At 66.9% G+C, this 115343-nt stretch carries 99 protein-coding genes and 7 pseudogenes (2 of these 106 only partly in view); 47 read left to right on the top strand and 59 right to left on the bottom strand.

What is annotated here, in order from left to right:
- The 3 genes and pseudogenes from pilO to M9902_RS06340 form a co-directional block, all read right to left on the bottom strand.
- Window positions 1–683 carry the 5' portion of a type 4a pilus biogenesis protein PilO gene (gene pilO, locus M9902_RS06350; protein WP_297221602.1) on the bottom strand. Its footprint begins 10 nt before the window's first position, so only the first 683 of its 693 coding nucleotides appear in the window; it begins with the start codon at window positions 681–683; its stop codon lies beyond the left edge, outside the window.
- Between the two features lie 23 nt (window positions 684–706).
- Window positions 707–1318, bottom strand: a pseudogene (locus M9902_RS06345) (PilN domain-containing protein); the annotation flags it as partial.
- Window positions 1318–2376: a pilus assembly protein PilM gene (locus tag M9902_RS06340; RefSeq protein WP_297221601.1), complete on the bottom strand. Its 1059-nt coding sequence runs from the start codon at window positions 2374–2376 to the stop codon at window positions 1318–1320. The pseudogene M9902_RS06345 and the gene M9902_RS06340, both read right to left, overlap by 1 nt.
- Before the next feature lie 240 nt (window positions 2377–2616).
- On the opposite strand from M9902_RS06340, the gene M9902_RS06335 reads away from it, so the two are divergent.
- Together M9902_RS06335 and M9902_RS06330 are read left to right on the top strand one after the other, a co-directional pair.
- Window positions 2617–5148, top strand: a complete 2532-nt coding sequence (locus M9902_RS06335) for a PBP1A family penicillin-binding protein (RefSeq protein ID WP_297221600.1) — start codon at window positions 2617–2619, stop codon at window positions 5146–5148.
- A 92-nt stretch (window positions 5149–5240) separates the two neighbouring features.
- On the top strand, window positions 5241–5903 hold the full coding sequence (locus M9902_RS06330) for a hypothetical protein (RefSeq protein ID WP_297221599.1): 663 nt from the start codon (window positions 5241–5243) through the stop codon (window positions 5901–5903).
- A 305-nt stretch (window positions 5904–6208) separates the two neighbouring features.
- On the opposite strand, the gene M9902_RS06325 is transcribed toward M9902_RS06330, so the two are convergent.
- The 9 genes from M9902_RS06325 to M9902_RS06285 form a co-directional block, all read right to left on the bottom strand.
- Window positions 6209–7498 carry a citrate synthase gene (locus M9902_RS06325; protein ID WP_297175635.1) on the bottom strand — a complete coding sequence of 430 codons (1290 nt, stop codon included), beginning with the start codon at window positions 7496–7498 and terminating at the stop codon, window positions 6209–6211.
- Between the two features lie 232 nt (window positions 7499–7730).
- Window positions 7731–7973 carry a type B 50S ribosomal protein L31 gene (locus M9902_RS06320; RefSeq protein WP_297175637.1) on the bottom strand — a complete coding sequence of 81 codons (243 nt, stop codon included), beginning with the start codon at window positions 7971–7973 and terminating at the stop codon, window positions 7731–7733.
- 96 nt (window positions 7974–8069) lie between these two features.
- Window positions 8070–9203: an FAD-dependent oxidoreductase gene (locus tag M9902_RS06315; RefSeq protein WP_297175639.1), complete on the bottom strand. Its 1134-nt coding sequence runs from the start codon at window positions 9201–9203 to the stop codon at window positions 8070–8072.
- An 11-nt stretch (window positions 9204–9214) separates the two neighbouring features.
- Window positions 9215–9739 carry a sulfur transferase domain-containing protein gene (locus M9902_RS06310; RefSeq protein ID WP_297175641.1) on the bottom strand — a complete coding sequence of 175 codons (525 nt, stop codon included), beginning with the start codon at window positions 9737–9739 and terminating at the stop codon, window positions 9215–9217.
- 40 nt (window positions 9740–9779) lie between these two features.
- Entirely contained in the window at window positions 9780–10247 is a 468-nt protein-coding gene (locus tag M9902_RS06305; protein WP_297221598.1) for an OsmC family protein, read from the bottom strand.
- The gene (locus M9902_RS06300) at window positions 10244–13591 is read right to left on the bottom strand and encodes an efflux RND transporter permease subunit (RefSeq protein WP_297221597.1); all 3348 of its coding nucleotides are present in this window, start codon (window positions 13589–13591) and stop codon (window positions 10244–10246) included. Before M9902_RS06300 ends, M9902_RS06305 begins: the two co-directional genes overlap by 4 nt.
- Window positions 13584–14675 carry an efflux RND transporter periplasmic adaptor subunit gene (locus tag M9902_RS06295; RefSeq protein WP_297221596.1) on the bottom strand — a complete coding sequence of 364 codons (1092 nt, stop codon included), beginning with the start codon at window positions 14673–14675 and terminating at the stop codon, window positions 13584–13586. The genes M9902_RS06300 and M9902_RS06295 overlap by 8 nt, the downstream gene beginning before the upstream one ends.
- A 7-nt stretch (window positions 14676–14682) precedes the next feature.
- Window positions 14683–14898 carry a DUF2892 domain-containing protein gene (locus M9902_RS06290; protein WP_297221595.1) on the bottom strand — a complete coding sequence of 72 codons (216 nt, stop codon included), beginning with the start codon at window positions 14896–14898 and terminating at the stop codon, window positions 14683–14685.
- A gap of 27 nt (window positions 14899–14925) precedes the next feature.
- Entirely contained in the window at window positions 14926–16215 is a 1290-nt protein-coding gene (locus M9902_RS06285; RefSeq protein WP_297221594.1) for an FAD/NAD(P)-binding oxidoreductase, read from the bottom strand.
- Window positions 16216–16382: 167 nt separating this feature from the next.
- Between M9902_RS06285 and M9902_RS06280 the strand changes: the two genes are divergently transcribed.
- Window positions 16383–16697 (top strand): metalloregulator ArsR/SmtB family transcription factor, encoded by a 315-nt coding sequence (locus M9902_RS06280; protein ID WP_297170577.1) that lies wholly within the window; start codon window positions 16383–16385, stop codon window positions 16695–16697.
- Between the two features lie 200 nt (window positions 16698–16897).
- Here M9902_RS06280 and recG read toward each other — a convergent pair whose 3' ends face one another.
- From recG to M9902_RS06255, 5 genes and pseudogenes are all read right to left on the bottom strand, one after another.
- Window positions 16898–18991 (bottom strand): ATP-dependent DNA helicase RecG, encoded by a 2094-nt coding sequence (gene recG / locus M9902_RS06275; protein ID WP_297221593.1) that lies wholly within the window; start codon window positions 18989–18991, stop codon window positions 16898–16900.
- A gap of 37 nt (window positions 18992–19028) precedes the next feature.
- A complete protein-coding gene (locus M9902_RS06270; protein WP_297221592.1) occupies window positions 19029–19415 on the bottom strand; it encodes a RidA family protein in 387 nt (128 codons plus the stop codon).
- Between the two features lie 95 nt (window positions 19416–19510).
- Window positions 19511–21697 carry a bifunctional (p)ppGpp synthetase/guanosine-3',5'-bis(diphosphate) 3'-pyrophosphohydrolase gene (locus M9902_RS06265; protein ID WP_297221591.1) on the bottom strand — a complete coding sequence of 729 codons (2187 nt, stop codon included), beginning with the start codon at window positions 21695–21697 and terminating at the stop codon, window positions 19511–19513.
- Between the two features lie 90 nt (window positions 21698–21787).
- Window positions 21788–22087 (bottom strand): DNA-directed RNA polymerase subunit omega, encoded by a 300-nt coding sequence (gene rpoZ, locus M9902_RS06260; protein ID WP_297170566.1) that lies wholly within the window; start codon window positions 22085–22087, stop codon window positions 21788–21790.
- 102 nt (window positions 22088–22189) lie between these two features.
- Window positions 22190–22734, bottom strand: a pseudogene (locus tag M9902_RS06255) (gamma carbonic anhydrase family protein).
- Between the two features lie 36 nt (window positions 22735–22770).
- Here M9902_RS06255 and M9902_RS06250 point away from each other — a divergent pair.
- The 3 genes and pseudogenes from M9902_RS06250 to xth all read left to right on the top strand — a co-directional run bounded on the left by M9902_RS06250 (window position 22771) and on the right by xth (window position 26138).
- Window positions 22771–24181 (top strand): annotated as a pseudogene (locus M9902_RS06250) (coniferyl aldehyde dehydrogenase).
- Window positions 24182–24363: 182 nt separating this feature from the next.
- On the top strand, window positions 24364–25335 hold the full coding sequence (queG, locus tag M9902_RS06245; protein ID WP_343231874.1) for a tRNA epoxyqueuosine(34) reductase QueG: 972 nt from the start codon (window positions 24364–24366) through the stop codon (window positions 25333–25335).
- Window positions 25332–26138, top strand: coding sequence for an exodeoxyribonuclease III (xth, locus tag M9902_RS06240; protein WP_297171560.1), 807 nt, complete (start codon window positions 25332–25334; stop codon window positions 26136–26138). The genes queG and xth overlap by 4 nt, the downstream gene beginning before the upstream one ends.
- Here the strand turns inward: xth and M9902_RS06235 are convergent.
- The 4 genes and pseudogenes from M9902_RS06235 to M9902_RS06220 all read right to left on the bottom strand — a co-directional run bounded on the left by M9902_RS06235 (window position 26120) and on the right by M9902_RS06220 (window position 32292).
- Window positions 26120–26923 (bottom strand): NrdJb, encoded by an 804-nt coding sequence (locus M9902_RS06235; RefSeq protein WP_297171558.1) that lies wholly within the window; start codon window positions 26921–26923, stop codon window positions 26120–26122. The genes xth and M9902_RS06235 overlap by 19 nt on opposite strands.
- Before the next feature lie 92 nt (window positions 26924–27015).
- Window positions 27016–27255: pseudogene (locus M9902_RS06230) on the bottom strand (hypothetical protein); the annotation flags it as partial.
- 294 nt (window positions 27256–27549) lie between these two features.
- On the bottom strand, window positions 27550–29700 hold the full coding sequence (locus M9902_RS06225) for an adenosylcobalamin-dependent ribonucleoside-diphosphate reductase (protein ID WP_297221590.1): 2151 nt from the start codon (window positions 29698–29700) through the stop codon (window positions 27550–27552).
- Window positions 29701–30201: 501 nt separating this feature from the next.
- Window positions 30202–32292 (bottom strand): winged helix-turn-helix domain-containing protein, encoded by a 2091-nt coding sequence (locus M9902_RS06220; protein ID WP_297170186.1) that lies wholly within the window; start codon window positions 32290–32292, stop codon window positions 30202–30204.
- Between the two features lie 120 nt (window positions 32293–32412).
- Here M9902_RS06220 and M9902_RS06215 point away from each other — a divergent pair, with 120 nt between their 5' ends.
- The 9 genes from M9902_RS06215 to M9902_RS06175 all read left to right on the top strand — a co-directional run bounded on the left by M9902_RS06215 (window position 32413) and on the right by M9902_RS06175 (window position 40353).
- Window positions 32413–32946 carry a hypothetical protein gene (locus tag M9902_RS06215; protein WP_297221589.1) on the top strand — a complete coding sequence of 178 codons (534 nt, stop codon included), beginning with the start codon at window positions 32413–32415 and terminating at the stop codon, window positions 32944–32946.
- 98 nt (window positions 32947–33044) lie between these two features.
- Window positions 33045–34604, top strand: coding sequence for a hypothetical protein (locus M9902_RS06210; protein WP_297170181.1), 1560 nt, complete (start codon window positions 33045–33047; stop codon window positions 34602–34604).
- A gap of 52 nt (window positions 34605–34656) precedes the next feature.
- Window positions 34657–35649 carry a hypothetical protein gene (locus M9902_RS06205; protein ID WP_297170179.1) on the top strand — a complete coding sequence of 331 codons (993 nt, stop codon included), beginning with the start codon at window positions 34657–34659 and terminating at the stop codon, window positions 35647–35649.
- Window positions 35650–35813: 164 nt separating this feature from the next.
- On the top strand, window positions 35814–36638 hold the full coding sequence (locus M9902_RS06200) for a hypothetical protein (RefSeq protein ID WP_297170177.1): 825 nt from the start codon (window positions 35814–35816) through the stop codon (window positions 36636–36638).
- A 206-nt stretch (window positions 36639–36844) separates the two neighbouring features.
- Window positions 36845–38308: a trypsin-like peptidase domain-containing protein gene (locus tag M9902_RS06195; protein WP_297170175.1), complete on the top strand. Its 1464-nt coding sequence runs from the start codon at window positions 36845–36847 to the stop codon at window positions 38306–38308.
- 97 nt (window positions 38309–38405) lie between these two features.
- Window positions 38406–38762: a hypothetical protein gene (locus M9902_RS06190; protein WP_297170173.1), complete on the top strand. Its 357-nt coding sequence runs from the start codon at window positions 38406–38408 to the stop codon at window positions 38760–38762.
- Between the two features lie 8 nt (window positions 38763–38770).
- Window positions 38771–39247 (top strand): phage holin family protein, encoded by a 477-nt coding sequence (locus M9902_RS06185; RefSeq protein WP_297221588.1) that lies wholly within the window; start codon window positions 38771–38773, stop codon window positions 39245–39247.
- Window positions 39244–39621 carry a hypothetical protein gene (locus M9902_RS06180; RefSeq protein ID WP_297221587.1) on the top strand — a complete coding sequence of 126 codons (378 nt, stop codon included), beginning with the start codon at window positions 39244–39246 and terminating at the stop codon, window positions 39619–39621. The genes M9902_RS06185 and M9902_RS06180 overlap by 4 nt, the downstream gene beginning before the upstream one ends.
- Window positions 39622–39639: 18 nt before the next feature.
- The gene (locus M9902_RS06175; RefSeq protein ID WP_297221586.1) at window positions 39640–40353 is read left to right on the top strand and encodes an HAD-IA family hydrolase; all 714 of its coding nucleotides are present in this window, start codon (window positions 39640–39642) and stop codon (window positions 40351–40353) included.
- A 21-nt stretch (window positions 40354–40374) separates the two neighbouring features.
- Here M9902_RS06175 and M9902_RS06170 read toward each other — a convergent pair whose 3' ends face one another.
- A complete protein-coding gene (locus M9902_RS06170) occupies window positions 40375–40977 on the bottom strand; it encodes a response regulator transcription factor (RefSeq protein WP_297221585.1) in 603 nt (200 codons plus the stop codon).
- On the bottom strand, window positions 40974–42191 hold the full coding sequence (locus M9902_RS06165) for a sensor histidine kinase (RefSeq protein ID WP_297221584.1): 1218 nt from the start codon (window positions 42189–42191) through the stop codon (window positions 40974–40976). Before M9902_RS06165 ends, M9902_RS06170 begins: the two co-directional genes overlap by 4 nt.
- 30 nt (window positions 42192–42221) lie before the next feature.
- Between M9902_RS06165 and M9902_RS06160 the strand changes: the two genes are divergently transcribed.
- The 5 genes from M9902_RS06160 (at window position 42222) to M9902_RS06140 (ending at window position 47324) form a co-directional block, all read left to right on the top strand.
- The gene (locus tag M9902_RS06160; RefSeq protein WP_297221583.1) at window positions 42222–42566 is read left to right on the top strand and encodes a hypothetical protein; all 345 of its coding nucleotides are present in this window, start codon (window positions 42222–42224) and stop codon (window positions 42564–42566) included.
- 47 nt (window positions 42567–42613) lie between these two features.
- Window positions 42614–43879: an efflux RND transporter periplasmic adaptor subunit gene (locus M9902_RS06155; protein ID WP_297221582.1), complete on the top strand. Its 1266-nt coding sequence runs from the start codon at window positions 42614–42616 to the stop codon at window positions 43877–43879.
- Window positions 43880–43931: 52 nt separating this feature from the next.
- Window positions 43932–44624 carry an ABC transporter ATP-binding protein gene (locus M9902_RS06150; protein WP_297221581.1) on the top strand — a complete coding sequence of 231 codons (693 nt, stop codon included), beginning with the start codon at window positions 43932–43934 and terminating at the stop codon, window positions 44622–44624.
- Window positions 44625–44722: 98 nt separating this feature from the next.
- A complete protein-coding gene (locus tag M9902_RS06145) occupies window positions 44723–45880 on the top strand; it encodes an ABC transporter permease (RefSeq protein ID WP_297173376.1) in 1158 nt (385 codons plus the stop codon).
- 136 nt (window positions 45881–46016) lie between these two features.
- Window positions 46017–47324 carry an ABC transporter permease gene (locus M9902_RS06140; protein WP_297173378.1) on the top strand — a complete coding sequence of 436 codons (1308 nt, stop codon included), beginning with the start codon at window positions 46017–46019 and terminating at the stop codon, window positions 47322–47324.
- A 10-nt stretch (window positions 47325–47334) separates the two neighbouring features.
- On the opposite strand, the gene rarD is transcribed toward M9902_RS06140, so the two are convergent.
- From rarD to hppD, 17 genes and pseudogenes are all read right to left on the bottom strand, one after another.
- Entirely contained in the window at window positions 47335–48261 is a 927-nt protein-coding gene (rarD, locus tag M9902_RS06135) for an EamA family transporter RarD (protein ID WP_297221580.1), read from the bottom strand.
- Complete coding sequence (yedA, locus tag M9902_RS06130) at window positions 48258–49187, bottom strand: drug/metabolite exporter YedA (RefSeq protein ID WP_297221579.1); 930 nt, start codon at window positions 49185–49187, stop codon at window positions 48258–48260. Before yedA ends, rarD begins: the two co-directional genes overlap by 4 nt.
- Window positions 49188–49264: 77 nt before the next feature.
- The gene (locus M9902_RS06125) at window positions 49265–51466 is read right to left on the bottom strand and encodes a carboxy terminal-processing peptidase (protein ID WP_297173388.1); all 2202 of its coding nucleotides are present in this window, start codon (window positions 51464–51466) and stop codon (window positions 49265–49267) included.
- 216 nt (window positions 51467–51682) lie between these two features.
- Window positions 51683–52402 (bottom strand): lipoyl(octanoyl) transferase LipB, encoded by a 720-nt coding sequence (lipB, locus tag M9902_RS06120; RefSeq protein WP_297221739.1) that lies wholly within the window; start codon window positions 52400–52402, stop codon window positions 51683–51685.
- A gap of 23 nt (window positions 52403–52425) precedes the next feature.
- Entirely contained in the window at window positions 52426–52707 is a 282-nt protein-coding gene (locus M9902_RS06115) for a DUF493 family protein (protein ID WP_297221578.1), read from the bottom strand.
- A 52-nt stretch (window positions 52708–52759) separates the two neighbouring features.
- Window positions 52760–53989 (bottom strand): D-alanyl-D-alanine carboxypeptidase family protein, encoded by a 1230-nt coding sequence (locus M9902_RS06110; protein ID WP_297221577.1) that lies wholly within the window; start codon window positions 53987–53989, stop codon window positions 52760–52762.
- Window positions 53990–54125: 136 nt separating this feature from the next.
- The gene (locus M9902_RS06105; protein WP_297221576.1) at window positions 54126–55541 is read right to left on the bottom strand and encodes a septal ring lytic transglycosylase RlpA family protein; all 1416 of its coding nucleotides are present in this window, start codon (window positions 55539–55541) and stop codon (window positions 54126–54128) included.
- Window positions 55538–56668 carry a lytic murein transglycosylase B gene (gene mltB, locus M9902_RS06100; RefSeq protein ID WP_297221575.1) on the bottom strand — a complete coding sequence of 377 codons (1131 nt, stop codon included), beginning with the start codon at window positions 56666–56668 and terminating at the stop codon, window positions 55538–55540. Before mltB ends, M9902_RS06105 begins: the two co-directional genes overlap by 4 nt.
- 86 nt (window positions 56669–56754) lie before the next feature.
- Window positions 56755–58032, bottom strand: a complete 1278-nt coding sequence (locus M9902_RS06095; RefSeq protein WP_297221574.1) for a GGDEF domain-containing protein — start codon at window positions 58030–58032, stop codon at window positions 56755–56757.
- Between the two features lie 107 nt (window positions 58033–58139).
- Entirely contained in the window at window positions 58140–59270 is a 1131-nt protein-coding gene (gene rodA / locus M9902_RS06090) for a rod shape-determining protein RodA (RefSeq protein ID WP_297221573.1), read from the bottom strand.
- Window positions 59271–59389: 119 nt separating this feature from the next.
- Window positions 59390–61228: pseudogene (mrdA, locus tag M9902_RS06085) on the bottom strand (penicillin-binding protein 2); the annotation flags it as partial.
- Between the two features lie 3 nt (window positions 61229–61231).
- The gene (gene mreD, locus M9902_RS06080; RefSeq protein ID WP_297175545.1) at window positions 61232–61711 is read right to left on the bottom strand and encodes a rod shape-determining protein MreD; all 480 of its coding nucleotides are present in this window, start codon (window positions 61709–61711) and stop codon (window positions 61232–61234) included.
- A 62-nt stretch (window positions 61712–61773) separates the two neighbouring features.
- A pseudogene (mreC, locus tag M9902_RS06075) lies at window positions 61774–62613 on the bottom strand (rod shape-determining protein MreC); the annotation flags it as partial.
- Between the two features lie 176 nt (window positions 62614–62789).
- Window positions 62790–63833: a rod shape-determining protein gene (locus tag M9902_RS06070; RefSeq protein WP_297175543.1), complete on the bottom strand. Its 1044-nt coding sequence runs from the start codon at window positions 63831–63833 to the stop codon at window positions 62790–62792.
- A 172-nt stretch (window positions 63834–64005) separates the two neighbouring features.
- A complete protein-coding gene (nhaA, locus tag M9902_RS06065; protein WP_297221572.1) occupies window positions 64006–65238 on the bottom strand; it encodes a Na+/H+ antiporter NhaA in 1233 nt (410 codons plus the stop codon).
- An 87-nt stretch (window positions 65239–65325) separates the two neighbouring features.
- The gene (gene hmgA / locus M9902_RS06060; RefSeq protein WP_297221571.1) at window positions 65326–66624 is read right to left on the bottom strand and encodes a homogentisate 1,2-dioxygenase; all 1299 of its coding nucleotides are present in this window, start codon (window positions 66622–66624) and stop codon (window positions 65326–65328) included.
- A gap of 65 nt (window positions 66625–66689) precedes the next feature.
- On the bottom strand, window positions 66690–67790 hold the full coding sequence (hppD, locus tag M9902_RS06055; protein WP_297221570.1) for a 4-hydroxyphenylpyruvate dioxygenase: 1101 nt from the start codon (window positions 67788–67790) through the stop codon (window positions 66690–66692).
- Between the two features lie 77 nt (window positions 67791–67867).
- Between hppD and M9902_RS06050 the strand changes: the two genes are divergently transcribed.
- Window positions 67868–68377 carry a MarR family winged helix-turn-helix transcriptional regulator gene (locus tag M9902_RS06050; protein WP_297175534.1) on the top strand — a complete coding sequence of 170 codons (510 nt, stop codon included), beginning with the start codon at window positions 67868–67870 and terminating at the stop codon, window positions 68375–68377.
- A gap of 18 nt (window positions 68378–68395) precedes the next feature.
- Here the strand turns inward: M9902_RS06050 and M9902_RS06045 are convergent.
- A pseudogene (locus M9902_RS06045) lies at window positions 68396–69759 on the bottom strand (Gfo/Idh/MocA family oxidoreductase).
- Window positions 69760–69871: 112 nt separating this feature from the next.
- Complete coding sequence (locus M9902_RS06035) at window positions 69872–71374, bottom strand: oligopeptide:H+ symporter (protein ID WP_297175530.1); 1503 nt, start codon at window positions 71372–71374, stop codon at window positions 69872–69874.
- A gap of 284 nt (window positions 71375–71658) precedes the next feature.
- Between M9902_RS06035 and pdhA the strand changes: the two genes are divergently transcribed.
- From pdhA to M9902_RS06020, 3 genes are all read left to right on the top strand, one after another.
- Window positions 71659–72732: a pyruvate dehydrogenase (acetyl-transferring) E1 component subunit alpha gene (gene pdhA / locus M9902_RS06030; protein ID WP_297175529.1), complete on the top strand. Its 1074-nt coding sequence runs from the start codon at window positions 71659–71661 to the stop codon at window positions 72730–72732.
- Window positions 72729–73715, top strand: a complete 987-nt coding sequence (locus M9902_RS06025; protein WP_297175527.1) for an alpha-ketoacid dehydrogenase subunit beta — start codon at window positions 72729–72731, stop codon at window positions 73713–73715. Before pdhA ends, M9902_RS06025 begins: the two co-directional genes overlap by 4 nt.
- 117 nt (window positions 73716–73832) lie before the next feature.
- Window positions 73833–75197 (top strand): dihydrolipoamide acetyltransferase family protein, encoded by a 1365-nt coding sequence (locus tag M9902_RS06020; protein ID WP_297221568.1) that lies wholly within the window; start codon window positions 73833–73835, stop codon window positions 75195–75197.
- A gap of 367 nt (window positions 75198–75564) precedes the next feature.
- Here the strand turns inward: M9902_RS06020 and M9902_RS06015 are convergent, their stop codons facing one another.
- Both M9902_RS06015 and M9902_RS06010 read right to left on the bottom strand, forming a co-directional pair.
- Window positions 75565–77172: an NAD(P)/FAD-dependent oxidoreductase gene (locus M9902_RS06015; protein WP_297221737.1), complete on the bottom strand. Its 1608-nt coding sequence runs from the start codon at window positions 77170–77172 to the stop codon at window positions 75565–75567.
- Between the two features lie 2 nt (window positions 77173–77174).
- A complete protein-coding gene (locus tag M9902_RS06010; protein ID WP_297221567.1) occupies window positions 77175–79004 on the bottom strand; it encodes a tetratricopeptide repeat protein in 1830 nt (609 codons plus the stop codon).
- Between the two features lie 131 nt (window positions 79005–79135).
- Between M9902_RS06010 and M9902_RS06005 the strand changes: the two genes are divergently transcribed.
- A complete protein-coding gene (locus M9902_RS06005) occupies window positions 79136–79606 on the top strand; it encodes a carboxymuconolactone decarboxylase family protein (protein WP_297221566.1) in 471 nt (156 codons plus the stop codon).
- On the opposite strand, the gene M9902_RS06000 is transcribed toward M9902_RS06005, so the two are convergent.
- From M9902_RS06000 to groES, 6 genes are all read right to left on the bottom strand, one after another.
- Window positions 79603–80349: a type 1 glutamine amidotransferase domain-containing protein gene (locus M9902_RS06000; protein WP_297221565.1), complete on the bottom strand. Its 747-nt coding sequence runs from the start codon at window positions 80347–80349 to the stop codon at window positions 79603–79605. The genes M9902_RS06005 and M9902_RS06000 overlap by 4 nt on opposite strands.
- A gap of 87 nt (window positions 80350–80436) precedes the next feature.
- On the bottom strand, window positions 80437–82269 hold the full coding sequence (locus M9902_RS05995; protein ID WP_297221564.1) for a tetratricopeptide repeat protein: 1833 nt from the start codon (window positions 82267–82269) through the stop codon (window positions 80437–80439).
- Between the two features lie 219 nt (window positions 82270–82488).
- Window positions 82489–83022: an SH3 domain-containing protein gene (locus tag M9902_RS05990; protein ID WP_297171643.1), complete on the bottom strand. Its 534-nt coding sequence runs from the start codon at window positions 83020–83022 to the stop codon at window positions 82489–82491.
- A gap of 212 nt (window positions 83023–83234) precedes the next feature.
- Window positions 83235–83513: a hypothetical protein gene (locus tag M9902_RS05985; RefSeq protein WP_297171640.1), complete on the bottom strand. Its 279-nt coding sequence runs from the start codon at window positions 83511–83513 to the stop codon at window positions 83235–83237.
- A gap of 213 nt (window positions 83514–83726) precedes the next feature.
- On the bottom strand, window positions 83727–85367 hold the full coding sequence (gene groL, locus M9902_RS05980; protein ID WP_297171638.1) for a chaperonin GroEL: 1641 nt from the start codon (window positions 85365–85367) through the stop codon (window positions 83727–83729).
- Between the two features lie 145 nt (window positions 85368–85512).
- On the bottom strand, window positions 85513–85803 hold the full coding sequence (gene groES / locus M9902_RS05975) for a co-chaperone GroES (RefSeq protein ID WP_297171636.1): 291 nt from the start codon (window positions 85801–85803) through the stop codon (window positions 85513–85515).
- On the opposite strand from groES, the gene M9902_RS05970 reads away from it, so the two are divergent.
- The 11 genes from M9902_RS05970 (at window position 85802) to M9902_RS05920 (ending at window position 95321) form a co-directional block, all read left to right on the top strand.
- Window positions 85802–86029 carry a hypothetical protein gene (locus tag M9902_RS05970; protein WP_297221563.1) on the top strand — a complete coding sequence of 76 codons (228 nt, stop codon included), beginning with the start codon at window positions 85802–85804 and terminating at the stop codon, window positions 86027–86029. The genes groES and M9902_RS05970 overlap by 2 nt on opposite strands.
- A complete protein-coding gene (gene cutA / locus M9902_RS05965) occupies window positions 86026–86343 on the top strand; it encodes a divalent-cation tolerance protein CutA (RefSeq protein ID WP_297221562.1) in 318 nt (105 codons plus the stop codon). Before M9902_RS05970 ends, cutA begins: the two co-directional genes overlap by 4 nt.
- A gap of 9 nt (window positions 86344–86352) precedes the next feature.
- Window positions 86353–88722, top strand: a complete 2370-nt coding sequence (locus M9902_RS05960) for a protein-disulfide reductase DsbD (protein WP_297221561.1) — start codon at window positions 86353–86355, stop codon at window positions 88720–88722.
- The gene (locus M9902_RS05955) at window positions 88722–89333 is read left to right on the top strand and encodes a TlpA disulfide reductase family protein (protein WP_297221560.1); all 612 of its coding nucleotides are present in this window, start codon (window positions 88722–88724) and stop codon (window positions 89331–89333) included. The genes M9902_RS05960 and M9902_RS05955 overlap by 1 nt, the downstream gene beginning before the upstream one ends.
- 418 nt (window positions 89334–89751) lie before the next feature.
- Window positions 89752–90189, top strand: a complete 438-nt coding sequence (gene aroQ / locus M9902_RS05950; protein ID WP_297171798.1) for a type II 3-dehydroquinate dehydratase — start codon at window positions 89752–89754, stop codon at window positions 90187–90189.
- A 187-nt stretch (window positions 90190–90376) separates the two neighbouring features.
- Window positions 90377–90865 carry an acetyl-CoA carboxylase biotin carboxyl carrier protein gene (gene accB / locus M9902_RS05945; protein ID WP_297171800.1) on the top strand — a complete coding sequence of 163 codons (489 nt, stop codon included), beginning with the start codon at window positions 90377–90379 and terminating at the stop codon, window positions 90863–90865.
- Window positions 90866–90885: 20 nt separating this feature from the next.
- Complete coding sequence (locus tag M9902_RS05940; RefSeq protein ID WP_297171802.1) at window positions 90886–91335, top strand: four helix bundle protein; 450 nt, start codon at window positions 90886–90888, stop codon at window positions 91333–91335.
- Window positions 91328–92695 carry an acetyl-CoA carboxylase biotin carboxylase subunit gene (gene accC / locus M9902_RS05935; RefSeq protein ID WP_297221559.1) on the top strand — a complete coding sequence of 456 codons (1368 nt, stop codon included), beginning with the start codon at window positions 91328–91330 and terminating at the stop codon, window positions 92693–92695. The genes M9902_RS05940 and accC overlap by 8 nt, the downstream gene beginning before the upstream one ends.
- A gap of 149 nt (window positions 92696–92844) precedes the next feature.
- Window positions 92845–93534, top strand: a complete 690-nt coding sequence (gene ftsE / locus M9902_RS05930; RefSeq protein WP_297221558.1) for a cell division ATP-binding protein FtsE — start codon at window positions 92845–92847, stop codon at window positions 93532–93534.
- Complete coding sequence (ftsX, locus tag M9902_RS05925; RefSeq protein ID WP_297221557.1) at window positions 93527–94489, top strand: permease-like cell division protein FtsX; 963 nt, start codon at window positions 93527–93529, stop codon at window positions 94487–94489. Before ftsE ends, ftsX begins: the two co-directional genes overlap by 8 nt.
- Before the next feature lie 52 nt (window positions 94490–94541).
- Window positions 94542–95321 (top strand): response regulator, encoded by a 780-nt coding sequence (locus M9902_RS05920; protein WP_297172542.1) that lies wholly within the window; start codon window positions 94542–94544, stop codon window positions 95319–95321.
- A 99-nt stretch (window positions 95322–95420) separates the two neighbouring features.
- Here the strand turns inward: M9902_RS05920 and M9902_RS05915 are convergent, their stop codons facing one another.
- Window positions 95421–97652 carry a DUF5916 domain-containing protein gene (locus M9902_RS05915; protein WP_297221556.1) on the bottom strand — a complete coding sequence of 744 codons (2232 nt, stop codon included), beginning with the start codon at window positions 97650–97652 and terminating at the stop codon, window positions 95421–95423.
- Window positions 97653–97936: 284 nt separating this feature from the next.
- On the opposite strand from M9902_RS05915, the gene M9902_RS05910 reads away from it, so the two are divergent.
- The 4 genes from M9902_RS05910 to M9902_RS05895 all read left to right on the top strand — a co-directional run bounded on the left by M9902_RS05910 (window position 97937) and on the right by M9902_RS05895 (window position 102155).
- Entirely contained in the window at window positions 97937–99952 is a 2016-nt protein-coding gene (locus M9902_RS05910) for a M1 family metallopeptidase (RefSeq protein WP_297221555.1), read from the top strand.
- A gap of 15 nt (window positions 99953–99967) precedes the next feature.
- Entirely contained in the window at window positions 99968–100927 is a 960-nt protein-coding gene (locus M9902_RS05905) for an alpha/beta hydrolase (protein WP_297221554.1), read from the top strand.
- Window positions 100928–100959: 32 nt separating this feature from the next.
- The gene (locus M9902_RS05900; RefSeq protein ID WP_297221553.1) at window positions 100960–101679 is read left to right on the top strand and encodes a hypothetical protein; all 720 of its coding nucleotides are present in this window, start codon (window positions 100960–100962) and stop codon (window positions 101677–101679) included.
- Window positions 101680–101786: 107 nt separating this feature from the next.
- Window positions 101787–102155: a DUF5329 domain-containing protein gene (locus tag M9902_RS05895; RefSeq protein WP_297221552.1), complete on the top strand. Its 369-nt coding sequence runs from the start codon at window positions 101787–101789 to the stop codon at window positions 102153–102155.
- Window positions 102156–102236: 81 nt separating this feature from the next.
- Here M9902_RS05895 and M9902_RS05890 read toward each other — a convergent pair whose 3' ends face one another.
- From M9902_RS05890 to M9902_RS05875, 4 genes are all read right to left on the bottom strand, one after another.
- Window positions 102237–103199 (bottom strand): hypothetical protein, encoded by a 963-nt coding sequence (locus tag M9902_RS05890; RefSeq protein ID WP_297221551.1) that lies wholly within the window; start codon window positions 103197–103199, stop codon window positions 102237–102239.
- Window positions 103171–104274 carry a hypothetical protein gene (locus M9902_RS05885; protein ID WP_297221550.1) on the bottom strand — a complete coding sequence of 368 codons (1104 nt, stop codon included), beginning with the start codon at window positions 104272–104274 and terminating at the stop codon, window positions 103171–103173. Before M9902_RS05885 ends, M9902_RS05890 begins: the two co-directional genes overlap by 29 nt.
- A gap of 4 nt (window positions 104275–104278) precedes the next feature.
- Window positions 104279–105214: a carbohydrate kinase family protein gene (locus tag M9902_RS05880; RefSeq protein WP_297221549.1), complete on the bottom strand. Its 936-nt coding sequence runs from the start codon at window positions 105212–105214 to the stop codon at window positions 104279–104281.
- A gap of 100 nt (window positions 105215–105314) precedes the next feature.
- Complete coding sequence (locus M9902_RS05875) at window positions 105315–106211, bottom strand: phosphoribosylaminoimidazolesuccinocarboxamide synthase (protein ID WP_297221548.1); 897 nt, start codon at window positions 106209–106211, stop codon at window positions 105315–105317.
- A 233-nt stretch (window positions 106212–106444) separates the two neighbouring features.
- Between M9902_RS05875 and rpe the strand changes: the two genes are divergently transcribed.
- Genes rpe through M9902_RS05845 form a run of 6 tightly spaced genes read left to right on the top strand, consistent with a single transcriptional unit; the run spans window position 106445 to window position 112143 of the window.
- Window positions 106445–107116, top strand: coding sequence for a ribulose-phosphate 3-epimerase (rpe, locus tag M9902_RS05870; RefSeq protein ID WP_297172496.1), 672 nt, complete (start codon window positions 106445–106447; stop codon window positions 107114–107116).
- A gap of 60 nt (window positions 107117–107176) precedes the next feature.
- A complete protein-coding gene (locus M9902_RS05865) occupies window positions 107177–107458 on the top strand; it encodes a type II toxin-antitoxin system RelE/ParE family toxin (RefSeq protein WP_297221547.1) in 282 nt (93 codons plus the stop codon).
- 11 nt (window positions 107459–107469) lie between these two features.
- Window positions 107470–107766 carry a HigA family addiction module antitoxin gene (locus tag M9902_RS05860; protein ID WP_297172490.1) on the top strand — a complete coding sequence of 99 codons (297 nt, stop codon included), beginning with the start codon at window positions 107470–107472 and terminating at the stop codon, window positions 107764–107766.
- Window positions 107767–107780: 14 nt separating this feature from the next.
- Complete coding sequence (locus tag M9902_RS05855) at window positions 107781–108674, top strand: type IIL restriction-modification enzyme MmeI (protein WP_297221546.1); 894 nt, start codon at window positions 107781–107783, stop codon at window positions 108672–108674.
- The gene (locus tag M9902_RS05850) at window positions 108590–111268 is read left to right on the top strand and encodes a DNA methyltransferase (RefSeq protein ID WP_297221545.1); all 2679 of its coding nucleotides are present in this window, start codon (window positions 108590–108592) and stop codon (window positions 111266–111268) included. The genes M9902_RS05855 and M9902_RS05850 overlap by 85 nt, the downstream gene beginning before the upstream one ends.
- Complete coding sequence (locus M9902_RS05845) at window positions 111268–112143, top strand: nuclease-related domain-containing protein (RefSeq protein WP_297221544.1); 876 nt, start codon at window positions 111268–111270, stop codon at window positions 112141–112143. Before M9902_RS05850 ends, M9902_RS05845 begins: the two co-directional genes overlap by 1 nt.
- 167 nt (window positions 112144–112310) lie before the next feature.
- Here the strand turns inward: M9902_RS05845 and M9902_RS05840 are convergent, their stop codons facing one another.
- The 4 genes from M9902_RS05840 to M9902_RS05825 all read right to left on the bottom strand — a co-directional run bounded on the left by M9902_RS05840 (window position 112311) and on the right by M9902_RS05825 (window position 113866).
- Complete coding sequence (locus tag M9902_RS05840) at window positions 112311–112517, bottom strand: hypothetical protein (protein WP_297221543.1); 207 nt, start codon at window positions 112515–112517, stop codon at window positions 112311–112313.
- Window positions 112514–113023, bottom strand: a complete 510-nt coding sequence (locus M9902_RS05835; RefSeq protein ID WP_297221542.1) for a hypothetical protein — start codon at window positions 113021–113023, stop codon at window positions 112514–112516. Before M9902_RS05835 ends, M9902_RS05840 begins: the two co-directional genes overlap by 4 nt.
- A 211-nt stretch (window positions 113024–113234) precedes the next feature.
- Window positions 113235–113525 carry a helix-turn-helix transcriptional regulator gene (locus tag M9902_RS05830; RefSeq protein ID WP_297172480.1) on the bottom strand — a complete coding sequence of 97 codons (291 nt, stop codon included), beginning with the start codon at window positions 113523–113525 and terminating at the stop codon, window positions 113235–113237.
- Window positions 113522–113866, bottom strand: coding sequence for a type II toxin-antitoxin system RelE/ParE family toxin (locus tag M9902_RS05825; RefSeq protein WP_297221541.1), 345 nt, complete (start codon window positions 113864–113866; stop codon window positions 113522–113524). The genes M9902_RS05830 and M9902_RS05825 overlap by 4 nt, the downstream gene beginning before the upstream one ends.
- A gap of 296 nt (window positions 113867–114162) precedes the next feature.
- Between M9902_RS05825 and M9902_RS05820 the strand changes: the two genes are divergently transcribed.
- Window positions 114163–115343, top strand: partial view of an HIRAN domain-containing protein gene (locus M9902_RS05820; RefSeq protein ID WP_297221540.1) — the 5' portion only. It continues 823 nt past the right edge of the window; only the first 1181 of its 2004 coding nucleotides appear in the window; it begins with the start codon at window positions 114163–114165; its stop codon lies off the right edge, out of view.

The raw sequence follows: 115343 nt of genomic DNA, 5'->3' as shown, positions 1-115343 counted from the left end.
CCCTGAGCCGGTGCCGCAGCCGCGGCCGGAGCCGCACCCTCGGCGGGCGTCTGTGCAGCCGCCGCCTCTTCTTCATCCAGATAGCGGTAGGTCTTCACCGTACCGGACAGTTCCAGCGGGGTGTTGCCGCCAATCCGGCCACCCGGTGGCGCGTTCTTCGGTTTCAGCGAGATATCGTGCATGGTCATGATCACCACGCGCGGCAGCGAGGCCACGCCGCTGACGAAGGCGCCGAACTGGTGGTAGGTCCCGACCATCCGCAGGGTAATGGGCTTTTCGGCGTAGAACTCCTGCTTGGTCTCCGGGCCCGGCTGGAACAGGTCGGTCTGGATGCCGGTCGCCAGCGCGGTCTGCGAGATGTCGACGATCAGGTCGGGCATTTCGGTCTTGCTGGGCAACTGCCGCAGCATCTGCTGCAACTGTTGTTCCATCTGCACCAGTTGCTGCTTGAGCGGCTCGAGGTTGGCCGCGCGACCCTGCTTGTTCTCGAACTCGGTTTTCAGGTCGGCTTCCTTCGCCTGCAGCTGGCCCAGCTCATCCTGCTGGCCGCGCACCATCACCCACCAGCCCAGCGCCACGATCACCACCACGACGATCGCGCAGAACCCCAGCTGCGCCTTGCGCGGCCAGCTGCCGATGTTGTTGATGTCCAGTTCGCGGAGATTGATCTTCTTGTCGTTCACGATGCGGTCCCTCCTGCAGCCGGGGCAGGCGCGGCAGCCGGAGCGGCGGCAGGCGCCGCAGCCCCGTCGTCACTGTCCTCATCCTTGGGCGCATTGGGGTCGACAAGCGTCACCTTGAGGGTGAACTCGTAAGGCAGGCCCGGGTTGCCGTCCTTGGCCTCGATCACGTCGAGATCCGGATGGGTCATCCAGCCCGAACCCTCCAGGCTGCGCATGTAGGTCGACACCCGCGCATTGGACTGCGAGCGCCCGGTCAGGGTCAGGATGTTGCCCTCCTGCTTGATCGCCGACAGCGCCACCCCGTCCGGGATGGTGCGCACCAGCGAATCGAACAGGTGCACCATCTGCGAGCGGTTGGACTGCAGCTGCTCGATCACCTGCTTGCGCTGCAGCAGGTTGGCCTTCTTGGCGTCGAGCTGCTTGATCTCGGCGATCTTGGCGTCAACCTGGGTGATCTGGTCTTGCAGATAGGCGTTGCGGCTGTTCTGGTTGGCGATTCGGCCGCTGTACAGCGTATAGATCAGGCCGGTGACGAGAATGCCGGCCAGCACCGACAGCACCAACATGCCGACGAATTCTTTCTGGCGCGCCTTGCGACGTTCCTCGCGCCAGGGGAGGAGATTGATCCTTGCCATCAGTCAAAGCTCCTCAGTGCGAGCCCGCAGGCGATCATGAGGGCGGGCGCGTCCTGCGCCAGCGCATGCGCCTGCACGCGCGGTCCCAGCGTCATCTGCGCCAGCGGGTTGGCCACCACGCTCGGGATGCCCAGTTGCTCTTCGACCATCGCGGCAATGCCGGGGATCGAAGCGCAGCCGCCGGCCAGCACGATCTGGTCGACGCGGTTGAACTCGCTGCCGGCGTAGAAGAACTGCAGCAGGCGGCTGACCTGCTGGACCATCGCTTCCTTGAACGGGTCCAGCACTTCGACTTCGTAGCTTTCGGGCAGCCCGCCCTGGCGCTTGGCCAGGCCGGCTTCTTCGTAGCTCAGGCTGTACCGCCGCATCACCTCGTCGGTGAGCTGCTTGCCGCCGAACACGTTTTCGCGGGTGTACAGGCTGCGGCCGCCGCGCAACACGTTCAGCGTGGTCATGGTGGCGCCGACGTCCACCAGCGCCACCAGGCCGTCACGCGGCACGTTCAGGCTGCCGGCCATCAGCGCGAAGGCGTTTTCGATCGCGAAGGCCTCGACGTCGATGACCTTGGCGGTCAGCCCGCCCAGCTCCAGCGCGGAGGCGCGCATCTCGACGTTCTCCGAGCGCGACGCCGCCAGCAGCACCTGCACCATCTCGGCGTTGCCGGGTACCTGCCCCAGCACCTCGAAGTCGATGTTCACTTCCTCGACCGGATACGGGATGTAATTCACCGCTTCCAGTTCGATCTGCGATTCCATCTCGTCTTCGTTGAGCGAGCCGGGCATCGTGATCAGCTTGGTGATCACCGACGAGCCGGACACCGCTGCGGCCGCCAGCTTGAGGCGGGTGCCGGAGCGAGCGACTGCGCGGCGGATGGCTTCGCCCACGGCCTCGACCTGGACCAGATTTTTCTCGACCACCGCGTTCGGCGGCAACGGCTCGACCGCGTAATGCTCCACGCGGTAGCGGTCACCGGTCCGCGCAAGCTGCAGCAGCTTGATTGCGGTCGAACTGATGTCGACGCCGATCAACGGCGATTGCGTCTTTGTCCCCAGACCCACGGTATCTCCCCTTCCCACGGGTGCTTGCGTGCACCATGCGCTGTATTACATGAATAACGGACTTTTCACGTATTGGCAACCCATGCGGCCAAAATTTCTTTCTCCCGGGTCCGAAACGCGCCCCTTCGCGTCCCGTCCCCGCCCCCTGGAGCGGTGCCACCGGCCCTATCCTAACCTACAGTCGGCTCCGCGCCTACTCTATACTCCGCAGCTTCGCTCGCTGCAATCCACCCCGTCCCGATGGCCCGTTTTTTCCGCCTGTTGCGCAGGTTCCTGCTGATTGTCTTCGTGCTGGGCCTGCTGGGTCTGGCCGCCGGGGCTGCGCTGGTCTACACGGTCAATGCCCGGCTTCCCGACGTGCAGGTGCTGCGCCACGTCGAGCTGCAAGAGCCGATGTACGTGTATGCGCGCGACGGCCGCCTGATCGGCATGTTCGGCGAAAAACGCCGCTATCCGGTGGAAATGTCGCAGGTGCCACAGCGGGTCAGGCAGGCCTTCCTGGCCGCCGAAGACGCGCATTTCTACCAGCACCACGGGATCGACGTGAAGGGCATCACCCGCGCGATCTGGCTGCTGATCCAGACCGGCGGGCAGGAGCGCGTGGCCGGCGGCTCCACCATCACCCAGCAGGTCGCCAAGCAGTTCTTCCTCAGCTCCGAATACAGCTTCAAGCGCAAATTCGAGGAAATGCTGCTGGCGATGAAGATGGAGCGCGAGCTCAGCAAGGACGAGATTTTCGCGCTCTACCTGAACAAGAGCTTCTTCGGCAACCGCGCCTACGGCATCGGCGCGGCCGCCGAGTACTACTACGGAAAACCGCTCGACCAGCTCAGCATCGACGAGGCCGCGACCCTGGCCGGCATCCCCAAGTTTCCGACCAGCGGCAACCCGATCACCAATACCGAACGCGCCCGCCAGCGCCGCGACAACTACATCCTGCCGCGCATGTTCGAGCTGGGCTACATCACCCGCGCCGAGCTCGATACCGCCCGCGCCGCGCCGATGCACGCCGCGCCGCACGAGCGCCCGATCGAGGTGTACGCGCCCTACGTCGCCGAAATGGTGCGCAAGGAGATGATCGAACGCTACGGCGAGGATGTCCTGAACCAGGGCTACCACGTGACGACGACGATCGATCCGGCCCTGCAGGCGGACGCCCAGGCAGCGGTGGTGGCCGGACTGCGTGAATACGACCATCGCCACGGCTGGCGCACGCCGACCGAGACCGTGACAATCCCGGCGGGTGCCGACAACGCGGCCATTGGCCGTCTGCTGCACGCCACCCCGGTGCAGGGCGGGCTGCTGCCGGCGGTGGTGACCGGCAGCGCCGGCGGTGCGCTGGCGGTCGTGCTGGCCGACGGCAGCGCGCTGGCACTGTCCGGCAAGGCGATTGCGTGGACCCACAAGCCCGCCTCCGCGCTGGCCAAGCCCGGCGACGTGGTGCGCGTGCGCCGGTTGCCGGCCGCCACGCCGGAAGCCGCGCCGGCCTGGGAGCTTGACCAGCTTCCAACCGCCCAATCCGCGCTGGTATCGCTGGACGCCAATACCGGCGCCCTGCGCGCCCTGATCGGCGGTTTCAGCTTCGCCGGCAACAAGTTCAACCGCGCCACCCAGGCCAAGCGCCAGCCGGGCTCCAGCTTCAAGCCGTTCCTGTACGCGGTGGCGTTCGAACGCGGGTTCAACCCGGCCTCGATCGTGCTGGACGCCCCGGTGGTGTTCCGCGAGCGCGGCGGCCGGGTGTGGCGGCCACAGAATGACGGCGGCTCGTTCTCGGGGCCGATGCGCCTGCGCGAGGCGCTGGTGCGCTCGAAGAACCTGGTGTCGGTGCGCTTGCTGGATGCGATCGGGGTGGACTACGCGCGCAAGGCGATCGCCCATTTCGGCTTCGACGAAGCCAGCCTGCCGCCGAACCTGTCGATGTCGCTGGGCACCGCGTCATTGACGCCGCTGTCGGTGGCGCGCGGCTACACCGCCTTCGCCAACGGCGGTTTCCTGACCACGCCCTGGTTCATCGAAAGCGTGCGCGATCGCGACGGCAAGGAGGTCTTCAAGGCCCAGCCGCCGACCGCCTGCCCGGGCTGCACCGGCATCGGTTTCAGTGCGGCTGGCACCGGTGGCACGCCGACCGCCGCCGCGCCCACCCAGGTCGACGGCTTCGACCTCAGCCCGGCCACCGCCGGCGCCCCCGCCGCCAAGCCGACCGGCCGCGCCGGTGCCGCCAAGCCGGCCAAGACCAGCCCCGAGGCTGCGCCCAGCGCGCCGCCGACGGGCTTGGTCGTGGCACCGCTGGCGATCGACCCGCGGGTGGCCTTCCAGGTCCGTTCGATGATGCATGACGTGATCCAGCGCGGCACCGCCACCGCGGCGCGCGTGCTGAACCGCGACGACATTGGCGGCAAGACCGGTTCGACCAACAACTACCGCGACGCCTGGTTCTCCGGCTACGGCGGCCCCTACGTGACGACCGTCTGGGTGGGCCGCGACGATTTCAAAACCCTGGGCCGCGGCGAATACGGCGGCCGCGCCGCGCTGCCGATCTGGATCAATTACATGCGCGCGGCCTTGAAGAACCAGCCGCAGCGCGTGGTCGAACCGCCGGCCGGCATGGTCCAGGTCAGCGTCAGCGCCGGCGGGCGCCTGATCCCGGGCGCTGGCGGGATCACCGAGTGGGTGAAGGTCGAGGACCTGCAGCAGATGGAAAACGAAGCCGCCGCGGGTTATGACAGCGACGATTCCGCCACGCCGAGCGAGGAATCGTTCGACATCTTCTGATCCGGGCCATGCGCGCCGCATCGCACCAGGTGCAGCCGCGGGCCGGCTCGGGTACAGTCCCCCACTGTGTGTGGCCGCAGCAGGGGAGCACGATGCCGGGAGCCCGCCCGTTCGTCCACGCGCAGGTGCATGCGCAAACCCGCACCCGCGAGCGCCGCCAGCGCCTCGCCCACGAGGCCGCGCGGCTGATGGCGGAGGACGGCATCCGCGACTTCCACCAGGCCAAGCTCAAGGCCGCGCGCCGGCTGGGGATCGCCGAGGACGCCGCACTGCCGCGCAACCGCGAGATCGAGGACGCGCTGCGCCAGTATCAGCGCCTGTTCCACGCCGATGACCAACCTGCGGAAGTGCACCGTCGCCGTGAAGCTGCGCTGCACGCGCTGGAATTCTTTGCCCCGTTCATCCCGCGCCTGGTCGGCCCGGTGCTGGAAGGTACAGCCGATACGCATGCGCCGGTGGCCCTGCACCTGCACAGTGATGATCCGGACGCCGTCGCACGCTGGCTCGTCGAACACGATATTCCGGCCGAAGCGCGCAGCCGCCGGCTGCGGCTGGACCGTCAACGCGACCTGGACGCGCCGGTCTGGCTGTTTGCGGCCGAGGGCCTGAGCTTCGACCTCACCGTGTTGCCGCTGGACTGCGTGCGCCAGGCCCCGCTGTCGGGCATCGACGAGCGCCCGCAGCGGCGTGCTTCCGAAGCACAACTGCGGGCGCTGATGGCGGAAATGGAAATCGCCGGCTACGTCCAAGGCTGAGCCGCGCAACGGGATTGCCGGATCGGCGACAGCAGGAGCGAGCCGGGTGCCGCGGCCGGTGGCGCAAAATCGAGGCGGAGATGCCGGCCAAGGCCGGCATCGGGGGACATGAGCGACAGCGGCCGCGGCAACCCGGCCTGCCCATGGGCCTGGCGCGCGCCGCCCTCATCCGGCGCTGCGTGCCACCTCGCGTCGCGCCCCGGCCCTGCGCAGGACGCAGGGCGTTCGGGCGTGCATGCGCCAATGGCGCAGGCACAGCGCGCCCTCACCCCGGAGGGAGAAGGGAGAACGCTGCCCTCAACGCCTCAGCGAGCGTCCATCCCGACGTAATCGCGCTTGACCGCGCCGGTGTAGATCTGGCGCGGACGTCCGATCCGGGCCTCGGGGTCGTTCTGCTGCTCCAGCCAGTGGCTGACCCAGCCGGCGGTGCGGGCGATGGCGAACATCACGGTGAACATGTCGACCGGGATGCCGAGCGCCTTGTAGATGATGCCGCTGTAGAAATCCACGTTCGGATACAGCTTGCGCTCGATGAAGTATTCGTCCTTGAGCGCCACCTCTTCCAGCCGCAGCGCCACGTCCAGCAGCGGGTCGTTCACGTGCAGCGCGCCCAGCACCTCATGGGTCATCTTGCGCACCAGCGCGGCGCGCGGGTCGTAGTTCTTGTAGACGCGATGGCCAAAGCCCATCAACCGGAACCCGGATTCCTTGTCCTTGGCGCGATCGACCGCCGACTGGACGTTGTCCGGCCGCCCGATCTCGGCCAGCATCTTCAACACCGCCTCGTTGGCGCCGCCGTGCGCGGGGCCCCACAGTGCGGCCACGCCGGCGGCGACGCTGACGTACGGGTTGGCCCCGGTCGATCCGACCAGCCGCACGGTCGAGGTGGAGGCGTTCTGCTCGTGGTCGGCGTGCAGGATGAACAGCAGGTCCAGCGCCTTGGCCACGATCGGATTGAGGTTCAGCGGCTCGCTCGGCACTTCCCACATCATGTGCACGAAGCGGTCGGTGAACGACAGATTGTTGCGCGGGTAGCGCAACGGCCATCCGATCGAATAACGGTAGCAGCCGGCCGCGATCGTCGGGATCTTGGCGATCAGGCGGATCGCGGCCAGACGGCGCTGCTCCGGGTCTTCCAGATCCAGATCGTTGTGGTAGAAGCTGGCCAGCGAACCGAGCATGCCGGTGAGCATCGCCATCGGATGGGCGTCGTGGCGGAAGCCGTACAGGAAGGCGCGGAACGCCTCGTGCATCATCGTGTGGTGGGTGATCTCGCCTTCGAATTCGGCCAGCTGCGGCGCGTCGGGCAGCTCGCCGTGCATCAGCAGGTAGGCCACTTCGGTGAAGCTCGAATGCTCCGCCAGCTGCTCGATCGGATAGCCGCGGTAGAGCAGCACGCCGGCATTGCCGTCGATGTAGGTGATCGACGATTTGCAGCTGGCGGTGGCCCCGAATCCCGGATCGTAGGTGAAGCAGCCGGTGGCCTTCGGCAGCTTCGCGATATCGACGCAGGGCTGGCCCAGGGTGGGGTGCAGCACCGGCAAGACCACCGCCTTGTCGCCGGCACTCAGGTTCATCTGATCGAATTCGGACACGTTGCAACTCCTGTGGGGGGCACCGGGCGGACTGCGATCCATGCGCCGGCGCATGTTGAACGCCGATTATCGCATAGCCCCCGTCATCGCCATGCCCGACCAAGGTCCGATGCGCAGGCCGCTGGCGCCGGAAAACGCAGCGGCCACCCCAAGGGGCGGCCGCAGGCTTTGGCACTCCGGGCATGTCGCGGCGCCGGCAACCCGAGGGGCCGGCGCGGCCGCAGCCGCAGGATTATTTCTGGTAGCGCTTGCGGAACCTGTCCACCCGACCGGTGGTGTCCACGATCTTGTGCTGACCGGTGTAGAACGGGTGGGTCGAAGACGACACTTCCACCTTGATCAGCGGGTATTCGTTGCCGTCTTCCCACTTGATCGTGTCCTTGCTGGACATGGTCGAACGGGTCAGGATCTTGAAGTCCGAGGTGACATCCTGGAAAACGACGTCGCGGTACTCGGGATGGATGCCGGCTTTCATGGGGCGGACCTGGAAAATCTGGTGTGAGCCGCGCATTGTACTTCGAATCCGGCGCGACCCGCAAGGCTCAGCGTCGGAACCGCCCCGACCGCCCCTTCAGCGGTAGCGGCGCAGGTAGCGCCGCTCGAACGCGGCCTTGGCCCAGTGCGCGAGGACATTCGGGCGCAGGGCCCGCGTCTTGCCCTCCTTGCGTGAGACCAGCAGGCCGCGATCGAGCGAATCGATGATGCAGATCAGCTCGGAGGCGAAGGTTTCCTCCACCGCCGCCCCAGCCAGCGCCCGCAGCAGGTTGCGGGCGGCGACCTCGGCCTGCAGGTCGGCCTGGTGGGCCTGCTTGGGCATCCAGTCGGGGCCGGGAAAACTGCCACCGTCGCCGACCACGTAGGTGCAGGAGAACCCCGGCACCCGGCACTGGGCATCGCCCTGCACCAGCCCGCCGGGCGAGCGCGGCAAGGGGGTGGCATCCAGCCAAGCCGGGCCGGTGAGCCCCGGCATGAACAGGGTCAGGTTGCTCTCGATCCGGGTGCGCTCCAATACCACCGCATCCGGCTCGATCCGCCGCGGTTTTTCGCCCAACACGGTTTCGATCCGGCGACGGCGCATTTCTTCGAGGATCATCTCGACCGCGCGCTCGCCCAGCCGTTGCCCCGGCGTCTGCGAGCGGCTGAAAAACACCAGCCGGAATTTGTCACGGCGGCGTTGGCGACGCAGCAGGGTGTCAATCCCGAACACGTACTCGAACACCGGTCCGCCGCGCATGGCGATCGGCTCGTCGGGGTTGGTACCGAAGCCAAACGCAATCGTGCCGCCTGCGAGCGCCGCCAGCCGATCGCGGATCGCCTCGCCCGCAGCAATCCCATCGCAGGGAATGATGGCGTGTTCGATGCCGGGCAGCTTGCGCAGGAAGCGCGATCCACTGGCGACGATCAGGCCATCGTTTTCCACCGCACCGGCGTCGGTCTGCAAGACCCTGCCGTCTCCCGACAGCCCGGTGGCGTGCGCCCGATGGAAGTGAATGCCGTTGCGCCGCAGGAAGTTGTCAAGCGGCACCACCAGATCCTGCGATCGGCGCTTGCCCGAAGGGATCCAGATCGTGCCCGGCAGGTAGTGCAGCTCCGCCTTCGGCGCGACCAGGGTCAGCTCGACCTCGCGCGACTGCTTGCGCAGGGTGCGCAGCGCGGTGAGCCCGGCAAATCCGGCGCCCACCACGGTGATGCGGTCGGCTCCCATCCTGCACCTCCTCAGGGCGCAAGGCCCAAGGCATGTTTGAGCACCGGCTCCAGCTTGGTGACGCCGGCCCGGCGCCCCAGCTCCAGCGCTGCCTGCGGCGCCAGCCCGTCGAAATCCGCCTGTTCCAGCGCCAGCAGCGAGCCGGCGCGGTTGCCGCTGGCGCAATGCACCAGCACGCCGCCGCCGTGGCTGGGCGCAAGCGCCGCGTGCAGCAGGCGCGCGTTGTCGGCATTGATGCCATCGGCATGGCCCACCGGGATGTCGAGATAGCGCATTCCAGCGGCACGAACTTCCGCCCCTTCGTCGCGGCCCGGCGTTTCCTCCGGTCCGCGCAGGTTGATGACAGTGGTGATACCGCGGGCGCGAATCGCCGCCCAATCGGTCGCAGCCGGTTGCGCAGCGGTGTAAAGGCCGGGCAAGGGCTGCATCAGCTTGACCTCGGGCGCGGCGACCGCCGCCGTTGGTGCCGGCACATGCGCGCAGCCGCCGGCCAGCAGGGCCGACAGCAGAGCCACCGTGATCATGGGCTTGTTCATGGCAATTGCTCCAATGGGAGACCCCGGTTGCGGAGTACGATCACTGGTCGACTCCGGTGCGATGCGCCACGCCATCCCCGTCGATGACCTCCACCTCGACCTCGATCCCATCGCGCACGCTCTGGGTGACGGTGCAGAACTGCTCGAACTGCGCCAGCGCGCGATCAAAGCGCTCCAGACTCGCAGCCGGTTCGGCCAGCCGAATCGTCACCTTCGCGCGCGGAATGCGCAGCCGCCCTTGTGCGTTGCGTTCGGTGGCCGCGCTGATCTCGGCCCGGATCGGTCCCGGCGCGTTCTTGAACTTGCGCAGCGCGAACAGCAGGCTGGCCGACAGGCAATTGGCGATGCTGGCCAGCAGCAGTTCACTCGGGTTGGGCCCTTCGCCCGAGCCCAGCGGCGCCGGCTCGTCGCTGCGCAGCGATGCGAATGCGGCGCCCTCGAAGTCGATGCGGAAGGAATACGGGCCCTGTTGCTCCAGGACCACCCGCATCGGATGTTCACCACTCATGCTTCACCCTCCTCATCGTTGTGCCGGCGCGACAGCAGCGTGACATACAGCAATGGAATCACGACCAGTGTGAGCGCGGTGCTCACCAGGATGCCGAAGATCAGCGAAATCGCCAGCCCATTGAAGATCGGATCATCGAGGATGAACAGCGCGCCGAGCATCGCTGCCACCCCGGTGAGCACGATGGGCTTGGCGCGCACCGCGCAGGCGTCGATCACCGCGTCCGTCAGCGGCACCCCGCGCGCGGTTTCCTGCTGGATGAAATCGACCAGCAGGATGGAATTGCGCACGATGATGCCGGCCAGCGCGATCATCCCGATCATGCTGGTGGCGGTGAACTGCTTGTCCAGCAGGGCGTGGCCGGGCATGACGCCAATGACGGTCAGCGGGATCGGCGCCATGATCACCAGCGGCACCAGATAGCTGCGGAAATGCGCCACCACCAGCAGGTAGATCAGCACCATCCCGACGGCGTAGGCCAGGCCCATGTCGCGGAAGGTCTCGTAGGTGATCTGCCATTCGCCATCCCATTTCACCGCATAGCCGCTCGTATCGGCGGGCTGTCGGATGAAGCTCTGGGCAAGCCGGTGCCCGCCCACCGGCCCCGCGTCCAGCTGCCCCACCAGATCGAACATGCCGTACAGCGGGCTGTCGAATTCGCCGGCTTCGTCGGCGGTGACGTAGACCACCGGCAGGCCGTCCTTGTGGTGGATGGCGCCGTCCCAGCGCGCCTGCTGCACATGCACCAGCTCCGACAGCGCCACCAGCGCGCCCGACGCGCTGCGCACCTGCAGCGCCAGCAGCGCCGGCAACGCGGCCTGGTCCTGCGCCGGCAGCCGCAGCCGCAGCGGACGCGGATATTTCGAGGCGCCATCGTGGACAAAGGTGGCGTCGAAGCCGGCCACGCCCATGGCGATGGCGTCGGCAATGGCCGCCTGCGACACACCCAGCCGCGCGGCGCGCTCGCGGTCGACCACGATCTGCTCGCGCGGCGCGTTCGCCTCCACGCTGGTGTCCCGATCGACGATGCCCGCGGTGGCGGCGAAGCGCTCGCTGGCCAGCGCCAACGCCAGCGCTTGCTGGCCGGCGTAATCGGGGCCGTAGACTTCGGCCACGATCGGCGCCAGCACCGGCGGCCCCGGCGGCACTTCAACCACCTTCACCGACGCGCCGTAGCGCGCGCCGACCTCGGCCAGCACCGGCCGGATCGCCCGCGCGATGGCGTGGCTCTGGCGGCTGCGCTGGTGCTTGTCGACCAGATTGACCTGCAGGTCGCCGACATTGCTGCCGCTGCGCAGGAAATACTGCCGCACCAGGCCGTTGAAATTGATCGGCGCGGCGGTGCCGGCGTAGCCCTGATAATCGAGAACCTCGGGCACCGTGTCGAGCTTGGCCGCAAGCTCCGTCAGCAGCGCATTGGTGCGCTCCAGCGTGCTGCCTTCGGGCAAGTCCACCACCACCTGGATTTCCGATTTGTTGTCCAGCGGCAGCATCTTCAGTACCACCAGCTTGAACACCGCAAGCGACGCCGCCAGCAGCACCAGCACGGCCATCGCCGCGAACAGCAGCCCGCGCTTCCTGCCCGCGCCGGCGCCGACGAGGAAGGGCGTCATCAGGCGTTCGAACAGGCGGTGCAGTCTGTTTGAGCCCCCCTCCTCGCGAAAGAGGGGTTGGGGTGAGGGTTGGGGTTGCGAATCAGCACCATCGGCCGACCGGCCCTCACCCCCGGCCCCTCTCCCGGAGGGAGAGGGGGAAAGGGGATCAAGCTCGTTGTCGGAGACAGAGGGGGGGGCAGCGTGCCGCGCCAGCAGCTTCAGCGCCAGCCACGGGGTCACCGTGAGTGCGATCGCCAGCGACAGCAGCATGCCGACCGAAGCGTTGATCGGGATCGGCCGCATGTACGGCCCCATCAGGCCGGAGACGAAGGCCATCGGCATCAGCGCGGCGATCACGGTGAAGGTGGCCAGGATGGTCGGCCCGCCCACTTCCTCCACCGCCGGCGGGATCGCCTCGCGCAGCGACCGGCCATCCTGCGCCATATGCCGATGAATGTTTTCGACCACCACGATGGCGTCGTCGACCAGAATGCCGATCGAGAAGATCAGCGCGAACAGCGACACCCGGTTGAGGGTGAAACCCAGCATTTCCGACGCGAACAGGGTGACGGCCAAGGTCAGGATCACCGCGCTGCCGATCACGATTGCCTCGCGCCAGCCCAGTGCGAACAGCACCAACAAGACCACGCTGAAGGTGGCGAACACCAGCTTCTGGATGAGCTTTTGCGCCTTGTCGGAGGCGGTGGCGCCGTAGTCACGGGTGACGCTGACGTGCACGCCTTGCGGGATCAGTTCACCGCGCAGCTGGGCAATACGCTGGCCGATTGCGGCGGTGATGTCGGACGCATTGCTGCCCGGCTTCTTGGCAATCGCCAGAGTGATCGCCGGCGCGGTGCCGGTACGGGGGCCGGCGCGTCCGGGCGGCGCGCCGTACCAGACGTAGCGGCTGGCCAGATCGCCGCGCGGTGCGACCGTCGCCACGTCCGTCAGCAGCAGCGGCTTGCCGTCGCGGCTGCCGATCACGAGATTGGCAACGTCCTCGGCGCTGGCCAGATAGCTGCCCGCCGTCACCGGGATCGCGCGACCGCCGGCATCCACCCGTTCGCCGGGCTGGCGCACCACGTTGGCGGCCGCAAGCGCCTGCGCCAGTTCGTCCACGCCCATGCCGTAGGCAGCCAATTTCGCCGCGTCCAGCGTCACCAGCACGGCGCGGTCGGGCGCGCCGATGGTGTAGATGTCGCGGGTGCCGGGAATGCGCTTGAGTTCGGCTTCCAGCGTATGCGCCACTTCGGCCAGCGCGGAGGCATCGGTCTGCGGATCGTCGCTCCACAGGGTCAGTGCCATCACCGGCACGTCATCAATCCCTTTCGGCTTGACGATCGGCTGGCCCACCCCGGCCTGCGACGGCAGGAAATCGGCATTCGAGAACACCTGGTTGTAGAGCCGCACCAGCGCCGGCTGGCGCGCCACGCCGACCTCGAATTCCACCGTCAGCACCGCCATGCCGGGGCGGCTGATCGAATAGACGTGCTTGACGCCTTCGATCTCGGAGAGCTTCTGTTCCAGCGGCACAGCCACCCACTGCTCGACGTCGCGGCTGCTGGCGCCGTCGAATGGCACCATCACGTTGGCCATCGTCACGTCGATCTGCGGCTCTTCCTCGCGCGGAGTGATGGCCACCGCCAGCAGCCCCAGCAGCAGGCCGACGATGGCCAGAATCGGCGTCAGCGGGTTGTTCTGGAATGCCGCCGCCAAGCGTCCGGAAATGCCGAGGCGAGGCTCAGTCACGGTCGTTCTCCGCCGCCTTGCGCTGTTCGGCAATCACCTGCAGCGCCTTGGCCGGATCGCGAGCCACCACTTCACCCGGTTTCAGGCCAGCAATGACCTCCACCTCTTCGCCCACGCGCGCGCCCAGCCGCAGCTGGCGCAGCAGCAAACGGCCGTCTTGCACGACATAGACGCCGGACAGTTCACCGCGCTGGGCAACGCTGGCGGCGGGAATGCGCAGCGCGGCGCTCGCACCGGAGTCGCCGGCGTCGGCGGCGAACACCACCTTGGCGGTGGTGCCCGGCGCCGGCGCCGGTGTGACCGCCGGCAGCAGCACCCGCACGTTGACGCTGTGGCTGCGCGGATCGGCGGCCGGGAACACGGTCACGGCGGCGGGCGTGAGCACGCGGCCATCGCCCAACGTCACATGCGCCGCAGTCTGGCGGCGGATCGCTTCGGCGCGGGTCTGCGGCAGCGCCACTTCGATCCGCAGCGCATCCGGCGCGTACACGCTCAGCAGCGGCATCCCCGGCGCCACGGTTTCGCCCGGCTCGACGTCGCGCCGCGCCACCACCCCGTCGAACGGCGCGCGCACCACGGTGTAGGCGCTTTGCTGGTTCGCCTGCGCCAGCTGCGCCGCGGCGGCGTTGCGCGCCGCGGTGGCGGCATCGCGCGCGGCGCGGGCCTGATCGACCTGCGCCCTGGAAACGTACTGGCCGCCGGCCAGGGCAGCGTAGCGACGGTAGTTCTGTTCGGCTTCGGTCGCCGCCGCCTGCGCCGCCGCCAGCTGCGCGCGCGCGGCGTTGGCGCCGGCGTCCTGCTCCACCGCGGTGATCCGCAGCAGCACATCGCCGGCCCGGACGTGGTCGTTCACATCGACCGCCACCGCGCTGACCCGGCCCGCCGTCTGCGCGGCCAGATCAGCACGGCGCACCGCTTCCACCACTCCGTCCCATCCGCGTCCGGGCAGGGCACTCCGGTCCGACACCGTGACCGTGGCCAGATCCTTCGGCAGCGCCGGCAGCGCGTCCGGTTGATTGCCACCGCAGGCGGCCAGCGCCAGCAGCGCAGGCAGGAGGAGGGGTTGCAGGGATCGGCGCATCATCATGTGCTCAGCAGCGACTGCACGACGCGCCGTCACCGCGCCCGATGCCCAGCTTCTTCATCACCATCGCCGCCGGACAGATCCCGGTGAACGAGGACTGGATCAGGTTGAAGCCGATGAACACGGTCAGCCAGACGAAATACGGATGCACGAAGTAGGTCAGCGCCACGCTGATCAGGACCATCGTGCCGGCAAAGGCGCGCACCGCGTTGTCGAGGGTCATGGGAATCTCCTTGGGTTGTGGTTGATATCAGGAAGAACGCTTCACGTCCTTGAGCCGCTCGATGCCGAGCAGGCCGAGGATGTGTTTTTCGTAGATCGGCTCGCTGGTGCCGTGGCGCATCTTGTAGAGGAAATACTTCTCGAAGCCGATCTTGGCCAGATGCACCCACTTGCCGATCTTCGTCCATGTCACATTGCGCGGCGGGATCTGCGGCAGCGCCACGAAGGCCGCGCCGGTGTCGCCCATGTCGGCCAGGCAGACCGCGTTCCAGGTGCCTTGGTAATCCGGCGTCTCGCCCTGCAACTCGGCCCGGATGTTGCGCACGATGGTCGTCACCATCGACTCGATCATGAAGCCGGTCTTGGGCGCGCCGGTCGGCACCGGCGTTGCCTCCACCGGCGGAATCGCCACGCACACGCCGGCCGAGAAGATCTTCGGGTACTTCGGGCTGCGCTGGTGCTTGTCTACGATCACGAAGCCGCGCGGATTGCACAGCCCCTCGACTGCCGCCACCGCGTCCACGCCCTTGAAGGCGGGCAGCAGCATGGCGAACTTGAACGGCAGCGCATGCGCCTCGCCGGGCTGGCCCTTGCCGTCGTGCTCGACCACGGTCATCTCGCCGTCGCGCACTTCCGTGACCTTGCTGTTGACGATCCACTTGATGTGGCGCTGGCGCAGCTCGGCTTCCATCAGGCCCCTGGAGTCGCCGACGCCGCCGAGGCCCATGTGGCCCACATAGGGCTCGCTGGAGACGAAGGTCATCGGCACCCGGTCGCGCAGCTTGCGCTTGCGAAGGTCGGCATCGACGATCATCGCGAATTCATACGCCGGCCCGAAGCAGCTGGCCCCGGCCGCCGCGCCGACCACCACCGGGCCGGGTTCTTCCAGGAACGCCTGATACGCCTGCCATGCCTGCGCCGCGTGCGGTGTGGTACAGACCGATTGGGTGAAGCCGCCGTCCGGGCCGGAGCCGGGCACTTCCTCGAAGGCCAGCTTGGGGCCGGTGCAGATCAACAGATAGTCGTAGTCGAAGCGCTCGCCCTTGCCGGTGACGATGGCACTGGCTTCGGCATCGATCCGCTCCACCCCGCTGCCGTCGTAGCGGATGCCCCGCTTGCCGACGTGCCTGGCGATCTCGACGCTGATGTCGTCCTGCTTGCGCCAGCCCACCGCCAGCCACGGATTCGAGGGCGTGAAGCCGAAGCTTTCACCCTGGCCCACCAGCACGACCTCGTGCGCCTTGCCCAGCGTTTCGCGCAGCTCGTAGGCCGCGCTCATCCCGCCCAGCCCTGCTCCCATCACCACGATCCTGGCCATTTGCCTGCTCCCCGCTCCGGAATTGCCCGGGCGCAGTTCTACATTAGCATTTGCTTATATTCATGTCAACTAATATAATTCCGCCCATGGACACGACCGCCCGCACCCGCGCCGCCGCAGCGCACAGGCCCGCACGCACGCGCAACTCCGGCCCACCGGCCCCGGCCATGGACCCGGAAGCGATGCGTGCGCACGCCGGCGAGGCGGCGCGCCTGCTGCGCGCGCTGGCCAACGACAAGCGGCTGATGCTGCTGTGCCTGCTGGTGGATGGCGAGCATTCGGTGGGCGAGCTCAATGCCAAGGTTGAACTGAGCCAATCGGCGCTGTCCCAGCACCTGGCGGTGCTGCGCGAAGACGGCCTGGTGACCACGCGCCGCGAAGCGCAGACGATCTACTACGCGCTGGCCTCGGGCCCTGCGCAGCGGATCATCGAAACCCTGCACGGGATTTATTGCGGGCAGGTGCCGGTCTGCGGGCGCTGATCCGCTTCCCGTTCATGGTTCGACAGGCTCACCACGAACGGGAAAACGAACAGCCACGAACGGAGTAATGCATGACCTGCCCACGCGAAAATGCATGACCCGCCAACGGGAGAATGCATGGCCCATCAACGGGAAATCGAACGATCCACGAACGGGAGTTCAATGGGCCACGCGCGGCGCGACGCGAAGGAACTTCTGGATCACGCCGCCGCATAACGGGCTGCGCCGCCGATCCAGCGGTCGACGATGCGGTCGGCCAGCTCGGGTGCATCGCGCAGCAGGGTGTCGGCCAGCGCGTGCACCTGCGGCAGCAGGTCGGCATCACGCACCAGATCGGCGATGCGAAACCCTGCGAGTCCAGTCTGGCGGGTGCCCAGCAGTTCGCCGGGGCCGCGCAGTTGCAGGTCTTTTTCGGCGATGGCGAAGCCGTCGTTGGTCTGGCGCAGGGTGTCCAGGCGCTGCCGTGCGATTTGCCCCAGCGGCGACTGGTAGAGCAGCACGCAGCTCGATGCCGCGCGTCCGCGGCCGACCCGCCCGCGCAATTGGTGCAGCTGCGCCAACCCGAGGCGCTCGGCGTTCTCGATCACCATCAGCGAGGCGTTGGGCACGTCCACGCCGACTTCGATCACGGTGGTGGCCACCAGCAAGTCGAGTTCGCCGCCCTTGAAGGCAAGCATCGTGGCCTGCTTTTCGGTGGCTTTCTGGCGACCATGCACCAGCCCGATGCGCAGCGCTGGCAATGCGTCCTGCAATGCCTCGAAGGTGGTTTGCGCGGCCTGCGCCTGGATCTCGTCGGAATCATCGATCAGGGTGCACACCCAGTACGCCTGCCGGCCTTCGGCACAGGCGATGCGGATGCGTTCGATCAACTCGGCGCGGCGCTGGTCGGACAGCGCCACCGTGGTGACAGGCGTGCGGCCCGGCGGCAGTTCGTCGATGGCCGACACGTCGAGATCGGCATACGCACTCATCGCCAGCGTGCGCGGGATCGGGGTGGCGGTCATCACCAGCTGGTGCGGCACGCCGCCACGGCCCTTGTCGCGCAAGGCCAGGCGCTGGTGGACGCCGAAGCGGTGCTGTTCGTCGACGATGGCGAGCGCGAGATCATGGAATTCCACGCCTTCCTGCATCAGCGCGTGGGTGCCGATGACCAGCTGCGCCGCGCCCGAGGCGACCTCGGCCAGCGCCTGCTTGCGCGCCTTGCCGGTCACCTTGCCGGCCAGCCAGCAGACCCGGATACCCAGCGGCTCCAGCCAAGCGCGCAGATTGTTGCAATGCTGCTCGGCCAGCAGTTCGGTGGGCGCCATCAGCGCGGCTTGGCGGCCATCGGCCAGCGCCAGCAGCGCCGCCATCGCGGCGACCACGGTCTTGCCGCTGCCGACATCGCCCTGCACCAAGCGCAGCATCGGCCGTGGCTGCCGCAGGTCATCGCGCACCTGCGCATAGACCCGTCGCTGCGCGCCGGTGAGCTGGAAGGGAAGCTGTGCCAGCAGGGTTTCGACCAGACGTTCATCGCCACGCAGGGCGCGCGCGCCCTCGGCCTGCAAGGCCAGCCGCTGGCGACGCAGCCCAAGCTGGTGCGCCAGCAGTTCCTCCAGCGCCAGTCGCCGCTGCGCCGGATGCAGGCCATTTTGCAGCGCCGCCACGTCGGCATCGGGCGGCGGCGCGTGCAGCAGCAGGATGGCCGCGCGCAGAGAAGGCAAGTCCTGTTGGCGCAGCCACGCCTGTGGCAGCAGTTCCAGCGTGGTTTCGTCAGGCAGGCGCTGCAATGCCTGCCCGATGAGCTTGCGCAGGCTGGCCGGGCCCACGCCTTCGATGGCCGGATAGACCGGATCCAGTGCCTCGCCCAGCGGGTGTTCGCCGGCGGCGAGGATGCGATAGCTGGGATGCACGATTTCCAGGCCCTGCTGGCCCGGTCTCGGCGTGCCGAATACGCGCACCCGCGCACCCACCGCGAACTGCGCCACCTGCTGGGCGCGGAAGTGGAAGAAGCGCAGCACCAGGGTGGCGCGCGAGGCGTCGGAGATGGCCACGCGCAGCAGCGGGCGATAGCGGAACCCGCGCTCCACCGCCTCCACCTGGCCTTCGACCTGCGCCGGCTCGCCCGGGCGCAGATCGCGGATCGCGGTCAGCGTGGTCCGGTCTTCATAGCTGCGCGGCAGATGCAGCCACAGGTCCTGCAGGGTGGCCAGGCCGCGCGCCGCCAGTTTTTCGCGCAGCGCGGGGCCGACGCCGGAGAGCGTGGCCAGCGACGCTTCGGCATTCAGGTCACCAATGAAGCGCGCAGCCGGCATGGGTCAAGGATGCCGGCAATCGTGGCGACCGCCAAGGTCAGGCCAGCGCCAGGATCGCATCCACTTCGAACGCGACGCCCTTGGGCAGGGCGGAGACCTCGATCGTGGAGCGCGCCGGGTAAGGCTGCGCGAAGTATTCGCCCATCACCGCATTGACCGCCGCGAACTGCGACAGGTCGGTCAGGTACAGACCCACCCGCACCACGTCGGCCAGCCCGCCGCCGGCGGCCTCGCAGACCGCTTTCAGGTTGTCGAAGGCGCGCCGCGCCTGGGCTTCGATATCACCCTCACCCACCACGGTGCCAGTGGCCGGATCCAGCGGAATCTGCCCACTCAGGAACACCAGGTTGCCGGCGCGGGTAGCCTGCGAATACGGGCCGATGGCGGCCGGGGCATGGTCGGTGTGGATGGCGGTGCGGGGCATGGTCGTTCCGGCGTGCGATGGGATCCGCCGCAATTCTACCCGCGTCGCCGGGTGCCGATCAGGCCGCGGGCAAACAGGCCGCCGGCCAGCGGCGCTCAGGCGCGCTGCACCTGCTGCACCACGTGCAATTTGCGCACGCCGCGAATGACCTCGTCGAGGTGGCGGCCATCGGTCACCTCGATGGCAAAGCGCAGCACCGCGATATTGCTGTCGCGTTCGAGGTATTCCACCCGCTCGATGTTGGAACCGGCGCCGGCAATCGCCGCCGCCACCTGCGCCAGCACGCCGGGGTGGTTGTCGACTTCGATCCGGATCGCCACGTTGAAATCACCCGACACCTGCCGGTCCCAGGCCACCGGGACCCAGCGATCCGGGGACTTGCGGTAATCGGCCACGTTCGGACAGTCCATGCGGTGCACCACCACGCCCCGGCCGGCGCTGTGGTAGCCCATGATCTCGTCGCGCGGAATCGGCATGCAGCACTGGGCAAAACTGATGATGCCGCGCTCCGATCCGGAGATCAGGATCGGCTCTCGCGCGACGCTGGCCGGGGGGGCCTTGCGCGACTTCTTGCCCTTGGGTCCCGCGCCGGCTTCCTGCGCCAGTTCCTCGGCCACCTGCTGCGGCATCCGGTTGCCGAGCGCGATATCCGCAAGCAGGGCTTCCAGCCGCGGGTAGCGATTGTCGGCGAGAAAGGCGTCGATCCGCGCCATCGGCACGCGGTCGAACGACGTCCCCATCCCGACCAGCGCGCGGTCCAGCATGTAGTGGCCAAGCTGGACCGCATCCTCGTGCTGGAGCTGCTTGAGCGCTTGCCGGATCGCGGTGCGCGCCTTGCTGGTGGCCACGAATTCCAGCCATTGGGTGCTCGGCGCGGCGGCATTGGCGGTGATGATTTCCACCGTTTGCCCGCTGACCAGCTTGGCCCGCAGCGGGGCCAGCCGCCGGTCGACGCGGGCGGCCACCGCGTGGTTGCCGACGTCGGTGTGCACCGCGTAGGCAAAATCCAGAACGGTGGAATTGCGCGGCAGCGAGAGGATGTCGCCCTTGGGGCTGAACAGGTAGACCTCGTCCGGGAACAGGTCGACCTTGACGTTTTCGAGGAACTCCAGCGAGGAACCGGTGCCGCGCTGGCTTTCGACCAGGTTGGCGATCCAGGTCGCGGCGCGCGCCTGGGCGCTGTTGCCGGTTTCTGTACCGAGCTTGTAGGCCCAGTGCGCGGCCACCCCGCGTTCGGCGATCAGGTGCATCTCGCGGGTGCGGATCTGGACCTCGATCGGCGAGCCATACGGCCCGAACAGGACCGTGTGCAGCGACTGGTAGCCGTTGGCCTTGGGGATGGCGATGAAATCCCGGAAGCGGCCGTCCAGCGGCTTGTACACCGAATGCACCACGCCCAGCGCGTGGTAGCAGTCGGCCACGGTGTTGACCACCACCCGGAAGCCGAACACGTCCATGACCTGCATGAAGCTGCGCCGCTGGGCCAGCATCTTGCTGTAGACGCTCCACGGCGCCTTGATCCGGCTGACCAGCTCGTGGTCGAGCTTCTCCATCGCCAGCCGCTGGGCGAGGCTGGTCTCGATCTGGGCCAGCGCGTCGCGGCGCGCCTGCGGGCGGCTGGAAATCCGCTTGGCGATCACCGCGTGCCGCCACGGATGCAGGGCGCGGAATCCCAGGTCCTGCAATTCGGCGCGGATCAGGTTCATGCCCAGACGCTGGGCGATCGGCGCGTAGATGTCCAGCGTCTCGACCGCGATCCGGCGCCGCGACTCGGGCGCTTTGGCGCCCAGCGTGCGCATGTTGTGCAGGCGGTCGGCCAGTTTGATCAGGATGACGCGCAAATCGCGCGACATCGCCAGCAGCATCTTGCGGAAGCTCTCCGCCGCCGCCTCCTGGCGGTTGGCGAAACGCAGCTTTTCCAGCTTGGTGACCCCGTCGACCAGCTCCGCCACGGTTTCGCCGAACTGCTGGGCCACGTCGGCGCGGGTCAGCGGCGTGTCCTCGATGGTGTCGTGCAGGATCGCCGCCACCAGGGTTTCGACGTCGAGCCCGAGCGTGGCAAGAATCCGCGCCACCGCCACCGGATGGGTGATGTAGGGCTCGCCGGACTGCCGGGTCTGCCCGGCGTGCGCGGCCGCGCCAGCCACCCAGGCCTTGCGCAGCAGCGCACGCTGCTCCGGACTCAGGTAGTAGGCATCGCGCTCCAGCGCCTGCACATAGTCCGGCACCGCGCCTGCATCGGACGCAGCGGGATGGACGAGCGCAGGGTCGCCGGGATTCATCCGTCGAGACTAACCGCGCACCCTTGCGGCCGCAAACGAAAACGGCCCCGCCGGGCCGTCTCGTTCAGCCTGATCCTGCGGAGGCGCCGCTCAATCGTCGCCCTTCATGTCGTCGTCGCCGGCGACCACGTCGGCGGCGGCCCATTCCAGCGCCTCGCGCTCCTTGCGCTCGCGCTCGGCTTTCTCGACCGCGTCCACGAACTCGGCATCGATGGCCTTGGCGGCGATTTCGCGCAGCGCCAGCACGGTGGGCTTGTCGTTGGCTTCGCTGTTGTCCAGCTTCGGTTCGACGCCGCCGGCGAGCTGGCGCGCGCGCTTGGCGGCCATCATCACGAGCTCGAAGCGGTTGTCGACCACCTGCAGGCAGTCCTCGACGGTAATACGGGCCATGGGCATCCTGCGGCCGCGGGGCCGCGAAAAAGTTCAACGGAACCGCTGATTTTAGCGATCCACGGGGGTTGAATCAAGCACCCGCCCGGCGTCGCCCCGGCCTCAGCCGATGCCGCCGGCCAGGTACTCGTCCTTGAGCTTCACGTAGTGGCCGGCGCTGTAATACAGGGCTTCGATTTCGGCGGCGCCGAGCTGGCGCACTTTTTTCGCCGGATTGCCCAGCCACAGCTCGCCTTCGCCCACCACCTTGCCGGGCGAGACCAGCGCGCCGGCGCCGACGAAACCGTGCTTTTTCACCACCGCGCCGTCGAGCACGACCGCCCCCATCCCGATCAAGGCCGCGTCTTCAATCGTGCAGGCGTGGATGATCGCCTTGTGGCCGATGGTGACGTCGCTGCCGATCCGGGTCGCGAAGCCGCCGCGGCGCAGGTGCGGGCCGTCGTGGCTGACGTGGATCACGGTGCCGTCCTGGATGTTGGTGCGGTCGCCGATGCGGATGAAATTGACGTCGCCGCGGATCAGGGTGAACGGCCAGACCGACGATCATCGCCCAGCACCACGTCGCCGATGACGGCGGCCAGCGGGTCGAGATAGACGCGCTGTCCCAGGATCGGCAGGTGCTCGCGGTAGGGTCGGATCGGCATCACTGGATTCTAGCGCCGGACCGCACTACACTGCGCCGCATGGACTTCATCACGACCACCCCCATCACCACCCTGCAGCCCACCCTGGAGCGCCTGCGCGCTGCCTGGCAGGCCAACAAGCCCGATGCGCAGCGCCACGACGACCTGTCGCGCCTGCGCGCCAACCTCAAGCGCCGGCTCGACGAGATGGCGCGGATCGTCGCCAGCGACTACGGCCACCGTTCGCTGGACGAATCCCGGATCGCCGACGGCATGACCGCGCTGGCGGAGATCGACCACCTGCTCAAGCACCTGAAGCGCTGGATGCGGCCGCAGCGGGCCGGCGTGGGCTGGCGCTTCTGGCCCGCCAGCGCGCAGGTGCGGGCGGTGCCGCTGGGGGTGGTGGGCGTCATTTCGCCCTGGAACTACCCGGTCAACCTCGCCTTGATCCCGCTGGCCACCGCAATTGCCGCCGGCAACCACGTCTATCTCAAGCCGTCCGAACACACCCCGCGCACCAGCGCCTTCCTGCGCGATCTGCTCAACAGCACCTTTCCGGAAGACCGGGTGGCGATCGCGCTGGGCGGCGCCGAGATCGGCGCCGCGTTCGCCGGCCTGCCGTTCGACCACCTCGTGTTCACCGGCTCCACCGCGGTCGGCCGCAAGGTCATGGCCGCCGCCGCGCAGCACCTCACCCCGGTCACGCTGGAGCTGGGCGGCAAGTCGCCGGCGCTGATCTGCGACGACTATCCGATCGAAAAAGCCGCCGCCCGAATCGCCACCGGCAAGTGGTTCAACTGCGGCCAGACCTGCATCGCCCCCGACTACGTGCTGGTGCCCAAGCCCAAGCGCGACGCGCTGGTGGCGGCTGCGCAAGGAAGTCCAGCAGCGCTACGGCGAAAAACTCGAGAACCTCGACGACTACACCCGCATCATCAACGACGGCCAGTACGCCCGCCTGCGCGGTTATCTCGACGACGCCCGCGACCGCAAGGTCGAGCGCATCACCCTGGCCGGCCTGCCGGATCCCCGCCCAGCGCCTGCTGCCGCCCACCCTGCTGCTCGATCCGCCGGATGACGATTCAAGGTCATGCAGGACGAGATCTTCGGCCCGCTGCTGCCGATCAAGGGCTACCGCACGCTGGATGACGCCATCGCCTTCATCAATGCCCGCGAGCGCCCGCTGGCGCTGTATCCCTTCAGCAATGAACGCGCCAGCGTCGAGCGCATCCTCGATCAAACCCTGGCTGGCGGCGTATCGGTGAACGACACGCTGTTCCATTTCGCCGTCACCAATCTGCCGTTCGGCGGCGTCGGCGCCAGCGGCATGGGCGCCTATCACGCCCGCGCCGGCTTCGACGCCATGAGCAAACAGCTGCCGGTGTTCTGGCAGTCCGGCTTCAGCGGTGGAGACCGGCTCAAGCCGCCGTATTCAAAAGCGAAGTGGCTGCTTGACTTGATCGTCCGCTGACGCCCGACCAGACCGGACCGGCTGCCGCAGGACGCGCCGCGGCCTAAACTGTCCGCATGCCCGAAACCCCGGCTCCGATCGATTACGCCCAGCTCGCCGCCAACATCAAGCGCTGGGCGGTGGACTTCGGTTTCCAGGACATCGGCATTACTCCCTTGACCTGAGCGAGGCCGAAGTCGGTCCTGCACGAATACCTTGCCGCCGGCCACCACGGCAGCATGACGTGGCTGCAAGACCGCGCCCACATGCGCAGCCACCCGGACACCCTGCACGCCGGCGCCATCCGCGCCATCTGCGTGAGCATGAATTTCGCCCAAGCCAACATCAAACAGGCCTGGGAGGTGCTCAAGGACGATCGGAAGGCCTACATTTCGCGCTACGCTCTGGGCCGCGACTACCACAAGGTCCTGCGCAAGCGCCTGCAGAAATTCGCCGACCGCATCCAGGCCCACGTCGGTCCGTTCGGCTACCGCGCCTTCTGCGATTCCGCGCCGATCATGGAAAAACCGCTGGCGCAGAAAGCCGGATTGGGCTGGCGCGGCAAGCACACCCTCACCCTCTCACGCAGCGCCGGCTCGTACTTCTTCCTCGGCGAAATCCTCACTGACCTGCCGCTGCCCATCGACGCCCCGGTGCCCGACTACTGCGGCAGCTGCACCCGCTGCATCACCGCCTGCCCCACCGGCGCCATTGTCTCACCCTACAAGCTCGACGCCCGCCGCTGCATCGCCTACCTCACCATCGAGCACAAGGGCTCGATCGATGAAGAACTGCGGCCGCTGATGGGCAACCGCATCTTCGGCTGCGACGACTGCCAGCTGGTCTGCCCGTGGAACAAATACGCCCAGATCACCATGGAAGCCGACTTCGCCCCACGCAGCGGCCTGGAAGGCCCGCAGCTGGCCGACCTGTTCGCCTGGGACGAAGCCACCTACCTCGCCAAAACCGAAGGCATGTCGATCCGCCGCGCCGGCTACGAAAGCTGGCTGCGCAACATCGCAATTGCCCTGGGCAACGCCGCCTACGCACCGGACGTGGTCGCGGCCCTCAACACCCGCCTCGACCACCCTTCCGAGGTGGTGCGCGAACATGTGTTGTGGGCGCTGGCGCAGCAGGATGAAAAGCACCGGGAAGCCAATGGAATCCTCCCATGAAAATCGCCAGCTGGAACGTCAATTCACTCAACGTACGCTTGCCGCAATTGCTCGATTGGCTGCGCGAATTCCAGCCGGACGTGGTGGGTTTGCAGGAAACCAAGTTGGAAGACCACCGATTCCCCGATGACGCGCTGGCGGAAGCCGGCTATCGCAGCGTGTTCCACGGGCAGAAGACCTACAACGGGGTGGCAATCCTGGCGCGTGAGTCCATCGGCGACGTGCAAATCGCGATCCCGGGCTTCGATGATTCGCAGGCACGGGCGATTGCCGCCACGGTGGGCAGCGTGCGCGTGGTCAATCTGTACGTGGTCAACGGGCAGGACGTGGGCACCGACAAATACAGCTACAAGCTGCGCTGGCTGGATGCGGTGCACGGCTGGCTGGCCGATGAATTGAAGGCGCATCCGCGCCTCGTCGTGCTGGGCGATTTCAACATCGCGCCGGACGACCGCGACGTGCCCGATGCCGCGGTGTGGAACGATGATCACATTCTCACTTCGACCGCCGAGCGCAATGCGCTGAAGCAGCTCCTGGCGCTGGGTCTGCACGATGGCCTGCGCCTGCTGCACGACGATGCGGCGATGTTCAGCTGGTGGGATTACCGGCAGGCGGCGTTCCGCCGCAACCTGGGTCTGCGGATCGACCTGACCCTGGTGTCGGATGCGCTGAAAACGCACGTCAACGCGGCGGGCATCGACAAGACGCCGCGCGGCTGGGAGCGCCCCAGCGATCACACGCCGGCGTGGGTGCAGCTGGCCGGTCTTTCAGGTTCGCAAACGCCTCATCCGCACTTGCTGTAGCCGCAGTTCAGGCAGGTGGCGCAGCCGTCCATCAGCACCGTCGCCTTGGTGCTGCACTTGTGGCACATGCTGGCCGAGGGCGGGAAGCTGGTGCCTTCGCCGGTGATGGCAACCGCCTCGTCGTCGGCATCCGCGCGGCCATCTTCCTCCAGCATCGAGCCCCCCATCTCGCCGGCGGTGCCGGCGCCTAGCGGGCGATTTTCAGCGTTTTTTTTTGAGCGGGTTTCGTAGGCGCGGCGCTTCTCGGCGATCAACGCGCGCTGGGCATCGCTCATGTCCGGGTCGTGCAACAGGCCGATCGACTTGAGGTGCTCTTCGATGATGCTGCCCAGCTCGGCCACCAGCGAGGGCATGTAGACGCCGCCGGCCTTGAAGTAGCCGCCGCGCGGGTCGAACACCGCCTTCATTTCATCGACGATGAAGGTGACGTCGCCGCCCTTGCGGAACACCGCCGACATGATCCGGGTGAGCGCCACGATCCACTGGAAATGCTCCATCGACTTGGAGTTGATGAAGATCTCGAACGGGCGGCGCAGCTCGTGTTCGGTGCCGGCGTTGAGCACGATGTCGTTGATGGTGACGTACATCGCGTGCTCGACCAGCGGCGACTTGATCTTGTAGGTGGAGCCGATCAGGACTTCCGGGCGCTCGATGCGCTCGTGCATGTGGATGACGTTGTCTTCCGTCTCCACCACCGCGTCCATCGCATCTTCCGCCGCACGCGCCCGATCTTCCGGCGTGACGACGGAATAGCCCTTGATTTTCTTCGTGATCCTGACGGTCATGGAACCTGGAACCTGCCTAGGTGCTGTTGCTGTGGATGAACCGGGCGCCCGCCCGGCGCGCTGCCGGGCGGACGGTTGGAAATGGCCTACTTCTTCGCGGCTTTCTTTGCCGCTTTCTTTGCCGCTTTCTTGGCCGGTGCTTTCTTTGCCGGGGCCTTGCTGGCCGGTGCTTTTTTTGCCGCGGGTTTCTTGGCCACGGCCTTCTTTGCCGCCGCCTTCTTCGCCGGCGCCTTCTTCACCGCTTTCTTCGCGGCCTTCTTGCCGGCCACCTTGTCCTTGAGCGTCTGCGCCTGCTTGCGCGCGTCGGCGCCGGCGGCGGTGAGCTTCTGCTTGGCGGTGGCGACCTTCTTCTCCACGGCCTTCTTGGCCGCGCCGGCCGCGTTCTTCGCCCGCGTGGTGGCTTTCTTGACCTTCTCGAGCGTCTGGTTCGCGGCTACCGATGCCGCCTCGCGCACTTCCGCCAACTTTTCCTTGCCGCTCTCAACGGCATCGGACAACGCATTGACAACCTGATTTCCGTTGCTCATGTGCCCTCTCCTTGCGGGGCCTCGTGGGCTGATCCCACGCCGCGATGCTATACCCGAAAGCGCCGTCGTGCGCGGCGGGCGCAACCGCCCGCAGCGCCCCTAGAATTTCCCGTAATAGCCCTCTTTCAGGGCGTCGAACAAATTGGCGGCGGTATGCAGCTCACCGTCGTATTCGATCTGCTCATTGCCCTTGGCCTCGATCACCGTGCCATCGTCCAGTTCGAACCGGTAGGTGGTGTTTTCGAGGTCGGATTCCTTGACCAGCACGCCCTGGAAGGCGGCCGGGTTGAAGCGGAAGGTGGTGCAGCCCTTCAGCCCCTTCTGGTGGGCGTAGCGGTAGATGTCCTTGAAATCCTCGTAGGGATAGTCGGTGGGGACGTTGGCGGTCTTGGAGATGGATGAATCCACCCAGATCTGCGCCGCCGCCTGCACGTCGACGTGTTCCTTCGGGCTGATGTCGTCGGCGCTGATGAAATACTCCGGAAGCCGGGTCGCGGCATCGTCGGAGAACGGCATCGCCTTCGGGTTCACCAGCTCGCGGTAAGCCAGCAGCTCGAAGGAATAGACGTCGACCTTTTCCTTGGACTTCTTGCCTTCGCGGATCACGTTGCGGCTGTAGTGGTGGGCGAAGCTCGGCTCGATGCCGTTGCTGGCGTTGTTGGCGAGGCTCAGCGAAATGGTGCCGGTGGGCGCGATCGAGCTGTGGTGGGTGAAGCGGCAGCCGACCTCGGCCAGCTCGTCCACCAGCTCCGGCGCGACCTTGGCCACCTGCTGCATGTAGCGGCTGTAGCGCGCGTGCAGCACCCGGCCTTCGATCTGCTGGCCGACCTTCCAGCCATCCTTCGCCATTTCCGGGCGCTTGCGCAGCATCTCGGCGGTCACCTCGAAGGCCTCGTCCATGATCGGCGCCGGGCCTTTCTCGCGCGCCAGCGCCAGCCCGGTTTCCCAGCCGGCCACCGCCATTTCGCGGGCGATGGCCTCGGTGAACTCGCAGCTTTCCGCGCTGCCGTACTTCATCCGCAACATGGTCAGGGTGCTGCCCAGGCCGAGGAAGCCCATGCCGTGGCGGCGCTTGCGCGCGATCTCGTCGCGCTGGCGCTGCAGCGGCAAGCCGTTGACCTCGACCACGTTGTCGAGCATGCGGGTGAACACGCGCACCACTTCCTTGTATTCCTCCCAGTCGAACTCGGCCTGCTCGGTGAAGGCATGGCGCACGAACTTGGTGAGGTTGACCGAGCCCAGCAGGCAGGCGCCGTAGGGCGGCAGCGGCTGCTCGCCGCAGGGGTTGGTGGCGCGGATGGTTTCGCACCACCAGTTGTTGTTCATCGCGTTGACGCGGTCGATCAGGATGAAGCCCGGCTCGGCGTAGTCGTAGGTCGAGACCATGATCATGTCCCACAGGTGACGCGCCTTGATGTGGCCGTAGATCTTGCAGGCCACCAGGCCGTCGTCGCGGACGATGTAGTTCTCGTGCAGCGGCCAGTCGCGCCAGGCCACCTGCGTCGCATCGTCCAGCGCGATGTCGCCGCGCTCCTTGGCGTTGATCGGGAACACCAGCGGCCAGTCGGCGTCGTCCTCCACCGCCTGCATGAAGCCGTCGGTGATCAGCAGCGACAGGTTGAACTGGCGCAGCCGCCCGTCCTCGCGCTTGGCGCGGATGAAGTCCTTCACGTCCGGATGGCTGACGTCGAAGGTGCCCATCTGCGCGCCACGGCGACCGCCAGCCGAGGAGACGGTGAAACACATCTTGTCGAAGATGTCCATGAACGACATCGGCCCGGAGGTGTAGGCACCGGCGCCGGCCACGAACGCGCCGCGCGGGCGCAGGGTGCTGAACTCGTAGCCGATGCCGCAGCCGGCCTTCAGGGTCAGGCCGGCCTCGTGGACCTTTTCGAGGATGCCGTCCATCGAATCGGTGATGGTGCCGGAGACGGTGCAGTTGATCGTCGAGGTGGCCGGCTTGTGCTCCTGCGCCCCGGCGTTGGAGGTGATGCGCCCGGCCGGGATCGCGCCGCGCCGCAGCGCCCAGGTGAAGCGCTCCTGCCAGTACTGCTGCAACTCGACGGTGGGCTCGGCCTCGGCCAGCGCCTTGGCGACGCGCTGGTAGGTGCCGTCGATGTCGGCGTCGAGGGCGACGCCGCGCTTGGTCTTGAGGCGGTATTTCTTGTCCCAGATGTCCACCGATGCCGGCTGCATCGGGATATCCTGGTTTGCTTCCGTGGCCACCGCTTCCAGCCTCGCCCTGCTCATGTTCGTTGTTGCTCCTGATCGTTGTACTCGCGCCAGTGTGCCGCGTCCGTGTTGGTGCTCGTTCCTGTACTTGCCGGTCGCATCGTCACCGGGACGCGATGGCGCTGCCGTGACCGCGCAAACCGCGGCCGTGTGGCCCCCTTGCCGCCACCCCTGGATTCCCCGCGTCGGCGCCGCCCTCGATGCCGCCCGCTCCCAACAGGAAGCCATCCCCCAGGTCACCCCGAAACCGTAGCCCTTGGGCTTGCCCGCACTTGCGACCACAACATGTTGTGGCTTCAACCGGGATGACCTTACCACGCCGTCGATCGGAGTCAACGCGAAAATTCGCCCCAGCCGGCTTGCATTTCGGCGTCCCTGGCTGACACCGGCCTGCGGCGCGGGGTTCCGGGAGTCGGCAGCGGCGGAACGCAGAAAACTGAATGGGAGCGATGCTGCATTGCGGAATCGAATGTGACGCCAGCGGCACATTCGGCCGCCGGAAAATCGCCTCGTCGCGGTTCAATGTCCGCCGCGACCGAGCGCCTGAATCCGGTCGATGCCCAACGCCTCGCTGGTCTCCGCGGCGGGCAATCCCGCCCTGGCGCAAAACGCGGCGAAGCGGGGATCGTTGCGGAAACGCAGCAGCAGGGGGTCGAACAGGATCTGGTAGGCGGCGACGCCGTGATTCGTCCAGTCGCGCTCCAGCCACTCGAACATGGCATCGGCATCGCCACGCAGCGCATAGGCGCGAGCGATGTAATAACTGCCACTTGTCGTGTTGCCGTCGTTTTCGATCAGGCGCCGCAAGGCGGCATCGGCTTCGCCGACATTGCCGCCGGCCTGCAGCGCCAGCGCCACCGCCCGATCCCGCACGCTGCCCGGCGGAATGGCCTGGGCCTGCGCCAACGCGGTTGCCGGATCGCCGCGGAGCAGCGACAAGTACGATTGTTCGTCGGAATACCAGGCGACGTCTTCCGGTGCCGACAGCTCCTGCAACCGGTGCAGACTGGATTCGGCGTCGTCCAGACGCCCGAGCGATGCCTGCATGAGGAACAACCAATAGATGCCGTCCTCGGTCAGCGGATCGGCGGCGAGATGCCGGTTGCGCTCGGCGATCGCCTTGTTCACCCGGCCCAGCGACGCCAGCAAGCGGCTGTACTGGCCATGGACGGGACTGGTGACCGAGACCCGGGGCAGGGCCTTGTCGAAGAGATCCAGCGCGCTTTTCCAGTCGTAATCGCAGGAGGTGCGCTGAACCGCCAGCGCGGAATAGCCCAATCCATACTCCGGGGCCAGCCGGATCGCGGTTTCGATTTCCTCGCGCGCTTGCGCGCAGGTCGCACGCAGGGCCTCGCCCTGCTCCAGATAGCGGGCGCTGATGGCGCGACTGAAGCCCAGCCAAAGCCAGGCCTGCGCGTACTCCGGATCCAGCTGGACCGCCTCGGCAAAATGCTCGATCGCCTTGCGGGTGTTGCCCAGTATCGCGTGCGCGCCGCGCAGGAAGGCGTTGTAGGCCTCGAGATTGCCGCTGGCCGGATGCCCCGATTCGACCACGCCGACCATGCTGTGCACGTGCGGCAGCCTGCCGAGCAGCGCGCCCGCCACCGCCAGTGCGATGTCGTCCTGCAGGGCGAACAGGTCCTTGTAGGGCCGGTCGAATCGTTGTGCGTACAGCGTGTGGCCGTCGGCGGTATCGACCACTTCGATCGAAACCCGGACATGATCGTCGATCCGCTGGACGCTGCCGGACAGCAGATAGGCGACGCCGAGTTTGGCCCCGATCGCGTGACTGCCCTCCCGGCTGTCGCGGAAACGAAACGAGGAACTGCGCCCGATCACCTTCAGGCCATCGAAGCTCGACAGGGTGTTGATCAGGTTCTCGCTGAGCCCGTCGGAGAAAAATTGCTGTTCCCGGTCCTGGCTCGCGTTCACCAGCGGCAGCACGGCGATGCTGCCTGCCGGCGCCACCGGGGCCGCGATCGGCTTCACGACTGAACCCGCAGCGGGCGGTGACGCACGCTGCCAGAGCCACCCGGCACCCGCGATGGTGGCGATCAACAGCGCCCCTGCAAACAGCAAGAGATGGCGATGCGAGCGTTGCGACGTGGCCGGTGTCGGCCTCGGCTGGCCGTCCGGACCCGTGCCCGCTTCGTTTGCGGGTACCGCGACTGGCTCCAGCTCCGGAAGCGGATCCGATGCCTGTTCCCCGGCGTGTTCCGGGGTTGGCACCCGTTCCGGGGCAACGGTTGGTGCCGGGGCTGGTGCAATCGACGACGCCTCCGCGTCTTCAGTCAAGGTGGCCACGAACCGGTAGCCGCGCCCCGGCACGGTGAGGAGGAAGCGACGGTCGTGCGCGTTGACGCCGAACGCGCGGCGCAGCGCTGCGATCGCCTGGGTCAGGTTGTTTTCCTCCACCACCCGGCCGGGCCAGACCTCCGCGAGCAGGGCCTCCTTGCCGACGACCGCCTCGTGCCGTTCGATCAGGGCGCACAGGACATCGAAGGCCTTGGCGGTCAGCGGCACCAGGGCGCCGTCGGAATCGCGCAGCTCGCGACGCAGGGTGTCGAGTGCGTAGCCCTCGAACCGGTAGTAGCGCGGCATCTTTTCCATCTTTCACATCATTTCATGTTTTTTCAGCGGAATTGCATGCGTTTTCCGGAGGGCAGGTCGCAAGGTCGGGGTGCTTCACCCGACGGGGGAATCCCCCCACTTGACTCAAGGAGCACCACCATGTCCCTGTCCAGGATTGCCATCGCGGCTGCCGCGGCCGCCTGTCTGAACCTTCTTGTCACGCCTGCCGACGCGGCCAACCACGACCCGCAGAGCACCGGCATGCTGCAGCTGCCCGCCAACAGCATCGTCGGCCTGTGGACTGCCGTGGTCAGCGTCGGCCCCTGCAGCGGCTCCCCGACCAACAACATCCGGGCTACCATCGCCTACCACTCCGGCGGCACCCTGTCGGAGACCAACGTCATGCCGATCTCCGGCATTCCCAATTTCCAGGGCGTGCCCGGCAACAACCAGCGCGGCCCCGGCATGGGCACCTGGAGCTACAGCCCGCGCACCGGCCAGTACACGCTGGACATCCGCTTCAACTGGTATGTGGATGGCGTTTACAACGGCTATCAGCACATCCACCGCAGCAACGTGATCATGAGTGCCGACGGCAAGCAGATGGGCGGCCCGGTTCACGCCACCCGCTACTTCGCCGACGGCAGCAAGTACGCGGAATTCTGCGGCTCGGAAAGCGCGACGCGGTTGTAGGCGGGATCAATTCCGTCGAACCGCAGGTGCGACGGCGGGCGACAAGCCCCTCCCTGCCGGGAGGGGCTCAGCCAATTCGATCTGAAATGAGGGACACCATGAACTTGCAGTCGCGAGCCGCCGTGCCGGCATTCTTCATTCTGGCGATGTTGTCGTTTCCGAGGATGGCATCGGGTCTGCCAATGGATTCCGGTGTCGATCCCATGGATACTCGACCGGGTCAAAGCACTGCAATTACTGCCGAGAACAGAATAAGCAGCAGCCCCTCCATCGCGGCGGCGGAGCAATCCAGAGTTGGCGACGTCCGGAGGCGGGCAGAAGAATTGGAAAGCCCGGCCGGCGCTCGGCAAGCCCAGCCGAGGGTCCTGATTCCGCATCCAATAACTCTCGACCCGACCGGAAAGATCGGGGAAAAATTCAAGATCCTCGGCGGGCGCAATGGGCCGTTGGGCAGTCCTGTGGGCAGCGAAGTCTCTGCACCGTATGGCGGTCGTCTCCATAATTTCAAGAATGGCCTTATATTCTGGCACCCGGAAATCGGCGAGGCTTTTGAAGTTCGCGGCGCCATCGCACGAAAGTTCGCCGAACTTGGCCAGACGGAATATGGCTACCCGATTACCGACGAGACAACGACTCCGGATCAGCGCGGTCGGTTCAATCATTTCCGTGCCGTGCATCAACCGGGAAAGCCGGAATCATCCATCTACTGGACGCCGGAAACCGGGGCGCATGCGGTTTATGGACTGATCAGGGACGCCTGGGCGCGTGGCGGCTGGGAGCGCGGGGATCTTGGCTATCCGACCAGTGACGAATTCCAGGATGGGAAATTCCGGCGCTCGAATTTCGAGCGGGGCTATATCCTGTGGTCGCAAGATACCGGCATACAGATCAAGAAATCGGGTGAAGTGATCCGTACCAACGATGCGCGGCCCGGAATTTTCGACTCGATCCTTGTCACCGGGGTGGAAATTTCCGTCCAGAACGCCGTGCGGGGAAGGGATGCGACATTCCTCAGCGAAAACAGCGTTTGCACGTTGTACAGACAGGCCCTCGACGAGATCAACACCGCGGTGAAGGATCTTGTGAGAAATGCCGTCAATCCTCATATGCAGGGTTTCAGCATACGCTCCGATGCGAAAATGCAGATGACGCAGAATTGCAGCTTCCGAGCCCAGGTTTCCACCATGTGCGCCGACACCATCACTGTGCGCATGCTGCTGCCAAGAAATCTGTTCAGGTTTTACGTAACGACGCCGACCATACTCGGATCCGATTCCGATCCCGGATTTTCCATCGACTTCGATCTCGCGGCATCCGCCCAGATTCGGCTGCCTCGGAACAGCGGTGACCCCATGGGGCTTGGGCCAGTGACGCTCGGGCTGTCCGGGATCAAGCTGGATTCGCAAAATTTCACGGGCGACGTGCTGCTTGCTGCAAACGATGTCGTCAGATATTTCAGCGGCAACAACCTGGCCGCGCAGCTGACGCAGAATCGCAATTTCCGGTTCGATGGAATAGTTGCCAGCTTGTCCAGCCTGAATGCTGAAGCGGCCCGTATTCCGGCGGGCTACCACATTGAATCCTGCCTTGTCGGCAATGGCAGTGTTTTGAGGGTGAACGGAACGAATTCGGCGTACCAGGGGCCGATACTGCACTGATGGTTTTTCAGCTGAACATCAGGCATCGCAAGGGGATTGCAAGCATGTCTCCATGCAACAACCACACGTCCACGAATCTGGAGAGAACGCCATGTTCATGCGAAGCCTCGTCGCTGCGGCTGCAATCCTGTGCGCGGTACCTGCCGCAGCTGCGCAATGTCCGTACTGGGAAATCGAGGGCGACTACGTGATCCGACAGTCGAACGCGATCGACGTCGCGCTGCATCTGGTGCGGGAGGGAAACAAGTTGACCGGTCAGGCGCGATTTTATTCGACCAGTTTCGGACACGAGATCGCCGGGCCGCTCGAAGGTTATATCGATGGGGACCGGTTTCATTTCCGCGTGAGCTGGTACCAGTTGAAGCAGAAAACCTGTCTCAAGTACGACGGTTTGATCCCGGTCTGGTGCTGGACAGACAAGTATGACGAGAATGGAATCTACGAAGGGACGATCAGCGCCCACGGCGAAGTTCAGGGAAACAACTACCCCTTCGAGCGGCCGAACGCACGTACCAGCTGGTTCATGAAGAGTGAACTGGAGTGCCAGGAAATCGTGATGCTTCCCCGTGGCGCGCTCGATCCATCCAGGCCGGCACCGCCGGTTGAGCTGCACCGGGAGGTGGTGAACATGTCGCCGCTCGCCTCCGAACGCCAGCAGAATGCGCGTATTGCCGATGTCACGCCAAACGTGGGCGTGGACGCGGCGCTCGCACGGCCTGTACAGCCCGGCCCTGCGGAGAGGGAGATCCGCGTGCTCGGGCAGAGGCAGCCCCGCGACACTTGCCTGAGCGGTTATGTCTGGCGCGAGGCGCGCGCGAGCGATCATGTTTGCGTGACGCCGCAATCGCGCCAGCGTGCCGCCCAGGAAAACCGGCTCGCCGCGTCGCGTCGCAATCCCGCTGGCGCGTATGGCCCGGAAACCTGCGTCAGCGGGTTCGTCTGGCGCGAGGCCTATGAAGGCGATACCGTCTGCGTGGTGCCGTCGGTTCGGGCACAGGTCAGGGAAGAAAATCGCCTGGCGCGGTCCCGGCGCAAGTCCCATTGAGACAAGCGCGGTCCACCGGGCTTTGCCGCGCGCCATGGAGGCGCAGAGGGAAGCGGCATATTCGCTCGATGGGCGTGCGGTTGGCGCATCGAGGCCGGGGGAGACTGTTGCTTTCGCGGGAACGACGGTCCGGTCGCGGTGAGTGGTCATGGGGAGGAGGTGGCGTGAACTGGAGTGAACCCCGGGTGAAAACGGATCGCAAGCGCCAGCTCCGGGCGGTGCTCGCGGCTGCATTGGTCGGTGCGGCCGCGAGCAGCTCCGGCGCGGACCAGAATCCGGACGAAACGGCGCGAATCGCTTTGGAGCAAGCGACCGGAGCGGCCTGGATTGTTTCCACGAATCCGACCGACAGGACCATCACCTTCGCTTTCCCGAAGAACGGCCCCTACCCGCTGCCGGCGGCGGACAGCCCTGCCGAAGCTGCCCTCGCGTTCCTGTCTGCGCACCGGCGCATCTTCGGCATGCACGATCCGAGGCGCGAATGGGTGGTCGCACGACGAGAAGCCCCCGCGGATGGATCCACGCATCTGCGTTTTGTGCAGTCGGTGAACGGCGTGCCGGTATACCTGTCCGCCTGGGATGCGCACTTCGATTCCGGGGGGCGCCTGACCTCCACCTCGGGCAATTACGTGGTGGGCGCGTTCCGGGTTTCGACCCGTCCGCGGCTTTCCGCCGAGGCGGCCGCAGCGCGTGCCCGCGCCTGTGTTGCCGCGCGGGCGCAACTGCCGGAAAGCGATTTCAGGGCCGGCGTGGCGGAACTGGAGATCTTCCCGGCGCGCGCTGCGCACCCGGCCTTGGCTTGGATCGTTGCGGTGTCGACCTCAAGGCCACACTCGCTTCTTCTGTCGCGCAAGGTGCATCTGGACGATCGTTCCGGGACGGTGCTTGCCGATGAGCCGATGGTGATTTCCCGCCGTGCGCCAGCGGGATCCGCCCCCGAGCCTGCATACCCTGAACACTGCCTGCCGGCGGGCCGGAGAGCGCTGTAGCCCTGCGGGATCCGAGTCTTCCTTTCGAGCTTCCCGATCCTCCGAAGACGACCGCTCCCGCATGGCTCGACAGGCGCGCTGCCGCCGGGTGTAATGCAGCCTGCGACCGAAGACTTGCAGGCGCCCGGCGACGCCGGCCTTCAGCAGCGATTGCATGATCTCCGGCAACACTTGTTCGCATTGCCGCATACCGAGCCGATCACGTCATGACGACCACCGCCACCCGCACCTTGCTGGCCCTGTCCGCCGCCGCCGCGTTCGGCGCCTTTGCCGCAACCGGCCTGAATCTGCTGGTCGACCGGCCTGCCTCGGCCGCGCCGCCGCCGGCGGTCGTCGCGCAGGCAGGCACGCCTGCCGCCGCGCCCCCGGTCGCCGCCGTCGCCCGCACCCCGATGCCGTCGCTGGCGCCGATGCTGCATCGGGTGCTGCCGGCGGTGGTCAGCGTCAACACCCGCCAGGTGGTACGGGTGAACACGCCGTTCGGCGACGATCCGGTGTTCCGTCGCATCTTCGGCATCCCGCAGGAGCGCATCGCCCGCTCGCTGGGCTCCGGGGTGATCGTCGATGCCAGGCGCGGACTGATCCTGACCAACAACCACGTGGTGGAAAATGCCGACGCGGTGCAGGTGACCTTGGCCGATGGCCGCACCATCGACGCCGAGTTCGTCGGCTCCGACCCCGATACCGACATCGCGTTGATGCGCATCCCGGCAAAAGATTTGCCCGGCGTGGCGCTGGCGGAAATCCCGCTGGCCGACAGCGATCAACTGCAGATCGGCGACTTCGTGGTGGCGATCGGCAACCCGTTCGGGGTCGGCCAGACCGTCACCTCGGGGATTGTCTCGGCGGTCGGCCGCAACAACCTGCCGGGCGCCGGTTTCCAGAGCTTCATCCAGACCGACGCCAGCATCAATCCCGGCAATTCCGGCGGGGCGCTGGTCAATCTCGACGGCCAGCTGGTCGGCATCAATACCGCCAGCTTCAATCCGCGTGGTTCGATGGCCGGCAACATCGGACTGGGTTTCGCCATTCCCTCCAATCTCGCCCGCCGCATCCTCGACCAGCTGCTGCATGGCGGCGTGGTGCGCCGCGGCACCCTGGGTATCGACCTGCAGGACGTCGATGCGCGGATCGCCAAGGGCCTGGGCATGGACGAGGCGCGTGGCGCGGTGGTCACCCGGGTCTATCCGGAGTCGGCCGGCGGTGCCGCCGGCCTGCGGGTGGGCGACGTGATCGTGGCCGCCAACGGCGAAACCATCGACAATGCCGAAGCGCTGCGCAATTTCCAGGGCCTGCAGGCGCCGGATGCGCGGATCACCTTGGACGTGCGCCGCGACGGCCGGCCACTGCAGATCACCAGCGGACTGCGCGAAGCGCCCAAGGCACTCAGCGGCGAACGGCTCGATCCGCGCCTGGCTGGTGCCAGCTTCGCCGAGTTGCCCGAATCACTGCGTCGGCAGGGGCTGACCGGGGTGCTGGTGGAATCGGTCGAACGCGGCAGCCGCGCTGCCCAGAACAACCTGCAGCGCGGCGACGTGGTGCGGGCTTCGAGCAACGGCCGGTTCAGCGACCTGAGCGGCTTCCGTGCCAGCTTCGGCAGCGCCCCGCCGCAGCGGCTGGTGCTGCGCGTCCTGCGCGGCAACGCCAGCGGTGACCTGCTGATGCGCTGAACGTGCATGCAACATCCGGCGCGTTCGCCTGCCCCGATGCGGCACGCGAACGCGATCAGTGCCACACTTGTCCCCCACCCCAAGGAGGAAGCGACAGATGAGCGATCACACCGATGCGGTCAAGAGCAATCTGGGCGAAGCCGGCTCCCATCTGAAGCAGGCGGCGACCGCCGCCGGCAGCGCGGTCAAGAGCGCGGCGGGCGCTGCGGGCGATGAGCTGCGGGTCGGCAAGGCGCAGGTCAAGGCGGAGCTGGCCGACGGCGCGGTGGCCGGGATTTCCGCTGCCGAACACCTCGGCGGTGCCGCCGGCGAGCAGATGAACGCGCTGATGGACAAGAGCCGCGACCTGCTCGACAGCGCCGCCGAGTTGATCCGCGAACGCCCGCTGGTGGCCTTCGGGGCCGCGTTCGCGGCCGGCTGGATCATTTCCAAACTCGGTCGCGGCGACAAGTAATCCCGGCAATGACCGCTGAAGCGCCGACCCCGCCGCCGGGCGCGGCAACGGGCGCGGGCGCCGCTGGACTGGGTGACACGCTGCACGCGCTCGGCGACCAGTCCAAGCAGAGCGTCCGCGCCGCGCTGGCCACCGGTCAGGCGCTGCGGGCGCTGCTGGCCGCCGACCTCGCGCTGGCGCGCGCTGCCTTGGGGCGGACGCTGGTCTTTGCGGTGGCGGCCTCGGCGCTGGCCATCTCCACTTGGCTGTTGTTGATGGCGGCGCTGGTGGCCGGCCTGCGCGCCTTGGGACTGCCCTGGGCTGCCGCCCTGTTGCTGGCGGCGCTGCTCGGGGCCGTCGGGGCCGTCGTTTTCGGCCTCGCGGCGCGACGCAGTCTTGACGATGCCGGATTGCAGGCCAGCCGGCGCCAGTTGGCCCGCCTGTTTCCGGAGGGCGATGCCGGCGCGGGCGTGGACGCTGCGCCCGGCCAGGAGCCACCGCCATGAATCTGGACACCCACCGCGCGCGGGTGCGCGCCGCCGAGCGCAACGTCGAGGCGCAGTGGGCGCAAACCGTGGCCCACGGCCGACGCACGTTCGCACTGTGGCGCAGCGGCTGGACCCCGCAGCGGATCGTGATCGCCGGACTGCTGACGGGCTTCCTGAGCGGGCGCGCGCAGCCGCTGCGGCTGGCCGGCAGCGGCGGCTTGCTGGCGCTGCTGCGTTCGCTGTCGGGGCTGCTGGCGGCCAGCGGCCTCGGTCGCGGCGAGTCGGCGCCGAGCGAACCCGAAGCGCCACCTGCGCCAGCGGACGACGTGCGGCCTGCGGTCTGGCCGGAGCCACCGCGTCGCGACGCCGCGCCATTCGTCACCACGCCCTGAGCCTGCGACGCACGCGCCGTGATTCCCGCCATCCGCGCCATCACCCTCGACCTCGACGACACCCTGTGGCCGTTCGCGCCGATCGGTGCACGCATCGAAACCACGCTGCACGCCTGGTTTGAAGCCCACAGCCCGCGCACCGCCGAGCGCTTCCCGATCACCGAGATGCGGGCGCTGCGCGAGCGGGTGATGACCGATCTGCCGGAGTTGGCGCACGATCTTGGCCTGCTGCGCCGGTTGACCATCGAGCGGGCGCTGCGCGAAAGCGGCGACGACCCGGAACTGGCCAGCGCCGCCTACGCGATCTTCTTCCGCGAACGCAACCAGGTCGATTTCTTCCCCGACGCGCTCGACGGCCTGCGCCGGATCGCCGCACACCTGCCGATCGCCGCCTTGACCAACGGCAACGCCGACCTCGCGGCGATTGGCATCGCCGCGCACTTCCGCTTCGAATTGACCGCACGCGAGTACGGTGCGCCGAAACCGGATGCCGGGATCTTCCTCGATGCCTGCTGCAGGCTCGATGCCGCGCCGGAACAAGTGCTGCACGTCGGCGACGATCCGCGCGTGGACATCGCCGGTGCTGCCCATGCGGGCCTGCATACCTGCTGGATCGACCGCGGCCTGCACGCGTGGCCGGAGGCCCAGGCGCCTGCGGACCTGCGGGTGACGACGCTGACCGCATTGGCCGACTGGCTGGATGCCGGCGCGGTGCTGAAAAAAGTCGCCTGAGCCCTGCCGGCCGACGGGCGCCTACAGCCAGCCCTTCTGCCGCGCCAGCCGGTAGGCCTCGATGCGATTGCCGACGCCGAGCTTGCCGATCGCCTCGGACAGGTAATTGCGCACGGTGCCGTGCGAGAGGTTGAGCCTGTCCGCGATCTCACCAGCCGACAGGCCTTCGCCGGCCAGCCGCAACGCCTGGCGCTCGCGATCGGTCAATGGATCGGCTTCGCCCCAGGCCTCCATCGCCAGCTGCGGATCGACCGACCGGCCGCCGCGGTGCACCTGGCGAATGGCGGCAGCCAGCTGTTCGGCCGGCGCATCCTTGAGCAGATAGCCGCGCACGCCGGCATCCAGCGCGCGGCGCAGGAAGCCGGCGCGGGCGAAGGTGGTGATGATGACCACCTTGATCGGCAGTTCGTGGCGCGCGATGCGCTGGGCCAGTTCCAGCCCGGTCAGGCCGGGCATCTCGATGTCGGTCAGCAGCACATCGGGCTTCAGCCGTTGCAGTTCGCGCCAGGCCGATTCCCCGTCACCGACATTGGCCACCACCTCGAGGTCGGACTCCATCCCCAGCAGCGCGGTCAACGCACCGCGCAGCATGGCCTGGTCTTCAGCGAGCAAGATGCGAATCATCCCTGCACCTTCGCCTGTGGTTTGCCCTGGAATCCACCTGCCGTGGGGACGGCGCGCAGCGGCAGCAGCGGTTCCTGCCAGGTCAGCGGCACCCGCACCAGCAGCCGCGTGCCGCCATTGCGGGGTGAATCGACGCTCAAGCTGCCGCCCAATTCCGCGACGCGGGCACGCATGCCACTGAGGCCATTGCCATCCACGGCAACGCCACCACGCCCGTTGTCGCCAATGCACAGCTGCACGGCCTTGTCTTCGCGGGTGAATTCCACCTGCGCCTGCGCGGCGTGCGCATGCCGGCCAATATTGGTGACCGCCTCACGCAGCACCAGCGCCAGTCCGCGCTCGACCTCGGGCGGCAGGCCCGGCGGCGGCGCGCCGTAATCCAGCTGCACCTGCGCCGATTCCAGCAGCAGCCGGGCCGAGGCGAGTTCCGCCGCCAGGTCGGTCGCGCGGATGCCGGTGACGGCACTGCGCACCTGCGCCAGGGCCTCGCGCGCCACCCGTTCGGCCTCTTCCAGCTCCCGCTTCGCGGCCCCCGAGTCTCGCTCGAACAGCTTGCGCGCCAACTCCAGTTTCAGGGTAATCAGCGACAACGTATGCCCCAGCAAATCGTGCAGGTCGCGACCGATGCGCTCGCGTTCGGCGGTCGCGGCCAGCTTGCGGACTTCTTCCTGCGACAGCGCCAAGGCGGCGTCATTCTCCTGGGCAGCGTGCTCGACGTTGACGATCATGCCGATCACGAAGGTCATGACCGGCACCCACATCCAGAATTGCGGCGGATAGTCGAGCGCCCATGCCACCGCCACGAACACGATATTCATCGCCAGCAGCTGCAGGGCATAGTGGAGCAGGCGCGGGCGCTGCTCGGACACCCGCAGCATCACGCAGCCGAACACGAAATAACTCAGCCCGGAAGGGTACCAGCGCAGCAAAACCAGACTGAGTGCCGCCATCGCCAGCGCGTGGCACCAGCCCTGCCGACGCGGCCCGAAGATGATCCGTGCGTACAGCCACAGGAACAGCGGATACGACAGCAGGGTCAGCGTCAGCCACCGCCAGTCGTAGCCATCACCCAGCAGCGGGGTGAAGAACACCCACAGCGACCACAGCAGGTGGACGCCGCCGGTCCAGGGCGATTTGCCGCGGCGCACGTCCTGCGCTGCCGCCGAATCCGGCGCCGGGGTGAACTGGCGTTGCAACCAGGCAAGCAGGCTCATGCACGCATCCTAGAACAACTGCAAACAAGGATGCGGCGCATGTTCTTCCTTTACGCGGCGCGGCGGCATCCCCGACCATCATCACCAGCGCATGACAAGTGTCAGCGGACACCGCCCGCTTTCGCGTTCAAGCTGGCCCAAGGTTCGTCGCCCGCGATGGAGGTGCTTCCGATGCTGACACATCCGCGAAAAATGCTGGCCCCCACACTGTCCCTGGGCTTTCTGGCCGCCGCCTTTCGTTTCGATGCCCACCACCTCGAATGGTTCTGGGCCGACCAGCCGATCGTCGCCATCGCGCTGGCCTGCATGGCCGCGGGCTTCGGCATCGCTGCGCTGTTTGCACTGCACAACGCGCGACGTCAGCCGCCACGGTGAGCGCATTTGCCCGATGATGACTGCTCCGCCGCTTCGATGAAATCCGCATGAACAGCAACGCCGACCTTCTCAAATCCCTGAAGATCGACCGCAATGCCGCGCCGCCGCCGGAGTCACGCACGGGGCTGTGGATTGCCGTGGGCGTCATCGCAGCGCTGGTCCTGGTCGCCGGCGGCTGGTTCCTGCTGCACAAGGACCAGGGCATTGAAGTGCGAGTGGCCGAGGTCACTGCCATTGGTGGCAGCGGCAGCGCCGGTCCGGCCGTGCTCGATGCCACCGGCTACGTGGTCGCGCGACGGATGGCCACAGTGTCGGCGAAGGTCACCGGCAAGGTGCGCGACGTGCTGATCGAAGAAGGCCAGCGGGTCGAGGAAGGCCAGGTGCTGGCGCATCTGGATCCGGTCGATGCCGATGCGCAGCGCGCGCTGTCCGCCGCGCAGCTGGCCGCGGCGCAAAGCCAGATCGCCGGCGTGGCCGCCCAGCTCAAGCAGGCCGAGGCCGATGCCAATCGGCTGGGCGCGCTGGCGCGCCAGCAACTGGTGTCACGCGCGCAGTCCGATCAAGCCATCGCGGCGCGCGATGCGCTGCGCGCGCAGCTGGCCACCGCCCGGCACAATGCGCAGGTGGCGCGCGACGCCCTGCGCATCGCCGACAACGGCATCGACAACACCATCGTGCGTGCGCCGTTCGCCGGCGTGGTGATTGCCAAGGCCGCGCAGCCGGGTGAAATCGTCTCGCCATTGTCGGCCGGCGGCGGTTTCACCCGCACCGGCATCGGCACGATTGTCGATATGGCCTCGCTGGAAGTCGAGGTCGACGTCGGCGAGGCCTACATCGGCCGGGTCAAGCCGGACATGCGCACCGAGACCGTACTCAATGCCTATCAGGATTGGAAGATCCCGGGCAAGGTCATCGCCATCATCCCGACCGCCGATCGCGGCAAGGCGACGGTGAAGGTGCGCGTCAGCCTCGGCGCACTGGGCGATCCGCGGCTGGTGCCGGACATGGGCGCGCGGGTGCGCTTCCTCGATGAGGCCAAGCCGGCGCAGGCCAATGCCCACCCGGGCGTGCTGGCACCCGCCAGTGCGATTGTCGAGCGCGGCGGCAAGTCGGTGGTGTTCGTGCAAACCGGCGAGACCGTCTCGATGCGCACGGTCCAGCTGGGCCGCACCCTGGGCGATGACCGCGAAGTGCTGTCCGGCCTGTCCGGCGGCGATCAGGTCGTGCTCGAGCCAGCCGATCAACTCCGCGATGGCGCCCGCGTTCGCGTCACCACCGATGCCGATACCGACGCCGATACCAGCACCGAATGACGCACCCTCCCGCCGCCCCGGCCATTCGGGAGGCGACCTGCAAGGACACCCCATGACCACCCTCGTCAGCATCCGCAACCTGCACAAGACCTACCAACGCGGCCCGGAAAAAGTCGATGTGCTGCGCGGCATCGACCTCGACATCGCCGAGGGCGATTTCGTCGCCCTGATGGGCCCCTCGGGTTCGGGCAAGACCACCTTGCTCAACCTGATCGGCGGGCTGGATTCGCCCAGCGCCGGCAGCATTGAAATCGCCGGCCAGCACATCGAGCAACTCGGCTCCGGCCAGCTGGCGCAATGGCGCAGCAACCATGTCGGCTTCGTGTTCCAGTTCTACAACCTGATGCCGACACTGACCGCGCAGAAGAACGTCGAACTGCCGCTGCTGTTGACCCGGCTGTCGGCCGCGCAGCGCAGGCAGAATGCGGCCGTGGCGCTGCAGCTGGTGGGCCTGGGGGATCGCGGCAAGCATCGTCCGAACGAACTGTCCGGCGGCCAGCAGCAGCGCGTGGCGATCGCACGCGCGATCGTGTCCGACCCCACCCTGCTGATCTGCGACGAGCCCACCGGCGACCTTGATCGAGCCTCGGCGGAGGAGATCCTCGGCCTGCTGCAGACGCTCAACCGCGAACACGGCAAAACCATCGTCATGGTGACCCACGACCCCAAGGCCGCCGAGTACGCCAGCCACACCCTGCACCTGGACAAGGGCGTGCTGGTCGAACAGGCCGCGCACGCGGCCTGAGCCCCTCTCCCCCGGGAGAGGGGTTGGGGTGAGGGCCAACCCACATCCGGCGCTCCGCGCCAGCTTCCCGCGAGCGGGAAGGACAAGCTGGAGGCAACATGAAATATTTCCATCTGGTCTGGGCCGCGCTGGTGCGCAGCAAGACCCGCACCCTGCTCACCCTGATGTCGGTGGTGGCCGCCTTCCTGCTGTTCGGGATGCTGGATTCGGTGCGCGTCGCCTTCAACTCCGGCGGCGATGTCGCCGGCGCCAACCGCATGGTGACCATGTCGCGGCTATCGATCACCCAGATGCTGCCGTACAGCCTGGTCGAGCAGGTGCGCGCGGTGCCCGGGGTCGACAAGGTGGCCTACGCCGCGTGGTTTGGCGGCATCTACCGCGACCCCAAGAACTTCTTCCCGAACTTCAGCGTCAGCCCGGATTTTCTGGATTTGTATCCGGAATACCAGATCCCGACCGGGCAGCTGCGGGCATGGCAGGCCGACCGCCGTGGCGCCATCGTCGGCGACACCCTGGCGCGGCGGTTCGGCTGGAAGATCGGCGACACCATTCCGCTGCAGGCGACGATCTTCCCGACCCACGGCAGCAACGACTGGCCGTTCACGCTGCGCGGCATCTACAAGGTCAGCGACAGCAAGCGCAAAGGCGAGGAAATGGCGCTGTACTTCCACTGGACCTATTTCGACGAGGCCAACGACTATGTGAAGAGCCGCATCGGCTGGCTGGTGGTCAAACCCAAGCCGGGAGCCTCGTCGGACCGGATCGCGCAGGCGATCGACCGCCTCAGCGAAAACTCCGATCACGAAACCAAGACCCAGAGCGAACAGGCGTTCAACCAGGCCTTCGTCAAGCAATTCGCCGACATCGGCCTGATCGTCACCGCGATCATGGGCGCGGTGTTCTTCACCCTGCTGCTGCTGACCGGAAACACCATGGCCCAAGCGGTGCGCGAACGCATTCCCGAACTGGCGGTACTGAAGACGATCGGTTTCTCCAACCGCAGCGTGCTGTGGCTGGTGCTGGCCGAATCGGTGCTGCTGGTGGTGCTGGGCGGGGTGCTGGGGCTGGCCATCGCAGCGGTCATCGTCCCCATCGTCGGCGCCGCCAGCGGCGGCATGGTGCAATTGCCCGGCCTGATGCCGGAAACCTGGTGGCTCGGGCTGCTGCTGATGCTCGCCATCGGCGTCGTTGTCGGCGCCCTGCCGGCCCTGCGCGGCATGCGCCTGAATATTGTTGATGCGCTGGCGGGACGTTGATCATGGTAATGCCGTGCAGCCAAGCGAGGCCTGCTCCGTTCGCGGTGAGCCCGTCGAACCATGAACGGCACCGCCCGCACACCGCCCCAGCGTCGACACCCCCACGTCGAACCGATCCAACCTTGAGGCCTTGGTCATGAAGCGCTTCCTTGCCAATCTTCTCGTCGTGCTCCTCCTGGCCGTGCTGCTGGGCGTCTGGATCATTGCGCCTTGGCCGGTGGTGCTCGGCGTCGCCGTCCTCATCGCGCTGTGGCTGCTGCTGACCCGCAGCGGGCGACTGGCGCTGGAAGCGGCCAGGATCGGCATCGCCAGCCTGCCGCAGCGCTGGGGCGCGTCCTTGGTGATCGTGGTCGGCATCGCCGGCGTGGTCGGCGTGTTGGTGGCGATGCTGGCGATGGGCGAGGGCTTCAAGGCCACGCTCAACCACACCGGCAGCGACGACACCGCGATCCTGTTGCGCGCAGGCGCACAAGCAGAAACCAATTCCGTGATCACCCGCGACCAGGTGCCGCTGATCTCTGCGCTGCCGGGCATCGCCCGGGATCGCGACGGGCACGCGCTGGTGTCACCGGAGTTGTCCCAGGTGGTCAACCTGAGCAGCAGATCCGACGGCAGCGACGTCAATGTCCAGTTCCGCGGCATCGGCCCGGCCGGCTGGACGCTGCGGCCGAAACTGCGCATCGTCGAAGGCCGCAAGTTCCGGCCGGGACTGCGCGAAATCGTGGTCGGCCGCGGCGCGCAGCGCCAGTTCCGGGACATGGAGGTCGGCCGCCACATTGAGCTGGCGAATCAGCAATGGACCATCGTCGGCGTGTTCGAGTCCCACGATTCGCATGATTCGGAATTGTGGACCGATGCCGACGTGCTCGGCCCGGCCTACCAACGCCCGGCGTTCCAGTCGGTGACCCTGAAGCTGGACGGCAAGCAGGGATTCCGCCAGCTCAAGGCCGCCCTGGCCGCCGACCCGCGGCTGAAGCTGGACGCTGCCACCACCCGCGACTATTTCGGCAAGCAGTCGGAAGGGCTGACCAAGCTGATCTCGATCCTCGGGACGGTGATCGGCGCGATCATGGCGATCGGTGCGGCGTTTGGCGCGCTCAACAGCATGTTCGCGGCGGTCGCCGGCCGCGCGCGGGAGATCGCGACCCTGCGCGCGATCGGCTTCCGCGGGCTGCCGGTCGTCACCGCCGTGATGCTGGAAACCCTGCTGCTGGCGCTGCTGGGTGGCCTGGTGGGCGCCGCCATCGCTTGGGCGGGTTTCAATGGCTATACCGTCAGTACCCTGGGCAACAACTTCAGCCAGGTGGTGTTCCAGTTCAAGGTCACTCCGGCGCTGGCCTGGACCGGCCTGAAATGGGCGCTGGGGATTGGCTTGGTGGGTGGTCTGTTCCCGGCGCTGCGGGCGGCGCGGCTGCCGGTCACCGAGGCACTGCGGGCGGGCTGAGCCGGCCGCCTCAGACCACCTCGGCCAACTCCGCTTCCCGCGGCGGGCGACCGCCGCGCAGGCCATCGACCACGAACAAGGCCAGGGCGATCCAGATGCAGACAAAGCCCACCAGCCGCGCCTGGTCGAAAGGCTCGCCCAGCAGGTACACGCCGATCAGGAATTGCAGCGTCGGCGAGATGTATTGCAGCAACCCGGCCACGCTCAGCGGGATCCGCCGCACCGCGTAGGCGAACCCGATCAGCGGCAGCGCGGTCAGCACCCCCGACAGCGCCAGTAGCAGCGCGTTGAGGACGCCGTAGCCGTGGCCGAAACCACCGCCGCCGTGGCCTTCGATCCACAGCAGCCAGAGCAGCCCGGGCAGGAACAGGAACGCGCTCTCCACGCCCAGCCCCGCCACCGGGTCCACGTGCGCCTGCTTGCGCAGCAGGCCGTACAGGCTGAACGAGACCGCCAGCGTCAGCGCGATCCACGGCAGCCCGCCGTACTGCACGGTCAGCCAGACCACGCCGGCCAGCGCCACCAGCACCGAGGCCCATTGCAGGGCGCGCAGCCGCTCGCGCAGGAACAGCACCCCGATCACCACGTTGCACAGCGGGTTGATGAAATAGCCGAGCGCGGCTTCCACCACGTGACCGGCATTCACCGCCCAGATGTACAGCCCCCAGTTGCCGGCGATCAGCAGGCTCGACGCCGCCAGCGTCCAGCCCAGCTTCGGCTGCCCGGCCAGGGTCTGCCGCAGCCAGCCGCGCCCGCTGCGCCACAGCAATACGACCGCGACGAACAGCGCGCTCCACACCACCCGGTGCAGCACGATCTGCAGCGAAGGCACGGCATTGAGCAAGTGCCAGTACAGCGGCGAAAAACCCCAGGTGACGAACGCCGCCACCGCCGCCCAGACGCCGCGCACGGCATCGGCGTGTGCATTGTCGCTCATGCCGCATCGCTCCCGGCCACCAGCTTGCGCAGCGCCTTGCCGAAGGTGATCACGACCACGCCCAGCAGGATCACGCCCATGGCGGCCAGCTCGCTGCCGCCGAAGCGCTCGTGCGCCAGCCACGCGCCCAGCAGCACCGCGATCGCCGGATTGACGTAGGCATAGCTGCCCGCCAGCGCCGGCCGCACGTGGCTCAGCAGCCAGATGTAGGCGGTGAACCCGCCCAGCGAGCCCAGCACCACCAGATACCAGAAAGCGGCCAGTGCGCGCGCATCGGGCACTTGCGCAAACCGCTCGCCCAAAGCCAACCCGACCCCGACCATCAAGGCTCCGCCGCACAGCATCTGCCCGGCCGCCGACATGAACGGCGCCGGCAGATCACGGTCGCGGCTCCAGATCGAGCCGTAGGCCCAGCCGAGGCAGGCCACCAGCAGGGCGACCAGCCCCAGCGGCGAACCGGCGAGGCTGCTGCCGGCGTTGAGCCAGAGCACGCCCAGGAAGCCGATCCCCAGTCCCAGCCATTCCAGCCGGGTCGGGCGGTCGCCGCGGATCGCCGCGAAGATCGCCAACCACAGCGCCGAAGAGGCCACCGCCACTGCGGTCAGGCCCGAGGACACCGTGGTCTCGGCCAGATTCACCATGCCGTTGCCCAGCAACAGCATGAAAAAGCCCATCGGCAGCAGATTGCGCCACTGCGCACGGCGCGGCGCCGGCACCCCGCGCCAGCGCAGGAAGGCGTAGAACAGGCCACCAGCGACCAGAAAGCGGATCCCGCCCAGCAGGAACGGCGGGAAGCCCCCCTCCAGCGCGAACCGGATCGCCAGATAGGTCGACCCCCAGATCAGGTACAGCGCCGCCAGCGCCAGCGCGACGCCGGAAGCGGGCGCCGTGGCGACAGACGCAGGGGAAACGGTGGAAGACGCCATCGGGAATCCATCAGCGACCGCGGGCGCCGGAAGGCACCCGCGTGGGCAAGGCAAGTGGCTGCAACCGACGGGCGCGCTCAGTCGGCCCAGTGTCCGGCTGCATTGCGCGTCTGCGGCAGCACCTGGGCGGCCAGACGGCCATCGCGGCCGAGCAGCCCGATGGCATCACCCAGGATCGCCGCCGACTCGCGCAGCAGCGGGTCGGTGGCCTTGCGCGCCGCCTCCGCCCGGGCCACGTCGTCGGCTGCGTTGCGCTCGTCGGCGGTCAGTCCGTCGTCGGCCCGGCTCTCCAGCAGCGGATCGCGGTTGATGCCAAGCCGGGCGCGGGTCTCGGCGCGCTGCTTGCGCTGGGCGTCGAAGCGGTCGCGTTCGGCGCGGCGATCGACCTCGTTGAGCGAAATCCACTTCTTGGCCTGCTCTTCGCGGAACTGGCGCACGTCCTCGACCCACCACTGGTATTCGACATCGCGCGCCGCACGCGCCTCGTGCCGTGATTGCAGCGGCGCCAGCAGCGGCGCGAAATTGCCGTACTGCACGTGCGGGGCGGCCACGATCCGGGTCCACGGCAGCGCGTTCGGATACGTGCTCTCGCCGTATTCGCTGGCGTCCACGCTGGTCGGGAAGGTCACGTCCGGCACCACGCCCTTGTTCTGGGTGCTGCTGCCGCCCGGGCGGAAGAACTGGGCAACGGTCAGCTTGAGCTCACCGTAGCGCGCGTCTTCCTTGGACGGCCAGCGATCGAGGTCGAGCATGGTCTGCACCGTGCCCTTGCCGAACGTGGTCTCGCCGATGATCAGCCCGCGCCCGTAGTCCTGGATCGCGCCAGCAACGATTTCCGACGCCGACGCCGAGGCGCGATTGACCAGCACCGCCAGCGGTCCGTCCCAGGCCACGCCGGCGTCCTGGTCATGGTTCACCGTCACCTTGCCGCCGGATTCGCGCACCTGCACCACCGGGCCCTTGTCGATGAACAGCCCGGTCAGCTCGACCGCTTCGGCCAGCGAGCCGCCGCCATTGCCACGCAGGTCGAGCACCACCCCATCGACCTTCTGGGCGCGGAAGGAGGTGAGCATCTTGGCGATGTCACGGGTGGCCGAGGCATAGTTGGGATCGCCGCGCCGGCGCGCCTCGAAATCCTGGTAGAAGCCGGGCAGGCGGATCACGCCGATTCGCCGCGCCGGGCCGTCACCGCTGGCGGGAACCACGATGGTTTCGGCGCGCGCGCGCGCGTCTTCGATCCGCACCTTGGCGCGGGTCAGCCGCAGCTCCTGCGGCTTGCTGTCCAGCGGCGCCTCGGCCGGCACCACGTCGAGCCGGACCAGGGTGCCGGCCTTGCCGCGGATCAGCTGCACCACGTCATCCGTGCGCCAGCCGATCACGTCCTTCATGTCGCCGGCCGCGCCCTGCGCCACGCCGACGATGCGGTCGCCGCTCTTGAGCCCGCCGCTGCGCTCCGCCGGCCCACCCGGCACCAGCTCGCGCACCACGATCGCGTCGTCCTGGCGAAACAGCACCGCGCCGATGCCTTCCAGCGAGTTGGACATGGTGATGGCGAAATTTTCCGCACTGCGCGGGTTCATGTACTCGGTGTGCGGATCGATGGTCTCCGCATAGGCATTCATGAAACTCTGGAAGACGTCGTCGCCCTTGAGCGCATCGATGCTGTCGAGCATGTTGGCGTAGCGCTTGTCCAGCGTCTTGCGGATCTCCTCGGGCTTCTTGCCGGCCAGCTTCAGCCGCAGCCAGTCGTTCATCACCGACTGCCGCCACAGCGCGTCGAGGGCGGCCGCATCGGCCCAAGGCGCATCCTCGCGGTCGTAGTAATAGCGTTCATTGCCGGTGAAATCGAAATCGCCCTTGAGCAAGCCACGCGCATAGGCCACGCGCTGGCGCACCCGCTCGCGGTAGACGGTGAAGATCGCCCAGGCCGGCGTCACCTGGCCGCTGCGGATCGCATTTCCGAGCGTGCCGGCATAGGGCTGGAACCCGGCCACGTCCTGCGCGGTGAGGAAGAACCTGTTCGGGTCCAGCCCCTTCAGGTACTCGTCGAGGATCTGCCGGGACAACGCCGCATCGAGCGCGCGCGGGCGATAGGCATAGCGGCTGTCGGACAGCAGGCCGTAGACCATGCGCGAGGTGGTCATCTGCGCCGTGGTCGGCCCGCTGCCGATACCGGGATTCTGGTCGGCGGCAAACCCGGCGGTCGACAGCGCCAGCGGCAGGACCAGCGCCAGGCCGAGGAGCAGGGCGCGCAAGGGACGGGGAAAGAGCTGGATCATCGTGTCTCCGCGGCGTGGCGCGCCGCTGCAAGGAGTTCTTGTTGGAATGCCAGATTGGCGAGCGGCCGGATGCCTGCCCAGTGCCGGAAGTCCGCGCCGATCGCCGGTTCTCACTTTATCCGGCACGCGTGGGCAAATGTGAACGTGCGCCTGACAGCCAAGGTCAACGCAGCGGCGTCCGCGCAAAGGCCACGACCCGCGACGATCCACGCCATTTCAGGCGGCCCCCGACTCCGCGTGCCGCAGCGCGTCCAGCGCCGCGGGCAGACCCGCGCGCGGCTGCAGGGTGAAGCCGAACTGGCGTGCCAGATGGTCGCTGAGCACCGGCTTGACCGCGGCAAGTGAAGACGGCCCGCCCAGGTCCTGCATGGCCACCACCTGCAACCCGGCATATCCGCAGGGGTTGATGCGCGCGAACGCGGCCGTGCTTTCGCCGGCGATGTTGAACGCCAGCCCGTGGAAGGCGCGGCCGTGGCGCACCCGGATGCCCAAGGCCGCGATCTTGGCGCCATTGACGTACACGCCGGGCGCCCCGGCGCGACGGGTGGCACCGATGTTCCATGCGTCCAGCGTGTCTATGACGGCCTGCTCGATCCGGCACACGTACTCGCGCACGCCGATCTTCAGCCGCTTCAGGTCAAGCAGCGGATAGGCAACGATCTGGCCGGGCCCGTGGTAGGTCACCTGGCCACCGCGATCGACGTGGATGACCGGAATCCCGCCCGGCATCAGCACATGCTCGGGCTTGCCGGCCTGGCCGAGGGTGAAGACCGGCTCATGTTCGACCAGCCACAATTCGTCGTCCGTGGTTTCGCCGCGCGCGTCGGTGAAGGCCTGCATCGCCCGCCAGACCGGCAGGTAGGGCTGGCGGCCGAGATCGAAGCAGGCCGCGGGCCGGCCACCCGCGTCCGGGCGAGAACCGGCGCCCGGTGCCAGCGCGGGGCAGGCCGACGCGGCGCTTACAGCGTCCACTTCACTTCCGGATGATCGCGCAGCGCCTGATGCGCGCGCTCGTAGTCGCCCCGCGTGGCGGCGCGGAACGAAATCCGCACCGACACGAACTTGCCGTTGGCCGAATGGCGCCAGTTCACGGTTTCGTGCAGGACTTCGATTCCCGCCGCCTGCAGATGCTGCGGCAGTTCGAATTCCAGATGTTTGTCGGCGCTGCCCATGGCCGCCAGCTGAAAGACGCCGGGAAACTGGAAGCCGTGCTCGGGATTGTCGGAATGGAGGTTGTTCATTGCATCCAGATGGGGGCGGATCGCATGCAGCGCAAGCCGCACGCCGTGCCGCTCAACTCTCCCACCACATCAGCAAGTCATGCCAGAGGCGCTTGAAGAAGCCGCCCTCCTCGACCGCGTCCAGCGCCACCAGCGGGGCCTGCGCCACCACCTTGCCGTCCAGCGTCACCTTCACCGTCCCGATCCGCTGACCCTTGGCGATCGGAGCGGTGAGCGAACGCGGCAATTCCATGCTGGCTTTCATCCGCGAATACTTGCCGCGCTGTGCGGTGACCAGCAGCGGGCTGGCCACGCCGACCCGCACCAGGTCGGCCGCGCCCTTCCACACCTTCGGCGAGGCCAGCACGCGATTGGCTTCGTAGAGACGGTGGGTTTCGTAGAACCGGAAGCCCCAGTTGAGCAGGGCCTGCGAATCCACCGCGCGCTGGTTCTCGCTGACATCGCCCATCACCACCGTGATCAGGCGCTGGTCGCCGCGCTTGGCCGACGTCATCAGGCAATAGCCGGCGGCGCTGGTGTGCCCGGTCTTGATGCCGTCCACGGAAGGATCGCGCCACAGCAGCAGGTTGCGGTTGGGCTGGGTGATCGGTCCGACCGTGAATTCCTTGATCCTGTTGTAGGCGTAGGCGTCGGGGAAATCGCGGATCAGCGCCCGCCCGAGCAGGGCCAGGTCGTGGGCGGTGGTGACATGGCCTTCGGCATGCAGCCCGTGCGGATTGACGAAGTGGGAGCGGGTCATCCCGATCTTCTTCGCGTAGGCGTTCATAAGCTGGGCGAAGGCGGCTTCGCTGCCGGCGACGTGTTCGGCCAGCGCGATCGCGGCATCGTTGCCGGACTGCACCACCATGCCGATTTCCATCTGCTCCAGCGGCGCGGTCTGGTTGACTTCGAAACCGCTGTAGCTGCCATCGGTGCCGGCGCCGCCCTCACGCCAGGCGTGTTCGGTCATCCTCACCGGATCGTTGCGGTGGATCTTGCCCGCCGCGATTTCGGCGGCGATCACGTAGCTGGTCATCACCTTGGTGATGCTGGCCGGCTCGACCAGAGCGTCGACGTTTTCGCCGGCGAGGATCTGCCCGGTCGCGTAGTCCATGACCAGCCAGGCCTTGCTGGTCTTGGGCGCGGGCGCATCGGGAATCGGCAGGCTGTCGCTGAGCGCCGCGGGCGCCGCGGGCGCCGCCGGGGGCGGGGTCTGGGCGAAACCGGCGCCGGGCGCGAGCCCCGCACCGAACGCAAGACTGGCGCTGGCCAGCACGATGAACGACAGCGAACGCAACCGCATCCGGATACTCTCCTTCGGGATCGCCGGGCCTGAACCGGCAGGACAGGGATCTATTCTAGGACAAGGCTGAAAAAGTCCAGCCCGGACTTTTCAGCACCGCCAAGCCCGGCACGTGCCCGGACTTGCGGCAAGGCCTTCAGTCGCTGACACGCTGCGGCCGACCCAATCCCAGACCTTCGATCCGGGACGCAAGTTCCGGAGCGGTTTCGGGATCGACCGGCCCCACCCGCAGCCGCCACACCTGACGGCCGCCGACCGTGGCAACCAGGATCCGGGCCCGGGTGACGGCGGCGCGCAGCAGGACCGAAAGCGCGTGCTTGGCGTTTTCCTCACTGCTGAAGCTGGCGACTTGCAGCACGACGGCATCCGGATCGGTGGCCACCGCGCTGGCCGCCGGGGCGGCGGCAGCCGCGACTTCCGCAGCCGCAGGGGCCAGGTTTGCCGGTGCCGGTGCCGGTGCCGGTGCCGGTGCCGGTGCCGGTGCCGGTGCCGGCGGCGAGGCAGCAGCAACAAGCGCAGGTGTTGCCGGCGCTGCGTCCGGCGCCGCCGGTGCGGGCTTCGGCCGGCCCGTGGCCACATGGATGCCGCGGGCGTGCATCCAGGCCTCGAACTCGGCGGCCGTCATGTTGCGCCCCCCTTGCTGCATGTAGAAGCGGTTGCCGTTGGGCGTCGCACTCCCCGCAGCCGGCGACGGCGTCACTTGGGCCGCCGCCGAAGCTGCTGCCGGTTCCGGTGGCCGCGGCGCGGCGTCCGTTGCCGCCACCGGCGGCAGGTCGGACACCAGTCGATCCAGCGCGGTTGGCGCGGGCGCAGGCGCAGGCGCGGGTGCGGGGGGCGGTGCCGGTGGTGCAGTCGACCGGCGTGCGGCCACGTCCGCAGCCATGTCGTCGGGCGTCAACGCCTCCACCCGCACCCGGGCGGTGCCGCGCTCGCGATAGCCGAGTTTGACCGCGGCGGCATAGCTCAGGTCGATGATCCGATCGGAATGGAACGGCCCGCGGTCGTTGACGCGGACGATGATCGAACGGCCGTTGGCGAGATTGGTGACGCGCGCGAAGCTGGGCAGCGGCAGGGTGCGGTGCGCGGCGGTGAAGGCGTACATGTCGTACACCTCCGAACTGGAGGTCCGGCGACCGTGGAATTTCCTGCCGTAATACGAAGCATTGCCCTCTTCGACATAGCCTTCGGCATCGTCCATTACCCGATAACGGCGACCGAGCACCACGTAGTCGCGGTTGCCGGTGCGCGCGCGCGGCTCCTCGCGCACTTCCGGTTCCGGGATCGCATCGACGTCGGGGATTTCGGCCGGCACCGTATCCGCCTCGCCGGGACGGAACAGGCCACCGGCAACATAGTCCCCGCGCTTGCTCGGGTCTTCCTGGGCCGGGGCATACGGCGATGTCCGGAGCGCCTCTGGCGGCGCTGTCGCCGCGGCGGCCGGCAGGTTCGGGGCCGGTGCGGGAGCCGGGGTGGATGCCGTCCGGTTGCCGGTCGTGGCGCAGGCCGCCAGCACCAGCGGCAGCGTGGCCAGCAGCAGCCGGCGGCCGCTCACCCGGCGTCTCCACCGCGTCCGGCGATCAATTCGGACAGCTGGTAGACCGCGGTCGCGTAGTGCCGCGAGATGTTGTAGGTGGTGATCGCCTTGAAGTCGTTGAAGACGATCCAGTATTCGGGGCCGGCGGCACCGTCGAGGGTGATCAGGGTCAGCGGCGTCGTGGCCGGCAAGGTCAGCGCCATCGCCGGTCGGTAATCGAGCGCGGCCAGCGCGGCCAGGGTCTGGTCGAGGGTGACGGCATTGCCCGGATTGGCGAAATCCTGCGCCCCGGGACCGCGCACGGCCCGCACCATCACCGGCCCGCCGCGCTGCCATTGCCCCTTCAGAGCAAAGTAGTTGGCCACCGAAGCGATCACGTCATCGAGATCATTGAACAAATCGCGACGGCCATCGCCATCGCCATCGACCGCGTACTGGCGGTAGCTCGACGGCATGAACTGGCCCCAGCCCATCGCCCCGGCATAGCTGCCTTTCAGCGTGGTGATGTCGAGGTGTTCTTCCTTGCCCAGCGCAAACAACTGGGCCAGTTCATCGCGGAAAAACGCCTCGCGCCTGTCTTCGTAGGCCACCCGCGCCGGGTCGCCGCTGCGCGGGTAGGCAAACGCCAGCGTATACAGCGCGTCCACCACCGGCCAGCTGCCCTTGTTGGCGCCGTAGCCGGTTTCCACGCCGAGAATGGCAGTGATGATTTCCGCCGGCACGCCATACTGGCGCTCGGCGCGTTGCAGGGCATCGCGGTGTGCCGCCAGGAAGGCGCGCCCGCCGTCGATCCGTGCCGGCTGGATGAAGATCGGGCGGTAATCGCGCCACGGCTTGGCTTCCGCGGGCCGCGACATCGCCTTGATGATGGGTTCGCGGATCTGCGCCCGCGCCAGCACCGCCTCGATCTCGGCCGCGGGTATGCCAAAGCGCTGCGCCGTCGTGCGCACGAAGTCGGCGCGGGCGGCGTCCAACCCGCGGACATGCGCCGCGCTGACGGGTTCCGGCGTTGCCGCAGGCGGTGCCGGCACGGCGGGTGCAGGTGCAGCGACCCCTGCCGCGACCTCGGGAGCCGGCTTGGGTGAGGGCGCCGCGCACGCCGCCAGGGCGAACACGACGACACAGGGCAGGACGCGGCGGATCATCCGCGCGCAGGGTAGCACGCAGCGCGCGCAAGTGCCCGTGGCCGCACAACCATCGCGCGCTGACCGCCCGCACCCAGGCGCTCCGCTCAGGATGCCGTTTTCGGGCCTTCCGCCGGAGGCGGGACTTCGATGCAGCACTCCGTGACCGCCGGCGCGGGCGACATGGCGGCGACCGCCGGCGCTGCGCGTTCGACCGCCACCACGCAATTCCGGCCCGCGGCCTTGGCGCGATACAAGGCGCGGTCCAGCGCCTGCAGGTCGATGCGCCCCGCCACCGCCGCATCCGAGGCAAAACTGGCGGCCAGGGGCACCGATTCTCCCTTCCACTGCCACACGGTCGTCGCCAGCGCCGATTGCAGCCGCTGCGCCGTCGCCAGCGCCGATTCGGCGTCGGCGCCGTCCAGCAGGATCAGGAACTCTTCGCCGCCCCAGCGCCCGATCACGCCCCGGTCGCGCAGCTGGTCGCGCATGATCCCGGCAACGCATTGCAGGACCGCATCCCCGGCCAGATGGCCATGGCGATCGTTGATGCGCTTGAAGTGGTCGATGTCGAACATCACCACACCGAACGTCCCGCCGCCGCGCCGGCTGCGCTCCTCCGCGCCACGCAGACGCTCATCCAGAGCGCGGCGATTGAGGCAGCCGGTCAGGGTGTCATGGGTCGCCAGGTGCTGGATCTTCTGCAGCAGCCCGGCAACGACCAGGCCCGCCAGCGCATTGTTGGTGGCCAGCAACGCCGTCACCGCCGTCCACAGGAACGGGATCGAGCCGCCGACCGAGGTCGATTCCAGCTGCACCGCCGTTTCCGGCCAGAACGCCAGCCCCAGGCCGCGCACGCTCAGCGCCAGTCCCAGCGCCGCAAACACCGTCGCCACGATCCGCAGCGGCAGCCGCGCGATCTGGCCATCGCCCTGACGCAGGCAGTCGCCGGCGATACGGAACACCAGCAAGGCCAGGGTGATCGAGAACAGGATCCCGCGCTTGCGGATCGTGACATCCGGATACGGAATCAGGGCCAAGACCAGCGCGAAGGCTGCCACGACCAGCAGGGTCTCGCGGCGGCTCGACGGCAGCCGCAGCAGGCCGTTGACGCCGTCGCGAAAACACGCGATCCCGACGATCAGCAGCACGTCCGCCGCCCAGTAGTCCATCCAGAACGCCAACGGCGTGACGTCGTCGCTGCGCCGCAGGACCAGCAGAACGCCCACCACCAGCAGCAGATTGGCAAGCGCAAAGCGCAGCGCCGTCGCGTGCGACAACTTGCCGGGGAAGCCGAGCAGGAGCCAGCCCAGGCAGCCCAGACCACCGGCCAGCGCCACCACCTGGGTCAGGGTCGTCGTGATGATGGATGCTTCCGACTGCATGGCCTTGCTGCTCCCGAACCCACCCTCGGCCACTGCGGTCGCCCTGAACCTTCGGACGCTACCACAAGTTGCCGTGGCGGAAGCGGCGCGGACCGACCCTCCCTGCCTCAGCCGCGCTGGCCATGCCGTTTTTGCTTGAGCGCCATCACCACGCCAAAGCCCAGCAACAGGGTGACGGCCGAGGTGCCGCCGTAGCTGAGCAGCGGCATCGGCACGCCCACCACCGGCAGCAGGCCGGAGATCATGGCGCCGTTGACCAGCACGTAGGCGAACAAGGACAGGCCCACCGTGCCTGCAACCAGACGCGAGAACGGGTCCCGGGCATCGGCGGCGATCCACAGGCAGCGGGCGATCAGGAACAGGTACAGCGCCAGCACACCGGCAACGCCCAGCCAGCCGAAATCCTCCGCCAGCACCGAAAACGCGAAATCGGTGGTGTGTTCGGGCAGGTAGTTCAAATGCGACTGCGTGCCCTGCCCCCAGCCCTTGCCAGTCAGGCCGCCGCCGCCAATGGCAATCTGCGATTGCAGGATGTTCCAGCCCGCGCCCATCGGATCGTTCTCGGGATTGCGGAAGGTCAGGATCCGGTTGACCTGATACGGGCGCAGGAACGAGAACCACGTGATCGGCGCGAACATCGCCAGCGCGAAACCACCGCCGCCCAGCGCGCCGGCCGCGCCCCACCACCACCACGAGGTGCCGGCCAGAAACAGCACGAAGATGCCGGTGGCCAGCACCAGCACCGCAGTGCCCAGGTCATGCTGGAGCAGGGTCAGCCCGACCGGGACCGAAATGATCACCAGCGCCTTGAGCAGCACGCCGAAGCGCGGCGGCAGGGCATGCCGATCGAACTGCCAGGCCAGCATCATCGGCAGGCTGAGTTTGCACAGTTCCGACGGCTGCACGTTGAAGAAACCGAGCTTGATCCAATGGTTGCCGTACTTGCCGCCGCCGATGAACAGCACCAGCACCATCGGAATGAGCGAGAGCAGGAACAGTGCCGGGGTGGCCTGCTTGAGCAGCCGCGCCGGTGCCCGCGAGGCCGCCCACAGCGCCACCAGGCCGACGCCGAAGAAGGCGCCCTGCATCGCCACCCCGCGCAGTGACTCACCGCTGGCACTGTACTGGGTGGCCAAACCAACCCCCATCAGCACCGCCAATGCCGCCAGCAGCGGCAGGTCGAGGCTGCGGGCGAAGCGCTCGAGCAGATCCCGCAAAAAACGGAGCAGGTATTTCATGGCCGGCTCGCCCCCGCCGCATCGCGCTGGGCATCCGCACTGCCGACGACGTTGGAAAAATCCGGGCGCGGCGTTTCCGTCACCGCGGTCGGCAGCGCTGCGGCGGCGGGTTCGATCTTCCGGCCCACCAGCCAGGCATCGGCCACCTTGCGTGCAATCGGCGCCGCCGTCGATGCGCCGTAGCCGCCGCCTTCGATCGCGACTGCAATCGCGATCCGCGGCGCGTCGGCCGGCGCGAAGGCGATGAACAGCGCCCGGTGGCGCAGGTGCATGGGCAGGCTGCGCGGATTGAGCGCCGCCGCGCTGCGACGGCTGACCACCTGCGCCGTACCGGTTTTGCCGGCCATCAGGTAGGTCAGGCCGGGGCGGATGTTGGTGGCGGTGCCATAGCCGTGGATGGTTTCGATCATGCCTTCGCGCACCGCCTGCAGATGCGCCGGGCTGTTGCTCATGCGCTCGGCCGGCTTGGCCGGCACCGGCGTCCACGGCGCATCGAAGCGGGCGCGGGTATCCATCACCAGATGCGGCACGTGCAGCCAGCCGGTCGCGATGCCGCCGGTGGCCTTGGCCAACTGCAGCGGGGTGACGTTCCAGAACCCCTGCCCGATCCCGGTGATGACGGTATCGCCGGGATACCACCGGCCCTGCTTGGGCGCATTTTTCGCCTTCCACGCCGGCGATGGCAGGATGCCGCCGATCTCGCCCGCCAGATCGATGCCGGTGGGCCGACCGAAGCCGTAATGCCCCATGTACTCGTCGAGCCGGTCGATGCCCATGTCCAGGGCCAGCTTGTAGTAGTAGGTATTGACCGACTGCGCGATCGACTTGCGCAGGTCGGTCCAGCCGTGGCCACCGCGGTGGGAGTCCCCATAGCCGCGGCGTTGCCCCGGCAGGTAGAACATGCCGGTGGACAGGATCTTGTCCTCCGCCCGGCGCACGCCGCTGTCGAGCCCGGCCAGGCCGAGGAAGGGCTTGACCGTGGATCCCGGTGCCACCCCGCCCAGCACGATGCGGTTGAACTGCGGGCGCGAGGGGTTTTCGTTCAGCGCCTTGAAGGCGGCATGGCTGATGCCGTTGACGAACAGGTTGGGGTCGAAGCTGGGCAGGCTGACCATGGCCAGGATTTCACCCGTGCGCGGATCCAGCGCCACCGCCGAACCTTCAAGCTCACCGAAGGCGTCGGTCATCGCCCGCTGCAGGTCGATGTCGATCGACAGCTTCAGGTCGGTGCCCGCGGTGGCCGGGACCGTATCCAGCGTGCGCACGGTGCGCCCGGCGACGTTGGTTTCCATCCGCCGGTAGCCGGGCCGTCCGCGCAGCCGGGATTCGTAATAGCGCTCGATCCCGGTCTTGCCGGCGTGGGTATAGACACCGGCAACGTCGCCCATCTCGGCCTGGTCGCGCTCGTCAACCCGGCCGACATAGCCGACCACGTGCGCCAGCAGCGCGCCGTACGGATAGACGCGTTCGAGATAGGGCACCAGTTCGACCCCGGGCAGGCGCCAGCGATCGACCACGAAGCGCGCCGCCTCCGCCTCGGTGATCCGCAGCTTCAAGGTCACCGGACGAAACGGCCGGCTGCTGCGGTACTCGCGCAGGAACCGCTGCTGCTGGTCGGGGTCGAGCGCGATGATGCCGCGCAGCTTGCCCAGCAGCACCGCGCCATCGCCGGCGCGCTCGGGAATGGCCTCCAGCCGCCACGCCGCGACGTTGTCGGCAAGGATCTTGCCGTTGCGGTCGTAAATCAGGCCGCGCGCCGGCGCCACCGGCACCAGCCGCACGCGGTTGGCCTCGGAGCGGGCGGCGTAGGTGTCGTGCTGAAGCACCTGCAGACGGAAATACCAGCCTCCCAGCGCCAGCAGCCCGAGCGCGGCCAGCAGGAAACCCACCAGCGCGCGGCGCTGGAACAACGCCGCCTCGGCGGCCTGGTCTCGCATCGGACGCGAACCACCCCGCATGGCTCAGCCTTTCCGGCGCGCGCGCGCCAGGTCCAGGGCCAGATGCAGCGGCGGCCACAGCGCCAGGCCGACCAGCGGTCCGAGCCACACGCTCCACGGCCGCGCCGGCAGCCCCGCCACGGTCTGGACCACCGACACGATGATCTGGTCGTTGAGCAGCAGGACGCCAACCGAGAGTGCCTGTTGCGACATCGGGAAGAAACGCAGACGCGCGCGGAAGCGTTCGATGATGAAGGCCAGCACCACCAACCGCAGCGCCTGCTCACCCAGCAGGCTGCCGTAGGCCAGATCGCCCAGCACCCCGAAGATGAAAGCGAGGCCGGGCCCGACCCGCTCCGGAAGTTCCAGCAGCCAGTACGCCAGCACCAGCGCCGGCCAGTAGGGCCGCAGCGGCTGCAGCAGGCCGGGAAGCGGCAGCAGTTCCAGCAGGATCGCCAGCAGCAGGCTGATCGGCAGCACCCAGTTGTTGCGGGCCCGGGTCATGGTTGCCGCTCCTGCGCCGCGGCGGCGACGACGCCGGAAGCGCCCTGCGTCGTCGCGGATTGCGGCCGATAGCCGCGCAGCAGCAGCACGTCGCGACCGCGATCGAGCTGTGCGGCAGGAATCACGTCGCCTTCGAGAAAGGCCCGCGCATCGCCCGCGTGCAGTGCCTCGACCCGGCCCACGGTCAGCCCCGGCGGGAAGCGACCGCCCAGCCCCGAGGTCAGCAATTCATCGCCGACGCGCACGTCGGCCGATTGCGGAATATCCCCCAACTTCAGCTGGTGGCTGTCCCCGGTGCCGTACACGACCAGCCGCACCCCGCTGCGCGCCACCAGCACCGGCACCGCGTGATCGGAATCGGACAGCAGCAGCACGGTGGCGGTACCCGGCGTGGTGGAAATCACCTGCCCCATCAGCCCGCCGGCATCGATCACGGTTTGTCCGGGATGCACGCCGGCACGGCTGCCCACGTCCAGCAACAGGCGCTGGCGCGATGGATCCTGGTCGATGTCGATCACGCTGGCCAGCTGGACATCCAGCCGACGGCGTTCGGCGGTATCCAGCAGCCCGCGCAGGCGGGCGTTTTCAGCCGCGGCGGTGCGCAGGCGGGCATTGCGCGCCGAGGCCAGCAGCAGTTCGCGCCGCAGCCGCGCATTGTCCTCGGTCAACTGACCGAGGGTGGCCGCATTCTCGCTCAGGCTGCTGCCGATCCGTGCGGGCATGCCGGCCAGCCACCACAACGGCTGCACCATGACCTCCGCCCGCGTGCGCACCGCGTGCAGCCAGCCGCCGCGATGGTCGAACACCATCAGCGCCGTGGCCAGGATCAGAAACGCCAGCAGCCGCAGGACGCCGGCGGCTTCACCGGGACGGGCAGCGGAAGAGCTGGCAGAGCTGGGCACGTCAGGGCATCAACGGAGGTGGCTTGAAGGCGGCTTGGGAAGCAAGCGTGGCGACAGTTTGGCGCATGGAAGGGTCAACGCAAAAGGCACGGGAATTTGCGCAACCCGGCGGACATGCCACTTGCCTCACCGTGCGGAGCCGGGGCCGGTCGTGGCAGGCCGAACCCGGATACCGCTTATTCCGGCGTGAAAAACTCGTTGCCGTGCATGTCCACCAGCTCCAGCGCCCGCCCGCCGCCGCGGGCCACGCAGGTCAGCGGGTCGTCGGCGACCTGCACGTGCAGCCCGGTTTCCACGCTGATCAGCTTGTCGAGGTCGCGCAGCAGCGCGCCGCCGCCGGTCAACACGATGCCGCGCTCGGCCACGTCCGCGCACAGCTCGGGCGGGGTCTGCTCCAGCGCCAGCCGGATCGCCGCAACAATCCCCGCCAGCGGCTCGCGCAGGGCTTCCAGCACCTCGTTGGCATTGATGGAAATGATCTTGGGCACGCCTTCAGCCAGGTGGCGACCGGAGATTTCCATCTCGCGAACCGTCTCCTGCTGGTAGGCGTTGCCCAGCTCGAACTTGACCCGCTCGGCGGTGGCATCGCCGATCAGCATGCCGTGGTGGCGGCGGACGTAGGCGATGATCGCCTCGTCGAAACGGTCGCCGCCGATCCGCACCGATTGCGAATAGACGATGCCGTTGAGCGCGATCACCGCCACTTCGGTGGTGCCGCCGCCGATGTCCACCACCATCGACCCGCGCGGCTCGGTGACCGGCATCCCGGCACCGATCGCCGCCGCCATCGGCTCCTCGATCAAATAGACCTCGCGCGCGCCGGCTTCCTCGGCCGATTCCTTGATCGCGCGGCGCTCGACCTGGGTGCTGCCGGCCGGCACGCACACCAGCACCCGCGGGCTGGGCCGCAGCACGCGGCTCTTGTGCACCTTGCGGATGAAGTACTTCAGCATCTCCTCGGTGTAGCTGAAGTCGGCAATGACGCCGTCCTTCATCGGCCGCACCGTGGTCATGTGGCCGGGCGTGCGGCCGAGCATCTGCTTGGCCTCGCTGCCGACCGCCGCCACCGAACGCCCACCGCCGCCACGGTCCTGGCGCACCGCGACCACCGACGGCTCGTTGAGGACGATGCCCTGGCCGCGGACGTAGATCAGTGTGTTGGCGGTGCCGAGATCGATCGACAAATCGCTGGAAAAATAGCCCCGCAGGAACTTGAACATGGACACTGGCGCCGGAAGGTGGGGGAAGGCGCGCCGGGGGCGCGGGCGCAGGGCAAACCGAAGGCCGGCCGCCACATTGCCAAAGACCGCATAGCCTAGCAAATATTGCCGAAGTCATGCGCCCATGCGGCGCCTTGCCTTCAAACCGGCGTCCTTGGCTAAACATCCTTGTCTAACCAGGTGCCCCTGCATCCCTTCCGCAGCGTTTCGGCTGCGGCAGCACCAAATGCAGCCACACCAGCCCCAACACGGCCGAGACCATGGAGCCGCCGAGCACGCCGAGCACGCTTTCGGTGTAGTCCAGCGGCAGCCGCGCATAGGCCAGCGAGCCGACGAACAGGCTCATGGTGAAACCGATGCCGCACAGCAGCCCCAGCCCCAGCATTGCCCGCAGGTCCATACCGTCGGGAAAGCGGGCGATCTTGAAGGTGCGCAGCAGCAGCGCCGCGCCGACGATGCCGACCGGCTTGCCGAGGATCAGCCCCAGCGCGATCCCGGCCGGCAGTGCGGCGGTGAGGTCGGCCATGCGGATCCCGTCCAGCGCCAGGCCGGCGTTGAGGAAGGCGAACAGCGGCAGGATGCCCCAGGCCACCCAGGGGTGCAGCGCGTGTTCCAGGGTTTCCAGCGGTGAGTGCTCGACGGCATCGTCGATGACGTCGTGCGGATCGACGTGCGGGATCATCATCCCGGTGACAACGCCGGCCAGGGTGGCGTGCACGCCCGAGCGCAGCACCAGTGCCCACAGCAGCAATCCCAGCAGCAGATAGGGCGTGAGTGCGCGGACCTTGCTCCGATTCAAGCCGTACATCAGCAGCGCAACTCCCAGCGCCGCCAGCAGCATCCCGGCGCGCAGCTCATGCGAATAGAACACGGCAATGATCACGATCGCGATCAGGTCGTCGGCCACCGCAATTGTCGACAGCAGCACTTTCATGCCCAGCGGCACGCGCTTGCCGAGCAGGGCCAGCACGCCGAGGCTGAAGGCGATGTCGGTGGCGGTGGGGATCGCCCAGCCGCGCAGGGTTTCGCCGTTGCCGTGGTTGAAGCCGTAGAAAATCAGCGCCGGCGCGGCCACGCCGGCACAGGCGCAAATCACCGGCTGCAGCAGCTGGGCGCGGCTGGAGAGTTGGCCGGAGACCACTTCGCGCTTGATCTCCAGTGAGACCAGCAGGAAGAACACCGCCATCAAGGCGTCATTCGTCCACCAGTGCAGCGAGTGCGCCAAGCCACCGCTGCCCAGCGGGGCGTCGCGGATCAACAGATAGCCTTCGGCCAGCGGCGTGTTGGCACAAGCCAGCGCCAGCGCGGCCGCCAGCACCAGCACGATGCCGGCGGAGGATTCAAGACGGAAGAATTCGCCCAGCATGTGCTGGGCACGCGCGATGACGGTTGGAAAGGCATTCATTGCGCCAGTATAAGGAAGCGTGCGCCGGCACCGGCCGTTGCGCGGCGCGGCACCGGCATGTTGCCCGGCCCGGCTGCGCCGGTCGGCTCAGCCTTCAGGATTGAACTGCCGCCGCAGCCCCATCCACACGTCGGGATAGTCCATCTGCCGATGCGCCGCGGCCATCGCCTGCGCCACCGGGCGGATCACGCCACGGGTTTCGAACATGATCGCCATGGTGTCGGTGACGTAGTCGGGCTTGCTGGTATCGATCGCGCTGGCTTTCTCGAAGGTCGCCGCGTCCGGGCCGTGGCCGGTCATGCAGTTGTGCAGCGAGCAGCCGCCCGGCACGAAGCCTTCGGCCTTGGCGTCGTAGATGCCGTGGACCAAGCCCATGAATTCGCTGGCGACGTTGCGGTGGAACCAGGCCGGGCGGAAGGTGTCCTGCATGGCGAGGATGCGCGGCGGGAAGATGGCGAAATCGATATTGCTGGTGCCGGGCGTGTCGCTGGGCGAATGCAGCACCAGGAAGATCGACGGATCGGGATGGTCGAAGCTGATCGAGCCAAGCACGTTGAAGCGGCGCAGGTCGTACTTGTACGGCGCGTAATTGCCGTGCCAGCCCACCACGTCCAGCGGTGAGTGGCCGATCGGCGCGCGCCACAGGTGACCCTGGAATTTGGCGATCAGCTCGAAGTCGCCGTCGATGTCTTCATAGGCCGCGTTGGGAGTGAGGAAATCGCGGGTATTGGCCAGCCCGTTGCTGCCGATCGGCCCGAGGTCGGGCAGTCGCAGCAGGGCGCCGAAGTTCTCGCACACATAGCCGCGCGCCTGGCCGTCGGGCAGGGCGACGCGGAAACGCACGCCGCGCGGAATCACCGCGATTTCCTGCGGCTCCACGTCAACCACGCCCATGTCGGTTTCGATGTGCAGCCGGCCCAGCTGCGGCACGATCAGCAGCTCGCCGTCGGCGTTGTAGAAGTAGCGCCCCTGCATGTCGCGGTTGGCGGCGTACAGGTGCACGCCCACGCCGGTGCCGGCCTCGGCGCCGCCGTAGCCGCCCATGGTGAACAGGCCTTCGAGGAAATCGGCGGGCGCGGCCGGCAGCGGCAGCGCGTTCCAGCGCAGCTTCTCCGGGGTGGCGCGGCCGCCGAAATCGTTGTGGAAGGTGGGCTGCTCGAACGCCTCGAAACGGCCATGGACCGCGCCGGGGCGGATCCGGTACAGCCAGGCGTGGCGGTTGGCGTGGCGCGGCGCGGTGAACGCGGTGCCGGTGAGCTGTTCGGCGTACAACCCGTGCGCCACCTTCTGCGGCGAGTTGCGGCCCTGCGGCACGGTGCCGGGTACCGCCTCGGTTTCAAACCAGTTGCCGAACCCGGACTGGTAGCCGGTGGATTGGATCGTCATGTTTTTTGCTCCGCTGTCAGCCCCTCTCCCTGCGGGAAAGGGGTCAAGGGATTTGCGCGCGGGGCTTACAGCACGCCGCGCTTCATCTGGTCGCGTTCGATGCTCTCGAACAGGGCCTGGAAGTTGCCTTCGCCGAAGCCTTCATTGCCCTTGCGCTGGATGATCTCGAAGAAGATCGGGCCGAATGCGTTCTGGGTGAAGATCTGCAGCAGCTTGCGCTTGTGGGTCTGGACGTCGGCGTCGATCAGGATCGAGTTCTTGCGCAGGCGCGGCAGGTCCTCGCCGTGCTCGGGCACGCGGATATCGACCACGTCGTAGTAGGTGTCGGGGGTGTCGAGGAAGGCCACCCCGGCCTTGTGCATCGCCTCCACCGTGGCGTAGATGTCGTTGGTGAACAGCGCGATGTGCTGGATGCCTTCGCCGTGGTAGTCGCGCAGGTATTCGTTGATCTGCGATTTCTCGTCCGAGGATTCATTGAGCGGGATGCGCACGATCCCGTCCGGCGCGGTCATCGCCTTGGACAGCAGGCCGGTCTTGGAGCCCTTGATGTCGAAATAGCGGATCTCGCGGAAGTTGAACAGCTTCTCGTAGTACTCCGACCACTTCTGCATGTTGCCCACGAACAGGTTGTGGGTCAGGTGGTCGATGAAGGTCAGGCCGAAGCCGAACGGCTGGGTGTCGGCGCCTTCAAGCGGTTCGAAGTCGGCGTACAGGTTGGCGTCGTTGGCGTCGACCAGATACAGCATGCAATCGCCGATGCCCTTGATTACCGGCGCGTCCACCGCGCGGGTGTCGGCGCGGAATTCCATCTTCTCGCCGCCGTTGGCCAGCACGTGCGCCAGCACCTCGGCCGGCGCGCGCTTGAAGTTGATCGCGAATCCGCAGGCCGACTGGCCGTGCCGCTGCGCAAAATCGGAGGCGAAGGACTCCTCGGTTTCGTTCAGCAGGAAGTTGGCGCTGCCCTGGCGCAGCAGGGTGATCGCGCGGCTTTTGTGGCGGGCGATGGCGGCAAAGCCCATGCGCTCGAGATAGGCGCGCATCGCCGCGCCTTCGCCCCTGGGCGCGGCGAATTCGACGAATTCGAAGCCGTCGATCCCCATCGGGTTGTCGAAGGTGGTCGGGGTCATCCCGAGGTTGAGGTCGGTGCTGGCGCGCTGGACGGCCATGGCGGGCTCCTTGCTGGAAAGTTGCAACACGGGCCTTTATAGTTTCATATGAAACCAATTTCAAGGCACAGTGCAGCATGGCCGCCAGCGCGAAAAGACCCCGTGAAGCCTGCCGCGGCGCGGATTCCGGCGCGGTGCTGGTGCTCGAACGCTTCCTGCCCTACCGGCTGTCGATCCTGACCAACCACGTCAGCCAGGCCATCGCCGACCTGTACGCGCAGCGCTTCGGCATCGGCGTCACCGAGTGGCGGGTGATCGCCGTGCTGGGGCGGTTTCCCGGCAGCTCCGCCAATCAGGTGGCCGACTACACCGCGATGGACAAGGTGGCGGTCAGCCGCGCGGTGGCGCGCCTGCTCGAACGCGGGCTGATCACCCGCCGCCGGCACGCCACCGACCGCCGGCGCTCGGTGCTGGCGCTGTCGGCGGAAGGCCGGCGCATCCACGCCGGCATCGCGCCGCTGGCGCTGGGGATCGAGCAGCGCATCCTCGCCGCGCTGCGCCCGCGTGAACGCGATCTGCTGTTCCGCCTGCTCGACCGCCTCGACGCGCTGGACCTGCACGCGGAGGTGGCGGGTCAGGGCGTTTAGCTGGGTCGTCCGCCCGCCTCAGTAGCGGTCGTTCAGCGCGAAAATCGGCGCGCGGTCCTTCCACGTGCCTTCGGTGAAATCCGGGAACTCCAGGGTCTTGTAGCCTTCGGCAATGGATTGCTCCGACAGCGGCGTGATCGCACTCCAGGCCACCGCATCATGGATGTCGATCGGCATCGGCTCGCCCGCTTTCAGCGCTTCGATGAAAGCGTGGACCACGAACCAGTCCATGCCGCCGTGGCCGGCGCCGGCGGCCTGCTGCGCGTACCTGCGCCACAGCGGATGGTCATACTCGTCGTAATACGCCTGCGCGTCCTGCCAGCGGTGCTTTTCGCTGCGGCCTTCGATGTGCACCGATTTGTTGAGATCCATCCACAGCTCGTCCGTGCCCTGCACCCGGAAGCCGAGCGAATACGGGCGCGGCAGGCAGGTGTCGAGTTGGAGAATGATCGTTTCGCCGTTCTCGCAGCGCAGCGTGGTGGTGATCAGATCGCCGAGCTTGAACGTGATCTTGGCGTTGGGGTGGTCGGGGCCGCCCTTGGGGTGATTCACGATGTAGTCGTGCAGCCCGCGCGCCTTGCTGGCGAAACTGTTGATATGGGTGAAGCGGTTGCCGCGGTGGATGTTTGCATACATCGCACAGGGGCCGATGCCGTGGCTGGGATAGAGATCGCCGTTGCGGTCGATCGCATGCTGGGTGCGCCACTGCGCCTCGGAGAAGCCCTTGGCGCCGTATTCCACGCCGCTGCCGTAGGGCTCGGCCGGGTTGCCGGAATTGAAGCGCACCCCGCGCAGGTCGTGCTCGTAGCCGGCCTGCAGGTGGATGAGCTCGCCGAACAGGCCGGCGCGCACCATCTGCAGCGCCGCCAGCACGTCGCGGCGATAGCACACGTTCTCCAGCAGCATGTAGGGCGTGCCGGTGCGCTGCTGGGCGCGCAGCACGTCCCAGTGGTCTTGCAGGGTGATCCCGGCCACCACCTCGCAGCCCACCGCGATCTTCGCTTCCATCGCCGCGATGGCCATGGGCGCATGCCATTCCCACGGCGTCACGATGAACACCGCATCGAGGTCGGTGCGCCCCAGCAGTTTCCGCCAGGCATTCGGATCGCCATTGCCGCCGTATTCCTTCGGCTGGCGCCGGCCGGACTTCCCGATGATGGCGCGGGCCATGTCCGGCATCACCCGCTGGGTGTCGCAGATCGCCACCAGCTCGACGTCGTCGCGGCTCAGGATCGGCCCAGCTGCGACTGCCCGCGCAGGCCGGTGCCGATCATCGCCACCTTCAGCCGTGAGCGCGGCTTGGCGAATCAGGGTGTGAGCGCGCTGGCCGCAGTCGCAACCCCGACGGCGGCGGAAGAAACAAGGAAATCGCGGCGCTTCATGGCGTGGCTCCGAAGGACAGACCCCTCGCAGGGTAGTCCAAGCGACCGTCGGTGGCGCAAACGAACACGGCAGCCGCAGCCGCCGTGTTCGCATTGCCGATACCGCGCCGGCTTATTTCACGCCGTGCATCAGTTTGTTGATCAAGGGTGCGATCAGGAACAACAGCACGCCCGCGCCGATCAGCACCCAGAAGCCGAAGGTGTAGCCGGAGTGCGCCGAGGTGACGGTCATGCCGCCTTCGCCGCTGATCACGCTGGCGAAGATGCCGGACAGGTTGTTGCCGATGGCAGTGGACAGGAACCAGCCGCCCATGCCGAAACCGACCAGCCGCACCGGCGCCAGCTTGGTCACCATCGACAGTCCGATCGGCGACAGGCACAGCTCGCCCACCGACTGGATCACGTAGACCATGAACAGCGTCCAGAACGGGATCTTCATCGTCTGCGGATCGACCATGCCCGACAGCGCCACCATCAGCAGCAGGAAGGCCAGGCCGTTGAAGATGATGCCCAGGCCGAACTTGCGCGGAATCGACGGATTGGCGCGGCCCATCCGCACCCAGATCCAGGCGATGATCGGGGCCAGGGTGATGATGGCCAGCGAGTTCACCGACTGGAACCAGCCCACCGGGAAGGTCCAGCCGCCAAGGTCACGCTGCACGATGTTCTGGGCGAGGAAGTTGAACGAGCTGCCGGCCTGTTCGAAGAACATCCAGAACAGCACGTTGAAGGCGAAGATGATCAGCATCGCCAGCGACTTGTCGCGCGCCACCGCGCCGTTCTGGATGCCTTCGCGCAGGATCAGCACGCACAGCGCCAGGAACAGGATCCCGAGGATCCACGCCAGCACGCTGGCATCGATGGTCAGCAGGAAGAAAATCAGCGGGATCGCGACCACCACGCCCGCGGCCACCATCAGCGGTTTGGCAAACCCCTCGCTGCCGGCGATCGGCTTGCCGATGCCCTGCAGACGCACGCGCCCGAACCAGAACCACACCAGGCTGACCAGCATGCCGATGCCGGAGGCAATGAACACGGCCTTGTAGGCCGGCATCGCCGAGGACCCGCCGAACATGTGCTCGGCCAGATAGCCGGTCAGGATCGGAGCGATGAACGCGCCGGCGTTGATGCCCATGTAGAACAGGGTGAAGCCGGAGTCGCGGCGCTCGTCGCCGGGCGCGTACAGCTGCCCGACCATGGTGGAGATGTTCGGCTTGAACAGGCCATTGCCGGCAATGATGGTGGCCAGACCGATGCGGAACACGGTCTCGTTCGGAATCACCACCATGAACAGGCCTGCGGCCATCACCACCGCGCCAATCAGGATCGAGCGCTGGTAGCCGATCACCTTGTCCGCGACGTAGCCACCGAACAGCGCGGCCGCGTACACCAGCGCCAGATAGGCGCCGTAAAGGCGGCTGGCGTGCGCCTCGCCGGAGCTGTCGCCGCCGAAGAATTCCGCCACGATGTACAGCGCCAGCGCCCAGCGCATCCCGTAGAACGCGAAGCGCTCCCAGAACTCGGTCATGAACAGCATCCACAGCGGACGCGGGTGCCCCATGACCTGCTTGAATTCCGGCAACAGCTCCGGCGTGGATGGTGTGGCTGCGCTCATGCGTTTAGGTCCCTTCGTTGCCTGCGATGGTGTGGCTGCGGCTGCCGGGATAACTGGCGCGCAACCGCCGAAGCATCACCGAACCGGGGCGGCAACGTCAAACGGTGCGCATTCAGGCGGGATGCGGCGGGCCAGCCCGCGGCCGCGACGGGCGCCGCGGCCGGCGTCGCGGCTGGTCGAAGCGGCCCACACGCCTGCGTATTGCGGCAACGCAACAAAAGACGCGCGCCGGCGAGCGGCTACAATAGAGGGATTGCTCCAATTGCTCACCTGGATGGATGCCCATGGCCATCGCCGCCAGTTTCGAAATCGAATACCTGCAATACCTCAAGCCGGACGGCAAGCTGGTCGGCAAGCTGCCGCCGGCGGTGAAGGACGCCAAGGCGCTGCTGCCGATCTTCAAGCAGATGCTGTTCCTGCGCACTTTCGACGGCAAGGCGATTGCCCTGCAGCGCACCGGCAAGCTCGGCACCTACGCTGCCTGCCTCGGTCACGAGGCCACCCACGTCGGGATCGGCGTGGCGATGCGGCCGGAGGACGTGTTCGCGCCCAGCTACCGTGAATACGGCGCGCAGTTCGCGCGCGGGGTGAAGCCGCGCGACGTGCTGATGTACTGGGGCGGCGACGAGCGCGGCAATGACTATGAAATTCCGAAGAACGACTACCCCTGGTGCGTGCCGATCTCCACCCAGATGCTGATGGCCTCGGGCGCGGCACTGTCGTTCAAGCTGCGCAAGCAAAAGCGCGTGGCGGTGGCGGTGTGCGGTGACGGCGGCAGTTCGAAGACCGATTTCTACGCTGCGCTCAACACCGCCGGTGCCTACACCTCGCCGCTGGTGCTGTGCGTGGTCAACAACGGCTGGGCGATCAGCGTGCCGCGCAGCGCCCAGACCGGCGCCGAAACGCTGGCGCAAAAGGGCCTGGCCGGCGGCCTGTATTGCCTGCAGGTGGACGGCAACGACCTGATTGCGGTACTCGAAGCGATGCGCCGCGCCACCGAACGCGCGCGCAAGGGCGAAGGCGGCAGCGTGATCGAATTCATGACCTACCGCCTGCACGACCACACCACCGCCGACGACGCCCGTCGCTATCGCGGCGAGGACGAGGTCAAGGCAGCCTGGAAGAAAGAACCCTTCATCCGCCTGCGCAAGTTCCTGATCGACAAGAAGCTGTGGAGCGAGAAGGAAGAAAAAGCCTGGATCGAGGAGTGCACGAAGAAGGTGGACGAGGAAATCAACGCCTATCTGAACACCCCGGTGCAGCCGGTCGAGGCGATGTTCGACTATCTGTACGCCGAGTTGCCCGAGGACCTGCAGGGGCAACGTGCGGAAGCGTTGGCACGGGAGGGCCGGGCATGAGCGCGCAACCGATTACCTTGATCGAGGCGATCACCCAGGCGCTGGCCTGGGAGCTGCGCCACGACGATTCCGTGGTCGTGCTGGGCGAGGACGTCGGCGTCAACGGCGGCGTGTTCCGCGCCACCGCCGGGCTGTCGGCCGAGTTCGGCCCCGAGCGCATCCTCGACACCCCGCTGGATGAAACCAGCATCGCCGGATTGACCGTGGGCATGGCCTCGCAGGGCATGCGCCCGGTGGCCGAGGCCCAGTTCGACGGCTTCGTCTATCCGATGGTGGACTTTTTGATCAGCCACGCCGCGCGCATGCGCTACCGCACCCGCGGCCGGCTGACCTGCCCGATGGTGCTGCGGGTGCCGTGGGGCGGCGGCATCCGCGCGCCGGAGCACCACAGCGAGGCCAACGAGGCGATTTTCACCAACGTGCCGGGCTTGCGGGTGGTGATGCCGTCCAGCCCGCAGCGCGCCTACGGCCTGCTGCTGGCGGCGATCCGCGACCCGGATCCGGTGATCTACATGGAGCCCAAGCGCATCTACCGGCAGTACAAGGAACTGGTGCCGGATGATGGCGAGGCGCTGCCGCTGGACGTGTGCTACGTTCTGCGCGACGGCAGCGACATCACCCTGGTCACCTGGGGCGCACAGGTCAAGGAAACCCTGGAAGCCGCCGACGCCCTGGCGAAGGAAGGCGTCAGCGCGGAAGTCATCGACGTGGCCACCCTGACCCCGCTGGACTTCCCGACCATCGCCGAATCGGTGAAGAAGACCGGCCGCTGCGTGATCGTCCACGAAGCCCCGCGCACCGCCGGCTTCGGCGCCGAGATCGCGGCGCGGATCGCCAGCGATTGCCTGTTCGACCTGCTGGCGCCGGTCGAGCGTGTGACCGGCTACGACACCCACATCCCGCTGTTCCGGCTCGAAATGAAATACCTGCCGAGCGTGGACAAGGTGGTCGCCGCGGCCAAGCGGGCGATGGCGTATTCGTGAGCTGAACTCCTCCCGTTCACCCTTCGACAGGCTCAGGGCGAACGGGACATGGTTTCGACGGACGGAACTTCCGTTCGTGGTGAGCCTGTCGAACCACGACCGCTGCGAGACTCTCTGATGAGCAAGAAATTCTTCCTCCCCGATCTTGGCGAAGGCCTGCCGGACGCCACCATCGTCGAATGGCACGTCAAGGTGGGCGACGTCATCCGCCTCGACGAGAACCTGGTGTCGATGGAAACCGCCAAGGCCGTGGTCGAGGTGCCCTCGCCGGTGTCCGGCAAGGTGCTCAAGCTCGCCGGCGGCGCCGGTGACGTGATCATCACCGGCAAATTGCTGGCGGAATTCGAAATCGACGCCAGCCTGCCGCAGCGCGCCGAAGGCCAGGACACCGGCCACCACCACGGCGGCGCCCACGACGAACCGGAACCCGAGCCCGCACCGGCGGCACAAGCTGCACCCGCCGCCGGGCGCGAGGACGCCGGCACCGTGGTCGGCGCGATGCAGGTCGGCAATGCCGTGGTGGCCGAAGCCGCCGTCGCCTCGGGCGGCGTCAAGGCCGTGCCTGCGGTGCGCGCCACCGCCCGCAAGCTGGGCGTGGACCTGAGCCGCGTGCGCCCCACCGGCCCCGACGGCACCGTCACCATGAACGATGTGAAGCAGGCGGCGGCGAATCCTTCCGCTCTGCTCCCCTCTCCCGCCGGGAGAGGGGCCGGGGGTGAGGGCTCGCCTGCCGCACAGGCACCCGCACCCTCACCCCAACCCCTCTCCCAAGGGGAGAGGGGCAGATCCACCCTGTCGCAGGCCGGCAAACCCATCCGCACCCAGCCGCCGACGGTGGCCGCCAGCGGCCAGCCGGAACAGCTCAAGGGCGTGCGTCGCAACATGGCACGGGTAATGGCCGATGCCCGCGACCGCGTGGTCCAGACCACCATCGTGGACGACGCCGACCTGCACGGCTGGGCCGGCAAGCAGGACATCACCGCGCGCCTGATCCGCGCCATTGTCAGCGCCTGCCGCGCCGAGCCGGCCCTCAACGCCTGGTTCGATGACGAGAACCTCAGCCTGACCAAGCATCCGCACGTCGATCTGGGCATCGCCGTGGACACCCCGGACGGCCTGTTCGTGCCGGCGCTGCGCAATGCCCACCTGCTCGACGGACGCGGCCTGCGCGAGGGCATCAACCGCCTGCGCGCGCAGGTCGAGGATCGCTCGATCCCGGCCTCGGAGCTGTCCGGCTACACCATCTCGCTGTCCAACTTCGGCGTGTTCGCCGGCCGCTACGGCACCGTGGTCGTCGTGCCACCGTGCGTGGCGATCATCGGTGCCGGCAAGCTGTCGCACGATGTGGTTGCGGTGATGGGCGGGGTCGAAGTACACCGCCGCATGCCGATCTCGCTCACCTTCGACCACCGCTGCGTCACCGGCGGCGAAGCGGCGCGCTTCCTCAAGGTGCTGCTGGACGATCTGGCGCTGCCGCAGTAAGCACAACCCGCACTGGCGGCCCAAAATTGCCATCAATGCACGGCGCCGGCAGGCCACTGCTGGCGCTGGCATCGGCGTGCGCTTGCATCGTGGCCCCCACGCTGCGTCAAGAACACCCCAATCACCAATCACCAATCACCAATCACCAATCACCACAATAAAAAGCCCGCATCGACCGAAGTCTCAGCGGGCCTGCTCCCTCCCCCACGTCGGGATGCAGGAGCATCCTGCCGGATGCGGCTGCCGGCTTCACGCTGCACTGCAAAACGATACCGCGCAGTATGGGAATGGGAACCAGAATTTCAGGATCGGGGGGGCCGCGCTCCGGTCGATGGCGCAAGGCCATGCGGGCTCCGTTCCCCTTGTCTCAGTCCGGCCGCGGCCGCCGCCGCAGGTCACCCAGGATCTCGCGCGCCGCGTTGCGCCCCGGCAGGCCCGTCACACCGCCGCCGGGATGACTGCCGGAGCCGCACAGGTACAGGCCCTTGAACGCGCCGCGATAATTGCTCTGGCCGAGCAAGGGGCGGGCGCTGAACATCTGGTCCAGCCCCAGTGCCCCGTGGAAGATGTCGCCGCCGATCAGCCCCAGCCGCTGCTCCAGATCCAGCGGTGACAGCGCCTCATAGCCGAGCACGCTGGCCTTGAAGTTCGGCGCATAGGCATCCACGGTGGCGATCATCAGCTTGGCGACCGTGTCGCGGTGCGCCTCCCAGCCGCCGTCGACCTCGGGGTTGACCTGCTGGCAGAACAGGCTGGCGACGTGCTTGCCCTTCGGCGCCAGGGTGTCATCCAGGGTCGAGGAAATCACCACTTCGACGATGGGTGCACGTGCCCAGCCGGGGTTGTACGCCTTTGATTTGGCATCGAAATAGGCCTGTTCGAAATACTGGAGCGACGGCCCGATCAGAATCCCGCTCTGGTGATGCGGTTGCAGCTTCTTGCCCGGCAGCGCGGTGAAATCCGGCAACTCCGACAGTGCCACGTTCATCCGGAAGGTGCCCGAACCGCAACGGTAGCGACGCATCCGGGTGGCGGTATCGGCATCCAGCGCGCCCGGCTCCACCAGCTGCGTGTACAGCAGCTTCGGGTTGACGCCGCTGACCACGCTGCGGGCGCGGAATTCGCGCCCATCGGCCAGCGCCGCGCCCACCGCCTTTCCGTCTTCGACGAGCACACGCGCCACCTCCGCATTCGTCTCGATGACCACCCCGCGCGCCTCGCACTCCTTGCGCATCGCTTGGGTAATCGCGCCCATGCCGCCGATCGCGTGGCCCCAGCTGCCCTGCTTGCCATTGACCTCGCCGAACAGGTGGTGCAACAACACATAGGCGCTGCCCGGCGTGTACGGGCTGGCGAAATTGCCGACCACCGAATCCCAGCCCAGCACCGCCTTCAAGGGCTCGCTTTCGAACCAGTCATCGAGCAATTCGCCGGCGGATTTGGTGAACAGATCGAGCAGGTCGCGGCGGCCGCGCATGTCGAGTGATTGCAGCTGCTTGCCAACCGCGATCGAATGGATCCAGTCGGCCAGCACGAAGTGATCGGAGACATTCGGCGGCGTGCGCTGGAGCAGTTCGCGCAACACCACCACGATCCGATCGAGCATCGCCGTGTACTCGGGAAAGCGCTGCGCGTCGCGCTTCGACCACTGGCTGATTTCCGGCAGGGTGTGCTCGCCGCCGAGCCGGAAACTGCGCCCGTCCGGCAGCGGCAGGAAGTTGGAATACGGCCGCTCGACGATCCGCAGGCCGTGTTCGTGCAGGCGCAATTCGGCGATCACCTTCGGATTGAGCAGGCTGACCGTGTAACTCGCCAGCGAATTGCGAAAGCCGGGATGGAATTCCTCGGTGACGGCCGCACCGCCAACGATATGGCGCCGTTCCAGCACCCGCACCTTCAGCCGCGCCGCGGCCAGATAAGCCGCACAGACGAGGCCGTTGTGGCCGCCGCCAAGGATGATCGCATCATCGTGCATGTTCATCGCGCTTCGGCGTCGGGCAGTTCGACATCGAAAGGAATCGCCGCAAGCTGCTCGGGCGCCTTGCCCAGCGTGCGCAGGAACGGCATCCAGCGGGGGTCGCTGCGCAACCTGGCGAGGAATGGATCGGTGGCGATTCCGCTCAGCCCAGCGTCCTTGTATTCGACCGCCTTGTCCAACCAGGTGAACGCGCTGTCGACATTGCCGCGCCAGGCCTCGACCCCGGCAATGTTGTAGGCCGCTTCCTTCGCATACTTGTCCACCGCCCGCGCCAGCGCGGCGTCCGAACCCGCATGGTCACCGAGGGCGTGCAGGGCCATGGCTTCGCCGAGCCATTGCAGGACATCGAACGGCTCTTTTCTCGCCTCCTCCAACGCCTGTCGAGCATCGCCCTTGAGCAGGAACGCCTGACTCAGGAGGAAATGCGGAATGATCCGGTTGGGCGCCAGCACCAGCGCGTTCCTGCATTCGGCGATCGCCTCGTCGAGGCGGTTGAGGTCGATGTAAGCCTGACACAAGTCCGAATGCACGTTCGGCATCAGCGGATCGCGTGCCAACTGGTTGCGCAGGATGCCCGCTGCCAGGTCAACGCGGCCCAGGCTCTTGGCCAGCAGCGCAGCCTGCCCCAGCACGTAATCGTTTTTCGGTGCAATCTCCAATGCCCGCCGCATCCCGGCCGCGGCAGCCGCGATGTCGCCGCCGCTGCGGGAGGCGATGCTGGCCAACTCGGCATGGGCCTCGGCCGACTGCGGATCGATCGCCAGCGCCCGGCGCGCTGCGACTTCGGCCTTCGCATACCCTTCCGATTCCGGAATCAGGCCTAGCCCGGCCTGGCGCATGTACACCACCACCAGCATGTTCAGGGCATTGACGTTGTCAGGATCGATCTCCAGCGCCTGTTTGACCAGATCCAGCGCCCGTGCGTAGCTCTGCGGCTTGTGTTCGCGGTAGCTGCTCAGGCTTTGCAGATACAGCGTGAACGAACGCGGATCGGTACGCCGGACCTTGGGCGCGGCGCCACCAAGCAGCTTGACCTTCAATTGTGCGACCACTGCGGCGCCGATCTCGTCCTGGATCGCGAAGATGTCATCCAGCGGACGGTCGTAGACGTCATTCCACAGCTGGGTATCCGAGCGCCCGTCGATCAGCTGCACGGTGATCCGCACCCGGTTGCCGGCCTTGCGGATCGAGCCATCGAGGATGTAGCCCACGTCCAGCTTGCGCGCGATTTCCGGGATCCCCTCGCTGCGATCGCGGAAGATGAATGCCGATGATCGCGAAATCACCCGCAGCTGCGGCACCTTCGCCAGGAGATTCAGCAATTCTTCGGCGATCCCGTCCGACAAATACTGCTGGTCCTTTGCCTGACTCATGTCGGCGAACGGCAGCACCGCGACCGAACGCTCGCCGAAGGTGTCCTTGATCGCATCGCTGCGCCCTTCCCGCCGCGCTTCGGCCGTCACCGCCGCCTGCCGCTGCGGCGCCAGCACGAATTTGTCGAACGCGAAATACCCGATCGCCAGCGCCAGCACCACCATGATCAGGCGGTCGAAGCCCTTGCCGGAACGCGCCGCGCCGGGGGCGTCGTCCGCGCGCCCGGACTCGCGCTGCAAGCCCTTGGCCGTCCACTCGAACACCCAGGCCAGCACCAGGGTCGGGACGAATCCCACCACCAACACGATCGTCAGCGTGCGTGCAATCGCAAGCGGCGCATCGAAGAACGGCAGCACGGTGCCGGTCACCTGTACCAGCAGCCAGGCACCGGCCAGATACAGGCCCGCGACCCGGATCACGTTGCGACGCTTCAGTTCGGCCAGCAGATTCTCCACCTGTCGATGCCCCCGCATTTCCGGCCCGCCCCTAAGCCGACATCGTAGCCGCACCGAGGCCGCAATCACACGGTCGCGACGGGGCCCGTCCGTATAACCGTGGACGGGATCCACGTCCGGAGGATACGACCATGACCCAACGTCTCGACTACGGCGCACTGGCGCCGGCCGCCATGCAGGCGATGATCGCCCTGCAGCGCCACGTCGAAAACAGCGGTTTGGAGCCCCCGCTGCTGGAACTGGTCAAGATGCGCGCCTCCCAGATCAACGGCTGCGCCTACTGCCTGGACATGCACAGCAAGGATGCGCGGGCCGCCGGTGAAACCGAACAGCGGCTGTACCTGCTCGACGCCTGGCGCGAGGCGCCCTTCTACAACGACCGCGAGCGCGCCGCGCTGGCCTGGACCGAGGCCCTCACCCGGATCGCCGGCAGCCACGGCGTCAGTGACGCGCTCTATGAAGAGGCGCGCAAGCAGTTCAGCGAAAAAGAGCTGACCGATCTGACCTACGCCATCATCGCCATCAACGGCTGGAACCGCCTGGCCATTCCGTTCCGCTCCGAGCCGGGCCACTACCAGCCGGGCGACCACGGCAAGCGCTAAGCCGCCAGCAGTTCGGCAAATTCGCCGGCAAACCGGTGCACGTCACCGGGCCAGCGCGCGGAAAGGTAGCGGCCGTCGCGCACCGTGAAGCCGCGCTCCGGGTGCTTGGGGTCGTCGCGCAGCAGCGCCGGCGGCCCGGCCTGGAAGTCGCGTCTGGCGGCCAGTGCGCGGGTCACCTCGCCCTGCACGGTTTCCGGATAGGTCCGGTAATAGCGCCCGAGCCACGGCGTCATCAGCCAGGCGGCCAGCTCCTGCGTGCGGGTGAGCGCGGTGGTCTTGCGGCCGTGCAGCACCGAGCGTCCGTCCGCGCCGCGCGCGCGGGCCGCGGCCACCACGCCGTGGCAGATCGCGCCCACCGGCTGGTTGCGGGCAAACGCCCGGGCGATGATCGCGTGGACCGCCTCCGATTCCAGGTATTCGCGCATTCCCGCGGCGTGGCCGCCGGGCAGCAGCAGGGCGTCAAAGCCGTCTTGCGCGGCCTGGGCGTAGCGCAGCGGCGCCAGAAACGCCGCGTCCTGCGTCATCGCCGCATGGGCGCGGCGGCCGTTGGCGTCGGCGCGCAGCAGCACCTTCCACGGCCCCAGCCCGAAGCCTTCCACCATCCGCGCATCGGCCTGCGCCACCCCGCCTTCCGGCGTGGCAAACCGGACCGTGTGGCCAAGCCGGGTCAGCGTTTCCCAGGGAACGCCGGCCTCGGTGGGGTCGAAGTCGCGGTTGGGCAGCAGCATCAGCACGGTCGCCATGCCGCGATGATACGACCCGCTATTCGAGAATGTTGCTCAAAAACCGGAACCGATGGCCGCGCGACCTGGCCGCCGCCGGCATCGCCGTCATGGTCCTGGATTGGCGGCACCGCGCAGGGTCACCTTGAACGGAATCGCGGCCAGCTGCTCCGGCGATTTGCCCAGCCGCTGCAGCAGCGCCGGCCAGCGCGGGTCGTTGTGCAGGCGCGCGAACAGCGGTTCGACGATCAGCATCGGCAAACCCGTGTCCTTGTACTCCACCGCCTTGTCGAGCCAGGCAAATGCGCTGTCGATGTTGCCGCGCCAGGCTTCAACATAGGCAATGTTGTAGGCCGCATCCTTGTCGTACTTGGCGATGATCTGCGCCAGCACGGCATCCGACTTCGCCCGGTCGCCAAGCGAGTGGTAGACCATGGCCTCGCCGAACAGGCGGAACGGTTCGAATGGCTCGCGCTGGACTTCTGCCAAGGCCGCCTTCGCATCGCCTTTGAGCAGCAGCGAGGTGCCGATGATGAAGTGGGTCACCGTCTGCCCCGGCTCCATGTCCAGCGCCGTGCGACTGGCCTTGATACTTTCATCCAACCGACCGGCTTGCTGGTAGGCGATGCCAAGTTGCGAGTACGCGATCGCCTGCATCGGGTCCCGGGCGACGATGTATTCATCGATCGCCACCGCGTCATCCATGCGGCCCAACGCCTTGGCGACGTCTTCCGCAATATTCATGTCGTTGAGATCCTGGTGGCCGGTTTGCAATGCCATCTGGATGAATCGCGCCGCTGCGGCCAGGTCGCCATCGTGCCGCAGCGCGATGTCTGCCTTGACCCCCAGGGCCTGACTGTTGCCAGGCTCCAGAACGAGCGCCTGATCCGCGGTTGCCAACGCCAGCCGATAGCCTTCCGCGGGATCGATGAGCGCAAAATTGGCCTGCGCGCTGTAGGCGATCGCCAACGCTGTCAATGCAGGCACGTAATTGCGATCCATGCCCAGCACCCGCTTCAGCATTTCGATATGGCGGTCGTAGGACGCCTTGTCCTGCAGCGGCATTGCCATCGCCTGCAAATACAGGGTGTAGGCCTCGAGCGTGGTCCGGCGCGTCTTCGGAACGGGATTCCCGAGCAGCTTGATCTTCAGCTGCGCCACCACCGACGCGCCGATTTCGTCCTGAACCGCGAAGATGTCGTCCAACGGGCGGTCAAGGGTGCCGTTCCAAAGCAGGGTATCCGAGCGCCCGTCGATCAATTGCACGGTGATGCGCACGCGGTCGCCGGCCTTGCGGATCGAGCCATCGAGGATGTAGCCGACATCCAGCTTGCGGGCGATCACGGGGATGGCGTCCTTGCGCTCGCGGAATGCGAAGGCCGAGGAGCGTGAAATCACTCGCAACTGCGGCACCCGCGCCAGCAGGTTCAGCAGTTCCTCGGCGATGCCATCGGAAAGATAGGCTTGGTCATGTGCTGCGCTCATGTCCACGAACGGCAGCACCGCGATCGAGCGCTCGCCGAAGCTGTCCTTGATCGCATCGCTGCGCCCTTCCCTGCGCGCCTCATGCGCAACGACGGCCTGCCGCTGCGGCGCCAGCACGAACTTGTCGAAGGCGAAATAGCCGATCGCCAGCGCCAGCACCACCATGATCAGGCGGTCGAAGCCCTTGCCCGAGCGCGGCTCACCCGAGACCACATCCTCACGACTGGAATCGCGCTCCAGGCCTTTCGCCGTCCATTCGAACACCCAGGCCAGCACCAATGCCGGGATGAAGCCCACGGCCAGGACAATCGTCAGCGTGCGTGCGATCGAAAGGGATGCGTTGAAGAACGGCAGCACGGTGCCGGTCACCTGCACCAGCAGCCAGGCACCGGCGAGATACAGCCCCGCCACGCGGATGACGTTGCGTCGCTTCAACTCGGCGAGAAAACGATTCATGCAGGCCGCGCTCTCCGGGCCGAGACCCCACGCCCGGCCGGTGGCAACAGTCTTGCACAGGATGTCCGATCTGTCCGGATGATTCGCCTTTTCAGGCGGGGCGCAAATCCACCGATGCCGTGCGGCAAGCGATGCCGACCTTTCGACCGCCCGTGCACCAGCACCTCACGACCTCCAGATGGTCTCCACGACACGACCGACGGTGCGGGCCCGGCAAGGTCATGGGCAGGTCGTCACCTGACTGGAACAGGTCCGCGTCGCCCAACCGTGGACATGCCTGTCTTCGAAGGAAGCATCGACCTCGACCCAATCCCCTTTGCAGGCACGGAGGCGCACGGTGTAGGAATCCGGGCCTATTGCACTCCCGTCCGGGGCGATGAAGGAAAGCTGCGCGACCACGGGAGCATCGGGCGAGGGCCCGCGATGAAGCGTCGGCGCGTTGAGCAACAGGCCGAGATAACGCCCCGACACCCAGCCCTCTCCCTTGAACAGCACCTTGTCCGGCTTGTCGCCTTCATAATCCATCACGATCGCATCGCTGATGCGGAACCAGCCATTTTGCGACCCCGTGATCGTCACCTCGGCGGCATGGTCGTAGCCTGCGACACCTCCCGGCGGCGGCAGCCGGGCGATGACAGCATGGCCGGTGCCCGGCCCGGAACGGACGGCCAAACCGTTGGGGTCGGGGTCGGTGGACCAGGCCGAGAGATTGCAGACGGATGTTTCCGCCGCCGCTGCATGGGCGAACGACAAGGCCGTGCTTCCCATGACCAGCAGCAGCCCTGCGGCAGCAGCCCCGCGGCAGCAACGGAGTGACGCAAGGAATGATCCCATTGTGGCCGTCTCCATAGTTCAGGACGCCATCATGTTGAATGATGTGCGCCTGGATTATGCCTTGTTGTCTTGAGGTTCCGGAACGCGGCGCAACCGATAGACCTGCGCGGGCCGATTGGCACCCGCGCGCGTCACGCCATGCTCGGGCTCCACCAGCGCGCGATCCGCCAGGCGACGCCTGAACGAAGATCAATCGGGCCACCATTTCGCCGCCAAGGTAAATCTCCAATGCAGGAGATAAATTTATCAGTCCCTGTGGCGCCCGGGCGGACGCGGTTGAGCGCCTCGAACTTCTCGCGGAAGTTGCGTTCCATCGCGGCGCGGTCGCGGATGTCCGGACGCAGCGCGTATTTCAGCTCGCCGAGCTTCTCGATCAATTCCTGCTCGATGGTGCTTTCCCGGACGTACATCCAACCCTCCTGATCGGGGCCACCCCCGCCCCTTTCATCAAGGATGCAGGCAACCTGTCGCAGCAGGTGAGTCTAGCGGCTGGAAAGCTCTGGCGGGTACGCGGCGTTGGGTCACATGGGTTTTGCATCGCGAGCTCTCAAATCCCGAGACAAACAAAAACCCCCGCATCGCTGCGGGGGTTTCGTATTGCAGTATCGCTTGCGCGGCCTGGATCAGAAATCCATCCCGCCCATGCCACCCATGCCGCCGCCCGGCGGCATCGCCGGTTCGTCCTTCTTCGGGGCTTCGGCCACCATCGCTTCGGTGGTGATCATCAAGCCGGCGATCGAGGCCGCGTTCTGCAGTGCAGTCCGCGTCACCTTGGTCGGGTCGAGGATGCCGAATTCGATCATGTCGCCGAATTCACCGTTGGCGGCGTTGTAGCCGAACGCGCCCTTGCCTTCGGCGACGCGGTTGAGCACCACCGACGGCTCTTCGCCGGCATTGGTGACGATCTCGCGCAGCGGGGCTTCCATCGCGCGCAACGCAATGACGATGCCGTGGTCCTGGTCCTCGTTGGCGCCCTTGAGGCCGGCAATCGCGGCCTTGGCACGGATCAGGGCGACGCCGCCGCCGGGGACGATGCCTTCTTCCACCGCCGCACGGGTAGCGTGCAGGGCGTCTTCCACGCGCGCCTTCTTTTCCTTCATCTCGACTTCGGTGGCGGCACCGACCTTGATGACGGCCACGCCGCCGGCCAGCTTGGCGACGCGCTCCTGCAACTTCTCGCGGTCGTAGTCCGAAGAGGTCTCCTCGATCTGCGCCTTGATCTGCTTGATGCGAGCTTCGATGCCCGCGGTTTCGCCGGCGCCATCGATGATCGTGGTGTTTTCCTTCGACACCTGGATCTTCTTGGCGCGGCCCAGATCCTTGATCGTGGCCTTCTCCAGCGACAGGCCCACTTCCTCGGAAATCACGGTGCCGCCGGTGAGGATGGCCATGTCTTCCAGCATCGCCTTGCGGCGGTCGCCGAAGCCCGGCGCCTTGACCGCGCAGACCTTGACGATGCCGCGGATGGTGTTGACCACCAGGGTCGCCAGCGCTTCGCCTTCCACTTCTTCGGCGACGATCAGCAGCGGCTTGCCGGCCTTGGCCACGCCTTCCAGCACCGGCAGCAGGTCACGCACGTTGGAGATCTTCTTGTCGTGCAGGAGGATGTAGGGATCTTCCAGATCGGCCTGCATCGACTGCTGGTTGTTGATGAAGTACGGCGACAGGTAGCCGCGGTCGAACTGCATGCCTTCGACGACATCCAGCTCGTTGTCCAGGCCCGAACCGTCTTCAACGGTGATCACGCCTTCCTTGCCGACCTTGTCCATCGCCTTGGCGATCAGCTCGCCAATGTTGTGGTCGGAGTTGGCCGAGATCGCGCCGACCTGGGCGATTTCCTTGGAGGTCGAGGACGGCTTGGACAGCGTCTTCAGCTCGCCGACGGCGGCGGTGACGGCCTTGTCGATGCCGCGCTTGAGGTCCATCGGGTTCATGCCGGCGGCGACCGCCTTCATGCCTTCGCGGATGAACGCCTGCGCCAGCACGGTGGCGGTGGTGGTGCCGTCACCGGCATTGTCGGAGGTCTTGGAGGCGACTTCCTTGACCATCTGCGCGCCCATGTTCTCGAACTTGTCGGCCAGCTCGATTTCCTTGGCGACGGAGACACCGTCCTTGGTGATGGTGGGGGCGCCGTAGCTCTTGTCGAGCACGACGTTGCGGCCCTTCGGGCCGAGGGTTGCCTTCACGGCATTGGCGAGCACGTTGACGCCGCGCACCATGCGCGAACGGGCGTCTTCACCGAAACGGATATCTTTGGCAGACATGGGAGAACCTCAGTGATTGGTAATTGGTAATTGGTGATTGGTGATTTGTAGAGGCAAGGAACGGCGGATTCGGGGCTGGCGCGTGATTCGGAGCGGGTTTGCTCCTGACGAATCACCAATCACCAATCACGAATCACGGCCGTGCTCAGCCGAGCACGGCGAACAGGTCGTCTTCCTTCACCACCAGGTACTCGACGCCGTCGAGCTTGACCTCGGTGCCGGAATACTTGCCGAACAGGACCTTGTCGCCGACCTTGACCTGGGTCGGGCGCAGCTGGCCGTTGTCGAACACCTTGCCGGTGCCGACGGCAACGACTTCGCCCTTGATCGGCTTCTCGGTGGCGCTGTCGGGGATCACGATCCCGCCGGCGGACAGCTTCTCTTCTTCCATGCGCTTGATCACAACGCGGTCGTACAAGGGCTTGATATTGGACATGAGCAACCTCGGTAAATGGTTGATTGACTGGGAGAAACCCGGCTATTTTAGCAGTCATTGGCAGCGACTGCCAAGATGCGGAACGAGAAACGCCCGCAACCGGGATGCCCTGAAGATGGGGCGGCAGGCGGCGGTTTCAAGGGCACACCGGCAAATCCTGGCCACGCCGCGCCCGAGCGCCATCCGCTCGCCTTGCCGCCGCGTGGCGTTTACCCTGCCCGAATGAACCTGCTGCTGTGCCTGACCACCTGCCCGGACGCCGCCAGCGCCGAGCGCATCGCCGAAGCGCTGGTAGGCGAACAGCTGGCTGCCTGTGTCAATGTGCTCCCCGGGCTGCGTTCGACCTACCGCTGGCAGGGCGCGGTCGAACGCGCCGACGAGCTGCTGCTGTTGATCAAGACCATCCGCGCCGCCTGGCCGGCCCTGCAAGCGCGGCTGCTGGAATTGCACCCCTACGAACTTCCCGAGCTGCTGGCAGTCGAACCTGCGGATGGGCTGCCTGCGTACCTGCAATGGGTTGCGGGCGCCGTGCGGACGTAAAATGACGCGATGACCGGTTTGCTTTCCCGACTGCGCCACTGGCTGGCCGCAGCCCTTCTCCTCGCCGCGCTGTCGCCGGTGGCCGCACAACAGGCGCAGGAGTTCGAGCTGCCGCCGGTCGACCAGGTGTTCGTGCTGTCGGCGCAGGCCACTGCGCGCGATCGCATCGAGGTGCGCTGGAAGATCGCCGATGGGTTCTATCTGTACCGGCACCGCACTTCGGTCAAGACCGGGTCGAATTTCGAGGGCGCCCGGCTGGCGCTGCCGGACGGCGAAAAGCACCACGATCAATTTTTCGGCGAAGTCCAGACCTATCGCCAGCGCCTGGTTGGTGTTCTGACCGGAACGCCCGCCGCGGGTGCAACCGGTGTCGCCCTGACCGTGAAATACCAGGGCTGCGCCGATGCCGGTGTGTGCTACCCGCCGCAGACCCGCACCCTGACCGTACCGCTGCCGGCGGAAGCGGACGCGTCCGGCCTCGGCTTCGGGCCCGACGCGGGCGGCAATCCGTTCGCCGCGCTGCGCGGCACTCCACAGGACGGGCCACTGCCGCCGGAGCAGGCGTTCACCAGTGAAGCCATCGCGCTCGACGGCAACACCCTGCTGCTGCGGCTGACCCCGGCCCGCGGCTATTACATTTATCGCGACAAGCTTTCGGCGCAGCTTGACGCCGGCGCCGGCCTGACGGCGCGGCTGCCGCCCGCCGCCCGGTTGCCCAAGGCCACGCCCTACCGCGACGAGCACTTCGGCAATGTCGCAGTGTATTTCGACCAGGTCGAAATCCGCCTGCCGGTGGCCCGCACCAGCCCGCGCGCGGCCAGCGGCACGCTGACGGTCGGGTTGCAGGGTTGTCAGGACAACGGCATCTGCTACCCGCCGATGCGCCGCACGCTGGCGGTTTCCCTGCCGACCGGCGCGGTGAACGACGGCAATGGCGGCAGTGGCGCAACCGCGCTGAACGCTGCGCTGCCCGCGCCATCGCCGGCATCGGCAACCGCGCCTGAGGCGGCCAGTCCACCGGCGGCAGCCGCCAGCGCGAGCGTCGACGCAGCGCAGGCCTCAGCCCCCGAAGCCGCGCCCGCGCCAGAGGTATTCGCCACGCACGAGGCCTTGCCGGCAGCCATGCCCGAGCGCACCGCGCCGCCGCAGCGCACGGTACCGGGGCTGGCACTGGCGCTGCTGCTGGCGCTGGCCGGCGGGCTGATCCTGAACCTGATGCCCTGCGTGCTGCCGGTGCTCTCGCTCAAGGCGCTGGCCGTGGCGCAAAGCGGCGAGAACACGGCCAAGGCGCGCCGCCACGCGCTGGCCTATACCGCCGGGGTGTTGCTGTCGATGCTGGCCTTGGGTGCGCTGGCGCTGGCGCTGCGGCATGCCGGGCTGGCGCTGGGTTGGGGCTTCCAACTGCAGCAGCCGCTGGTGCTGGCGCTGCTGGCGCTGGTGATGTTCGGCCTCGGCCTGAACCTGTCCGGGCTGTGGCAGGCCAACGTCACCCTGGGCGGGCGCGGCGCCGCCCTGCTCGGGCGCAGCGGGGCCGGCGGCGATTTCTTCACCGGCGTGCTGGCGGTGGTGCTGGCCACGCCCTGCACCGCGCCGTACATGGGCGCGGCGCTGGCCTATGCCTTCATCGGCCCAACCGCCGGCGCGCTTCTGGTCTTCCTCGCCCTCGGCCTCGGACTGGCGCTGCCGTTCCTGCTGATCGGCTTCATTCCGGCACTGGCGCGGCGGCTGCCCAAACCGGGCGCGTGGATGGAGACGCTCAAGCAGTTCCTCGCCTTCCCGCTGTACGCCACTGCGGCCTGGCTGGTCTGGGTGCTGGCGCGGCTGCGCGGCGCCGACGCGGTGGGGCTGTGGCTGGTCGCGGCGATCGGGCTGGCGCTGGCGGCCTGGGCCTGGACCCGCGCCCGCAGCGGCGGCGCGAGGGCGTGGCAGCCGGTGGCGGTGCTGGTGCTGCTGGCACTGGGCTGGCCGCTGGCCCGCCTGCACGCGCTGCCGCGGCCACAGCCGGTCGCGACGGCGGCGCAGGACGGCGATCTGGCGACCGTGGCCTGGTCGCCGCAGGCGCTGGCCGACCTGCGCGCGCAGGGCCGCATCGTGTTCGTCAACATGACCGCCGACTGGTGCGTCACCTGCAAGGCCAACGAACGGGCGGTGTTTGCCGCCACCGACTTCCGCGACGCCCTGCGCGCTGCCAACGCGGTTTACATGGTTGGCGATTACACCGACGTCGATCCGGCGATCACGGCCTATCTGCAGGCCCACCGCGCGGTCGGCGTGCCGCTGTACGTGGTGTACCCGCGCGGCGGCGGTGAAGGCGAGATCCTGCCGACCCTGCTGACCCCCGGCACCGTGACAGCGGCGCTGGGCCGGGCCGCGCGTTGATGCCGTCCCACCGCCGCGTGCTGCTCATCGCGGCGCTGGCCGCGCTGGCCGGCGCCGCGGCCAGCCTGTTGTTCGAGCCCCGCATCGCCTATCGGCTGGCGTCCACCGAAGTCGGCCAGGAAGCGCTGCAGGCCACCTTGGAGGCGCGGGCGCCGCCACTGCCGGCCGGGGTGATCGTGGCCCGTCGCGGCGAACGCGTCCCGGCATTAGCCCTGCCTGATCTGGACGGAGCCGCAATCCAACTGCCTGCCGCTTGGGCCGGGCGCACGACGCTGGTCAATTTCTGGGCGACCTGGTGCGCGCCCTGCCTGAAGGAAATGCCGGATTTGCAGGCCTATTCGGCGCAACAGGGTGCCACCGGGGTGCGTGTGGTCGGGATCGCCCTGGATGCTCCGGAAGCGGTGCGCCCCTTCCTCCTCCAGCACGCCATCACCTACCCCATCCTGACCGATTCCCCCGGCCCCGCCGACGCCGGCGTGCGCTTGGGCAACCGCGCCGGCGTCCTGCCATTCTCAGCGCTGATCGATGCAGATGGCCGTCTGATCAAGACAAAAATCGGGCCATTCGAAGACGAAGCCGCCATTGCCGCCTGGGCTTCCGCGCCGCACTGAACAGTCGCTGGTGGCTGCACAACACGGAACTCCGTACGCGGCGCAGGACAGGCACGCGCAATGCAGCGCTGCCGTTCGTGGTCGCGGGGCCGTTCTTGGTGAGCCTGTCGAACCACAGCGGCCTGCCGGCGATTCACGACATCGCATGAGCCGCTTTCCAACCACTTCCGTTCATGGTTCGACAGGCTCACCACGAACGGAAGTGAGTCATCCGTCCTCAATCCCCCATCTCCCATCTCCCATCTCCCGTCTCCCGAATCCCGAATCCCGAATCCCGAATCCCGAATCCCGGCATTTAGAGCATTCACTCGAATACGTCATTAAAATTCCGTTATCGTGCAAAAGTTCGTCGAACTGGACACGATCCACCATTCGCGGGACACTGCGCGCCGATTTCCGGGGAAATTTCGAAGCGTCGATGGCCCACTTGCTGCTCCTGCACGGCCCCAACCTGAACCTGCTCGGCAGCCGCGAGCCGGAGGTCTATGGCCGCATCACGCTGGCGGACATCGACGCCGACCTGACCGCCCGTGCCCGCGCCGCCGGTCACGCGCTGGAGACCTTCCAGTCCAACGCCGAACACGCGCTGGTCGAGCGCGTGCAGGCGGCGGCCAGCGACGGCACCGCCTTCATCCTGATCAATCCGGCCGCCTTCACCCATACCTCGGTCGCGCTGCGCGATGCGCTGGCCGCGGTGACCATTCCCTTCATCGAGATCCACCTGTCCAACCCGCACGCCCGCGAACCGTTCCGCCAGCACAGCTACTTCAGCGACAAGGCGGTGGGCGTGATCTGCGGCTTCGGCGCGGATTCCTACCGTTACGCGCTGGACGCGGCGCTGGCACGGCTGGGCTAGGCGGCTCGCCCCTCATCCGCCCTTCGGGCACCTTCTCCCCGCCCGCGGGGAGAAGGAAAACAAGCAAGCTCTCCCCGCGATTCCGGGAGAAGGAAAACAAACAAGCTCTCCCTGCGATTCGGGGGAGAAGGAAATCAAGCAAGCTCTCCCTGCGACTCGGGGAGAAGGATGAACAAAGGAAACCACGATGGACCTGCGCAAGATCAAGAAACTGATCGACCTGCTGGAAGAATCCAACCTCGCCGAAATCGAGATCAAGGAGGGCGAGGAATCGGTGCGCCTCGCGCGCGTGCCCAAGGGCGGCCTCGTGCAAGCCGCGCACGTCCCCGTGCACATCCCTGCGCCCGTCGCGGCGGCGACCGCGCCGGCGATGCCGATGCAATCCCCGGTGCAGGCGGCGACCGGTGGCAGCCCCAGGCCGGAGACGCCCGATCTGCCCGAAGGCCACGTCGTGCGCGCGCCGATGGTCGGCACTTTCTATGCCAGCCCGGCCCCGGACAAGCCGGCGTTTGTCAGCGTCGGCCAGGCGGTCAAGGCCGGCGACACCCTCGGCATCATCGAGGCGATGAAAATGTTCAACCCGATCGAGGCCGACGTCTCCGGCACCGTGCTGGCGATCCGCTGCGAAAGCGGCGAGCCGGTCGAGTTCGACCAGCCGTTGTTCGTGATCGGCTGAGGAAACGGGATTGGTGATTCGTGATTGGTGATTCGGAAAAGCAGCGGCCGCACGCGCGCCTGGACGTCTGGCGCGACGCCATGGATCTGGTCGTGCTTGTCTATGCCCACGCATCGCGGCTGCCCGACACCGAGCGCTACGGGCTGTCGGCGCAACTGCGTCGCGCCGCCGTCAGCGTGCCGTCGAACATCGCCGAGGGTGCTGCCCGCCGATCCCCGGCAGAACTGGTTCGATTCCTGCTGATTGCACGCAGCTCCCTGTCGGAACTGGACACACAGCTCCGGATTGCGTCACGGCTCGGCCTCGTCGAACCGGACGCGGCGTTGATGCAGGTCCTCGACCGCACCTTTGCCCGCCTCAACGCACTGCTCACGTCGATGGAAAGCCGGGCATCGCGGGTTCGCGAGGAGCCCGCTCCATACGAATCACCAATCACCAATCACCAATCACAGCCCCAATCCCATGCTTGAAAAAGTCCTCATCGCCAATCGCGGGGAGATCGCGCTGCGGATCCTGCGCGCCTGCCACACCATGGGCATCCGCACGGTGGCGGTGCATTCCACCGTCGACCGCAACCTCAAGCACGTGGCGATGGCCGACGAGTCGGTCTGCATCGGGCCGGCGCCGTCGGCTCAGAGCTACCTCAACATGCCGGCGATCATTGCCGCGGCCGAGGTGACCGACGCGCAGGCGATCCATCCCGGCTATGGCTTCCTGTCGGAAAACGCCGACTTCGCCGAACGGGTGGAACAGTCCGGCTTCGTGTTCGTCGGCCCGCGCGCCGACACCATCCGGCTGATGGGCGACAAGGTCGAGGCGATTCGCGCGATGCAGGCAGCGGGCGTGCCCTGCGTGCCGGGCAGCGGCGGCCCGCTGGGCGATGATCCCGAGGCCAATGCCAGGATCGCCGCCGAGATCGGCTATCCGGTGCTGATCAAGGCCGCCGGCGGTGGCGGCGGGCGCGGCATGCGCGACGTGCGCACCGAGGCCGCGCTGGCCACCGCCATCGCCACCACCAAGGCCGAGGCCAAGGCCGCGTTCGGCAACGACATGGTGTACATGGAGAAGTACCTGGAAAATCCGCGCCACGTGGAGATCCAGGTGCTCGCCGACGGTCAGGGCCACGCCATTTTCCTGGGCGAGCGCGACTGTTCGATGCAGCGCCGCCACCAGAAGGTGGTCGAGGAAGCCCCGGCGCCGGGCATCACCCCGGAGCTGCGGGCGCAGATCGGCAAGGTCTGCGTCGAGGCCTGCCTGCGGATCGGCTACCGCGGCGCCGGCACCTTCGAATTCCTGTACCAGGATGGGCGCTTTTATTTCATCGAAATGAACACCCGCATCCAGGTCGAACATCCCGTCACCGAACTGATCACCGGGGTGGACCTGATCCGCGAGCAATTGCTGATCGCCGGTGGCGAGCCGCTGTCGATCCGCCAGCAGGACATCGAATTGCGCGGCCACGCGATCGAGTGCCGGATCAATGCCGAAGACCCCGACACCTTCATGCCCAGCCCCGGCCTGATCCAGCACTACCACGCCGCCGGTGGCCCCGGCGTGCGCATGGACACCCATATCTACGAAGGCTATCGGGTGCCGCCGAACTACGATTCGATGATCGGCAAGCTCATCGTCCACGGCGCGACCCGCGAACAGGCCATTGCGCGGATGCGGGTGGCGCTGTCGGAATTGGTGGTGGACGGGATCAAGACCAATATCCCGCTGCAGCAGCGCATCCTCGCCGACGGCGGTTTCGCCCAGGGCGGGCAGAACATCCACTATCTGGAAAAGAAACTGGCCGAGCGCCGCGAGAAGGCGCTGTCGGTGCTGTAGCCGCGGCAGGACCGCTGGGCCGGCGCGTTCCAGGCCGCTTTTCGCCGCCGGTTTGTCCGGGTTTCTTCCTGAACCTTGGCGCAGGCGGTGCTGGCCGCATGGCGTGCGACGGGCGATACTTGGCGCCGGTCCCTCACCTTTCCCGCCGCATGCCGGTTCTGCGATTCGACAGCGTCAGCAAGGTCTATCCCGGCCCGCGCACGGCGCTCGAAGCGGTCAGCTTCGCCATGGACGCGGGCGAGATGGTGTTCGTCACCGGACATTCCGGCGCCGGCAAGAGCACCTTGCTGCGGCTGATCCATCTGGCCGAACGGCCCAGCCGCGGCACCGTCCTGTTCGATGACCGGAACCTGGCCAGCGTGCGCGGCAGTGCCATCGCCCGGCACCGGCGCGACGTCGGCGTGGTGTTCCAGAACCACCAGTTGCTCACCGACCGCAGCGTGGCCGACAACGTGGCGCTGCCGCTGGTGCTGCGCGGAATGAAGCGCGCTGAAATCGGCAAGCGGGTGCGCTCGATCCTGGAACGGGTGGGGCTGGGCGGGCGCGAGCGGGCGCTGCCCGAGCAGTTGTCCGCAGGCGAGCAGCAGCGGGTCGGAATCGCCCGCGCCATCGTGGCCGAACCGACCCTGCTGATTGCCGACGAGCCCACCGGCAACCTCGATCCCTCCCTGTCCACCGAAATCATGGCGCTGTTCGCGGCGCTGCCCGAGCGCGGCACCAGCGTGCTGGTGGCCAGCCACGACATTGCCTTGGTCAAGCGCATGAAAAAGCGCGTGCTGGTGCTGGCCAACGGCCAGCTCGAGGACGACATCGCGCCGGAGGACCTTGCCGATGCCTAGCCCGGCCGCACGCCGCGTCACCCGCGTCCACCACGGCCGCCTGAGCACCTGGCTGGCGCACCACGGCCGCAGCCTGATCGCCAGCCTCGGCCGCCTGCTGGGTCGGCCGTGGGCCACCCTGCTCACGGTCGGCGTGCTGGCGCTGGCGCTGGCGCTGCCGCTGGGCCTGTGGATCGTCGTCCACAATGCCCAGCGCCTGGAAACGCAGGTGCAGGCGTCGCGCGCGCTGACCGCTTTCCTCAAGCTCGATGTCGACGCCGCCCAGGCGCAGGCGCTGGCGGGGGTGCTGCGGCAGCGGGCCGATGTGGCGTCGGTGGCCGTCGTCACCCCCGAACAATCGCTGGCCCAGCTGCGGCAGCGGCCGGATCTGGCGCAGGCGATCGACGCCCTGGGAGTGGAACAGGCGCGCGCGGCCCTGCCCAGCCTGCTGGAGTTGACCCCGCGCGGCAGTGACGCGGCGCTGGCGCAGGCGCTCTCGGCGCTGCCGCAAATCGAGCGCGTGCAGTACGATGCGCTCTGGCAGCAGCGGCTGCAGGCTTGGCTCGGGTTCGGCACGCGCGGCGTCGCGGTGCTGGCCGCCCTGCTGGGCTTGGGCGCGCTGCTGGTGGTGGGCAATACGGTGCGTCTGGACATCCAGTCCCGGCGCGAGGAGATCGGCGTGCTGCAATTGCTCGGTGCCAGCGACGGCTTCGTGCAGCGACCCTTCCTGTACCTCGGTGCGTGGTACGGGCTGCTTGCGGGTGCGCTGGCACTGGGCCTGCTGACGCTGGCCGGGCTGGCGCTGGCGCCGCCGCTGGCGGAACTGGCCGCGCGCTACGGCAGCGCGTTCGCCCTGCGCGGCCTGAACCCGCTGCAGGCCGGCACCGTGCTGGCGGGCGCGGGCGCGCTCGGCTGGGTCGGCGCGGCCATGGTCAGCGGGCACACCCTGCGCCAGACCCGGCCGCTGGAGCACTGACGTGGCCGACAAACACGACCTGCGCCACGTCGCCAGCGACGCCCCCCGGGTGATGGTGGTCGACGGCAGCAAGCTGGTGCGCCGGCTGATTTCCGACACCCTGCTCAAGGAATTGCCCAACGCCCAGGTGGTCGGCTGCGGCGGCCTGGCCGAGGCGCGCGCCGCGCTGGCCGACGGCTCGGTCGATCTGGTCACCACCGCGCTGGTGCTTCCCGACGGTGACGGGCTGGCGCTGGCCAAAGTAGTGCGCGACGCCACCGGGCAGGCCTACGTGCCGGTGATCGTGATCTCCGGCAACGCCCAGGAGGCGCTGGAAACCCGGGTCTTCACCGAGGACATCACCGACTACTTCGACAAGAGCCTCGGCCAGGCCGCACTGGCCGCCTTCATCCGCGGCTACATCCACCCGGCCCCGGTCGAGGGTGCCCGGGTGCTCTACGTCGAGGACAGCAAGGTGGTGGCGGTGGCCACCCGGCGCATGCTCGAACGCCAGGGCATGCAGGTGCTGCACGTGCTCAGCGTTGAAGACGCGCTCGAGCATCTGCACAAGTTCATCGGCCGCAGCGACGGCGACGTCGGCGCCGACCTCGTACTCAGCGACGTGTACCTGAAGGGCATCCTCAGCGGCCGCGACCTGCTCAACCAGATCCGCTCGGCGTTCCACTACGGCAAACGCAAGCTGCCGATGGTGATGATGACCGGCGATGAAAACCACGAGAACCAGTCCACCCTGCTGCGCGAGGGCGCCAACGACCTGGTGCTGAAACCGATCGAAGAACGCCTGCTGGTCACCAAGGTGCTGTTCCAGCTGCGGCTGGCGAAGATGGGTTGACACGGGCCTTGCAGGAGCGCACCGCAGGGGCGCGATGCTTTATTCCCGGATCCCGCAGAAGCATCGCGCCCCTGCGGTGCGCTCCTACAATAAGGCAGGTTACGGCTGCCAGCCGTAGCTCAGTTTCACGAAGATGCTGCGGGTGTCGTTGAACAGCTGCGGGTGGGCGTCGTCCATGAACGCACCGTACGAGGCACCAGCGTACAGGGCGGTGCGCGGATTCAGCTTGTACGAGTACACCAGCTGCCCGGCCCAGTTGCGGGCGCGTTGGTTGACAGGACCGACATACAGCGTCGGATCGCGCGTGACGGCACTGCCTTGCAGGGTGAAGCGCAGGCGCTGGCGCGGGTCGAACTGCCAGCTGCCGCCGGCGTTGAGCACGGTGGCGGTGAACGCGGTGCCGCCGTCGCGATGCATCCACTGGCGGTAGATGTCCCAATCCAGCGCCAGTCCGCGGCCGAGGTTGGCATTGGCAAACAGCTCCAGCAGGGTGCGCCGGCCGAGGCGCGCCGCGCCCAGATCGAGCATGCGGCCGGTGCTGGCGGACACGCCCAGCTGCAGGCTGCCGGTGGGCCGGAAGTTGGCACTGATGTCCACATAGTGTTCATCGAACAGCGTGCCCTGCCAGAACCGCACGCGGGTCAGACCGTGCAAGGTCAGATTGCTCTGCATCGGCCCCTGTACGTTGACATGGCCCTCCAGCTCGCGTTCCAGCAATTGGCCGTCGTAGCGGTGGGTGATGTCGAAATCGGCATACAGGTTGATCCGGTTGAAGGCCTTGCCGTCGCGAAACCAGCTGTAGCTGCCGCCGATCAGGGATTGGTCGTAGCCCACCTGGCCGATGAAGCCAAGATCGGCGCGGAAACCGGGATCGATCGCCGCATGCCAGACATCGACATACCAGTTGCGGTTGCTGAACGTGTATTCGGCGCGCCAGGCATTGCCGGACGGCGTGGGGTCGTTGCCCAGTTCGCCGCTGTATTCGACAACAATACTGGCCGGATACTCGGATTGGCTGTGCAGGAATTGCGCCGTGACGGTGTGTCCGCCTTGGCGCCAGCGCGCGTCGACGCCCGTCACGTTGTTGGCATAGTCGTCACCGCGACGGAAGGTGCCAATCACGCCGAGGCTGAAATCGGTGCCGAAGTCGTGCCGATAGCGTCCGACGGCGACATTGGCCTTCTGGTCGAGCTGGGCAAACCCCGATCCGAGCACCCCCGGCACCAGCAGCAACGTGGTGGCATCGCGCGCCACGAACGCGCCGTAGGCGCCGCTGCCGGTGCGGCCCGTCACGCGCAGACCGAAATCCGGATCGGCGATCTGGCGGGTGTAGAGCACGTCGAACTGGGTGGTGAAATAGTCCGCGCCCTCGAGGAAGAACGGCCGCTTCTCCTGATAAAACAGCGCGAAGCTGCTGTTGATGTCGAGCTGCAGCTGGTCGGTTTCCACCTGCGAGAAATCCGGATTGATCGTGGCATTCAAGGTCATCGCCGGTGACGGCGCCCAGCTCACATCGAGGCCGGGCTCGATGCTGGTGTCGTTGTGCCACGGCGCACCCGCTGCGACGCGGGTCTGCGTGGCGCCCACGGTCAGCGTCGGCACGACCTCCAGATTGCGGCCCTGCTGCACCCCGGCCATGCCGTCGTACTTGTCCCATTCGCACTGGAAGCAGTTGGAGGCGCGCGGTACCGGTCGGCTGGACAGCTGGTGGCGCTTGTCGCGCGGGTAATTGCGAAACAGCGCCATGCCCCAACGCTGGTCGCCGCCGCCGTTCGGGAAGCGCAGGGTCGAAAACGGGATGCGGACCTCGACCTCGTAGCCGTCGGCGGTGAGCCGCCCCTCGCTTTGCCACAGTCCGTCCCAGCTCGGATCTTCCTGGTTGTTGCTGTTGGTTTCGTCGCGGATCAGGTCGGACTGCACGCCCAGCGGATTGATCATCAATTCGTAGCCGCGGCGATTGTCGTTGAAGGTGTCGAGGAAAACGCCCACCCAGTCGTCGTTGAAGGCGGTGTCACGGTCACGCAGATGGGCGCGGATCGCCGCCGGATCGGGGTCTTGCGCATGAAACGTCAGATACAGCGCCTCGGCGGTGTAGCCGACGCGCACCGTGGTTTGCACCGGCGCGGGAATGTTGTCACCAGGCTGGATCTCGTAGCCGATCTCCTGCACCAGCGCACCCTGCCAGGCGGCTTCGTCGGCAACGCCGTCGATCACGATGGTTCCTTGCAGCTTTGGAATCCGCGCGGCCGGGTTGGCCTGCGTTGTGCTCGCCGACTGTGCCGCAGCGCCGAAGGCAGGCAGCAGCAGGCCGGCAAGGAAGAAGACACGCATGGGTTTCATCGTTGATGTCTCAGTGTATTACATCACTATATTACCGCCACACGCGCCTGAAACCTCAGTGCCGGAAGTCATAGCTCGCTGTCAGATGGGCCGTTCACGGCGGTTGCAGCAGTTGCAGCCAAGGCGAGGGCGGCGATTTCCTTTGTCCATTGCGGCGCCACTTGGGGCTTGGCAGCACGGCCAGTCTGTGCGCGCCAACCGGCATTCAGGGATGTGATGCGACGGAACGCGGCTGACAGCGATAAACTCGGGGTTTCCGTCAACGGATCGTGCCCATGCGCCCGCTGTTCCTGTCGTTTGCCGCCGCTGCCGCCGTGGCCCTCGTCGCCGCCGGCTGCGGCAAGTCCCAGGCTCCCCAAGCCACCGCCACGCCGGCCGCTGCCCCCACCGTCGCCGCGGAGACCGTCGTGGACGAACATTCCTACGCCCAGCCGGACAAGGTGCGGATCACCGACATCGCGCTGGATCTGGCGATCGACTTCGACAAGAAGGAAATCAGCGGCAGCGCCACCTACACCCTGGATTGGGTGGACCAGAAAGCCACCGCGCTGGTCCTGGATACCCGCGACCTGCACATCGACAAGGCCGAAGGCCAGCGCGCCGACGGCAGCTGGGCACCGCTGCAATTCCAGCTGGCCGCGCCGGACAAGACCCTGGGCAGCGCGCTGACGATCCAGACCCCGGAGCGCCCGGCCAAGGTACGCGTCACCTACGCCACCTCGCCGGAGGCCTCGGGCCTGCAGTGGCTGGCGCCGTCGATGACCGAAGGCGGCAAGCAGCCCTTCATGTTCAGCCAGTCGCAGCAGATCCACGCCCGCTCCTGGGTGCCGCTGCAGGACACCCCGCAGGTGCGCTTCACCTACAGCGCGCATGTCACGGCGCCGAAGGACGCGATGGTGCTGATGAGCGCCGACAACGACCCGAACGCGGCGCGTGACGGCGATTACAGCTTCAAGATGCCGCAGAAGATCCCGTCCTATCTGCTTGCCATCGCCGCCGGCGACCTGGTGTTCAAGCCGATCAGCGCGCGCAGCGGCGTCTGGGCCGAGCCGGCCATGGTCGACAAGGCCGCCAAGGAGTTCGAAGACACCGAGAAGATGATCGAAACCGCCGAGCAGATCTACGGCCCCTACCGCTGGGGCCGCTACGACCTGTTGGTGCTGCCGCCGAGCTTCCCCTACGGCGGCATGGAGAACCCGCGCCTGACCTTCGCCACCCCCACCGTGATCGTCGGCGACAAGTCGCTGGTCTCGCTGGTCGCCCACGAGCTGGCGCACAGCTGGTCGGGCAACCTGGTGACGTTTGCCACCGACAAGGATGCCTGGCTCAACGAAGGCATCACCACCTACGTGCAGAGCCGCATCACCGAGAAGCTCTACGGCCGCGACATGGCCGACATGGAAGAGGTGATCGACCGCGACGAGCTCAAGGGCGAATTCGCCACCCTCGCGCCGGATCTGCAGCGGCTCTCGCTCAAGCCCGGCACCCTGGCCGACCCGGATGACCAGTCCAGCGCCACCGTCTACACCAAGGGCGCCTGGTTCATGGAATACCTCGAACAGAAGTTCGGCCGCGGGGTGTTCGACCCGTGGCTGCGCGGCTATTTCGACCACTTCGCGTTCCAGAGCATCACCACCCGCCAGTTCCGCGCCTATCTTGAATCCACCCTGCTCAAGGACAATCCCGGCAAGGTGACGATGCGGGAAATCGACGAGTGGCTGTACGAGCCGGGCATCCCGGCCGACGCGCCGAAGATCGAGTCGCGACGCTTTGCCACCGTCAACGCCGGGCGCATCGCCTGGCAGGGCAGCGGCAAATTGCCCGACAAGAGCGTGACGGGGGAATGGAGCACGCAGGAATGGGTGCACTTCCTGGAAGGCATGCCGGCCACGCTCAAGCCCGAGCAGCTGGAGCAGCTTGACGCGACCTACCACTTCACCGGCACCCCCAACGGCGAGATCGCGATGCGCTGGTATCCGCTGGCCGAACGCAGCGGCTATGCGGCCGCGCGCGAGGAGATGGGCAAGTTCCTGGAACGGGTGGGCCGGCGCAAGCTGATCATCCCGATCTACAAGGCGCTGGTGGCCACGCCAGGCGGGTTGGCTTTCGCCGAGCAGGTGTTCGCCAAGGCCAAGCCTGCCACCCACCCGATCACCGCTGGCACCATCGAGCAGGTGATCGCCGAGGGCAAAGCCAAGCTGGGCAATGCGCCGGCACCGGCGGCAGCGCCCGCTGTGCCCAAGCCGGAAGGCGAGGCGGCTGCGCAGGCGGACCCCGCCGCGGCGCACTGAGCCACCTGACGCTTCGTGTTGGCGTGGGGCCTCGCGCTGGTGTTGGTCGTCGCCTTGGCGACGGCCATCGCCCTGTGGCGCGACCCGCTGCTGCCGATCCGGCTGGAGTATGCGCGCCAGCGCCGCGCCGCCGGGCTGGTACCGGCGCAGATCGAGGCCGCCGGCCATCGCTGGGCCTATGCCACCAGCGCGCAGTTCAAGGCCGACGCGCCGGTCGTGGTGATGATCCACGGCTTCACCGGCAGCAAGGAAAACTGGTATCCGCTGGCGCGCGCGCTGCGCGGCCGCTACCGCCTGCTGATTCCGGACCTGCCCGGCTGGGGTGAAAGCGAGCGCAAGCCCGACGCGGTGTATGGCTTTCCGGAACAGGCGGCGCACGTGGCCGCGTTCATCGCCGCGCTGTCTCCGGATGTCCCGGTCGTCCTGCTGGGACATTCGATGGGCGGCGGCATCGCCGCGCTGGCCGCGGCGCGCCATCCCGGCCGCATTGCCAAACTCGGCCTGCTCGATGCCGCCGGCGTGCGCTTTGCCGACAACCCGTTCGGGCTGGACGTGCTGTCCGGGAACAATCCCTTCGCCGTCCATGACGCCGCCTCGCTGCGCCGCTACGTCGACAGCGTGTTTTTCGATGAGCCCAGCAAACCATGGATCCCGTGGCCGGCGTCCTGGGGGCTTATCCGGCAGCGCATCCGCGATGCCGACTTCGAGCAGGCGGTGATGGACCGGATTGGTCGCAGCGAAGAATCCCTGCTGCCAGGCGAGGAAGCCGTGCACATCCGCCAGCCGACTCTGCTGCTGTGGGGGCGGCAGGATGCGGTGATCGACCCGAGTGCGCTGGAGCTGTACGCGCAGCGCATTCCGCAGGCGCGCAAGCTGCTGCTCGACGGCTGCGGCCACATGTCGTTGATCGAGCGGGTGGATGCCGTGGCCGAGGCAGTCGTCACCTTGATCGAATCCAACCCGACAACGCAATAGACTTGCGGCTCCCCGCACCGAAGCCCTCCCGCATGAAAATCGCCACACTTGCCATCGCCCTGTGCCTGCTCCTGCCCGCCTGCCAGCGCGCTGATCCACAGGCCGCCGCGCAGGCCGCGGCCGCGCAGCAAGCCGCCGACGAACAGGCCGCCGAGGCGATGGAAAAACAATTCGAAGCCGCCGTGGCGGCGCAGAACTGGCACCTAGCCAAAGGCTACGGCGACGTCCTGCTGCACGACTATCCGGCCAGCGCGGCGGCGGCGCGGGTGAAACCCAAGCTCGAAGAAATCGCCGCCAAGGCCGAGGAACAAAAGGAGACCCGCCGGCTGGAAGCGCTGTGGTCCTACGGCGATGAAACGGTGAAAGGCGGCCACCAGCTCTCGGCATCGATCTATTCCAGCGAAGAAGTGGACACCGACGGCGCCGGCGCCCACCCGGTGCGGCTGATCTTCCGCGACCATCCCGAATGGGGCCGCAGCGCCTACCTCGTCCTGCAGGCCGGCGACTTCGATTGCTACAAGGGCTGCAAGCTCAAGATCACCGTGGACGGCAAGGAGCACACCCTGCCCGGCTCGCGCCCGAACACCGACGAGGCCATCGCCATGTTCATCGTCGACAACAAGGCGCTGTGGAAACTCGCCAAGTCCGGCAAACAACTCACCATCGAATTCCCCACCAAGCAGATGGGTCGACGCAGCGCCAGCTTTGAAGTTGGCGGGCTGGATGCGTCAAAGCTGCCGAAGTGGAATTGAGTGAGCGAATGCAGCCGGCGAATTCAACCAGCGACAGGCGTCACGCGATGAACGCCCCGAAGCATCGGTGAACTTTCGTCGTCAAACCAAGGTCAACTCGGCACGAAATGAAAACTGCACTCACCACCCTTGTCCTCGCCCTTGCGTTGCCAATCGCGGCACTCGCGCAAACGCCCTCCGCCGCGACGACCCGCGAGATCGGCCAACTGTTCTCGGCGCTGCAAGCATCAGGATGTACGTTCTCGCGCAATGGCACTTGGTACACCGCGCAACAAGCCTCGGACCACCTGCGCCGGAAATACGACTACCTGCTCAAGAAGGGGATGGTGAGCTCCGCCGAGGGCTTCATCGAGCTTGCCGCCAGCAAGAGCAGCCTGTCGGGCCAGCCCTATCTCGTCCGCTGCGGCACCGCGCCGCCGGTGCAGAGTGGGCGCTGGTTCAGCAGCAAGCTCAAGGCGCTGCGCGGGGCAGGGTGACCTGAACGCCCCCCGCGTCCGCGAGTCGCGCGTGCTCCGTTGTAGGACCCAGCCAGACAAACATGGTTTTTCGAGGTCCCCTCAGTCAAGTAATTGCCGGAATCCCCAGGTGTTGACGAACCGATTGTGCGGATGCGCATGCAGGTGACGCTCGATGGCCTCGCGCTGTTGACGCATCTTCCGGGCACGCGGTGATCGCAAGGCGTTGAACAACACGCCATCGAGAAAAGCAACGTAGGCAACCTGAAGCCCGCCAGCTTCGCTGAAGTCAGGCTCGTCATGGCCGATCAGATCGATCAGTTCCGATAGCTGCTTGTCTTGACCACCCCCGGTTTCCTTCATGTGCTTGCATTCGACAATCTTGAGCGCATCGCCGTTGCGGAAGATCGCATCCGGCAACTTGCCCTGGTGATTCTGTCGCCACTGAAAGCGCAGTCCACACGACCGCAACCAAGCCTCGCACTCCGCATAGAGTGTGCCTTCGGCATGCAGATACGCGCGCGGTGTGTCCTGAAATCGCGCAAGCGACTCAGCCTTGACGTAGCCGTACTTTTCGAACAATGCCTCCAGCTTGCGCTTGGCGGAGGCACCGCCGCTTTTGTGCTTCTCGAAATCCCGGCGAACTTGTACCGAGACCGGCGTATAGCCGTGGGCCGCGTAGATCCGGTGGCGCAACGCGATGAAGCGGCGCATGACAGTATCGAGAAATTCCAGTCGTTCGGCCAAATCCAGCTTGCGGTAACTCGAATACGAGACATCCTGTGCCGGGAAAAACGAGGTGAATTCAAGGAAATTCGCACCTTCGTTCTGCAGCAACGCATCCAGCTCCCGAACATGGCGACCAAAGCCGCTGTCATCATCATCCCGCAAGGCGACATCGGCCGCGGTGAGGCGATCGCGCACTTCCCGCCAGAGTCGACTGATGGCATTGTCCCCCGCTTCCGGCGCAGTCGGAATGATCAGCTGTTCCGAGCAGTAAAACGGATCGACCAGCGGCTCCGGGTGCCGCAGGCAGTCAGAAAAGAGTTTGCTGTTTCTGGTCATTCGGCAGTGTTTCCAGAACCGACGCGATGATCAAACGCGCCAGACGATAGTCCAGCCTCCGGCGACGAGTGCCGCTCTTGTTGTTGCCCTTGAACGGACTGAGCACGATGTCCTGCGTGGATTCACGGATGCGTTCCAGCTCGGCGTTGGCACCGACGATCAGCGCATCAAGCGCCTGCGGATTCAGGCCGTCGACGTGGATGCGGGTCATCAACCGGCTGGAGACCTTGATCATGCCGGTGTCGTAGCCGAAGTCCGCGCCTTTCAGGAAACGGATTCGATCATCGGCGCGGGTTCCGTCCACCGCTTTCAGTGCCAACATGCCCTTGGCGACGTTGAAGGTCACCTGACGTCTGGAGGATTCGCTCGTCAGCAATTCGGCGCCCGCCTCCAACTGCCCCAACAAGCCAATGAAACGGTTGTCCTTGTAACAACGGATGGCGGTCGCCGTCACCGCTGGATCGAAGCAGGCCACGCAGACCGGGGTTTCGGTGGCGACAAACGGATTGGATGTCTCCAGCACGACCACGCGCTCAAGGTGCTCGCGAAACAGGCCGCTGGCGATGAAGGTTTCCGGAATGATCGCTACCACCGGCATGCCGGTCGCCAACATCCGGGCAATGGCCAGAAGATATAGGTCGTCGTAGCCGGAATCATCGAAGTAGTCGGCCACCAGCGGCCACACGCCCTTGCGCCGCGCGCTGTATTTGGCCAAGTAGGGCGGGTTGGTGCAGATCAGCGTATCGGCCTGTGCCGGAATCCGCCTCAGGCTGTCATTGCGCGGCCAGTCGCCTGCATGCAGATCCAGCCCGTGCGCGCTCAACCCGTGTTGTTGTCCGATCAACCTCAACAGGTGGCCATCGCCGGCGAAGGGGTCGAGCACATGTCTCAGCTGTTTGGAATGAATCTGTGCGCGAATGAAGGCATCCACCGGCGGTTGCAGCCAGCAATCACCCTCGGTGTAGTGCGCGCCGGCGGAGACCTTCCCGACATCCACCTGTTTGTACAGGCCGCGTTCGATCGACACCTTCATCAGGCCATCGGCAAGAACATCCGGAGCCAGCAACGGCTTCATCCCATCACCCCAACGCATACCCGAACTGCTGGCGGAACTGTTCGGAGAATTCGGCGTAGTCGAAGCGCTGGTTCTGGGTGCCGGGGTGTTCGACCTTGAGCGCGCCCATCAGGTTGCCCATGCGGCCGATGGTCATCCAGTCGTAGCCTTTCTCGATGCCGAAGATCAGCCCGGCGCGGAAGGCGTCGCCGCAGCCGGTCGGGTCGGTGATGCGGCGCTCGTGCGCCGGCGGGATCCGGTGCTGCTGGCCAGCCGCATGGATTTCCGCACCCTGCGGGCCGCGGGTGACGATGTAGGCCTTGACCTTGCCGGCGATCGCGGCCGCGCTCCAGCCGGTGCGCTCCTGCAGCAGGTTGGATTCGTAATCGTTGACGCAGACGTAGTCGGCCTTGTCGATGAAGCCGCGCAACTCCTCGCCGTTGAACAGCGGCATCGCCTGGCCGGGGTCGAAGATGAAGGGCACGCCGCCTTCCGCGAATTCCTTCGCGTTCTGCAGCATGCCCTCGTAGCCGTCCGGGCTGACGATGCCGATGCTCACGTCCGCCACGTCCTTCACGTGGTTTTCGTAGCTGCGCATCATCGCGCCGGGGTGGAAGGCGGTGATCTGGTTGTTGTCGTGGTCGGTCGTGATGAAGGCCTGCGGGGTGAACAGCTCATCGATCACCTTGACGTGATCGAGCGGGATCTCCTGCTCGTTGAACCACTCGCGGTACGGGCCGAAGTCCTGCCCGACGGTGGCCATCGGGATCGGATCGCCTCCCAGCAACTTCAGGTTGTAGGCGATGTTGCCGGCGCAGCCGCCGAATTCGCGGCGCATACGCGGCACCAGGAAGGACACGTTCAGGATGTGCACCTTGTCCGGCAGGATGTGGTTCTTGAACTGGTCGGGAAACACCATGATGGTGTCGTAGGCCAGGGAACCACAGATCAGTGCAGCCATTACCGCCTCGCGCGTCGTCAGGGCAAGCGTGGATGATAGCGCGCCCGACCCGCCGCCACGCCGACCGCGCGGGCGCCCCCCGGCTCCGCTGTGGCCGCGCTTAATCGATCCGGATTCCCGCCAGCTTTTCCAGCGCTTCGGCGTACTTGGCCCGCGTCCTGGCGATCACCTCGGCCGGCAAACGCGGCCCCGGTGCGGTCTTGTTCCAGTCCAGGGTTTCCAGATAGTCGCGCACGAACTGCTTGTCGTAGCTGGGCGGGCTGCTGCCGACTTGATACTGCTCGGCCGGCCAGTAGCGGCTGGAATCCGGCGTCAGCATTTCATCCATCACATACAGATGGCCATCGGCATCGGTGCCGAATTCGAACTTGGTATCGGCCAGAATAATGCCGCGCTGCGCGGCGTAATCACGGGCGAACGCATACAGCGCCAGCGTGGCATCGCGCACCTGTTCGGCGCGTTCGCGGCCGACCAGATTCACCGCGGCGGCGAAGTCGATGTTCTCGTCGTGATCGCCCACCGCCGCCTTGGTCGACGGCGTGAAAATCGGTTCGGGCAACTGCTGCGCCTGCTGCAAGCCGGCAGGCAAGGCAATCCCGCTGATCGCGCCGCTGCGCTGGTAGTCCTTCCAGCCGCTGCCGATGATGTAGCCACGCGCGATGCATTCCACCGGAACGGGCGTGAGCTTCTTCGTCACCACCGCACGCTTGGCATACAGCGCGGCATCTACGCCCGCCGGCAGCACGCTGGCAACGTCAATGCCGGTGAGGTGGTTGACGAGGATATGGCGGGTCTGGCCGAACCAGAAATTGCTGATCTGGCAGAGCATCTCGCCCTTGCCGGGGATCGGGTCGGGCAGCACCACATCGAAGGCGGACAGCCGATCGGTGGCCACCATCAGCAAATGGCCATCGCCAAGATCGAACACATCACGCACCTTGCCGCGATGAATCAGGTTCAAGCCCGGAAGATCGGAGTGCAGCAGGGTGGTGGCCATCGGCGTGTGCTCGGGGTGGAAAGCGCATTTTATCCGTTCGTGGTTCGACGGGCCTGTCCTGAGCTTGTCGAAGGGCTCACCACGAGCGGATTCGCATTGATCCTGTTCATGGCTCGGCTGGCTCGCTGCGAACGGAATCGGCGCTGGCTTCAGCCGTCGCGGCCGGCGTGGCCTGTAAACTGGTGCCGATGCGCCGCCCTGGCGTGTCGTCGTGAACAGCCTGGATGCCCGCCATGCAGCCCACCGTGATCGCCCCTTCGATCCTCTCCGCCAACTTCGCCAAACTCGGTGAGGAAGTGGACAACGTGCTGGCCGCCGGCGCCCACTGGGTGCATTTCGACGTGATGGACAACCACTACGTGCCCAACCTCACCATCGGCCCGCTGGTCTGCGCGGCGCTGCGCAAGCACGGCGTGGACGCGCCCATTGATGTGCACCTGATGGTTGAGCCTGTCGATGGCCTGATCCCGATGTTCGCCGACGCCGGCGCCAGCCACATCAGCTTTCATCCCGAGGCCAGCAAGCACGTCCATCGCAGCGTGCAGCTGATCAAGTCGCGCGGCTGCCAGGCCGGGCTGGTGTTCAACCCGGCCAGCTCGTTGGACGTGCTGGACGTGATGCTGCCCGAGCTCGACTACGTGCTGCTGATGTCGGTCAACCCCGGCTTCGGCGGGCAATCGTTCATCCCTTCGGCGCTCACGCAACTGCACAAGGTGCGCGCCATGATCGACGCCAGCGGACGCGACATCCGGCTGGAAATCGACGGTGGCGTGAAGCCAGACAACATCGCCGAGATTGCCCAGGCCGGCGCCGATACCTTCGTCGCCGGCAGCGCGATCTTCGGCAAGCCCGATTACGCGAAAACAATCGCGCAGATGAAGCAGGCGGTGGCGGCGGTGCGGTGAAGGTGACGTCGCTCGATACTATCTCTTGACGATACTAACGGAACGCAATAGTATCGCGTCATGGCAATCCAGTCGTTTCGCTGTCGGGAAACGCAAGCCCTGTTCGATGGCGTGCGCGTGCGTCGATTCGTGAACATCGAAACCGTTGCCATGCGCAAACTGGCCATGTTGAATCGGGCGGCCAGCTTGGACGATTTGCGCATTCCACCCAACAATCGCCTGGAAGCCCTGAAAGGCAACCGCAAGGGACAGCGCAGCATCCGCATCAACGACCAGTGGCGGCTGTGCTTCATCTGGGCCGCCAGCGGCCCCGGCAAGGTCGAAATCGTGGACTACCACTAGGAGGCAAGGCCATGCGCAAGATTCCCTATCCGCATCCGGGCAGCATCCTGATGCACGAGTTCCTGGAGCCGATGGGCATCACCCAGTACCGGCTCGCCAAGTCCATCGGGGTGCCGCAGCGGCGCATCGGGGAAATCGTCGCCGGGACGCGTGCCATTACCGTCGATACCGGCCTGCGGCTGTCGCGCTTCTTCGGCACCTCGGACGAGTTCTGGACCGGGTTGCAGCTGGACTTCGATGCCGCCATGGCCAAGGACGCAATCGGCGATGTGCTGGCCTCCATTCAACCGTGGCAGGCGGCCGCGTAAACCGAGGCGACCCGATGCCCCTGAGCCTCAACGAAATCCGCGACCGCGCCCGCGCATTTGCCCGCGAATGGGCCACCGAGACCAGCGAGCGCGCCGAGGCGCAGAGTTTCTGGAACGCGTTCTTCCACGTGTTCGGCGTGCAGCGTCGGCGGGTGGCGGTGTTCGAGCAGAAAGCCGCGCGCTTTTCCGGCAGCCAGTACGGCCGCATCGACGTGTTCTGGCCGGGTGTGCTCTTGGCCGAGCACAAGAGCGCCGGCCGCGATCTGGAGGCCGCGTTCGCGCAGGCCACCGATTACTTCGCCGGGCTCAGCGATGCGGAATTGCCGCGCCATGTGCTGGTGAGCGACTTCCGCCGTTTCGTATTGCATGACCTCGAAACCCGCGAGCGGGTGGAATTCACGCTGGCGGAGTTGCCGAAGGAGATCGGCCGCTTCGGCTTCATCAGCGGCTACCAGACCCGCAGCTACAAGGAAGAAGACCCCGTCAACGTGCAGGCCGCCGAGCGCATGGGCCGTCTGCACGATGCACTGAAAGCGCGGGTTTCGATGGCCACGCGCTGGAAGTGTTGCTGGTGCGGCTGCTGTTCTGCCTGTTTGCCGACGACACCGGCATCTTCCCGCGCCAGGGCTTCCACGAGCTCATCAGCCAGCGCACCCGCGAAGACGGCAGCGACCTCGGCATGTGGATCGGGCGCATCTTCCAGGTGCTCAGCAGCGCGCCGGAAAAGCGCCAGACCACGCTGGACGAACAGTTGGCCGAACTGCCCTACGTCAACGGCAAATTGTTCGATGAACTCCTGCCGCTGGCCGATTTCAACGCCGCCATGCGCGGCCTGCTGCTGGAGGCCAGCCAGCTTGACTGGAGCCGGATCAGCCCGGCGATCTTCGGCTCGATGTTCCAGTCGGTGATGGATGCCAAGGCCCGCCGCAATCTCGGCGCGCACTACACCAGCGAGAAGAACATCCTCAAGCTCATCGGCCCGCTGTTCCTCGACGGCCTCAAGGCCGAGCTGGACAAGGCAGGCCACGACGAGAAAAAGCTGGCGCAGCTGCATCGCAAACTGGCCACCCTGAAGTTCCTCGACCCGGCCTGCGGCTGCGGCAATTTTCTGGTGATTGCCTATCGCGAAATCCGCCTGCTGGAATTGCAGGTGCTTGAGCGCCAGTTCGCTCGTCAGCAATCGGTGCTGGCGCATGTGCAAGACCACGTGCTGGTGGACGTGGACCAGTTCTACGGCATCGAGATCGAGGAATTCCCCGCGCAGATCGCGCAGGTGGCGCTGTGGCTGATGGACCACCAGATGAACCTGCGCGTGGCCGAGCAGTTCGGCGAAAACGTGCTGCGCCTGCCGCTGAAGAAATCCGCCACGATTGTCTATGGCAATGCCCTGCGGATCGACTGGAACGACGTGGTGCCGGCGGCGGAGCTGGATTTCATTCTGGGGAATCCGCCGTTCGTGGGGTCGAAGATGATGAACGCGCAGCAGCGCGACGATTTGTTGGCAATTGCCGGCCCACTGAAAGGCGCAGGCGTGCTGGATTTTGTATGCGCTTGGTATCTGAAGGCAGCCGCCTATCTCAAGCCCCTCTCCCTCCGGGAGAGGGGTTGGGGTGAGGGCGCCGTTGACGACAAGCCCAAAGCGCCCTCATCCGGCGCTGCGCGCCACCTTCCCCCGGAGGGGGAAGGAAAGGCCATTCGCTGCGCCTTCGTCTCCACCAACTCCATCACCCAGGGCGAGCAGGTGGGCGTGCTGTGGGGCGCGATGTTGAACGCGGGCATGCGCATCTTCTTCGCCCACCGCACCTTTCAATGGAACAACGAAGCGCGCGGCGTGGCGGCGGTGCATTGCGTGATCGTGGGCTTTGCCCGCGGCGACCTCACGCCCAAGCGCCTGTTCGACTATCAGGACATTCGCGGGCAGTCGCACGAACTGGCGGTTGCGAACATCAACCCGTATCTGGTGGACGCGGCGGATGTGCTGCTGCCCAGTCGCAATACGCCGATTTGCGAGGTTCCGGAAATCGGAATCGGCAACAAGCCGATCGACGGCGGCCACTACCTGTTCACCACCGACGAGCGCGATGCCTTCATTGCGAAGGAGCCTGCTTCGGCAAAGTGGTTCCGGCGCTGGCTCGGCGCGGATGAGTTCATCAATGGCTGGGAACGCTGGTGCCTGTGGCTGGGCGATTGCCCGCCGTCGGAATTGCGGGCGATGCCGGAATGCTTGAAGCGCGTGGAAGCGGTGCGGCAGCTGCGGCTGACCAGCAAGAGCGCGCCCACGCGGAAGCTGGCGGCGACGCCGACGCGGTTTCATGTGGAGAACATTCCGGACGACAATTATCTGGTGATTCCGGAAGTGTCATCCGAGCGGCGCCATTTCATTCCGATTGGCTTCATGTCCCCGGAAACGTTAGCAAGCAATAAATTGCGAATCTTTCCGCATGCCACGTTGTACGACTTCGGTATCCTCACCTCCACCATGCACATGGCATGGACGCGATACACAAGTGGCCGCCTAAAAAGTGACTATCAGTATTCGGTAAACATCGTCTACAACAACTTCCCCTGGCCAGCGCTTGAGCCCCTCTCCCCTCGGGAGAGGGGTTGGGGTGAGGGCGCTGTTGACGACAAGCCCAAAGCGCCCTCATCCGGCGCTGCGCGCCACCTTCCCCCGGAGGGGGAAGGACAAGCAGGCAAAACGTGTTGCCATCGCATGGAGGGGGAAGGACAAGCAGGCAGCGCACGTGAGCCCCTCTCCCCCCGGGAGAGGGGTTGGGGTGAGGGCGCCTTGAACACGCACAAACCCTACCCACCCAAGGAAGCCACCGACTTCGCGCGCAGCCTGCGCCAGCATGGCACCGATGCCGAACAAGGTCTGTGGCAATTGCTGCGTGATCGCCGATTGGGAGGCTTCAAGTTCCGCCGCCAGCATCCGCTGCCACCGTACACGCTGGATTTCTATTGCGATGCCGCCAAGCTGTGCATCGAACTGGACGGCAGCCAGCATGAGGACGCTGCTGCTCACGATGCGCGACGCGATGCCTTTTTGCATGCGCGTGGCATCCGCACGCTGCGCGTGTGGAACAACGAGGCATTGGAGAATCTGGAGGGGGTTCTGGAGGGGATTTGGAATGCCCTGCATGAGCCGCCCTCACCCCCAGCCCCTCTCCCGGGGGGAGAGGGGAACAAGCACCGCGCCGCGATTGAAGCCGCCGCCCAAGCCGTCCTCGACGCCCGCGCCCAATTCCCCGATGCAACCCTCGCCGACCTCTACGACCCGCTGACCATGCCGCCGGCGCTGGTGAAAGCCCACGCAGCGCTCGACAAGGCGGTGGACGCTGCCTACCTCGCCGCCGAAAAAACCGCCGGCCGTAAACCCCCCAAACTCACCACCGACGCCGAGCGCGTGGCCTTCTTGTTCCAGCGCTATCAAGCCATCACCAGCCTGCTGCCGGTGGCGAAGGAAAAGAAAGCCCGTAAGAAAACCGGAGCAGCAAGGTGATGCCCTTCATCGCAATGTTGGCGATCCTGCTGCCCCCTTTGGGTGCCGCAGCCGTGGTGTTCTGGCTGAGCAGGCAACAAAAGCGGGAAGGTCGACGCTCGCCGCTGACCGAAAAATTGGCGTACCTTCCTGGCGAGCAGCTGCGTCGCCGCATGGACGTGATGTCGGAGAAAATCGACGAGTACTTGATCTTGCTCGTCGTGGTTGGGCCGTTGGCCACCCTGGTGGTGGTGCTGCCGCGCGTGGCGTGGAGCCGGCTGTCATTCACCTGGCTGGACGGTGGCGTCGTGGCTGCCGCGTTGGCATTCACCGTCATGACGATCTGCAAGCTGGTTCCGCGCTGGCGCGAACGGCGGGCATGCCACGATGGCATGCGCGCCGAAATCGCGACGGCACAGCTGTTGGATCGTTTGCAGGCTGAAGGCTGCCTGGTACTGCACGACTTGCCGGCGGAGCGCTTCAACATCGACCACGTGGTGATCGGGCGGACCTCGGTGTTTGCCGTGGAGACCAAATCCCGCCGCAAGCCCGGGACCGGCAAGGCGTCCGCACAGGTCAGCTTTGACGGCAGTGCCCTGCATTTCCCCGGCTGGAACGAGACCAGGCCGCTGGATCAGGCGCGTCACCAAGCCCGCTGGCTGTCCGATTACCTGCGCGGCGAAACCGGCGAACCCGTTCCGGTTTTGCCCGTGTTGTGCCTTCCGGGCTGGTTCGTCAGTGCTGATCGGGACGCAGCACGCAGCGATGTGCGCGTGATCAACCCGAAGTTCAAGCAGCCATTCCTCGACGCCGGCGGCAGAGCGCCATTCCACGACGCGCAACGCAATCGCATCGTGCATGCGCTGTACAAACGCTATCCGGAGCTGGATGAGTAGAAGCGTAAGCGTTTGTTGCGGGAGCCTCGAATAACCTCATTTATCTGGCCGGGACCTCCAGCGAGCACCACCAAGCCATTGAATGCAAAGACAATGGATTCCCGCTTTCGCGGGAATGACGAGCAAGAATCCAGTTATTCGAGGTTCCCTTACGTTGCTGCGGCTGTTCAGCGTGCCTGCGATGACGCATCTGGCGATACCGGCCAATCGCGCAGCGCCAACCTATCCGGGGCGAGCGCGCCGCTGAGGTAGGCCAGTTCGACCATTTCCTCGAAGAAGGCGATCTTCGCAGCGGTTCCCAGACGTATCCAAGCCAGCAATTGCGCGCGCTCGGCCTGCTGGGACGTTCCTTCGGGCGGGGCTTCCGGGTTCATCGAAGGTCGCCTCCGGTGGCCGCCATGATCTCGCGCAGCTTGGCGATGTCGTCCAGGTCGCGTGGCCGGCCGGCACGCTGCTTCATCTCGATCAGGTGGGGAATGCAGGCGACCTTGACCGGTACACCGTCGAGATCCTTGTCGATTGCGGCGGCCAGCAGGCTGCGAAAGTCGATGGGTTCCTCGATGAATACGTCAACCGAACGCAGTGGGTTGGCTGGATCCCAAAGCGGGAAGACCTGCATGTTGCGGCTGCGTCGCCAGTCGTCGCGCTTGGCGGCATCGGCGAAGTCTTCCAGCGGCACCGGCAGCCGCGGTTGCAGCCCAATCCCGGCCAACGCTTGCATGCCGCGGGCGGGATTGTCACCGGACAGGCCCAGCGCAAGATCAAGATCCGCAGTGGCGCGCAGATAACCATGCAGTATCACCGCGAGCCCGCCGACGACCACATAGTCAACGTGCGCCTGGGCGAGAGCAGCGAAAATCTGGCGGACGTTGAAGGCCATGGCGGAAGTTTGCTGCGAAACAACGTAAAGGACAATTGCACCGCGCCAATGAGGCAGGCGTCACCAGCCGCAGCCATGGCCACCTCATGTCTCCCGGCCATCATTCGAGGTGTTGTCACGGCCAATGGCGTGGGAATTTGTCCCTGGGAATTTGTCCCTGACACCCTTCAGCCGCTGACACCCTTCAGCCGCTGATCGGCAGCGATCGGCGCTACGCCGCCACCAGCTCGAATCGCAGCCGGCAGCCCAATGCGGCGGCGGCTTTGCTCAGCGTGTCCAGTGTAAGCGCAGTGTCGTTTGCGTCCAGCACGCGGTTCACCGCCGCGCGGCTGGTGTGCATGCGCGCGGCCATTTCGGTTTTGGTGACGCCGCCCTGTTTCATGGCCTCGGCCAGCTGCCACGCGATAACGCGCTTGGCGGCGGTGGCATTGGCTTCTTCCAACAGGCCTTCTTCGGCCAGAAAGTCGTCGAAGTTGGAACCGATGTGTTTGTTCTTGCTCATGCGTGCACCTCGTTCCTGCGTTGCTTCGCCAGGCATAGATCGTTGCCGGGCAGCTTGGCCGACTTCTTGACGAACCCGTGCAGCAGCACCATGTCGGCGCCCGCCACCGTGAACACGATGCGCGCGATGCCTTCCGGGATGCGGCTGCGCACTTCCCACAGGCCGATATCCAGCTTGCGCATCAGCGGCATACCCAGTGGCCAGCCCTCCTGAGCGGTCTTGATGTCGGCACCGATCATGCGCCGTGCCTCTGGTGAGAGTGCGTGTGTCAGCCATTCGCGAACCGGCTCCCTGCCGGCGGCAGACCGATAAAAGCGGACGTCGAGTTTGGTTGCAGGCATGGCGATTGTATCAATATCGATACATCAAGCAAGAAGAGGCTCAAGCGTGCGCGTCGCTGTTGCGTGGCGGTATCGGGATTTCGCTCGCGGTGCGGTAAGGATTCCTGCCTTTGGGATCCACGGGAGCGAGATTGCGCAATGGACAGTGGCGGCCTCCCATGCCCAATGCCATCAAGGTGACGTGAGGAGCATCCGCGGTCGTCGTCCCACAAACTGAGACCGTCGCGGGTGTCGCAGTCCGTGAGACGGCGGCGTTGAACGATGCGAGCCATCGGGATTTCCCTTTGGGTTCACCCATGCACCAGTTCGATAGCAGCGTTGGATGTCTTGCCTCCGGCTCTACCGGAGTGCAGGCGCGCGTCTGGGTGCCTGCGCAGTGGTTTTTCTCCCGCGAGGACGCGCAGCGTCATTGCTGGTTGTGGCTGCTTGGCAGCGATGGGCTGGTGCGCGCGCTGCTGGCGCCGGCGCATCACCTCGATTACGACGATCTGCTGCCCGATCTCCTTCGCCAATTTGGATCGGACGATGCGGTTTCCAACACGACGCCTGCGGCCGATGCCACAGTGGCACTGCCGAATGCGCCGATCGTGCCGCTGCCGCGCTGGTCGGTGTCGTGGGGGCACCCGCTGCAACGCGGCATCCGCGCCTTCGCGCAGGCGCTGGATCGGGAGGTGGTGGAGGCGCTCGGCGACCTGGAGGTGCAGGGCGCGTGCTTCGGCACGGTGCGCAATTACAACCGCCTCATCCGTGTGCCACCGCCGGTGCGGGCACGACGCCTGCAAGCGCTCGCCCTGTTTCCGGCCTGGCTGGCGCCGGTGCTGCTGGAGCCGGTCGAGCGGCCGCTGATGTTCGGCGATCGGGACGACGACAATGACCGCTATCGACGACATGCGCCGGTGCCGTTGCATAGCCTGTTGGCGTCGCGTCGCGGGCGGGGCATGCCGCCGCAGGCGTTGAATGCATTGCTCGACGTGATCGACCAAGGTCGCGATCTGATCGACGCCATCGCGCACTTCTACCGGGTCGACCGTGCCCTGGTGCGTGCGCCGCTGGGCCGCGAGCCTTGGCAGAGGGGCGCCATGCCGGAGGCCGTCGTGTCGTTGCTGCAAGCCTTGCCCGCGCATGCCCGTCCGCGCCAGCGCAAGGAGGTGGAGCCGCGTCTTGCCGCCATCCAGGCATTGCCGGTACATCTGCGCTCACCGGCCGATGTTTCGCGGCTGGCGGCGGCGTTCAAACGTGGCTGGAATGGCGTCTGGAAAACCTGTGAACGCGAACACCCCAACCTCCCGCAAGCGATCCGGGACTGCCGGGACCTCCTCAATGCCGTACTGGCGTCGCTGCGGCAACCACCGGAACAGATCGAGCTGGACGTCGACCGGCTGGGTCTGGCGTGGATCGCACGCAAAGGTATTGCTGCCTTGTTGGAGGCGTCACGGCATTGGCATGGTTTGCCCATGGTGCAACTACCACTCACGCC

It is taken from the genome of Thermomonas sp. (assembly GCF_023953935.1).
Lineage (GTDB): Bacteria > Pseudomonadota > Gammaproteobacteria > Xanthomonadales > Xanthomonadaceae > Thermomonas.
The sequence above is the reverse complement of the archived record's forward strand: the minus strand, read 5'-3'. Positions and strand labels throughout refer to the sequence as shown.

Coding starts and splice junctions, on each gene's coding strand:
- M9902_RS05865 (WP_297221547.1), top strand. CDS start 107,177: ATGGCAATCCAGTCGTTTCGCTGTCGGGAAACGCAAGCCCTGTTCGAT.
- M9902_RS06330 (WP_297221599.1), top strand. CDS start 5,241: ATGCCGGGAGCCCGCCCGTTCGTCCACGCGCAGGTGCATGCGCAAACC.
- M9902_RS06225 (WP_297221590.1), bottom strand. CDS start 29,700: ATGAGCAGGGCGAGGCTGGAAGCGGTGGCCACGGAAGCAAACCAGGAT.
- M9902_RS05875 (WP_297221548.1), bottom strand. CDS start 106,211: ATGGCCACCACCCTGCTGCACTCCGATCTTCCGGGCTTGAACCTGATT.
- M9902_RS06125 (WP_297173388.1), bottom strand. CDS start 51,466: ATGATCCAGCTCTTTCCCCGTCCCTTGCGCGCCCTGCTCCTCGGCCTG.
- M9902_RS05845 (WP_297221544.1), top strand. CDS start 111,268: ATGCCCTTCATCGCAATGTTGGCGATCCTGCTGCCCCCTTTGGGTGCC.
- M9902_RS06180 (WP_297221587.1), top strand. CDS start 39,244: ATGAATCTGGACACCCACCGCGCGCGGGTGCGCGCCGCCGAGCGCAAC.
- recG (WP_297221593.1), bottom strand. CDS start 18,991: ATGCCGGCTGCGCGCTTCATTGGTGACCTGAATGCCGAAGCGTCGCTG.
- M9902_RS06160 (WP_297221583.1), top strand. CDS start 42,222: ATGCGGCGCATGTTCTTCCTTTACGCGGCGCGGCGGCATCCCCGACCA.
- pdhA (WP_297175529.1), top strand. CDS start 71,659: ATGGCCATCGCCGCCAGTTTCGAAATCGAATACCTGCAATACCTCAAG.
- nhaA (WP_297221572.1), bottom strand. CDS start 65,238: ATGAATGCCTTTCCAACCGTCATCGCGCGTGCCCAGCACATGCTGGGC.
- M9902_RS05900 (WP_297221553.1), top strand. CDS start 100,960: ATGAAAATCGCCACACTTGCCATCGCCCTGTGCCTGCTCCTGCCCGCC.
- M9902_RS06335 (WP_297221600.1), top strand. CDS start 2,617: ATGGCCCGTTTTTTCCGCCTGTTGCGCAGGTTCCTGCTGATTGTCTTC.
- M9902_RS05835 (WP_297221542.1), bottom strand. CDS start 113,023: ATGGCCTTCAACGTCCGCCAGATTTTCGCTGCTCTCGCCCAGGCGCAC.
- M9902_RS06290 (WP_297221595.1), bottom strand. CDS start 14,898: ATGACCCTCGACAACGCGGTGCGCGCCTTTGCCGGCACGATGGTCCTG.
- yedA (WP_297221579.1), bottom strand. CDS start 49,187: ATGGCGTCTTCCACCGTTTCCCCTGCGTCTGTCGCCACGGCGCCCGCT.
- M9902_RS06185 (WP_297221588.1), top strand. CDS start 38,771: ATGACCGCTGAAGCGCCGACCCCGCCGCCGGGCGCGGCAACGGGCGCG.
- M9902_RS06095 (WP_297221574.1), bottom strand. CDS start 58,032: ATGCAGTCGGAAGCATCCATCATCACGACGACCCTGACCCAGGTGGTG.
- M9902_RS06210 (WP_297170181.1), top strand. CDS start 33,045: ATGAACTTGCAGTCGCGAGCCGCCGTGCCGGCATTCTTCATTCTGGCG.
- M9902_RS05880 (WP_297221549.1), bottom strand. CDS start 105,214: ATGGCTGCACTGATCTGTGGTTCCCTGGCCTACGACACCATCATGGTG.
- M9902_RS06315 (WP_297175639.1), bottom strand. CDS start 9,203: ATGGGAGCCGACCGCATCACCGTGGTGGGCGCCGGATTTGCCGGGCTC.
- ftsX (WP_297221557.1), top strand. CDS start 93,527: ATGCCTAGCCCGGCCGCACGCCGCGTCACCCGCGTCCACCACGGCCGC.
- M9902_RS05850 (WP_297221545.1), top strand. CDS start 108,590: ATGCGCGGCCTGCTGCTGGAGGCCAGCCAGCTTGACTGGAGCCGGATC.
- M9902_RS06285 (WP_297221594.1), bottom strand. CDS start 16,215: ATGGCCAGGATCGTGGTGATGGGAGCAGGGCTGGGCGGGATGAGCGCG.
- M9902_RS05960 (WP_297221561.1), top strand. CDS start 86,353: ATGACCGGTTTGCTTTCCCGACTGCGCCACTGGCTGGCCGCAGCCCTT.
- M9902_RS06155 (WP_297221582.1), top strand. CDS start 42,614: ATGAACAGCAACGCCGACCTTCTCAAATCCCTGAAGATCGACCGCAAT.
- M9902_RS06220 (WP_297170186.1), bottom strand. CDS start 32,292: ATGGAAAAGATGCCGCGCTACTACCGGTTCGAGGGCTACGCACTCGAC.
- M9902_RS06140 (WP_297173378.1), top strand. CDS start 46,017: ATGAAGCGCTTCCTTGCCAATCTTCTCGTCGTGCTCCTCCTGGCCGTG.
- mreD (WP_297175545.1), bottom strand. CDS start 61,711: ATGACCCGGGCCCGCAACAACTGGGTGCTGCCGATCAGCCTGCTGCTG.
- M9902_RS06305 (WP_297221598.1), bottom strand. CDS start 10,247: ATGAGTGGTGAACATCCGATGCGGGTGGTCCTGGAGCAACAGGGCCCG.
- groL (WP_297171638.1), bottom strand. CDS start 85,367: ATGTCTGCCAAAGATATCCGTTTCGGTGAAGACGCCCGTTCGCGCATG.
- M9902_RS06235 (WP_297171558.1), bottom strand. CDS start 26,923: ATGACCGTCAGGATCACGAAGAAAATCAAGGGCTATTCCGTCGTCACG.
- M9902_RS06205 (WP_297170179.1), top strand. CDS start 34,657: ATGCAACAACCACACGTCCACGAATCTGGAGAGAACGCCATGTTCATG.
- M9902_RS05830 (WP_297172480.1), bottom strand. CDS start 113,525: ATGAGCAAGAACAAACACATCGGTTCCAACTTCGACGACTTTCTGGCC.
- mltB (WP_297221575.1), bottom strand. CDS start 56,668: ATGATCCGCCGCGTCCTGCCCTGTGTCGTCGTGTTCGCCCTGGCGGCG.
- M9902_RS05895 (WP_297221552.1), top strand. CDS start 101,787: ATGAAAACTGCACTCACCACCCTTGTCCTCGCCCTTGCGTTGCCAATC.
- M9902_RS06050 (WP_297175534.1), top strand. CDS start 67,868: ATGGCCGCCAGCGCGAAAAGACCCCGTGAAGCCTGCCGCGGCGCGGAT.
- M9902_RS05885 (WP_297221550.1), bottom strand. CDS start 104,274: ATGAAGCCGTTGCTGGCTCCGGATGTTCTTGCCGATGGCCTGATGAAG.
- M9902_RS06195 (WP_297170175.1), top strand. CDS start 36,845: ATGACGACCACCGCCACCCGCACCTTGCTGGCCCTGTCCGCCGCCGCC.
- M9902_RS05920 (WP_297172542.1), top strand. CDS start 94,542: ATGGTGGTCGACGGCAGCAAGCTGGTGCGCCGGCTGATTTCCGACACC.
- M9902_RS06015 (WP_297221737.1), bottom strand. CDS start 77,172: ATGCACGATGATGCGATCATCCTTGGCGGCGGCCACAACGGCCTCGTC.
- M9902_RS06190 (WP_297170173.1), top strand. CDS start 38,406: ATGAGCGATCACACCGATGCGGTCAAGAGCAATCTGGGCGAAGCCGGC.
- M9902_RS05890 (WP_297221551.1), bottom strand. CDS start 103,199: ATGACCAGAAACAGCAAACTCTTTTCTGACTGCCTGCGGCACCCGGAG.
- M9902_RS06035 (WP_297175530.1), bottom strand. CDS start 71,374: ATGAGCGCAGCCACACCATCCACGCCGGAGCTGTTGCCGGAATTCAAG.
- M9902_RS06025 (WP_297175527.1), top strand. CDS start 72,729: ATGAGCGCGCAACCGATTACCTTGATCGAGGCGATCACCCAGGCGCTG.
- groES (WP_297171636.1), bottom strand. CDS start 85,803: ATGTCCAATATCAAGCCCTTGTACGACCGCGTTGTGATCAAGCGCATG.
- hmgA (WP_297221571.1), bottom strand. CDS start 66,624: ATGACGATCCAATCCACCGGCTACCAGTCCGGGTTCGGCAACTGGTTT.
- M9902_RS05970 (WP_297221563.1), top strand. CDS start 85,802: ATGAGCAACCTCGGTAAATGGTTGATTGACTGGGAGAAACCCGGCTAT.
- accC (WP_297221559.1), top strand. CDS start 91,328: ATGCTTGAAAAAGTCCTCATCGCCAATCGCGGGGAGATCGCGCTGCGG.
- M9902_RS06115 (WP_297221578.1), bottom strand. CDS start 52,707: ATGAACAACCTCCATTCCGACAATCCCGAGCACGGCTTCCAGTTTCCC.
- M9902_RS05955 (WP_297221560.1), top strand. CDS start 88,722: ATGCCGTCCCACCGCCGCGTGCTGCTCATCGCGGCGCTGGCCGCGCTG.
- M9902_RS05910 (WP_297221555.1), top strand. CDS start 97,937: ATGCGCCCGCTGTTCCTGTCGTTTGCCGCCGCTGCCGCCGTGGCCCTC.
- xth (WP_297171560.1), top strand. CDS start 25,332: ATGAAAATCGCCAGCTGGAACGTCAATTCACTCAACGTACGCTTGCCG.
- hppD (WP_297221570.1), bottom strand. CDS start 67,790: ATGGCCGTCCAGCGCGCCAGCACCGACCTCAACCTCGGGATGACCCCG.
- accB (WP_297171800.1), top strand. CDS start 90,377: ATGGACCTGCGCAAGATCAAGAAACTGATCGACCTGCTGGAAGAATCC.
- M9902_RS06165 (WP_297221584.1), bottom strand. CDS start 42,191: ATGAGCCTGCTTGCCTGGTTGCAACGCCAGTTCACCCCGGCGCCGGAT.
- rodA (WP_297221573.1), bottom strand. CDS start 59,270: ATGAAATACCTGCTCCGTTTTTTGCGGGATCTGCTCGAGCGCTTCGCC.
- M9902_RS06070 (WP_297175543.1), bottom strand. CDS start 63,833: ATGTTCAAGTTCCTGCGGGGCTATTTTTCCAGCGATTTGTCGATCGAT.
- M9902_RS06170 (WP_297221585.1), bottom strand. CDS start 40,977: ATGATTCGCATCTTGCTCGCTGAAGACCAGGCCATGCTGCGCGGTGCG.
- M9902_RS06265 (WP_297221591.1), bottom strand. CDS start 21,697: ATGAATCCCGGCGACCCTGCGCTCGTCCATCCCGCTGCGTCCGATGCA.
- M9902_RS06145 (WP_297173376.1), top strand. CDS start 44,723: ATGAAATATTTCCATCTGGTCTGGGCCGCGCTGGTGCGCAGCAAGACC.
- M9902_RS06020 (WP_297221568.1), top strand. CDS start 73,833: ATGAGCAAGAAATTCTTCCTCCCCGATCTTGGCGAAGGCCTGCCGGAC.
- ftsE (WP_297221558.1), top strand. CDS start 92,845: ATGCCGGTTCTGCGATTCGACAGCGTCAGCAAGGTCTATCCCGGCCCG.
- M9902_RS06215 (WP_297221589.1), top strand. CDS start 32,413: ATGTCCCTGTCCAGGATTGCCATCGCGGCTGCCGCGGCCGCCTGTCTG.
- M9902_RS06270 (WP_297221592.1), bottom strand. CDS start 19,415: ATGCCCCGCACCGCCATCCACACCGACCATGCCCCGGCCGCCATCGGC.
- M9902_RS06295 (WP_297221596.1), bottom strand. CDS start 14,675: ATGATGCGCCGATCCCTGCAACCCCTCCTCCTGCCTGCGCTGCTGGCG.
- rarD (WP_297221580.1), bottom strand. CDS start 48,261: ATGAGCGACAATGCACACGCCGATGCCGTGCGCGGCGTCTGGGCGGCG.
- M9902_RS05840 (WP_297221543.1), bottom strand. CDS start 112,517: ATGAACCCGGAAGCCCCGCCCGAAGGAACGTCCCAGCAGGCCGAGCGC.
- aroQ (WP_297171798.1), top strand. CDS start 89,752: ATGGCCCACTTGCTGCTCCTGCACGGCCCCAACCTGAACCTGCTCGGC.
- M9902_RS06310 (WP_297175641.1), bottom strand. CDS start 9,739: ATGAACAAGCCCATGATCACGGTGGCTCTGCTGTCGGCCCTGCTGGCC.
- M9902_RS06280 (WP_297170577.1), top strand. CDS start 16,383: ATGGACCCGGAAGCGATGCGTGCGCACGCCGGCGAGGCGGCGCGCCTG.
- M9902_RS05825 (WP_297221541.1), bottom strand. CDS start 113,866: ATGCCTGCAACCAAACTCGACGTCCGCTTTTATCGGTCTGCCGCCGGC.
- M9902_RS06150 (WP_297221581.1), top strand. CDS start 43,932: ATGACCACCCTCGTCAGCATCCGCAACCTGCACAAGACCTACCAACGC.
- rpe (WP_297172496.1), top strand. CDS start 106,445: ATGCAGCCCACCGTGATCGCCCCTTCGATCCTCTCCGCCAACTTCGCC.
- M9902_RS06005 (WP_297221566.1), top strand. CDS start 79,136: ATGACCCAACGTCTCGACTACGGCGCACTGGCGCCGGCCGCCATGCAG.
- M9902_RS05860 (WP_297172490.1), top strand. CDS start 107,470: ATGCGCAAGATTCCCTATCCGCATCCGGGCAGCATCCTGATGCACGAG.
- M9902_RS05995 (WP_297221564.1), bottom strand. CDS start 82,269: ATGAATCGTTTTCTCGCCGAGTTGAAGCGACGCAACGTCATCCGCGTG.
- M9902_RS06000 (WP_297221565.1), bottom strand. CDS start 80,349: ATGGCGACCGTGCTGATGCTGCTGCCCAACCGCGACTTCGACCCCACC.
- cutA (WP_297221562.1), top strand. CDS start 86,026: ATGAACCTGCTGCTGTGCCTGACCACCTGCCCGGACGCCGCCAGCGCC.
- rpoZ (WP_297170566.1), bottom strand. CDS start 22,087: ATGGCCCGTATTACCGTCGAGGACTGCCTGCAGGTGGTCGACAACCGC.
- M9902_RS05915 (WP_297221556.1), bottom strand. CDS start 97,652: ATGCGTGTCTTCTTCCTTGCCGGCCTGCTGCTGCCTGCCTTCGGCGCT.
- M9902_RS05985 (WP_297171640.1), bottom strand. CDS start 83,513: ATGTACGTCCGGGAAAGCACCATCGAGCAGGAATTGATCGAGAAGCTC.
- M9902_RS05855 (WP_297221546.1), top strand. CDS start 107,781: ATGCCCCTGAGCCTCAACGAAATCCGCGACCGCGCCCGCGCATTTGCC.
- M9902_RS06320 (WP_297175637.1), bottom strand. CDS start 7,973: ATGAAAGCCGGCATCCATCCCGAGTACCGCGACGTCGTTTTCCAGGAT.
- M9902_RS06110 (WP_297221577.1), bottom strand. CDS start 53,989: ATGCGGTTGCGTTCGCTGTCGTTCATCGTGCTGGCCAGCGCCAGTCTT.